Consider the following 112451-nt stretch of genomic DNA (forward strand, 5'->3'; position numbering starts at 1 on the left):
CCCAATTGACGGACGGTTGCGGTAAGGCGCTTGCCAAGCTCCAAGTAGAGCTTGACTGCTCGGATACGGTCTTCGTAGGAATACATGGACTAGCTCCCAAATAGTCCAAGAATTCCGCCGCACCCCCAAAGCGGACATTTCAATCTAGCCACTACAACCAAAATTATCGATAATTCACGTTATGTAAAATATAATAATTGCGAGCAGGATCTGCCGAACGAAGCATGAAGGCACGCTCGCATCACCGCAAGCAAGGTTTGGGTTTGATTTCAGGACGCCGATTTTTAGCTTTCGTTATACTTTCAGTCTGCCGTGCGATAGACCATACGCACGGGGAACTCGACACGTCCTAGAAATAATGAATATCCAAAAAATATCCGTTTACACAGCTACTTTGCTTGCCATCGCCGCCTTAAACGCGTGCGGAAAATCAGATTCCCCGCCTTTGCCGGCAGCGTCGCCTGCATCGTCATCAGATGTGCAGCCCGGCGCCGCATCGTCCAAGAAAGCTGCAGATTCAGGCTCCGAAGGGGTTGTCGAGCCTGTTGCGACGCTCGGCATCACTGTAGACGAATACGTGAAGAGTTTTGACGACCTCATGATGCGGACCGATAGTCCGTTCAGGGCGAACTTCAGAACAAAAACTAACGATGACAAGTCGGTTGGGTTAGCGGCTTCGCTGAACGATCATCTGACGATCATGGTAATGGTAGACAAGAAGTCTCAGAAAATTACGAATTTACTATTTCTTGGAACTGGCGACGGAACGTCCAAATCAGGTGCCGACGTCGCTGTTATCGGCATTGCGGCTCTGGCTTCAATATTTCCCGATGCAAAAACTGCACAAGTTGGCCCAATGGTTGTTCGTTTGATGCAGGAGTATCAGGACGGTGACAGCGAGCCAGCATCTCATATCGTCAATGGAATTCGGCTCTCCCATAGCCGGAGCGCCGAGACTGGCGCGTTGTTTGCGGCATCACCAATTTGACACGAAAAGTTAGACCTCCCCTCCCCGCTGCAGCGGGGATTTTTACGTATCGAATCGTGAATCGGCGTGGTAAGGTAACAACAGGGCCGATCAGTCAGCAGCTCATTACGTGCAATGTATCGTGTGATCTGGAGTTTATCTAAATCCAGGATCTAATTAATGATTCAACCATGTTTGCACTTTTTTCAGGAAGTGTGCATGCTTTGATGAGTTCATATTTATCATCGCTGGTTTCTATCCAGTGGTTTTCGATTTCGTCGTCAATGTGATCATGGATTATCTTTATTGATCTATTTTCCGTCTTGATTTTGGATGAAAATATTGGATTGGCATCCATGAATTTTTCGCCATTGAAAAATGTTGTATTGTAGGCACTAGAATCCAACAGCGCGTGTGTGCACCTTCCAATTACGCCAATATTTAATTTCAATAATGAAAGGTCGATCATCGCTCGTTCTTTTCCTCGGCGCATGGTTGCTGGGGGCCGGCGGGTGCGGTACGTCCCCGACACCGTCGGCTGCACGCGCGACGGTCGAGAGTGCGCGCGCCGCGTACGACAGCGGCGACTACGGGCGCACGATCGCGCTGCTGAGCCACGCGAAGGAGATCGACAGCGCCGACACCGACACGCAGGTGGCCGCGCACAAGCTCCTCGCGTTCAGCTATTGCGTGACGAACCGCATCACGCCGTGCCGCGCCGAGTTCTCGAAAATTCTCGACCTCAACCCGCGCTTCGACTTGTCCCCTGCCGAGAGGGGGCATCCGATCTGGGGGCCCGCGTTCGAATTCGCGCGCCGCAGGCATGCGTCGTCATCCTGATCGAACCGGTTTCCACGCGAGCGCTTCACCGAGCGACGTATGACATGCAACTGATCGTGATCGAACATGCCGGCGAGCCGGTCGAAAACGACTGCTACGACGCCGTCGTGTTTCATCCACCCGGCGGCACCATCGGCCGGGCCAGCGACAACCATCTCGTGTTGCGCGACGACACACGCCAGATATCGCGGCTGCAGGCGCTGCTGCAGGTCGGCGACGACGCGTGCCTGCTGAAAAACCTGAGCAGCGTATCGACGATCGAGGTGAACCGCGAGCCGGTCGGCTATGCGCAGGAGCGCCCGCTCAACACCGGCGACATCATCCGCATCGGGCCGTACGTGCTGCGTGCCGAACGTGACGATGGCGGCGATCGAGACGATGCACCGGTCATCGACATGGCGACCGATACCGGCATGCACGTCGATACGCAGGCGCCGGCACGCGCTTCAGCGGCCCCCATGCAAGCAACGTCTTCGCGGGTCGATACGAAAGGCGCCGGCAACCGGCTGTGGGGGCTTCTCCAGGATCGTCTCGCACCGCGCGGCAAGGCGGCGGACGCCGGCGCACGACCAGGCGGCCCCGCACGGGCGGACGCAGCCCAGCCGGCGAATCGCGCAGCGCAGACCGAACCGCCCACGCCATCGCAGCGCGACCTCAGCCAGTTGTCGATCGATCCGCTCGACCTGTTCGCGCAGTCATCGGGCGATATCGGCACAACGGGCGTCGCGCCGCAGGTCGATCGCGGCAATGCGGATCGCGAAGCACCGTCGACGACCCAGGCCGACCATGCGCCCGAGTGGACGCACCACGTGCGTGTGCAGCCAGCTGCCGCGCGCGCCGCCGATACGCGGCCGGTCGATGAACCGGCGCCGCATGTCGCGCGCGCGCCGACGCCCGATGAACTGCTGAGCGCGTTCTTCGAAGGCGCGGGGCTGGATACGGCCGCCGAGTCGCATCAGTGGTCGGCCGAACAACTGTTCATCGCGGGCCAGTTGCTGGCGCTGTTCGCGAACGGCACGGTCGAGCTGCTGTCGTCACGCAGCATCCTGAAGCGCGAGGTGAAGGCGCACATGACGATGCTGCTCGATCGCGAGAACAACCCGCTGAAGCTGCTGCCGGACGGCGGCGCAGTGCTGCGGCAGATGTTCGGGCTGCCGCTGCCGGGCTTCATGTCGCCGCAGAGCGCGGTCAGCGACGCGTTCCAGGATCTGCATGCGCACCAGATCGGCATGGTCGCCGGCATGCGCGCCGCGTTGATGGACCTGCTGACGCGCTTTTCGCCGCAACGCCTGCGCGAACGTGACGACGCGATGCGCTGGTACGAGAAGCGCGTGCCCGTGCTGTACAAGGCGAGGATGTGGGATCGCTACGCGGCGACCCATCGCGACACGGTGTTCGCGATCGAGGACGATTTCGCGTCGGTGTTCGGCAAGGCGTTTCTGGCGGCGTACGACGCGGAAGTGGAAAGCTATCGCGGCAGCGGCCGGCATTGAGCGTCGAACGGCACGCCCGCCATCGGCAATGGGCGATGCGTGCCGGCGGTGGTCTCAGGTGCCCGTCTCATGCGAGGCAACCTTGTTCCGCCCCGATTCCTTCGCGTGATACAACGCCTCGTCGGCCGCCTTGATCACCGACTCGACCTCCCCTTCCTGCTCGGGGGCCCAGCTTGCCACGCCGATACTCGCGGTGACGCGCCCGAATTCGCTTTCCGCATGTTCGATCGCAAGCCCGTCGATGGCCGCACGAATCCGCTCGGCGATCTCCGTTGCGCCCGTGGCCGGCGTATCGGGCAGGATCACGACGAATTCCTCGCCGCCATAGCGGGCCGCGGTGTCCGCGGGTCGCCGGATGTTGTCGCCGATGCACCGTGCCACCGCCGCCAGCGCGTCGTCGCCGGCCTGGTGGCCATACGTGTCGTTGTAGGCCTTGAAGCGGTCGACGTCGACGAACAGCAGCGAAAACACCGAGCGGGCACGGCGTGCGCGACGCCATTCGAGGTCCAGCACTTCCCCGAACGAGCGCCGATTGTTGAGCCCGGTGAGGCCGTCGGTGCGTGCGAGCATGACCAGCTCGGATTCGGCCCGCATCCTGCGCCGCAGCTGGACGCCCAGCATGCAGGACAGCACGATGAACGCCGCGCCGAAGGTCGCCACCAGCGCCCCGATCATGATCGCCCGGCGCCGCCATGCGGCGTAGATGTCCTGCTCCGCCTCGGCGACCATGATGATCAGCGGCAGATGCGGCAGCGTCTTGAAGTAGTAAAGGCGGCGCACGTTGTCGATCGTCGAGGTGTCGAGGAACGAGCCTTCCGGCGCGGTCAGGAAGTGGCGAAACGTCGCCGCCTTGCTGAGGTCGCGGCCGACGGTGTGCACGTCGTACGGCTGGCGCATGAACATGATGCCGTCCCTACCGATCAGCGAAATCGCGCCGTGCGAGCCGAGCGCGAGGCCGGCGAACAGCGTGTGGAAATACTCGAGATTGACTGCGATCATCACGATGCCGCCGAATGAGCCGTCCGGATTCGACACGCGGCGCGTCAGCGCCACGCTGAGCGAGCCGCCGCGCAGGCGGGACGCATAGGGATCGCTGATGTAAAGTCCGACGTCCGGATTGTCCCGGTGAACCGTAAAGTACTTGCGGTCGCCGAAATTGCCCTGTCGCGGTATGTCGTTCGCCGAATCCAGGACGATGTTGCCGGCCGCGTCCAGCACGAGCATCGAGCCGAGAAATTTCGCCGTCATCGCGTGATCGAACAGGACGCCGCGTCGCAATGCCGGCGAGGCCGCCATGACGTCCGGCTGCTGCAAGCCCTGAATCACCGCGTCCAGCGACAGGCCGTACAGCTCGATATTGCGTTCGATGTCGCGCTCGGCGACGAGCGCCAGGTTCCGCGACGTATCGCGTGCGCGCTCGAGCGCGTCGTGACGGCTTTGAAACAACTGCAACACGCAGAGGCCCATCAGCGCGCACGCTATCAAGGTCCCCGCCAGCACAACGTAGTACGGCGCTGCCGACCGCGGATGCATCCGTTTCCTCTCAGGTTGGGCCGACGCTGACGCACCGGTTGTCATGGTTTCTTCTGCATAACCTATACCAAAAAGCGTGGCACTCGGGTACGAGGTGCAGTCCGTACTTGCCAGGTGGCTGACGATTTGACCTGAGCGGTGTCGAGCGGATCGGGTTCCGATCGGGCAGGCACCGGGTGCCGATGCCATTCACCGAGGGGCGTGGTGTCGCGTATGTCGTGACTGGTGACTGAATCGAAACAATCGGCCCGCAGTGACGCGCGTATTGAAATACCGGGGTGGTCGCCGTTCGAATGCGGCTGGCAGGAGAACTGACGAAAGCCGGGCGTACCGCCCGACCTGCGCCGATCGCGTGCGCAACGCCGACAGCGCCGCGCACGCGATCGATTGACGACCGTCAGACGGCCATCACCGTCACCGATTTCGTGACGAGGTACGGCTCCAGTGCTTCCGGGCCGCCTTCCGACCCGTAGCCCGAGTCCTTCACGCCGCCGAACGGCATTTCCGGCCACGGCGTTGCCGGCTGGTTGATCCACAGCATCCCGACTTCGAGGCGCTGCGTGAGCAGGTGCACGTTCGCGAACGAACGCGTGAACGCGTAGCCGGCGAGACCGAACGGTAGGCGGTTCGCTTCCGCGATCGCGTCCTCGAGCTTGTCGAAACCGCGGATCGCCGCGACCGGGCCGAACGGCTCGTTGTTGAACACGTCCGCTTCGAGCGGCACGTTCGCGATCACGGTCGGCGCGAAGAAGTTGCCTTCCGAGCCGATCCGTTCACCGCCGGTTTCGATGCTCGCGCCGACCTTGCGCGCGTTGTCGACGACCGACGCCATCGCGGTGAGCCGCCGCGGGTTCGCGAGCGCGCCGAGCGTCGTGCCCTCCTCGAGGCCGTTGCCGACCTTCAGCCCTTCGGCATGCTTGACCAGCGCGCGTGTGAATTCGTCGCGAATGCTGTTGTGCACGAGAAAGCGCGTCGGCGAAATGCAGACCTGCCCCGCGTTGCGGAATTTCGCGCCGCCGGCGGCCTTCACCGCCAGCGCGACGTCGGCGTCCTCGGCGACGATCACCGGCGCGTGGCCGCCCAGCTCCATCGTCGCGCGCTTCATGTGCAGGCCTGCCATCGCGGCGAGTTGCTTGCCGACCGGCGTCGAACCCGTGAACGTCACCTTGCGGATCACCGGGTGCGGGATCAGGTACGACGAGATTTCAGCCGGATCGCCGTACACGAGGCCGATCACGCCGGCCGGCACGCCCGCGTCGACGAATGCGCGCAGCAGCGCGGCCGGCGAGGCGGGGGTTTCTTCCGGCGCTTTGACGAGGAACGAGCAGCCGGTTGCCAGCGCGGCGCTCAGCTTGCGTACGACCTGGTTGACCGGAAAATTCCACGGCGTGAAGGCGGCGACGGGGCCGACCGGCTCCCTCACGACGGTCTGCTGCGCGGCAAGGTTGCGCGGCGGCACGATCCGGCCGTATACGCGGCGGCCTTCGTCCGCGAACCATTCGATGATGTCCGCTGCCGACAGCACTTCGACGCGCGCTTCGGTGAGCGGCTTGCCCTGCTCCTGCGTCATCAACTGCGCGATCGCGTCGGCGCGTTCACGCACCAGCGCGGCCGCCTTGCGCATCGTCGCCGCGCGCTCGTGCGCGGGCACCTTGCGCCATGCCTCGAAGCCGCGTTGCGCGGCGGCGAGCGCACGGTCGAGATCGGCGATGCCCGCGTGAGCCACCTTGCCGATCGGCTTGCCGGTCGCCGGGTTCACGACGTCGATCGTCTTGCCGCTCGCGGCGTCGACCCACTCGCCGTCGATCAGCAGTTGCGTATCCGTATAAGTCACGTTAGCCATCCAGACACCCCTACATTGCGTCGATAAACGCGCGCTGCCGCGAACGGCCACGCGCCGGTTGACAGGAAAAGACAGAAAAAAGCCACGCCGCCGGGGCAGGCACGCACCCGGCGGCAGTGACGGCAGGCACACCGGCCCGCCATCGTTCCGCATGGGGCCGCGCTCAGCGCGTGGCCGCCGTCGCCTTACGAAGTTTCGCGACGTCCGCCGCCTGCACGGCCGGCGCGCCGTTGTTCCAGCCGGCGCGCATGAACGTCAGCACGTCGGCGATCTGCCGGTCGTTCAACTGGTTCGAGAACGCCGGCATCGGATACGCGGACGGCACACCATCGATCACGAGTGTGTCGCTGCCGTTCAGCGTCACGTTGATCAGCGACGCGGCATCGGCTTCGAGCACGTTCGGATTGCCGGCGAGCGGCGCGAGCAGCGGCGCGTAGCCGCGCCCGTCCGCGCCGTGGCAATGCAGGCAGTAAGCGTTATACACCTTCGCGCCCGGATCGGCTGCCGGCCGGCCCAGTGCTGCCTGCGTCGCTTTCGGATCGTAGTTGTACGGCGGCGCGCCCGTGCCGCCCGCCGCCGGCAGCGATTTCAGGTAACGCGAAATCGCCGCCAGATCGTCGTCGGAGAGCGCCTGCGTGCTGTGGTTGATCACGCTCACCATCGAGCCGAACGCCGTCGCGTGCCGATTCGCGCCGGTCTTCAGGAATTGCGCGACCTCGGCCTCGTTCCAGCGGCCCAGCCCCGTGTTCGGCTCGCCGGTCAGGTTCGACGCGAACCAGTTGTCGATCGGCGCGCCCGACAGGAACGCCGCGCCGCCTTCGTCGAGCGCCTTCTCCTGGAAGCCGACGCCGCGCGGCGTGTGGCACGACCCGCAGTGCCCGAGCCCCTGCACCAGATACGCGCCGCGGTTCCACATCGCGTCCTTGGCCGGCTTGTCGGCATAGGGCGTCGTGTCGAGGAACACCTTGTTCCACAACGCGAGCGGCCAGCGCATGTTGAGCGGCCACGGGATGTCCGACGGTCGGTTCGCCTGCTTCACCGGCTCGACGCCGTGCATGAAATACGCGTACAGCGCCTTCACGTCGTCATCCTTCAGCTTCGCGTACGACGGGTACGGCATCGCCGGATACAGGTGATGGCCGTCCTTCGCGACGCCCGCGCGGAGCGCACTCGCGAACTCGGCTTCCGTATAGCCGCCGATACCCGTTTCCGGATCGGGCGTGATGTTGGTCGTGTAGATCGCGCCCATCGGCGTGACCATCTTCAGGCCGCCGGCGAACGGCGTGCCGCGCGGCGCGGTGTGGCACGCGACGCAGTCGCCCGCTTTCGCGAGATACGCGCCGCGCGCGACGAGCGCGCTGTCGGCCGGTGCCGGCTGAGCGGCATGCGCGGCCGTGCCGACGAGCAGCGCCGATACGGCGAACAACGATGCGCCGAGCATCTTCAGGGTGAGGTTTCGCATGGTCGTCGCCTCCCCTTACGCCGTCTTCAATTGGTCGCCGACCGGCAGCTTGCGCAGCCGCTTGCCGGTCGCCGCGAAGATCGCGTTCGACAGCGCCGCGGCCGTCGCGGCCGTGCCCGGCTCGCCGATTCCGCCCGGCGCTTCACCGCTTTTCACCAGATGCACGTCGATCGGTGGCGTCTCGTTGATTCGCAGCATCCGGTAGTCGGTGAAGTTGCTCTGCATGACGCGGCCGTCCTCGATCGTGATCTCGCCGTACAGCGCGCCCGTGATCCCGAAGATGATGCCGCCCTGCACCTGCGCCTCGATCGTGTTCGGGTTGACGACCATGCCGCAATCGACCGCGCACACGACACGCTTGACCTGCACCTCGCCGTTATCCACCGCGACATCGACGACGATCGAGAAGAAGCTGCCGAACGCGTGCATCACCGAGACGCCACGCCCTTGCCCCGTCGGCAGCGCAGGGCCACCCCAGCCGGCCGCCTTCGTCGCGACGTCGAGCACGTTGAGCGCGCGCGGCGTCTTGCCGAGCAGCGCGCGGCGGTATTGCACCGGGTCGGTCTTGGTCTGCGCGGCCAGTTCGTCGATGAAGCTCTCGACCACGAACGTGCCGCGCGTCGGGCCGACGCCGCGCCAGAACGCGGTCGGCACGTGGCGCGGCTCCTGGCGCACGTAGTCGACCAGCTGGTTCGGCAGGTCGTACGGCAACTCGGCCGCGACCTCGACCGCATCGGGATCGATGCCGTCCTTGAACGCGGGCGGCGCGAAGCGCGCGATGATCGACGAGCCGACGATCCGGTGCTGCCACGCGACCGGCTTGCCGTTCGCGTCGAGGCCGGCCGAGATCCGGTCGTAGTAGTACGGCCGGTACATGTCGTGCTGGATGTCCTCCTCGCGCGTCCAGATCACCTTCACGGGCGCGTTGACTTGTTTGGCGATCTTCACCGCCTGACCGATCATGTCCGTTTCGAGCCGCCGGCCGAAACCGCCGCCGAGCAGGTGGTTGTGCACGACGATCTTCTCCGGCGGAAAGCTCGTGAGCCGCTGCACGGTGTCGACCGCGCGCGTCGGCACCTGCGTGCCGACCCAGATCTCGCAGCCGTCGCCGCGCACGTGCACCGTGCAGTTTACCGGTTCCATCGTCGCGTGCGCGAGGAACGGCTGTTCGTAGACGGCGTCTATGCGCGTCTTCGTGCCAGCGAACGCGCGGCCGACATCGCCCTCCTTGCGTGCGACCGCGCCCTTGCCGTTCGCCGCCGCCTGCGCGAGATCGGCGACGATGTCCTTCATCGACACCTTCGCGCTCGCGCCTTCGTTCCACTTCACGACGAGCGCCGATGCGCCGCGCTTCGCGGCCCATGTGTGATCGCCGACCACCGCCACCGCGTTGTCCGCGCGTACGACCTGGCGCACGCCGGGAATCTTCCTCGCGGCCGTATCGTCGACGCTCGCGACCGTGCCGCCGAACACCGGGCTGTTCACGATCACCGCGTACAGCATGCCGGGCAGGCGCACGTCGAGCCCGAACTGCGCGGTGCCGTCGACTTTCTCCGGCGAATCGAGCCGCTTCGCGGGCGTGCCGATCAGCTTGAAATCCTCCGGCTTCTTCAGCGCGACATCCTTCGGCACCGGCAGCTTCGCCGCGGCGTCAGCCAACTGGCCGTACGACGCGCGCCGGCCGCTCGGCGAATGCTGCACTTCGCCGTTCGCGGCGCGGCAGGATGCGGGATCGACATTCCATTGCTTCGCGGCGGCCGAAACCAGCAGCGTACGGGCGGTCGCGCCCGCACGGCGCAGCGGTTCCCACGCGTAGCGCACCGACGTCGAGCCGCCGGTGAGCTGGCCGCCGAGCAGCGGATCGAGGAACAGCTTCTCGTTCGGCGGCGCATGGTCGAGCGTCACGCTCGACAGCGGCACTTCGAGTTCCTCGGCGATCAGCATCGGCAGCGACGTGTAGACGCCCTGCCCCATCTCGACCTTCGGCATCACCAGCGTGACCTTGCCGGCGCGGTCGATCTGCACGAACGCGTTCGGGGCGAACACGCCGGCGCGCGCGGTTTCATCGCCGTCGCCGCCGATCACCGAACGACGTGCATCGTCGCCCGCGGCCGGCAGGCTGAAGCCGAGCAACAGGCCGCCACCGGCCGCCGCGCCCAGCGACATGCCGAGCTTGAGGAACGAACGGCGCGATACGCCCGTACCGGCCTGGCCGGCTTCGATCAGTCCTCGCGACATGTCAGGCCTCCTTCGCGGCTTGCTTCACGGCCGCGCGAATCCGGTTGTACGTGCCGCAGCGGCAGATATTGCCGGCCATCGCCGCGTCGATGTCGGCGTCGCTCGGGTTCGGGTTCGACGCGATCAGCGCGGTGGCGGCCATTACCTGCCCCGACTGGCAGTAACCGCACTGGACGACGTCGAGCTCGCGCCATGCCTGCTGGACCTTGTGGCCGGCCGGCGTTGCGCCGACGGCTTCGATCGTCGTGATCTTGCGGCCCGCGACGGCCGCAACCGGCAGCACGCACGAGCGCGCGGCGACGCCGTCGAGATGTACCGTGCACGCGCCGCATTGCGCGATCCCGCAGCCGAACTTCGTGCCGGTGAGGCCGACGACGTCGCGCAACACCCAGAGCAAGGGCATGTCGTCGGGGGCGTCGACCGAGCGGGTTTCGCCGTTGATGTTGAGGGTGATCATTCAGCCTCCGGGGCCGGTGTATTGGGGAAGCGGCGCGCATGGCGCGCCGCGCTGTGTCGTCGTTGTCATCGCCGTCGCGCGGCCCGGGTGGGACGAGCCGCGGCGGTGGTCCGACGTCGTTACTCGGCCACGTCGATGCCCGACAGCACCTTGATGACCGGCGGTGCCGCGAACCAGTCGGCCGACTTCGTGCGGAATTCAACGAAATACGGGCTCGTGAGGTGCGCGTCGAACGCAGCCTGGTCGTCGTAGATCTCGTACAGGTGCAGGTTCGGCGAGCCGTCCTGCTCGCGGAACAGGTCGTAGCGCCGGTTGCCCGGCTCGGTGCGCGTCTTCGCGACCATGCTGCGCAGTACCGCCTCGGCGGCCTCCGCGTGTTCGGGTTTCAGGAACAGCGAAGCAATCACGTGAAGCGCCATCTTGTCACTCCTATCGAAACGGAATCGAGCATGCCACAAGCCGGCGTAACGCGACGCCGGCGTGCAACTGTGGTGTGTCGCCGTGCCGCGGCATCAGGCCAGTTCGTCCGGGCCCACGCGCACGACGACCTTGCCGAAGTTCTTGCCGCCCAGCAGGCCGATCAGCGCTTCCGGTGCGTCGGCCAGGTCGGGGACGACGTCTTCCAGCGTCTTCACCTTGCCCTGCGCGACCCATTCGCTCATATCCTTCAGGAACGGCGCATAACCGGTCGCATAGTGATCGAGGATGATGAAACCCTGCACGCGGATGCGCTTGCGCAGGATCGCACCCATCAGCGCCGGCACGCGATCACGGCCGGTCGACACCGCGGTGTCGTCGTATGCCGCGTCGTTGTAATGCGCAATGATTCCGCACACCGGCACGCGCGCATGCTCGTTGAGCAGCGGCCACACCGCGTCGAACACGGCCCCGCCGACGTTCTCGAAATAGACGTCGATGCCGTTCGGGCACGCGTCCTTCAGCTTCGCGGCAAACGCCGGATCGCGATGGTCGACGCACGCGTCGAAACCGAGCGTATCGGTCACGTACGTGCACTTGTCGGCGCCGCCCGCGACGCCGACCACGCGGCAGCCCTTCAACCTGGCAATCTGGCCGACCACCGCGCCGACCGCACCGCTCGCCGCCGCGACCACCACGGTTTCGCCGGCCTTCGGCTCGCCGATCTTCAGCAACCCGGTGTAGGCGGTGAAGCCCGGCATGCCGAGCACGCCGAGCGCGTACGACGGATGCGCGAGGTCGCGGCCGAGCGGAATCAGGTCGCGGCCGTCGGACAACGCATAGTCCTGCCAGCCGGCGCCCGCTACCACGAGATCGCCTTCGCGGAACGCGGGCAGGTTCGACGAGACGACCTGGCTGACGGTGCCGCCGACCATCGGCTGGCCGAGTTCGGCCGGCGGCGCGTAGGACGGTGCGTCGCTCATCCGGCCGCGCATGTACGGGTCGAGCGACAACCAGACCGTGCGCAGCAGCACCTGGCCGGCGCCGGGCGTCGGCACGTCAGCGGATTCGATGCGGAAGTTGTCCGGCGTCGGTGCGCCGACCGGGCGCGAATTCAGGATGATCTGGCGGTTTGCGGTCTTGGTTTGCGGCATGTGAGTCTCCGTCAACAGGAATAAACGTGCTTCGTGGGCACGATCGGATCAGGGATGGGCCAGCAGAAGGCGCGCACGCGTGGCAGCGCCGACGGTCAGGCCGTCGCGGTCGCACGCGTGCGGTTGGAACAATCGGGACAGCGTAACGCGGAGCGATGCGTTCGTCATGCGAGCTTAAGTAGACCAGTCGTCTAGAATCAGGGCAAAAACAAGGCGCGCCAGTGCGCGCCCGGGTTACGACTGCGCTCCGTCTTGCGCGGCCGGCGGCAGGTTCAGCATGCGCCGCGTTTCGACCATCGCCCTTTCGAGCGGCTGGCGGTTGCGGTGGATCTTTTCCAGCAGCGTTGCGCCCAGCCACATCTCGTAGAGGATCGCGGCCGTGTACGACGGATCGGCGACCCCGCGCAGCGAACCGTCGGCGAGCCCGGCCTCGATGCCGCCCGCGAGCCGCTCGATGATCTGGCTCGTGCCGTGCCGCAGCACCGTGCGCATCGCTTCCGACAGGTCGGACACTTCCGCGCCGAGCTTCACCGCGAGGCACTTGCCTTCCGGATCGTCCGCGCATTGCGTGTGCAGCCAGTTGTTCCAGTACGTCATCAGGCGCTCGGCGCCCGTGCCGGGCTGATGCTTGAACAGGTTGTCGAGATGCGCGAGATAGCCGTCGAAATACGATTCGAGCAGCGCTTCGCCGAATGCCTCTTTCGAGCCGAAGTAATGGTAGAACGAGCCCTTCGGGATGCCCGCCGCAGCGAGAATCTCGTTCAGACCGACCGCCGAAAACCCCTTGTAGAGCATGATCGGCTTGGCGATATTCAGGATGTGCTGGCGGACTTCCGCGCCTGAAGATGCATTCATGATGGCGTATGTTAGCAACGATTAGACCGGTCGTCTAGCAACCTCGACCCGGCATGTTGAGCGGCACTTTACCCGATCCCCGCCGGGCGCCCAAATGTCGCTCCGGCATTCCTCGCCCCGGTTCCGCCCTGCCGCGTGCGCGGCGTCACATGCACGACTCGGTTTCGTCGCGGGCGTTTCATCGATCTCCCGCATAAATACGCGCGGCGCATGTGCAGGCGATCGAGTCATTTCGACCGGTATTGCACACGTGTGCAACGCGCCGGATCGCCGTTGTCGCCTCCCGAACCCGTGACCAGGAACGCCCATGACCGCTTCGAAACCCGAACGTCCGTCCGCGCCGAACCGCCGGCGCTTCATCCAGCGCGGCGCCGCGCTGACCCTGTCGCCGCTCGTCGGCACGCTGGCTGCCTGCGGCGGCGACGGCAACCCGACGTCCGCGTCGTCGTTCGCCGCCACCGGCGCCGCGGATGCGTCCACCCGCAACTACGGCATCGCCGACCGCTCGATCACGATCAACGTCGTCAATGCGATCCCGTCGACGACACTTGCGTACGGCAACGCGGCGAGCCAGAGCGGCTCGCTGCCGCAGGCGTCGCAAGCGCAGGTCGCAACCGGGCAATCGACTGCCGTGAGCGCGTCGAACAACTGGGGCGACTGCACGGGATCGTTCAGCCTGGCCGGCGGGGACGCATCGTTTGCGATCTCGTACACGCATCCGTTCGGGTCGCAACCGACCACCGTCAGCGTCACGCCGTCGGCCGGCTACGTGTCGGGCGCCGACGCCGCCACGTTTCCCGGTCACGACTCGGTCGCGAATCTCACGCTGTATCGCGGCGTCGCGACCGCGAACGGCGCGTGGGTCGTCCCGCTCGCGCAGCTCGCGACGCCGCCGGCCAACAACTGCCAGGATTTCGCGAACAGCATGTTCGGCAGCAACGTGCGCACGGCCGCGGCGATCCAGTCCGCGTACCAAAGTACCGGCCCGCTCGGCTACGTGCCGCCGGCCGACTTCACCGGCGGTCAGCTCGCGGGCTTCGTCGCGCAATGGGTGCAGCGCTGGCAGAACGACGCAGCTTATGGCGCACTGCCCGCCGCCGATGCGCAACTGATCGACGCGTTGAAGCAGTACGTATCCACCGCATCGAACGCCGGCCCACTGACGATGTGGGTGCCGCAGATCGCATGGCAAGCCGGCTCCGATCCGGCGGTGTTCGCGTTGACGGGCTATCGCGCGTTTCCATTCGTCGATGCGCAGGGCAACTGGATTGCGGGCACGCTGTCCGCGTTCCTGACGCAGCTGGCGGCCGGTTCGCACATCGTCGCGATCAGCGCGACGAGCGACCTGCCGGCGGGTGTCACGATGCAGGCGTTCGACAGCTTCATGGGCGCGAGCGGGCTGACGACGTCGACGGATATCGGCAACTCGCACTACGCATCGGTTTTGAACACGACGGGCCGCTATTACCTGAGCGTCGGCAGCGATTTCGCGCCGCCCGGCTGCGGGCTGATCCTGTCGTTCCTGTACGGGCGCACGGTGAACAACCTGCTCGCGGGCGCGGGCACGTACAACACGTTCATCCAGCTCGAAGGCTGGCAGGCTGGCGGTTCGCGGCACAACGCCGACTATGCGACGTATCAGCAGACGCTGTGGAACATCTCGACGTACGGTGCGTCCGCGTATAGCGAAAAGCGCGCGACGTCGATCTTCCTCGCGCCCGCCGGGTGGACGCCGCAGGTCTATCAGACGACGCGGATGATGCCGTACGTCGGCGCCTATGCGCAGTCGAACGGCTCGCCGCAGGGCTGGCTGAATACGTCGCTCGTCACGATTCCGGCGGACGCGCCGGCGCTGCCGTCGCGGTACGTGTCGAGTTGATCGGTATCGGTAGATGGGCGGGCGATCGGGGGTTTAGGGGGCTCGGTCGCTTGCGTGGCTGCTTCAGGCTTCAGGCTTCAGGCGTGCGCCGCCTTGGGCTGACGCACGCTTGCGGGCGCCTCTATCAGCGCGGCGGCGCTTCGGCTGCGCGCTTTCGCGTGCGAGCCCTCCGCTCGTCGCGTTGCGCGGCCGGTGCCGCCTTGGCGCCACGCAGCGCCGACCGGCGCGAGAGCGCTGTCATTTCGCGCCGCAGCGCGTCGAGTTCGTTGGCTCGCGCCGCATTGGTCGCCTGCGCGCCGTCGAGCTGCCCTTGAAGCACGCCGCATCGATGCAGCGCATCGCCGAGTTGCGCCTGCAGCGCGGCCACCTCCTTGCGCTGCTGCGTATCGCGCTGCTCCGAGCGCAATGCCACAGCATCGAGTTCCTTCTGCAGCCGCGCGGCGGCGAGCCGCTCGCGATCGATCTCCTGCAGCGCTCGCTTTTCCGACGCGCGCAAGCGTTCCTCTGCCCGGCCGGCGTCGTCGCGCAGCCGGTCGAGTTGGGTGGTGAAATCCGCGCGTGCCTGCGCAAGTGCGCGGTCGCCTTCCGCGTTGTCGGCCGTGAGGCGTTCGATATCCGCTTGCAGCGCTTGTCGCGATGCGTCGTCCGCCGCCCTCGCCTGCTCCAGTTCCTGAATGCGCACCTGCGCGGCCAGGAGTGCGGCCGTGCGTTGTTCCAACGCGGTTTCGGTGCGGGCCAGTTCGGCCTGCAGTGCCGCGACTTCCGCCTTCGCCGCCATCCGTTCGGCTTCGACTTCCGCGCGTAAGGCGTCGAGCGCGGCGGCCGCGTCGGCGCTCGACCGATTCCACAGCGTTGCAACCAGTTCGCCGGCGGCCGCCTGCAAATCGGCCGGCAGATCGGGATGCTCGATGCGGACGCGACTTTTTTCCCTCAGCTCCGCCCAGAACTCGCCGAGGACGGCTGTCGGCGTGCTCATGCTGCCCTTGCGGACGAGCTGGTACAGGCGGTTCGCGGTGGGCGTGATACCGAAGCGGAAGAACAGCAGCGCGCAGGCTTCGCGATACAACTCGCGGGTTTTCGGGAAGTCGGCCTTCAGGCGCTCGATTTCGGCGGTCAGGCGGGATTCGTCGGCGGCGAGATCGGACATGGCGGGATTGGGCGGATGGTTTTGTTAATAATATAACGTAAACCGTTAAATATCCAATTCTTCGATCGTTGTTATTTGACATTATTTCTATAATGTCGAGATTGCGGGGCTCGGTATCGCACCCATATCGAGTGCAAAATCGCTGAGCACAACACGTCGCCCGACTCCTCCCAACCCGCCTGCACGCCAGAGTGCCTCTTCAAGCAGCGCAAAAATCGTCAACATCGCGCGATTAAAAGCCGACCGCCCCGCTTCACGGCGCCGTCGGCATCCATCCGGTGCGTCAATGCAATGCACGAGAACAAGGAGCCCGCCATTCCGGATCGGCTTTCGAGGCTTGGTCGCCAAGCGCGTGCCGACGTTCATCGGACGGCGTTGACGGCGGGTCTGACGCAGGGGCTGCTCGGCAATCGTGGGGTTCGTGGCGATGGCGCCGCGATGCCGCTGTTCGAACCCGGCGCGATCTGGCCCGCGCGGTCGCGCCCGACGCTCGCGGATCGCTTCGCCGCGCTGCTGCCGTCGGCGGACGAGCAATGCTGACCGGACAGGCCGCGTCGGGCGCCTGTCATGGAACTGCCACCGTCGACCAGTAGCGTTCGGGTCTGACCCACGCTATCGACAGACGAATCCGCCATGCAGCGCACGTCGCGCGCCACGTCCCACGTTTATGCGGCCATCTCCCGCGCCCTCGCCGTCAGCCTCGCGCTCAACCTGCTGCTGCTCGCCGTCGAGACGGTCGCGGCGTGGTCCGCGCATTCGTCCGGGCTGCTCGCGGACGTCGCACACGCGGCGATCGATCTTGCCGCCGATGCGCTGATCCTCATTGCGTGCCGGCTCGACGCCCGCTTGCCGCCGGAGCGGCGCCCGACCTACGAACCGCTCGCGCTCGCGGGCCTCGGCGCGTTGCTCGTTGCGACCGGCGCGCAAATGATCTGGCATGCAACGAACCGGTTCGCGACGCCGCCCGTCGTGCAGCCGGGCGCGATGACGCTCTCGCTCGTCGCCGTCACGCTCGCCGGCAAGGCCGTCCTGTCGCACTGGATGTTGCGCAAGGCGGGCGAGACGGGCTCCGCGCTGCTCGAGGCGAGCGGCTGGCATGTACGGACCGATGCGCTGTCGTCGCTGCTGGCAGCGCTCGCGATGAGCGCGGCACTGGTCGGCTTCGGCCGTCTCGATGATCTGGCCGCCCTCGCGATCGGCGCGCTTGTGATCCGCACGGGTGCCGGTTTCATCCGGCGCGGCTGTGCGCAGTGGCCGGCGCTGTCGGCAGGGGCCGATCGGTCGACGCGTGGCTCGTGAACGCGGCGGGCATCGCCATGCATCGCGGGCGGCAGGGTAGCCGCTATCTGCGGTGCTGAATGAAGAAGAGGCTCGCACGGTGCGAGCCTCTTTCGCATGATGCCGCAGCCGTCGTGCGGCACGCGACGCGTTGACCCATGTCGATGGTTCGCCAGACGAATGCGGCCGGTTCCGATGGATCGATGTCGGCTGTCGCTTATCCGAGCGGCACGACACTCCCGAGCAGAATCCGCACGAGCGTCGCCTGGCGTGTGACACCCGTCTTCGAGAAGATTGCGCGCAGATGCGTGCGCGCCGTGTTCTTGCTGATCCCCGATTCCTCCGCGGCCTCCTCGAGCGTCAGCCCGTTCGTCAGCAGCAGCGCGAGCGACGTCTCGGCGGGCGTCAGGTCGAACAGTTTGCGGATGATTTCCTGCGCGCCCTGCGGCTTGCGGTCGGGATCGCGCAGGAACAGCGTGACGGCCGGCCGCCGCTTGTTGTCCTCCGACCAGTCGGACAGCAGCACCGTGCGCACCAGCAGCCCGAGGCGCGGCTTGTCGAAGCTGCGCGTGATCGGCATCGCCTCGACGGTCGCCGTGGCCGTGCCGTGGTGCCCCATCACCGCATGGCGGATCAACCGCTTCAGCGTCCGGTTCTCCTGCGCATCGGTCGCCTCGATCGTGCCGCGCGCAATCGTCAGGCCGTTGTTCTGCTTGAGGATCTCGTCGGCCACGCTGTTCAGGTCGATGATCGTGCCGTTCTCGTCGAGCGTGATCGTGCCGATCTGCATCCGGTTGATCGCGTTCGCATAGATCGAGCGTTCGACCTCGGCCGTGTCGAGCCGCGAATGCAATTCCACCGCGCGCTTCAGGTGTGGCAGCAGCAGTGCGCAGATTGCCTTGTCGCGCGCGGAGAACTGCTTCGACGCATGGTTGCGGCACACGCGGAAGCGGCACTCGACGCCCGACGGCGTGCGCAGGTCGGCGCCGAGGATATAGCGCACGTCCTGCGGCTTCAGGAACTGCTTGTACAGCTCGCTCGACAGCCAGCCGGTGTCGCCGAACACGTCGTCGACCGTCACCACGCGATCGGCCGGCAGACCGACGAACGGGTCGAGCGAATAGTAGTAGTTGTTGTACGACGCCTCGCCGTCGCCCGGCACCACCGGGCCGAATTCCGACGCGTGCACGGACAGCGGCGCGCGGCGGTCGCTCGCGGCCGCGCGCAGGATCAGCGTCACGTAGTTGGCCTGCAGCCAGCGACGAACCAGTTCGAGCGCACCGGCCCACGGCGGCGTCTCCAGCGGCCCCTGGTAGATGCGCGCCATCAGCTCGCTGAAATCCGCGACGCCGATGTCGGCCTCGTCGCTGATTGCCTGGCTCTCTTGCGGAGCCCATCTCGTCTCCATCAGCACGCTCCATCCTCCATACGACATGTTTCCGGCACGACCCAACCGCGCCGCCATGATTAAGACGCGTCTAAATTCCAGCGTCATCGGGAGATTCACTGAATGGGGAGAATTGGCCATCCGTGCGGACGCACCATCGTCCGATCGGATGATGTGGCGCGCTGCCCGCTGCGCTGGAATGCCCGTCAGGCCGTGCCGGCAAGCATCCGGCGCGGACTCGGGGAAAACCGCGACACGGGTTTACCTGATTCAAACCGCATCCGATTCAGACAGGAGTCCCCATGCCGCTCGACCCACAGGCGCAGGTGCTGCTCGCCGCATTCGCCCAGGCGCCCGCGATCGATTTCGCGCGGCTCACCGTTCCCGCGTATCGCGCGAGTCTTGCCGCCGGCGGCGCGTTCGCCCCGGGCGATGCCGTCGCCGCCGAAGAGGACTGGCAGATTCCCGCGTCGGGCCGTCAGTTGTGCGCACGGCTGTATCGGCCCGCCGCCGACGGGCCGTTGCCGCTGACCGTGTTCTTCCACGGCGGCGGCTTCGTGTCGTGCGGGATCGATTCGCATGCGAACCTGTGCCGCAGCCTCGCGGCCCGTGCGCGCACGCTGGTGCTCTCGGTCGACTACCGGCTTGCGCCCGAGGCGCGCTTCCCGGCCGCCGCGCACGACGCATGCGACGCCGTGCGCTGGGCCGCCGCCAGCGCGCGCGATCTCGGCGCACGCGCCGGCGCACTTGCCGTGGCCGGCGACAGCGCGGGCGGCAATCTGGCGGCGGTCGCCGCACTGCAGTTGCGTGGCTCGGGCATCGCGATCGCGCACCAGTTGCTGCTGTATCCGGTCGTCGATTGCGCGACCGAGCATCCGTCGTACGAAACGCTCGGCAACGGCTATTTCCTGACGGCGGACATGATGCGCTGGTTCAAGCACCACTATTTCGACGCCGGCGCCGATCGCGCGTCGCCGCTGGCAAGCCCGCTCGCTGCGCCGGACGTCGCGGGCGCGGCGCCGGCGACGATCGTCAGCGCCGAATTCGATCCGCTGCGCGACGAGGCCGAAGCGTATGCGCTGCGCCTCGCGCAGGCCGGCACGCCGGTGACGCTCGTGCGCTGGCCGGGCCAGCTTCACGGTTTCGCGAGCATGCTCGGCGCGCTCGACGCAGCCGACCGCGTGCTGACGCTCGGCGCCGACGCGCTGCGCCGCGCGTTCGACCCGACGGAGGCCCCATGACGCTCGCCGGCACGCGGGAGATCGTCGACGAGCTGCGGGCGGGCCGAATGGTCCTGCTCGTCGACGAAGAGGATCGCGAGAACGAAGGCGATCTCGTGATCGCGGCCGATCACGTGACGCCCGACGCGATCAATTTCATGGCGCGCTTCGGGCGCGGGCTGATCTGCCTGACGCTGACCGCCGAGCGCTGCGAGCAACTGAAGCTACCGCCGATGGCCGATCGCAACGGTACGCCGTTCGGCACCGCGTTCACCGTCAGCATCGAGGCGGCCGAAGGCGTGACGACCGGCATTTCGGCGGCCGATCGCGCGCATACGATCCGTGCGGCGGTGCGGGCCGGCGCCCGCCCGGACGATCTCGTGCAGCCCGGCCACGTGTTCCCGATCGCCGCTCGCCCGGGCGGCGTGCTCGTGCGCGCGGGGCACACCGAGGCCGGCTGCGATCTCGCGGCGCTCGCCGGGCTCACGCCCGCATCGGTGATCTGCGAGGTGATGAACGACGACGGCACGATGGCGCGGCTGCCCGAGCTGAAGGCGTTCGCCGCGCATCACGGGCTGAAGATCGGCACGATCGCCGACCTGATCCATTACCGGCGCGAACACGAATCGCTCGTCGAACGCGTCGGTGAACGGCCGCTGCATACGCCGTGGGGACGATTCCGCGCGATCGAGTATCGCGACACCGTGCACGGCGCGCCGCATCTCGCGCTCGTGCGCGGCGAGCCGGATCCGTCGACGCCCGTGCTGACGCGTGTGCACGAATGCCATTCGCTGCTCGACCTGCTCGATGCGGAACCGTCCGCACATTCGTGGCCGCTGCACGCCGCGCTGCAGCGGATCGACGCGGCCGGCTGCGGGGTGGCCGTGCTGCTCGACTGCGACATGCGCGGCGACGCGATGCGGGCGCCGGCCGGCCATGCGCGCCGCGACGGACGCGTGACGGGGATCGGCTCCCAGATCCTGCGCGAGCTTGGCGTACGGCGGCTGAACGTGCTGTCGAGCCCGTTCCGGCTGCCTGCGCTGTCGGGGCACGACCTCGAGATCATGGCGTTCATTCCGCTCGGCGACGACGATCCGGAAAGCGCACGAGGTGTGCACCCGCATCCGTTGCGAGCAGCGTAACGCGTTGACGCGGGATGACGGGGCGGCTCTTCGCTTGACAGGCTATCGGTTGTTTTTGTCGATACATACGGCCGGCCCCGGCGTCACGCGGCAATCCTGCACACCCGTCGGCAGCCCGCATCGAGCGGCTCGTCAAGGTGCCAAGCCCGCCCGGCGCTCACATGACGGCGAGATCCGGCCAGGCCATCGGATCGCGCAGGTTCGGCGCATCGGCCTGACCGAGAACAACGTGTGCGCCGCGATCGCAGCCGTCGTCCGCGCACGGAATCCGCGATTGTCGAAGCCGCCGCGCGGATCCTGGCGGAATTTCAGGCGAACGTGGCAGACGCGATCCTCGACGGCATGCGTCGGCAGCGCCACAAGCCGGACGCAGCCGGATAGCCTCGGCCGTCGCGCGCGGCGAGTCGCTACTCCCCTGCGGCGAAGCGCCGGCAATGTTCCAGATACCCCGCTTCGTGGTTGCTCACGAGCTGGACGATGCTGTTCCACAGCCACATCGGCGCATCGATCGTCTTCGCGCGGTTGCGGCCGAGCTCCGCGCGCCACGCCGCGCGCGTCGGCTTGTCCATCTGGCGCGCGTGGGCTGCGCCGACCACCGCGCCGAGATAGCGTGCGACTTCGCGCGCATCGTCCTCGGCAAGCAGATCGATGTCGAGCTTCAGGTCCTGCGGCAGCAGTTCGCGGATCACGACCGCGCGGTCGAGCAGGCGCGCCGCCCGCATCCGCTCGCCGAGGGCCGGTGACAGATGCCGCGCGCCTTCCACGACGCGCTCGGCGTTGTCGCGCGGCATCGCGGCGGTTTCGTCGCGCGGTGCGGCGGCCGTCACGCCCTCCTTGATGTCCATCAGGCACAGGTCGTCGCCGTCGCTGACGTCCCCGTCGATGTCGAGCAGCACCGCGTAGCGCAGCCGTCCGAGCGAACTGCAGCCCTTCACCCAGTACGCCGCGTCGAGCACGTCGACCTTGCCCGCGTCGTTGCGGCCCTTGAGGCTCGTGGCGAGCATCGCGATCGCTTCGTCGCGGAACAGCTCGCCGATCGCACGCGATTCCTTCGCGCTCAGCGGCCAGAAGCGACGGCCGAGCGGAATCGTCGGCGCGAGCCCTTCGATCCGTTCGACGGCAAGTTGCCGCCACGAGCGGCGCATGGCCTGCTTCATCACGAGGCGGACCGGTTCGGGGCGCTCGGGCAGCTTCGCGTTGCGGCTGCCGAACGCCGATGCATAACCGGCCGTCATCGCCTCCATCATGTGCACGATCGTCAGGCCCGCCAGCGCCGACCCGCGCGCGGCCGTCGCCAGCGAAAGCCCGAGGCGGATCAGGTCATGGACGGGATTGCCGATGACCGTCTGGTCGAGATCCCGGATCTGCACGTCGACCTTCCCTTCGCGGTTTGCAACCGGGCCGAGATTGCCGGTATGACAGTCGCCGCAGATCCAGATCGACGGGCCGTGCGGCAGCGCGCTGCCGTTGGTTTCGACGAGCCATTCGTAGAACCGGGCCGTATTGCCGCGCACATACGCATGAGGCGAACGCGCCATCTTCCGGCGACGTTGCTCGGTCAGGATCGCCTGGCGCCCTGCGGGTTTCGGCAGGCGCTTCTGCTTCTTCTGCGACTGGCTGCTCATGCGGTTCTCCTGATGTTGTTCGAGTCGTGCGCGGCATGCCGCGTCGTTACGTTGCCATCGAACGATGCCATCTTGCAAACCGGCGGCGTCCGTTCACGCGGGAACGTCGAGCGGGCGATGCGTGAAGGGTTCGACGCGGTGGCGCTCGCACGTGCACTCGTGTTCGAGCCGGATTTCGTCAACGAACTGCGCGACGGCCGGCTCACGCAGTCGGGCTGCACGTCGTGCAACCGCCGTGTCGTGTCGATGTACACGCCGAGCGACACCGCATGCGTGCTGCGCGAGCCGAACGACCCCGCTCCGAACCGCGTGCCGGCCGCCGGCGCGTGAGGCTCGACGTGCAGCGCGTGTCACCCGAGGCAGGCGCCGGTGCCACCTAGACGGCGTCGCGCGCGCGGGCGAGCGCCGACAGATTCCCTTCCCCGAACCCGTGGTGCCCCTTGCGCTGCACGACCTCGAAGAAGATCTCGCCGGGCCGGCGCTTGACGAAGGTCTGGAAGAACAGGCGCGGCACGCCGTCGCTGCCGATCTCGCCGTCGACCAGCACCGCGCGACGGCGCAGCGCGTCGAGATCGACACCATGCCCCGGCAGCCGCGCGTCGACCTCGTCGTAATAGCGGGCCGGCGGCTCGATGAATTCGACGCCGTTCGCACGCAGCGCATCGACGCAGGACAAGATGTCGTCGGTGGCCAGCGCGACGTGCTGCACGCCCTCGCCCGGATGGTCGGGCAGATACGCATGCATCAGCTCGGTGCGCCGCGTGCCTTCTTCATAGACCGGAATCCGCACCGCGCCGCACGGCGACACCATCACGCGCGATTCCTCCGACACATGCCAGTGCGCGTCGATTTCGTGGATCTCGCGAAAATGCAGCAGGTCGTGGTAGAAATCGAGCCACTCCTGCATGCGCCCCGCGCCGACCGTCTGCGTGAAATGATCGACCTGCCGCAGCCCGACGCCCGCGCAGTCGAGATCGGTATGCGCGGTCGCGATGTCGATCGGCCGGAAATCGATGTCGAAGATCGAGATATCGCCGACGCCGCCGCGCTGGCCGTCACGCCCGCGCCAGCGGTCGACGAAATAGAGGTGCGAATCGCCGATGCCCTGGATCGCCGGAATCTTCAACTCGCCGACCCCGACCTTCTCGCCCTCGAACGCCCACGCGCCGAGCTCGATCGCCCGCTCGAACGCGCGCCGGGCGCTGGCCACCCGCAGCCCGATCGCGCAGACGCCCATCCCGTATTCCTCCGCGTAGCGCGCGGCGAACGAATCGGGCTCGGCGTTGATCAGGAAATGCATCTGCCCTTGCCGGTACAGCGTGACGTTCTTGCTGACGTGCCGCGCGATCGCCTTGAACCCGAGCTGCTCGAAGCGCTGCGCGAGCGCTTCCGGCACGGGCGCCGCGAATTCGACGAATTCGAGGCCGGCCATCCCGAGCGGATTGGCAGCCGGATCGGTAACGGGCGGCGTATCGCTGGACAGGGGGTGGGAATTGCCGGGCATTCCAGTCTCCGGAGGCATGCGGTCGATGGGGATAGTGCCCGTCGCGTGCGGCATGCGCGGCCAGGGTGGCGACCGCGCATCCGCCCCGAACGGGCGAATTTTCAATGGTTCCAATTTTAACCAGATCGTTCACGGCGGCACACCCTGGCCAAACGGGATATCGTTACGCCGCTCAGTGCAAACCCGGAAAGCGTTCGATAATCGCACGGATTTGAACGATAATCGCGCACATTGTCCGATTGGCCAATTGCCGCCATGCGGCGCGCGCCCTATTCTCCGTTCACCCATCGACTTCAATGCAGCATCGGACGCGGCGCCGCCACGATTCCACGATGCGCCGTGCCAGGAGACATCGCCATGACCCCAACCTTCGACACCCTCGACGCCGCCGCCAGTGCCCGCATACGCAGCCAGGCCCGCAAGGCCGCGATCGGCAGCTTCGTCGGCGCCGTTGTCGACTGGTACGACTTCCTGCTGTACGGGATCGTCGCCGCGCTGGTATTCAATTCCGAATTCTTCCCGAAAGTCAGCCCGACGATGGGCACGCTCGCGGCTTTCGCGACGTTCGGCGTCGGCTTCCTGTTCCGGCCGCTCGGCGGCGTCGTGTTCGGCCACTACGGCGACCGGCTCGGCCGCAAGCGGATGCTGGTGCTGACCGTGATGCTGATGGGGCTGTCGACGGTCGCGATCGGCCTGCTGCCGACTTTCGCGTCGATCGGCTGGTGGGCGCCGGTGCTGCTGGTGCTGATGCGCGCGATCCAGGGTTTCGCGGTCGGCGGCGAATGGGGCGGCGCGGCACTGATGGCCGTCGAGAGCGCGCCGAAGCAGAAGAAGGCGTTCTACAGCAGCGGCGTGCAGGTCGGCTACGGCGTCGGCCTCGTGCTGGCCACGGGCATCGTGTCGATCCTGAGCCACACGCTGGGCGAGGCCGCGTTCAAGTCGTGGGGCTGGCGCCTGCCCTTCGTGTTCAGCATCGTGCTCGTGCTGATCGGGCTGTGGGTGCGCAAGAACATGGACGAATCGCAGGAATTCGTCGAGAAGGTCGAACACGGCAACCGCAAGCTGCGCCTGCCGGTGCTGGAAGCGCTGACGCGCCATCCGAAGGCATTCCTGCTGATCATCGCGCTGCGGCTCGCCGAACTGTTCACGATGTATATCGTCACCGCGTTCGCGCTCAGCTATTCGACGACGAACCTCGGCATGTCGCGCGACCTGTTCCTGAACATCGGCTTGCTGGTGGGCGCGGTGAGCTGCGTGACGATCCCGTGTTTCGCGTGGCTGGCCGACCGCTACGGCCTGCGCCGCATCTACCTGATCGGCGCGCTGATCGGCCTTGCGTCCGCGGTGCCGTTCTTCGTCGCGCTGGAGGCACGGTCGATCGCGTGGATCGTGATCTTCTCGATCCTGCTGGCGAACGCCGCGCACGACATGGTCGTGAGCGTCCAGCAGCCGCTGTTCACCGAGTTGTTCGGCGCCGAATACCGCTATAGCGGCGCGGGCGTCGGCTACCAGTTCGCGAGCGTGGTCGGCGGCGGGTTCACGCCGTTCATCGCGGTCGGCCTCGTCAGCGTGGGCGGTGGCTCGTGGCACCTCGTCGCCGGTTACCTAGCGGCGGGTTGCCTGATTTCGCTGGTGGTCGCCGCGCGGATGCGGGCGGCGCAGTAACAACCTGACCGAATGGCCGGCCCGCCCGTGGCCGGCCATCACGCACTGCTCGACGTCGACCGGCAACGGCACCGCTGCCTCGTGTTCGTGCGCGCGACGTCAAACACTGTCAGTTAGCCGCCCCGATTCCCCTTTTTCGCCGCCGAACATTCCACGCCGCCTGCCGACCAATGGCATCATATGGGCCTACGTCAGTCACCGATACGCCCCCATATCATGTCGAATCTCATCGTCCACGGCGGCACTCCGCTGCGCGGGGACATCAAGCCGTCCGCAAACAAGAACGCCGTCCTGCCGATTCTGTGCGCCACCCTGTTGACCGATCAGCCGCTGCGCCTCGTCGGCGTGCCGGATATCACCGACGTGCGCAAGATCCTCGAGATCTTCCGCACGCTCGGCAGCGACGTGTCGGTCGACTTCACGACGGGCCTGCTCGAACTCCACCATCGGAACACGACATTCGATCCGGCCGTCCATCGGCTGCCGGAAGCGATGCGCTCGTCGATCATGCTGATCCCGCCGCTGCTCGCGCGCTTCGGCGTCGCGCGCCTCGAGAACGACGTGAAGGGCTGCACGCTCGGCGTGCGCGAGATCGATCCGCACGTCGAGGTGTTCGAGCGCTTCGGCGCGCACATCGAGCGCACGCCCGATTCGCTGATCGTCCGCACGGAAGGCCCGCTGACGGCCAACGACCACTGGCTCGACTACGCGTCGGTAACGACCACCGAAAACTTCGCGCTATGCGCGACCGCCGCGAACGGCACGTCGACGCTGATGAACGCCGCGTCCGAGCCGCACGTGCAGGAGTTCTGCCAGTTCCTGGCGATGATCGGCGTCGCGATCGAGGGCATCGGCACGTCGCGGCTCTGCGTGACGGGCGGCCGCAAGCTCGGCGGCGGCGAATTCCGCTTCGCCGAGGATTTCCACGAGATCGCGACGTTCCTCGCGCTCGGCGCGATCACGGGCGGCGACATCACGGTGCGCAACTCGTCACCCGAGCATTTCCCGCTGATCGACCGCACGTTCGCGAAGTTCGGCGTCAACGTCACGCATCGCGACGGCTGGTCGCGCGCGGAACGCGACGGCCCGCTGCGCGTGCGCCGGCCGTTCACGCAGAACATCCTCACCAAGGTCGAAGCCGCGCCTTGGCCGTACCTGCCGGTCGACCTGCTGCCGATCTTCATCGCGCTCGGCGTGCGCGCGGAAGGCAGCGCAATGTTCTGGAACAAGGTGTACGACGGGGCGCTCGGCTGGTCCGGCGAACTGTCGAAGTTCGGCGCGCACGTGCTGCTGTCCGATCCGCATCGTCTGATCACGTTCGGCGGGCTGCAATTGACGCCGGCGCGTGTCGAGAGCCCGTACATCATCCGCGTCGCGATCGCGCTGCTGATGGTGGCCGCGAGCATCGAAGGCCGCTCGGAAATCATGAACGCGCTGCCGATCCGCCGCGCGCACCCGCATTTCGTCGAGAACCTGCGCTCGGTCGGCGCGAACGTCGAGTGGACGAGCAGCGAGTAAGACCCTGACGGTACGGCGCACGCCATCCGGGCGCCGTACCACCTCCGTACCCGGTCGGCGGCCGCGCCGGCCGCCTCCTCGCGCGTTACTCGCCGCCCCCGCAATCGGCATCGCCTGCGCCCATGTGGTCGAACCCGTAGAGCATCACGGCCGTCGTGCCGCGCGCGGGGTTGCTCGGGCGCTTCGCCAGGCTTTCGTCGAGCGGGGCAGACGGATACTGGACACTCGTGTCCATCAGGTTGCCCGGCGCCGACCGCAACTCCGCTTCGGTCAGCTTGCTCCCTTCCGCGCGGGGCAGCCCGAACGCCTTGCGCACATCCGCTTCGTTCCACGTCCCCTTCAACGTGACGGTGACCATCTGCAGGGCGCCGTGCTCCCAGTCCAGCTCGACCTTCGTCGCGAGCGGATGCACGCTGGCCGCGAGCCGGTCGGGGAACGCCGGGCCTTCGTAGTAGGCCTTCGTGTTCTTGCACGCGTCACCGGTGTTCCTGTACTGCTTCAACGCGCAATTGAAGCGCTTGTCACGATAGCCGAAGGCTGTTTCGACATAGCAGCCGAATTTCGGCGACGCCATGCGCGGCCACGCACGCACATCGACGGTCGGCTTCGGGAGGGGCGTGCCGGACGAAGGATTCGCCGCGGCAAGCAGCGGCACGGCCGCGACGAGCACGGCCAACACGGATTCGCGAATTTTCATTGTTCTGTTCCAGTCGAGGCGGCGATTCTAGCGCGGCTTCGCCCCCTGCAATGCCGCGCAACGGCGGCAGCGCTTTCCGCATGTCTTCCACCGAGGTCGTGCACGTCAGACCGATCCGGTAGTTCGGCGCGCCGCCGATTATCGTCGACGGTCATGTTCCGGGCTCGCGGCACGCATCCGGCGTCGAATCAGACCAGCCCCGGCGATGTATCCCGGCAGATCCGATTTGCGCGATAATCGCCCATTCACGCGCGATTATCGCGCACGCAGACGCCACCTTCCGACGATGAAAAAGCCCGAACTCGACCGACGCGACTGGATTGCCGGCCTCGAAAAAGGCCTGGCGATCCTCGAGGCGTTCGACAGCCAGCATGCGCGCATGACGCCCACCCAGGCCGCCGCGCGCACCGGTCTTACGCGCACGGCCGCGCGGCGCTACCTGCTGACGCTCGAATCGCTCGGCTACGTGTACACCGACGGCAAGCTGTACGGCCTCACGCCGCGCGTGCTGCGGGTCGGCTGGTCGTACTTCGATTCGGCGCGCCTGCCGCGCACGGTCCAGCCCTATCTGCAGCAATTGAGCGCGTCGTTGAACGAGTCGGCCTACGTGAGCGTGCTCGACGGCTGGGAACTCGTGTTCATCGCGCGCAACGGCGTGTCGCGCGTGATGACGACCGGCTTCGTACTCGGCGCGCGCGTGCCGGCGCCGCTCACGTCGCCGGGCGTCGTGCTGCTCGCCCACTATCCCGATCGCGAAGCCGTGCGCGCCTGGCTCGACGACACCGAACTGCCGCCGTTCACACCGCACACCATCACCAACAAGGCGCGCCTGCTCGAACAGGTCGACCGCGCACGCGACGCCGGTTTCGCGGCGATCGAGCAGCAACTGCAGGTCGGCGTGCGCGGGATCGCGGTGCCGCTGAAGAACCGTCATGGGGAAGTGGTTGCCGCGTTGAGCACGAACATGCCGATCGGCGCGGAGACGACCGACGCGGCCGTGCGGCGCGTGCTGCCGCATCTGCAGGAAGCCGCGCTCGCGATGCTGAACGTCCTCTAGCAGGCTGTTGAAAAGCGCCTCGCTTTGATGACCGGGGCGCTGTTTAAAAGGATTTCGTATGCGCTTGGCTGCCGAGTTGCCAACGAATCGCCGACGCTGGACCGTTCGCGAGCGGTCCAGCCGGCGCGTTGCCGTGCGACGGCCGCGCTTGGGCGGCTCATTGCACCGCTCCTTGCGGCACCACCGTCAGCATTCGCGCCATTCGAGTCAGATTGCTCGCCAGCATCGTCAGCTTGAAGTGCTGGTCGACCCGTTTGAGGCCGCGATACGCGGTCTGTCGTATCCTGCCGACGGTCTTGCCCCAGCCGAAGTGCTCTTCGATGCGTTTGCGAATCACTTGGCTAATGCCATAACCGGCGTGCCGCGAGGTACGGCCGTCGATCGCACTGCCGCCTTGATGCGTGTCGTTGCGCGCGACGTGTGGCGTCACTTTGCGCGCTCGGCAATCCCGCACAAAGTCGCGCATGTCGTAACCCTTGTCGGCGCCGAGCGTCTTGCATCAGCATACGCTCGCTGCGGACCGCAGTAGAACACTTGCAGCAACAACGCACGCAGCAATTTCTCCGGTGCAATCGAGGCGCGGCCACTGTCCGCGTAGATCGTGCCGAACAACCCGTTGAGCCGCTTCAGTGCCTGATTGACCAGCAGCCGCAGCGGCCGCAACGGGTGATCGGCCGGCACGAAGTCTTCCAGCTTCACCGTCGTGAACAGCGGTTCTTGCATCTCGTCCATTCCACGCATCGGCTCATCCGCTCAAGGTCATGAACACGATATCTCTAACGCACCGCTCGCAAAGCCCGTTTACACCGTTCCCAAATTCAACAGCCTGCTAGCAGCTTGATGCGCTGATCGATGCCATTCCACCTATCCGGGGCAAGCGGGGACATCCTCTGCACAAGCCGAAAATCGTACAAGGCGACCGGGGCTATAGCTCCGAGCCCCATCGACAGCGCTTGCGTGAGCGAGGCATCACACCGATGCTCGCCAAAATCGGAGCGCAGCACGGCAGTGGACTGGGCAAAACGCGTTGGCCAGTAGAGCGTTCGATTGCCTGGCTGCACTCGTTTCGACGACTCAAGATTCGTTACGAACGCTACGCTCATGTTCACGAGGCCTTCATGTCTTTGGCTTGTGCCTTGATTTGCTGGACTCGTCTCAAGCCTCCGTTTAACTAATTTCGCAACAGCTTCTTAGACACCGACCGCCTGCTTGGTGGGCGACGTCATGAAAACGAGTCAGAGTCTTTTTAATCCAGCACTGATGGCATATTAATGGCCCGCCACGTCCGCGCACCCGGCGCATAAAACTTGCCCCGGACATCGACGAAACATGTTTGTCCACGCAACGAAATCGATACTGATGATGTACGGTATGCCACTTGCGGTCGAGTAATACAAAACCCGCATCCGCAAGGTAAGCCCGAAGCATTTTGAAACGTTCGTCGCGGGTTGTCACTGAAACGGGGTCTCGCTACTAACTATAACTGGAAAAGAGGCGCATCCAGCATCTGTCCATTGCCGGATACCGAGAGCTAGATATCGTAGTTCAATATTCGGGTTAAAGCGCACAAGTCGCACGCATTGCCAACGCCGGTAGTACAACCTGACTCGCCATCCTTCGGAACAAGTCGTTCTCTGTCGCTCAGACCTCGATATACGATACCGACTGTGAAGCCACCAGCTTCGATGGCGCTGGACATTCGCTCTGACAGATGTCGTCACTTAACGTCGACTGTCGGCCATCGGGTCCGGGGCTCAAATGAAGTGGGCCGTCGCACACGATCACACCGATTGTCCTGCAGACCGGGCGCCACACTGGATCGGGCTCGCACGCCTGCTCGCGGTCCACAATCCGGCATGTAAATCCGAGCTAAGTCGATCACCGAGGTGACACTAGTCTCCAACCTGCGTAGCGGTGCTGCCAATCAACATGCAACCGCATTCGGTGTGGTGACCATGTAGCGCAACACGCTCGCCGCCAATTGTCAACGTTGGATGTGCTTCAATGATCTTGTTAACGCCGTGCAATTTGCCATCGGGATATTTCTCTGGGCAGTCAGCGAGATCATGCAGACGAGCAATCGCCTTACCTCCAATCGTATGGATATCCGAGCCGCTGATCACGCGCCCCCCATGCGATGTCATATCTCCGACCACGATGATAGCTAGTGCCATTTTGCACCTCGACAAAGTTGAGAACGAGTTTCTGCGTGTTGTCTGGACAGAGGTGCGCGTGCATCAATCACCTTCTTGATTGGATTCCTCTTCGGGATAAGACGGGTAGGTGCTTGCTATCCTACCTTTGATGTAGGCTATGCGGCCGTTATATGCTTTCATCAAGCAAGCGTTATCACTACAGGAATTCCGTACTGTCTTGATCCAGTTGATTTGATTCAGTCTCACTGGATCTTGGTATGAAATTTCTTTCGAATTGGTCAGCATCATCGCAACGTAGCCACGATTGACGGTTGCATCGAGTTTAATCAGATCTGGATTCTTGCATATAAGGTGTTCGACATTCGTTGCGGCTTTACTGCAGTCGAAACTTTGCTCCGCATTTGCTGGCGCATGGGTTTGACGCGCGAAGGCGTACGCCCAAGAACCGTCGAGCAACACCATCTCGTCCTGCGATCGATAGATCATCGCAGATCGGAGGCCCGAGCAGAGCGGTGCGTCGACATCACCCAGAATATAGGTATCAGTCAGCGCCGCGCCTTTCGCATGGAACTTCGCGGTCAGAAAAGCATTGAATTTGTCTCTGGAACCGAACGAGTGAGAGATGACCGGGTCGACATAGAAGTTCATTTTCTTGTCGATCTTTACGTTGCAACTGTGCCCGGTGTAATGAAGTGCAAACGCACTGTCATCGAAAGTGAGAAAAGCCGCGGTCTGGGGATTGACCGGAAAGGGCAACTGGTGTGTGTCATGTCCCGGTTCGAACTGCGCTGCACCTATCATTCGATATATTTCCTCGGCCGAAGCATGCGCCGGCCCAAAGGCTACCGACATCAGGAGGAGTAAGCTCAGTGTGAGTTTCTTCATGAAAAAAGATATCGTTCGTTTAATGGTTGGAATTGTAAGTGCCTAGACAAAACATGTCGTGCTCTCGTTCGCGGCGCGTCTTGTTGTCGGCGATTCGTTGGCAACTCGGCAGCCAAGCGCATACGAAATCCTTTTAAACAGCGCCCCGGTCATCAAAGCGAAGCGCTTTTCAACAGCCTGCTAGGAAAGTCCGCCGATTGCCCCGCCTCCCGTCTGCTCGTTTCGGCAAATCGCCGACGATCTCGATACCGTCATCGATCGGATAAGAAAACCACGCCGCTCGCGACGCGCCATGGCAAGCGCATCAAAACGCCGTCGCCGCTTCACCGCATTGCATCGTGCGAGCGCTTCGACCTTTTAAATCCTCGAGGCGGCTCGGGCGGAAACGCCCGTGATCGATCATGCGGAAGGTGCGCGGCAACGGCCACCGGCAGGTTCGCTTACACGACGGTCAGGCGGCCCTTGCCTTACCCGATCCGCCACCACCGCGGCAGCAGGTCGCGCACTTCACGCCGCCGGTAACGATCGTCGATCAGATGCACGACGCCCTCGTCGCGCTCGGTGCGGATCACGCGCCCGGCCGCCTGCACGACCTTCTGCAAGCCCGGGTACAGGTACATGTAGTCGTAGCCGTTACCGAAGCGCGCGTCCATCGCCTGCCGCATCTGTTCGTTGACGTCGTTGACCTGCGGGAGCCCGAGCGTCGCGATGAACGCGCCGATCAGCCGCTCGCCGACCAGGTCCACGCCTTCCGAGAACGCGCCGCCCAGCACCGCGAAGCCGACGCCGCGCCCACCCGCGTCGAAGCGCGCAAGAAACGCGTCGCGCTCGCTTTCGGCCATGCCCGGCGCCTGTGCCCAGACCGGCACGTCCGGATGCCGTGTCTGCATCAGCGCGACCACGCGCCCCAGGTAGTCGAAGCTGCTCAGGAAACCGAGGTAGTTGCCGGGCCGCGTCGCGTATTGCTCGGCGATCAGGTCGACGATCGGCTCGAGCGAACGGTCGCGGTCGCGCCAGCGCGTCGACACGTGGCTCGCGACGCGCACCGTCAGTTGCTCGGCGCGGAACGGCCCGTCGACGTCGAGCCAGCCCGTGTCGCCGGGCAACCCGAGTGTGTCGCGGTAGAAGTGAAACGGGCTCAGCGTGCCCGAGAACAGCACGGTCGCGCATGCGGCTTCGTAGCGCGGCGCGAGAAAGCCGGCCGGGATCACGTTGCGCACGCACAGCGTCGACTGGACGCGGCGCCGGCGGCTCGCCGACGCAACACCGTCGAGCGCCGGCTGGCGCGGCATCGGTTCGCCGTGCAGCGTCGCGTCGAAGATCGACGCACTGTCGAACGCTTCGGCAAGCACGCTGAACTGGATCGCCTCGAAATGAAACCGCAGCAGTGCGTCGCCGTTCGCGCGCGGCGCATCGGCCAGGTGTTCGCCGAGCGCCGCGACCAGATTCTGCACGGCCGACACGATCGGGCCCGGTATTTCCGGGTACGCGGCATAGCGCCCGGCCTGTGCGCGACTGAGCGTGCCCCAGGCGCGGGCGAGCCGGTCGAACGCCTTGCGCAGCGCCGCGGGCGCAGCCTCGCGGGCCGCCGCGAATGCGAACGGATCGAGCGATGCGCTGTACATCTTGCGCGCGCGATCGAGCAGGTTGTGCGCTTCGTCGACGAGCACGCCGACACGCCACTGGTTCTGCTGCGCGAGCGTGTACAGCATCGCGCTGCCGTCGTAGTAGTAGTTGTAGTCGCCGATCACCATGTCGGACCAGCGCGCGAGTTCCTGCGAGAGGTAGTACGGACAGACGTCGTGCGCGAGCGCGGCCGCGCGCACCGTGTCGCGGTCGAGCAGCCCGGCCTCGATTGCCGCATCGCGCGCGGCCGGCAGCCGGTCGTAGAAGCCTTTCGCGAGCGGACACGATTCGCCGTGGCATGCGCTGTCCGGATGCTCGCATGCCTTGTCGCGCGCGACGAGTTCAAGCACGCGCAGCGGCAGCGCCGGCGAGCCGGCGCCGAGCGTCGTCGCGGCCTCGAGCGCGAGCGCGCGGCCGGGCGTTTTAGCGGTCAGGAAGTACACATGGTCGAGCTCGCCCTCGCCGCAGGCCTTCAGCAGCGGAAACACGGTGCCCAGCGTCTTGCCGATGCCGGTCGGCGCCTGCGCCATCAGGCAACGCTCGTCGCGTGCCGCACGATAGACGGCCACCGCCAGCTCGCGCTGGCCGCTACGGAACTGCCCGTGCGGAAACGCAAGCGCACGCAGCGCCGCGTCACGCGCCGCGCGGTGTGCCGTCTCGCGTTCGGCCCAGCCGACGAAGCACGCGCACTGCTCGGCGAAGAACGTCGCGAGCTCGGCCGCCCCCAGCGTTTGCGTCAGCACCGTCTCGCGCTCGGACACGATGTCGAAATAGACGAGCGCGACGTCGATTTCCTGGAGGCCGCGCGCGTCGCACATCAGGTGCGCGTAGACCTTCGCCTGCGCCCAGTGCAGCACGCGGTGGTTGGCCGGCATCGCATCGAGGCTGCCGCGATAGGTCTTGATCTCCTCGAGACGGTTTGCCACCGGGTCGTAGCCGTCCGCGCGACCGCGCACGGTGAGCGTGCCCCACGTGCCCGCCAGCGCGATCTCGGTTTCGTAGCGGGCGCCGCGCTTTGACGTGACCGCACCATGGCCGGCAATGCCTTCCAGCGCGGTCGGCGCGGGCGTGAAGCGCAGGTCGAGATCGCCGCGTCGCGCGGTGAACTCGCACATCGCCCGCACCGCGACGACGTAGCTCATGCCGACAGGGCCGCCGCTTCGGCGTGCGCGACGTCTTCACCCGCCCACTCGACGTCGATCACGCGCACCGGGATGCCGTGCGCGACGCAGTACGCGAGCCAGCGCGTCTGGTTATCCTGAAGGCGGTCGCCGGGGCCTTTCACCTCGATCAGTTCGTAGCGGCGCTCGCCGGGCCAGAAGCGGACGAGATCGGGCAGCCCCGACCGGTTGCTGCGGATATCCGCGAGCAGGCGCGTGAACCACAGCCGCAAGTGCTCGGGCGGCAGGCACGCGAGCGCCGCGTCGAGCAATTCGTCGCTCAGCACGCCCCAGAACACGAACGGCGATTGCAGCCCCGCCTTCAGCGTGAAATGCCGGCGGATCGTGTCGCGATAGGCGCCCGAATCGAGCTGCGCGAAGCACGCGGCAAACGCGTCCGCGCGGCGCGCGACGAAATCGGGCGCGTGCAGGTCGGCCGGGCCGCGCTGGAACGGGTGAAAGAACGCACCGGGCACCGCGGCGAACACGGGCTCCCAGCACAGCAGCCCGAACAGCGAATTGATCAGCGTGTTTTCGACGTAATGGACGGGCGAAGCGGGTTGCGCGAGATGATCGCGCACCGCAAATTCGACGCTGACGAACGCATCGGGGCGCGCAAGCACGAGCGTTTCGCGCGGCACGTCCGCTGCCGCGGCCGCCCGCTCGACGCGCTGCCCGAGCCGGCGCTGCAGACGCGGCAGCATGCGCTCGACCCGCTGGCGCTCCTCGTCGCTCTCGAAGCCGCCGCGCGCATCGAGCGCCAGCGCGAGCGCATCGTCGTCACGCCCGCAGCGTTCGAGCACGCGGATGCGCCGATGGCGGCTGCCGGGCCATGCGCTGCGTGCATACGCGTCGAGCGCGGCGGCCCAGTCGGCCCGGCGTTCGCAGGCCTGCCCGAGCGCGAACAGCAGCTTCGCGCGACGCGTCGCGAGCCACGGCTGCCCGCAATCGACCGCGTCGATCGCGCGTATCAGGTCGTCGAACGGCAGATCGCCGGGCCATGCGTCGAGCGCATCGCGGCACACCTGCAGCGCGAGATACGCATCGACGTCGCCGCGCTGCTGGAACGCACGCGACGACGGCGCGATCGGCACGCTTTCGTACTGGAACACGCCGAGATCGGCGAGCACGAACTCGCTCCAGTCCTGATGGAGATTGCCGAAGAACATCAGGCGCAGCCGGTCGCACAGCGCGCCGACCGTCACGCGCAGCACACGATCGCCGTCGTGTGCGCCCCATGCGTCGAGCGGTTGCGCGACGTCGTGCGCGGGACGCAGCCGTTCGAGCCATTCGGGCTTGCGTTCGCCCGCATGCGCGGCGAGGGCCGGGAAGATGCGCAGCAGATCGGCCTTGGTCGACAGCGCGAACAGTTCGTCGAGCGTCAGCGCGGGCGCCGGGTCGACCCAGCCGAGTTCGACGAGCGGCGCGGCCGCGGCGAGTGCGCAGCCGATTTCGTCGTACACGAGCTTGCTTGCCCGGAAGTCGCACCCGTTGCGCATCAGCATCCGCACGAGCAGCGCGCGCGACGCCTGCGGCAGCGTCGCGAACCGGCGGACGAACGCGTGCTCGTGCGCGTCGAACAGGTCGTCGTAACGCTCGCCGAGCCAGGCCAGCGCGCGTTCGAAATTGGTCAGGTAGTAAAACGCCGGGGGCGTCGGCGATGCAGGCGTCACGGGATTGATCACTGTACATTCGTACAGGTCGGAATCATATCAAATGTGACGGCAGATGCCGCACGCCCCATCGGCCCGCTGCTGCCCGGCCCCGCTCAGAACTGGTAATTCACCGACATGTCGAATACGCCGTTGGTCGACTGCTGCGTGATCGGGCTGCGCGCGGCGCGGCCGACGAGTTGCTCGATCGCGCCGTCGATCGTGACGAACCAGTGCTTGTTCACGAACCAGGCCATCGTCACGCCCGCGCCGTACGACTTGAGCCCGGCCCCCGACGAATAGGCCGGCAACCCGGAACGCGCGGCGGCGCCCGGGTTCACGCCGAACCAGCTGTTCATGTAGCGCGAATCCGCGAACGACACGGTCGGCCCCGCGAACCAGAAGAAATGCTCGTTGCTGCCCGGCAGCGGCATGTACGCGGAGAAATCGCCGACCCAGCCATTCGAGCCACCGATGCTGCGCCGGATATCCGCGCGCAGCACGAGCGGAAATTCCTTCGAGATCACGTAATCGGCCGCCAGTTTCATCACCGGGGCCGCGTTGATGTTGTCGAGGCCGTTCAGGTGCTGGATATCGTCGGCCGAGCGGCGCCCGAGGTCGTAACCGACGGACAGGCTCACGCGCCAGTTCGGCCCGCGCAGCACGTTCGCGCCGAGCCCCTCGCCCGTCGACAGGAAGAACAGGTCGCGATAGCGGATGTCGACATTCGGGCCGCCCATCACGCGATAGCGGTCGGAGCCCGCATAGCGCGGCTGCAGCGTCATCGCGGCGCCCACGCTGATATTCCAGGTGGAGATGTTCGGGTCGTAGAGTTTTTCGAGCGGCACACCCGCCGAGTATTGCCACTCGCCGAGCGGCGAAGGCGTCTGGGCCGACGCATCGCGGGCGCCGGCCGCGGCGAGCGCCGCGCAGGCCGACACACCGGAAACGAACCGGCGTGCGCCGGGTGACAGCAAAGGGCGAGCAACAGTCATCACGGCGGTCCCTGGCAGTTGCGCGAAACGAACCTGAAGGAAAGCGCATTGCGCCTCTTCGGCTGCAGCGGCTGGCGGCCTGCGGCGCGAACGTAGCGTGCGCTGAATTAACGGACATCCTACGCGACGCGTGCGCGGACGCAAAGCGCCCGCTGCGGGCGGGCACTTTGCCAGCCGCAGGAATCGTCCGGTGAAGCGTGGTGGAATCAGAATCGCTCGACGTGATAGTCGCCGGCCAGCGCGGCCGGGCTGCGCGTCGACATCATCCGCGAGAAGCCGTCGGCGAGCCGTCCGAGCGCGAGCTGCTTCTGGCTCGCGTCCCAATGCGTATAGGCGTCGTACGCGGCATCGTCGAACGAAACAGTGACGGCAACCGGGCGGCCGCTGGCGCGAAAGCCGATCTGCAGCACGCCGCCCGGCAGTTCCTCGATGTGATAGCGCAACGAGCGCGATTCGAAATAGCGGCCCAGCACCTGAGCGATCGCGCGCTTGTCTGGCGATTGCACGTGAATGTCCATGAGGGTCCTCCCTTTTTCAGTGTTCGCGCGGACGCGTGTGATGCACCGCTTCCTCCCGGCATCCGCATCGGTGACGGGTGCGACGGCGGGTCACCCTGCGGCAGCCCGTCGGGCACGGGCGGATCGACGGGATCGTCGTGCCCGGGCGTCGGGTTCGGGTCGACGTCGGGCGTCGTCGGTTCGGGGCGGTGCAGCGTGTATGGCGTATTCATGTCTCTCCTGCGCGACGGCGCGCGTCTCGATGGCGCCGCAACCCTGCGCAAGCGGTGTGCCCATTGCCGCGGCATGTGCCCCGGTTGGCCGCCCCGGTCGGACGCTGTCGCGTGCTCAGAGTCCTCATGGGCCGTCATCACGAGCCACAACGTGCGCCCGTCGGCGGTCGGCCGTACCGCGAGCGCGAATCGGTCGGACGGCGCGCATGCCGCGACGAGCGCCTGCTGCGCGTGCTCGGGGCCGTCGTCGTCGGTGTCGTTCGGATCGCGTACCTCGTCCTTGCCGTCGAACGTGCGCCGCTCGGGCCTCGGGCCGATAGACCGGCGACTCGCGCTGCCACGTGTCGAAACGCTCGTGCACGTGGCAGAAATCGCGGCCGCAACCGTTCGCGTCGTAACGTATCCTTTCAGTGGATGCCTTCATCACGATGTCCTCTCGTCCACGCCGACGGCGTGCGTGGCTGCGCCGCGCCCCCGTGCGGTTTCGCCGACGCGCAAGCGTCGTGCCGTCGGTCCCGCGCAGGCATCGCGCTTGCGCCCCCATCCATGACCCAGGAGGTACGACCATGACCGCTCACGCCCCCGGCCGCCACGACGCCGTGTCACCGGCTGCCGGACTGCTCCGGCTCGCCACGTCGCGCCCGCCGTCCAAAGACAAGACGGAGGAACGCATCGACGAGGGCCTCGAGGAAACGTTTCCGGCCAGCGATCCGCCCGCCGTTGGCGGCGCGACCCGTATCGATCCTGCCAAGCCGTCCGGCGAGCGCGAACGCCGCGCGCCGCACGTTCCTTCCCCGCCCCCCGATCACGGCTGACGGCGGCAACCGGCTCGCACTGCGCAGCGGCGCGCCGGAGCAATCCGGAGTCGATCCGATGAAAGGCCTTGAACGCAGATGGCATGAAATCAGCGGCGCCGCCGGCGTCGCAGCGCTGGCGGCGATCGAAAGCGCGGTAGTACTCGCGATCGTCACGATGACGGGCATCGGGCACTGACGTCCTGCCCCACCCGTTCGCGGCTGCCGCCGTGGAAGATGTACAAGCGGGCTGGCAAATTTCTCCGTCGCCTGGCCGTCGAGGCCCGGCGTGTGCGGCCCGCGCGCGGCACGCCAGCTGCTCCTGGATTGTCTTGTTCACGAAGGAGGCATTCATGTTTCGCGTCACCGAGATCATGTCGCGCGACGTGGTGTGCGTCGCGCCGACCGACACGATTCGCCACGCGGCCGAACTGATGCGGCGCTTCGATATCGGCGTGCTGCCCGTTTGCGACGGCCCCGAACTCGTCGCGATCGTGACTGACCGCGACCTCGCGGTGCGCGGACTGTCGCACGGCCATTCGTCCGATACGCCCGTGCAGGCGGTCGCATCCAGGCCCGTGCAATGGTGCGTCGAGGACGACGGTGTCGGCGACGTCCAGCAGCGGATGGCCGACGTGCAGTTGCATCGGTTGCCGGTGCTCGACCGCAACCGGCGGCTGGTCGGCATCGTGTCGCTCGGCGACATCGCGACCCGCGCGGGCGGCCCCGAGCGGGACGAGCTGGCCAATACGCTCGAGGACGTGTCGCTGCCGCGCCGGCGTTGACCGGCGCCCATTCATGCCGCGTGGCCCGCCCGGGTGCCGCTTCGACCAGGAGGTGTTCGATGACAACGGACAGACCGTCGCGCGACGACACGCGCATCGTCGGCGGCAAGCGCCGCACGGCCGGCGGCGGGCCGGGGCCCGACGTGATGGCCGCCCGCACGCTCGAAGGCGATCGCGTCCTGACGATGGACGGCGACGACGTCGGCCAGGTCGCCGACATCATGCTCGACGTGCGCTCCGGCCGGATCGCGTATGCGGTCGTGGCGTCGGGCGGCCTGCCCGGGATCGGCGACAAGCTACTCGCGGTGCCGTGGAACGTCCTCGTGCTCGACGTCGAGCGCCAATGCTTCGTGCTGCCGGTCGCCACCGAACGCGTGCGCGAAGCCCCCGGCTTCGACAGGAACCGCTGGCCCGCAATGGCCGACCCGGAGTGGGCCGAGGCGCTGCATGCGTACTACGGCAGTTCGCCGTACTGGCTGATCGAGGAAGGCGAAACGGCGCTCGACTCGCCGCCGTACGAGGCGTCGCCGGGTGGCCCCGACGCCCCTGAAAGCCCCGAAGGCGACGAGCGGTAGCGCGATCGCCGCTCAGTGCGCGGCCGCTACCGCCTGCGCGAGTTGCCGGGCGGCGGCCAGGTGCGCGTTCAGCATCGGCAACGCGTTGGCCGCGAACGCGCGAAGCTGCGGATCGCGGCCGTTCCGCGCCTCGGCCTCGTAGAGCCGGATCGCCGCTTCCTGCGCGCGCGGGCCCGCCAGCGCGACATAGGCCGTGTCGAACGCGTGGCCCGCTTGGGTTCGCATCGCGGTCACGGCCGGGTCAACGAGCATCCGCGACTGGACCGGCAGGCCCTTGGCCGCGCCAAGCTGCCGCAACTCGCCGGCGATCCGCCCGTGATCGTTCACCATCCTGCGCGCGAACGCCTTCACGTCCGGATTCGACGAGCGGTCGAGCGCGAGCTGGCTGGCCTGCCGCTCTACCTTGCCGATCATGCCTGCCTTGTCGACGAATTCAGCATCGATACCGGTCGGCCGCTGCGTCATGCCGGCCTCGTCGGCCGTCGTGCCGGGGCGGATGACGCCCGGCGCGACTTGCGCCGGCGAAGCGGGCGACGCCGGCCCCTGCGCGAACGCGACGTTCAATGCGCCGACGGTCGCGGCCAGCACGATCGCCGTCGGCCGGCCGGTTCGATTCGTTTTCATCCGGACCTCCGTATGTCGCGACGGAGCGCGCCGGCCGCGCGGGTTGCCGTTGCATCCATCGCGCCGCCTTTCCTCGTCGATGACCCGGCGAGCGGCCCCCGGCGTCTACCGGCCGCGCCCCTTTCGATCGTGCGCGGCGGCCGGCGCGACATCGGCGATCACGCTCGCGAGCGTCGGCATGTCCACCGGCTTGCGCAGATACGCGTCGAAACCGGCCGCCATCACGCGGTGCCGGTCGGCGTTGCCGGCGTGCGCCGTGATCGCGACGACGGGCACGCGCCCGCTGCCGCCCGGCAAATGTCGGATACGGTCGAGCAGCCAGAAGCCGTCACCGTCCGGCATCGCGAGATCCGACAGCACGACGTTCGGCGCCTGCCGTTCCACCACGTCGAGCGCGTCATGCCCCGATTGCGCGGTCGACACTTGCGCGCCCATCGTTTCGAGTGCCGCGGCGAGGCTCGCGCGCGATGTCGCATCATCGTCGACGACGAGCACACGCTGGCCGTCGAGCGTCGTCGTATCCGGCGTGCCCGCCGTGTGCGGCAGATTCTCGGCGGGTTCGTCGACGTCCCAGCCGGCCGGCAGCGTGACCGTGACGGTCGTCCCGCGTCCGGTGCCGGCGCTCGTCGCGACGACTTCGCCGCCAAGCAGTTGCGTGAGGTTGCGCACGATCGACAGGCCGAGCCCGAGGCCGCGCTTCGGCGACGCAAAGGCGCGTTCGGGCCGGCTGAACGTCTCGAACAGATGCGGCAGGTATTCCGGCGCAATACCCTGCCCGGTATCGGCGACCGACAGCCGCACACGCTCGCCCGCCCGGGCCAGCGACACGACGATGCGGCCGCCCGGCGGCGTGAACTTGATCGCATTCGACAACAGGTTCGACAGGACCTGGCGCACGCGCTCGCGGTCCGCCGGAATCACGCAGGTGGGCATCTCGTAACGGGTCGACAGCTCGAGCCCGCTCGCCTGTGCGGTTGCATCGAGTTCACGCGTGGCATCGCGCACGACCCGCACGAGATCGACCGGCACCCGCTCGAGGCGCAACCGGCCCGTCGCGAGCGACGACGCGTCGAGCAGGTCGGCAACCATATGCGACAGCGACCGTGCGCTGCGATCGATCGCGTCGACCGCCTGTTGCGCGAGCCCTTGCCCGTCGATGTTGCGCAGCACCTCGACCCAGCCGTAGATCACGTTCAGCGGCGTGCGCAGTTCGTGCGACACCGTGGCCAGCAGTTCGTCCTTCAGCCGGTTCGACGTGTCCGCCTGCAAGCGTGCGTCGCGCGCGCCGCGCAGCGAGCGCATGTGGCGCCGCTCGTCGCGGCGTCGTGCGTGCGCGTCGCGCAGCGTCATCGACAGACCCGTGCAGTTGCCCTGCGCGTCGACGATCGGCGACGCGGCGACGGTCGCGCGAAAACGGCCGCCGTCGCGTCGCACGCACAGCACGTCGAAGGGACCGACCGGCGCAGGCAGATTCGCGAACGACGCAGGCAACGGATGGCGTCGCAGCCAGCGCGGCGCGATCATCGCGGTGATGTCGCGGCCGGCGGCCTGCGTTGCGTCGAGGCCGAAGATCCTTCGCGCCGCCGGATTCCAGCTCGTGATCCGGCGTGCGGCATCGACGCCGACGATCGCGTCAGGCGACGCATCGACCACGCGGCGCAGCAGGCCGTCGTCCGGTACGGGCATGCGCGGGCCGGGCGTCGGCTCGCGACGCGGCTCGTGCGCATCGGCGTCGCCGTCGTTATCGGGTTCGCGCAGACGATCGTTCGCGAGCAGCGGCTTCATCGCCCTCACGAGCACGCACTCGACGAAGCTGATCGCGGCGAATGCGCCGACCTGCGCGAGCGGCGTGGCCATCGATGCGTCACGCCACCCGAGCGCAGCGATCACGGCGACGCTGAACGCGGCGGCAACCAGGCCGCCGCCGAACGACGTCAGCCACGCGGCAGCCGCAACGCCTGCGTAAAAAGGCAGCGGCGCAAATGGCGCGTGCTCGCCGCCGACGCGAACCGCCCACGCCTGCAGCGCGGACGCCAGCCCGACGGCCAGCACGATCCATGCACCCTGCCGTAACAGCTCACGGGTCAGGGTTCTCATTGCATCCTTGCCTCGCGCCGGCTCCGGTCGCACGGCGTCACGCCGCGGGTCGACCATCCGGCCTGCCGTGCGGCGTGCCGGGCGAGCGTGATGGGGTCAGCAAGTGGCATACCCGGTTCGGGCTGCGGATGGCCGGATGGTGTGCCACGCCGGGTGGCCTGGCTGCGTGGCAACCCTGCGGGCCGGGCTGCAGCGGCCGGTGTCGCGGGCCGCGTCAGTGCACCCTGGACGCGACCGGTTTTTTCAGCGGAATGATGTAAAAAAGCACCGACCCGATACCGCGATTCGTGTCAGGAACCGCGATGGCCTGATTCTTCCGTCCCCGCCGCGCACATTGGAAATTTCTATTTTGCGGCACCTTCACAGCCGTTTCGCTGTCGATGAAAATATTGCAATCAACGGAACGCGTGATGCCGATTTTCAAAACGGCCCGCGAAACGCAGATGGGAGATATCGCAAACCGTATGAAGCAGCGGGTCGACGGGCGCCGGTTGTCCGGCCGGTCCTCTGCGATGCGCACGCTGCTCGATCGCATCGAGAAAATTGCACCGACCCGCGCCAGCGTGATGATTGCCGGCGAAAGCGGGGTCGGGAAGGATATCGTCGCGCGCCGGCTGCACGATCTCAGCGCCCGGCGGGACGGCCCGTTCGTCCCCGTGAACTGCGGCGCGATTCCGCCGGATATCGCGGAATCGCAATTGTTCGGGCACGAGAAAGGCAGCTTCACCGGCGCGATCGCGCAACGGGAAGGCTTCTTCGAAGCCGCGCGCGGCGGCACGCTGCTGCTCGACGAGATCGCGGAAATGCCCGCGCCGCTGCAGGTGAAGCTGCTGCGGGCGATCGAATCGAATGTGATCGTGCGGGTGGGCGGCACCGAGCCGATTCCGCTCGACGTGCGGATCGTGTCGGCCACGCGCCACAACCCGGCCGAAGCCGTGCGCGACGGCCGGCTGCGCGAGGACCTGTTCTACCGCCTCGCCGCGTTTGCGCTGTACGTCCCGCCGCTGCGCCAGCGCGACAGCGACATCGAGACGATCGCACTGGAGTTCGTCGAAGCCCTCAACGCACGCCATCATGCGCACAAGCGGCTGACCGGGGCGGCGATCGCGGCGCTGCGCGCGTATTCGTGGCCCGGCAACGTCCGCGAGCTGCACAACACGATCGAGCGCGCGTACATCCTGGCGGACGAAGGCATCGACGTCATGCTGCCGAAGCCGGTGATGCCGCCCGAACGGCTGTCGGAGAACACGATGGCGCTGCCGCTCGGCGCGACGTTGCACCATGCGCAGCAGCGCTTCATCGCGGCGACGCTGCACCACTTCGACGGCAACAAGCCGCGCGCCGCGAAAGCGCTCGGGATCAGCCTGAAAACGCTCTACAACCGGCTCGCGCTGATGCCCGACAACGGCCGCTCCTGAGCGGCGCGGCCGTCTGTTCCACAAGCCGCGTCAGGCGACCTTGAACCGCCCGACCGTGGTCGCCAGCGCGTTCGCCTGCGATTGCAGCGCGGTCGCGGCGGCGGTCGACTGTTCGACGAGCGCCGCGTTCTGCTGCACCATTTCGTCGAGCTGCGTGACCGCGCGATTCACTTCCTGGATGCCGCGCGTCTGCTCGTTCGCCGCGTGCGTGATCTCGGAGATGATCGTCGTCACGTTCGACACGTTGGACACGATCTCGCGCATCGTGTCGCCGGCCTGACGCACCTGCCCGGACCCGGCCGACACGCTCGCGACCGTCGATTCGACCAGCACCTTCACTTCGCGCGCGGCCTGCGCGCTGCGTTGCGCGAGGCTGCGCACTTCCTGCGCGACGACCGCGAAGCCGCGGCCCTGCTCGCCCGCACGCGCCGCTTCGACGGCCGCGTTCAGCGCAAGGATGTTGGTCTGGAACGCGATCCCGTCGATCACGCCGATGATGTCGCCGATCCGGCCCGATGCTTCCTCGATCTTCTCCATCGTCGCGACGACGTCCGACACGACCACGCCGCCGTGCGACGCGATCCGCGACGCGGCCGCCGCGCGTTCGTCGGCCTGGCCGGCGGCCGCCGCCGACTGGCCGACGGTCGCGGTGATCTCTTCCATCGATGCGGCCGTTTCCTCGAGGCTTGCCGCCGCCGATTCGGTGCGCGACGACAGGTCCTGGTTGCCCGCCGCGATCTCGTTCGCGGCCGTGCGCACCGATTCGCTCGCATCGCGGATCTCGCGCATCACGTCGTTCAGCTTGTCGACGAAGCTGTTGAACGAGCGGGCGATGTCGGCCACTTCGTCACGGCCCTCGGCCGGCAGGCGCTGCGTCAGGTCGCCAGCACCCGAGCCGATCGCGGCCATCGCCTGGCGCACTTGCGACAGGCGGCGGAACGCGGTCGCGGTGATCGCGCCGATGATCAGCGAAGCCACACCGACGATCACGAGCAGCGTGATCAGCGAAGCGGTCAGCAGCGAGCGCATCCCGGCCGTCGCTTCGTTCTTGTCGAGCAGCACCAGCGCGTACCAGTCGGTGCCCGGCACCGGGCGCGCGCGCACAAGCTTCGCGTCGCCGCCGACCGTCACCTCGACGGGCGCGGTCGCGGCCGCGATCGTCGCGCCGTTCATCGCGCCGAGCTCGGGCGACACGTCGGCGACCGGCTTCAGCGTGAGCTTCGCGTCAGGGTGTGCAACCACGTGGCCGTTGCTGTCGATCAACATCCCGAAGCTCGCGGGCGTCGGGTGGATCGTCTTCACGTTCGCGATCACGGTGTCCATCGAGACGTCCGCTGCGACGACGCCCTTGAGCGCGCCGTCGCGCAGGATCGGCACCGCGAACGTGACGACGAGGTTGCCCGTACCGGCGTCGACGTACGGCGGCGTGACGACCGGCTTGCCGGCCTGCGCGGCCTGCTTGTACCACGGGCGGCCGGTCGGATCGTAGTCGGGCGGAATGCCGGTCGGGTCGGAGAAGTGGAACACCTTGTCGGCATAGCCCGCGTAGACGTTCGTGAAACCGCCGGCCGCGGCCATCTGCTTGAACACCGGCAGCGGATCGGGCGTCAGCGCGGCATCCTGCAGCGACGCGATCATCCGGCTCCGGGTAGCAACCCAGTCGGCGATCCCGACCACGTGGCCGCTGGCGACGGAGGTCAGGTTGCGGTCGATCGCGTCGTCGTTGTACGAACGCGCGATGAAGTAGTTGATGAGCGTGGTGGCGACGAGCGCGAACACGACGATGGCGACGCACGCGGCGAGGATGCGGGCGCGGATGGAGGAGAACATGGCAACGACTCGGTAAGGGAGCGCGAACGCCCGGTGGACGAATTCACCGGGTAAACGGCAATCGCGCGGCTTACTTGAGGCCGCCGTGACAATTCAGTGAAACATATGACAAAAGACCGTGCCGCCTGTCAGGAAATTGTCGGGAGATTGTCGGGATGACTGCGCTAGCCGGCGCATCGGCCGCACCGTCACCGGACGCGACGACAGCGCAACGACGGTACCAACGATCCTGGGAGCGGCGATCGAAGCGAGGTTTGAACAGGCCGGTTTGCTGTCGACGGATGCACGAATGTCGACCAGGATCCGGCCCTGGCCTTGCGACGGATCGTGTCGCGTCCGCGGCGTCAGCCGCGGCGCTCGACCGTCACAGGCGATGGCTCGGACGCGGAACGGCGTCCGCGGGCGGCGCATCGGCCCGCGTGTCGTTATCGAGATCGTCCTGCTGGCGCATCCGGTCGCGGAGGTGCCGGATCGCGAACACGTGAATGTAGTCGTGCACCCGCGCGCCGGACGACAGTACGCGCACTTCGTCGTCGAGCATCGCTCGTAACTGATCCGAACCGATCGCGCGCTGTTTGGCGGCTTCCTTGAGTGAATCGAGCAAATTGTCCTTGGACATCGACGGACTCCTGACGGTCGAGGAACGAAAAGAAGAAGGTACCGGAAGCTTAAAGACTGAATGGCAGCCCGGCGTGCGATGCGCCGGCGCGTGTTTGCGCGCGATCAACGACACGTTGCGTGCGGTCGTGCCGGTCCGTCCCCGAACCGGCCGCGCCATATCCGCGGCGCAAACTGCCCGCGAACGAGACTGGAATCCCTGCCACGCCACCCCGGGGCGCGGCACCGGTCGACTGGCAAACGATGGAACGCCGCTCGACGTCGATGCACTGGCGAACTTAGACCGGCCGAAATCATGCGTCAAGCGACGTCTGCCGCGCGCGGTCCATTCGTCGGAATGAACGCGACGGATCGCCGCCGGGACGGCCGATCGGCCGCCCTGCGTGTCAGCGGATTCCGATAGGCGCCGCGCATTACCTGACAGCGACTTCAGCGCGCGCTGCTTGGCAGCGCACGGGCGCCACACGATACTGGTGACATGGACGAAACGTTCATACGGGTCATCGCTCAGCCGGCCGTCGAGCCGGCACGCGGGGCCTGGCGCAGGAGACCAACCATGGGACATCGCAACTTACCGGGCCGGGACGGCCAGCGGCGCGCGTCGGGCAACGCGCGCGCCCTGCCCGCCAAGGCCGTGCCGGCCGGCAATCGTCCGTCCGACAATATCGACACCTTGCTTGCGCTCGCCCGCGAAGCCGGGTTGCTCGTCACGCTCGACGCGCAGATCGGCCGCGAAAAGTACCAGAGCGTCGCGGGCTCGGTTCTCGCGTTGCAACGGTTCGCCGCGGCACTCTGTGCGCGGGCCGCACCCGACGCGCCGACCATTGAGGAGCCACGCCGCAAGGCGCGCCCCGGCTGGCCGCACGCGAACCGCCTGCGCAACCGCACGTGCAGCGCGTGCGCGCCGCTGCATGTCGCGCACCAGCGCTCGCGGGTGCGCCGCGGCGCAGGCCGACGGCACGACCTGCGCTGGATGCTTCGCGCGACCTGAGCGTTCAGGCAGCCGTTGCATGGCACGGGGTCGTGCGACGGCAAGTGCACCACGTACGCCGGCAGCGGCGCGCATGCCGTAACGCCACCGCGCGCCCTCACGCAACATGACGCGCCGTTCCACACGGCCGCAACGACAACGATTCCTGCGAGGCAAGCAAACCAGACGGGGCCAACTACAACACGAACGAGGAAAGCGGGCGGGGTGGCTTGCACCCCGCCCGTCCCCCAAGGCAACCATCGGCTGCCTACCCTCGTGCCAGAGAGTTCTTGATCAGATGACGCGCCGTGCATCGCACGTTGCGGCTCTGGAAATGGATGTCACGGCTGTGAATGCACCGTCGATCGCAGCCTTTGATGCACGCGTTGCGACGTGGCAGCGCAATGCACGACAGACCGCCCGCGTTGCCGGATGTTCCGTCAGTCAATGTCTCACGCGATATGCGCTCCGTTTCTGATGCAGGTCAACCCAACCCTGCTTCGCTCTCGACATCGCACGATTTATTCGGCACCGCGCACGAGCAGCACGGGCACCTGTGCGAGATGCGCAACGCGGCGTGCGACGCTGCCGATCAGCCAGGCGGCGATACCGCGCCGGCCGTGCGTGCCGACCACCAGCAATTCCGCACGCCAGTGCACGGCGTCGCGCATCAGCGCATGGGCCACGTCGTCGCTGGTCGGACGGGTCTCGACGACACCGCGCTTGGTCGGGTTCCCGGTCGCATGGAACAGCGGGCCGACCTTCGCGAGCGCGTCCTCGCCCTCCGCGCGATAGGCATCCTCCAGCGCGCGCACCGGCACGATATCCGTCAGACGAACCGCACGATCGATCACATAGGCCGCGTACAGCAACGTCGTCGGCGTCGCGAAGCCGAGCCCGACGCGCACCGCGTGCAGCGACGGCTCGCTGCCGTCGACCGCGAACATCAGCCGCTGCAGGCTGCCGTCCGACGGCCGCGCATACGCGGCCGGCACGATCAGCAACGCGCAGCGCGCGCGCGACGTCAGCGTGTCCGACATCGCGCCTTCGACGAGCCGCAGCAGCCCGTGATGCGGATTCGCGCCGACCACCAGCACGTCCGCGCCCCATGCCGACGTGTCGCTCACCAGTGCATCGGCCACCGAGCCGCCCGTCACCGACGTATCGACGATGGCCTGCTCGACCTCGATGCCGCTATCGGCGAACAACGCCGCGATCCGTTCGTTGATGGCTTGCGCCTCGCGCATCAGGTCCTCGCGCGCGGATGTCAGCAGTGCGTCGATGCGCGGGATGTCGGGCAATACGAGGCGCGGGTTGTCGATCGCGCAGACGATGCGCAATCGCATGCCGGGACGCAGCAGCGTGCGCGCATAGCGCGCGGCGGACAGCGATTCGGGCGTCGGATCGACGGCCAGCGCGATTCGCGCAAGCGTCGGGATGGGCTGGGCAGGCTGCATGGCGAAGGCCTCCGTGCGTGCGCGTCGTCGCGGAACGACGACGGGAGCTTCGCGCTGAAGTGGCGCACGGCGGCCGGACGGCCACCGTGATCGCGACGGTTACTGGGATCGGCGGGTTGCCACGCGAAGCGCGGACAATCGATTCGTTCAGCATAGGTCGTCCGGCCCGCACGTGCATGATCGCGATCAAGGGGCGCTCGGCCCCCTGCCCGTGCTGCTTACGACTTCGTCGGCACAGATACCGCCGGACGGTTCGCGTAGAACAGCGCATACGCGATGCCGAGCAGCACGATCCATACCGGCCCGATCACGAGCGCGACGCGCGTGTCGGGCGTGAACGCCATCAGCACGACGACCAGCACGAGAAAGCCGAGCGCGACGAACGAACCGAGCGGATAGAACGGCACGCGGATCGGCAGGCGCGCGATCTTGTCAGCCGACAGCGTGCGGCGAAAGCGCATCTGCGCGATCAGGATCACGCACCACGTCCAGATCGCACCGAACGTCGACACCGACGTGAGCCACGTGAACACGTGCTGCGGCGCGAGATAGTTGAGCAGCACGCCGATCAGCAGCAGCGCGACCGACACGATCACGCCGTACACCGGCACGCCGTTGCGATTGACCTTGCCGAGCGTGCTCGGCGCCTGGCCCTGCTGCGCGAGGTTGTAGAGCATCCGCGCGGTGCTGAACAGACCGCTGTTGCACGACGACAGCGCCGCGGTCAGCACGACGAAGTTGATGATGCCGGCAGCGGCCGGGATGCCGAGCCGCGAGAACGTCATCACGAACGGGCTGCCCTGCGTGCCGATCTGGTCCCACGGATACAGCGACATGATCACGAACAATGCGCCGATGTAGAAGATCAGCACGCGCCAGAACACCGAGTTCACGGCCTTCGTCAGCGACTTCTCCGGGTTTCGCGCCTCGCCGGCGGTGAGGCCGAGCATCTCGACGCCGAGATACGCGAACATCACGATCGGCAACGCGGCGATCACGCCGTTGAGGCCGTTCGGCATGAAACCCCCGTGCGCCCACAGGTTCGACAGGCCGATCGCGACACCGCCGTTGCCGATGCCGAACGCGATCATCAACCCGCCGCCGATGATCATCAGCACGATCGTGACGATCTTGATCAGCGCGAACCAGAATTCGAATTCACCGTACAGCTTGACCGCGATGAAGTTCACCGAGCCCATCGCCATGAGCGCCGCGAGCGCCCAGATCCAGTTCGGCACGCCGGGGACCCACATGTGCATGTAGACGCCGACCGCCGTGATTTCCGCCATGCAGGTGACGATCCACACGAACCAGTAGGTCCAGCCGGTCAGGTAGCCGGCCAGCGGCCCGAGGTAGTCGCGCGCGTAGCGGCTGAACGCGCCGGCGACAGGATTGGCGATCGCCATCTCGCCGAGTGCGCGCATGATCAGGAAAATCGCGATGCCGCCCAGCAGGTAGGTCAGCAGGATGGCCGGGCCGGCGACGCGGATCGCGGTGGCCGAGCCGAGGAACAGGCCGACGCCGATCGTCGCGCCGAGCGCCATCAGGTTGATGTGCCGCTCTTCCAGCCCGCGGTGCAACTGGTCTTCTGGTTGTTTCAAGTCCGTCTCCTGGCAGCCGCGAACGGGCCGCCGTCATTGTCGATATCAATGCGCGGCCGTTCATGCCGAAAACGAAATAATCTCCGCCGTCGCTTCCTGAATAAGAAACGACACGGATGCTGCGTCAATCCGATTGGAATCGCCGCGGATTATCGATATTTTCCGGAACAATCCGGAAAACGGATCGGGACTTTCACGGAATACGCCCGCGCGGCCCGTGTGACGCGGCTGAGCGCGTGACGGGCGGCAACGGGATCAGTCGCTTTCAGCGCGAACGAACGCGCGTCGAGTGTGCGCGATCAGGCGCACGCAATAGGCAGGCGGGATTATAAGAATGATCAGACGTTTCACGCCAGCCGATTTTCGTAAAAATCGGAGTGCGTGAAATCAGAGGTGGGATTCGGATGCGCGCGACATCGCGCGCGCATTTACTTGGACAACGTCGCCCTTACCGTATATTCGCCTTCGAGCGCGCCGTGGTCGGGACGCACGAAATAACGCGACGCATCGAGATCGGCCGGCAGCGGCTCGACCGGATAGCCGTGCTTTTCCCACGCGTCGAGCCCGCCCTTCAGCGCGCGGATGTTGTGGATCATCTTCTTGCGCTGCATCTTCGCGATCAGGCGCTTCGCAGTGGCCTCATTCGGACACACGCAATAGACGACGATCGGCCGTTTCAGCAGTTCGGGGTCCAGCAAGTCCGGTGAATCGAGATCGACCGGCACCGCGCCGGCGATCCGGTACGGTTCGCGCTCGCGGATCGCTTTCGGCCGCGCGTCGAAGATCAGCGGCGGCTCGTCCGACGTCATCATCTCGACGAGCTGCGGCGGCGAGATGCGCACCTGCGCGAGATAGCGGCGGAACTGCACGCGACGCACCCAGCGGTACAGCAGGAACGTGACGAAGATCGCGAGGAACGCATCGAGGATCGTGCCGCCGCTCGCACGCACCCACAGCACGAACTGGACGATCTGATCGTGAACGGCCGCGCCGCCGACCAGCCAGAACGCGGCCCACAGCGACGCGCCGGCCAGGTCCCAGAACAGGAACACGCCGACGCCGATGGCGGTCGTGCCGAGCAGCGGCGCCGATACGAGGCCGAGGCCCGGCAGGAATTTGGACAGCACGAGCAGCGGCGCGCCGTATCTTTCGAATACGTTACGTGCGAAACGCAGCGTCGTGTCGAGCGACAGCGAGAAGCGCACGAGGCCGTTCAGCAGGCGACGGCCGCGCGTGCGGCCCATGAAGAACCACAGCGAATCGGCCAGCATCGTCGCGCCGATCGCCGCCGCGAACATGCTGACCCAGGACGCCTGCCCCATTGCCGCCATCGTACCGCCGAGAATCAGCATCGGGACGGCCGGCACCGGCACGCCGAGCTGCGTGATCAACACGCTCGCGAATACGGCCCACGGGCCGAGCGACGACGGAATAGCGATGGGAAAGTGCCACACGGCGGCGCTCCTGGAAGGCATGCAGCCGCGCGACGGTGGCCGCCGGACGGCTGCGCAACGGGCGCCGCGGCACGTCCGCAGCCGACCTGATGCATCACGGCATTCTAAACGGGTTTGGCCGCGATCGCGCGGAACACGCCCCATCGGCACCGGCTTCGCGCCACGGGTTGCACCGCCGTGACAGTCACCTATCCGTGCGCTGACGCTGAGCAAGCTGCACGACGTGTTCCGCATAGTCGGGAAACGCGGCGGCCAGCGCGGCTGCGTCGGCCAGTTCGAATTCCGCGAACTCGAAGCCCGGCGCCACCGTGCAACCGACGAGCGCGACGTGCTCCGGCGCCGCGCAGCGGGCGCCGAACCAGCTCCCGGCCGGCACGACCGCCTGAAACACGGTGCCCGGATGCGTGAGCGGGTTGCCGAGCCGATGGATCGTCAGCCCGTCTCGCTCGTCGAGCACCCACACTTCGATCGGGTCGCCCACGTAGAAATGCCAGACTTCGTCGGAACGGATCCGGTGCCACGACGAATACGCGCCGTCGCACAACAGGTAGTAGATCGCGGTCGACGCGGCACGTGACGCGCCGTCGGCCGGACGCACGACCGAATCGGTCGCACGGTAGGTTTCGCGGAAATAGCCGCCTTCGGGATGCGGCTGCAGGTCGAACTGGCGAATCAGGTCGGTGGCGGAAATCGGCATGGCGGATGACGTCGGTAAGGTAAGGAGCCGGGCACCCGGCGCACGGCCACGCTTCGCTCATCGCGAACGTGCGCCGCATGCCGCCGGATGCTGCTGCGTCGATCGCCGCGGCCATGCGCGCGGCGAACAAGCGGACACCGGTCGATGCTGCCAGAACTGCGTGTCGGGACGCAACCGCGGGCACGCGAAACGCGCCCGTCGGGTGCGTCGGGCGTACCGCCCTCGCCCGGCCGATGTGACAGACGCGACAGCCGTGCTCACGCGCCGCGCGTCGTGGGTTTCCGTTTCGTCAGGACGTCATCCGGCGAATGGGCGGGACAGTCGCCGCCCGCGACCGCCCATGCGCCAGCGTCAGCGCCTTGCCGCGCGCGTCACGCAGCCGCCGGTGCGCCGGGCTCGCTGTGCCGCACCAGCAGCACGGGCCGGTCGGCCGCGCGCAGCAGCGATTCAGCGACACTGCCGAGCAGCAGCCGGCGCAGGCCATGCCGCCCGCTCGTGCCCATCACGATCAGGTCGGCGCCGGCTTCGGCCGCCGTGCGCATCAGCACCGTGGCGACATCCTCGCCGTAGGCGTCGAGCGCGCGCACGGTGCCTGACACACGCTCCTGGGCGAGCGCCGCTTTCGCATCGTCGAGCACCGGTGTCGCGGCATCGGCCGCAGCCGCATCGCCATCGCGCTCGGCCGCGAAGCCCGCATCGACGTCGACGAGCTGCGGCCGGTGCTCGACTACGTACGCGCAAGTCACTTCGCCGCCGGACGCCGCCGCGATCCGGATCGCCTCGTTCAGCGCGAGACGCGCACTCGGGCTGCCGTCAAGCCCGACGAAAATCCGCTTGTACATGGTCCGTCCCTCCGACCGGGCACGCATCGCGCGTTGCGCGACGGCGGCCCGTAATCGCCACCCGGCCCGGTGCCCGGTGGCCTGCCGAACAGTCTGCCCCACGTGCCGACGCGCCCGTTGATGCGCGTCAAGCGCGCCGGGCGCGCCCACTGCTTCACGCCGGTTGCCTCAATTTCCAGTGCCCCATTACAAAAAACATGTAAATCGCGCACAATTTCATCTTGAAAATAGACGTTCCGTGCGGCCGGTGCGAGTTTTGCCCGGTTTTGCTGCGCTGCCCTCGTGCCACGGGGCGGCCCCCGACAACAGAATGGCCATCGAATGACCGCAAGTGGAACCCCGACGCGTGACGCCCGAGGGCCCACGCGCCTCCAGATCATGTTACGCCAGCCGCTCGCGGCCGGCGTCGTTGCACTGTGCGCCGGCGCCGCGCTGTCGCTCGGCGTCGCGCTACTCGTGCGCGAGCAGTGGCAAGGCGCCGTCCATACGCGTTTCGAACGCCGCACGACGCACGTGACGGCGATGCTTCGCCACGAGCTGCAATCCGGCGCGGCCGTGCTCGAAGGCGCGCGCGGTGCGTTCAGCCTCGTCCCGGGCATGACGCCCGAGCAATGGCGCCGGTATGCGGACACGCTCGACCTCGACAGCGGCCGCTCGCCGGTTCGCCAGATCGGCTATGCGCCGCTGCCGCCCGCGACGCGCATCGCCCTCGCCGGCGCGAAGCCGATGCCGATGCCGATGCCGATGCCGGCCGGCACGCTCGCGACCGCCGCGCTCAGCGCACCGGCGTCGAATTCGCCCGTCGTGCGCTTCGGCGCGTCCGACGCCGCACCGCTTGCGCACGCGCTGCAGACCGGCGACGTCGCGCTCGGCGTCCACCCTGCCGACGACGACGCGTCCCGCGACGCCCGCACCTTCACGCTGTTCCTGCCGGTTGCCGCGTCGCCGCATGCGGCCGCCACGCCGCCCGGCCTGCGCGAAACCGGCGCCGACGGCGTGCTGTTCGCGGCGTTGAGCCCGCAGCGCCTGGTCGAGCGCGCGCTCGACGCGGAACGCGGGATCGACGTGCGGATCACCGCCGGCGGCGATCGGCGCGTGATCGTCAGCGTCGAAACGACGACTGACGAGGCCTCGGCATCGCCCGACCTGATGCGGCGCACCGACGAGCTGAATTTCGGCGGCACCGCGCTGACGCTCGCGTATTCCGCGGACGGCCGCCCGAGCGCGACCGGCGCGCAGCGCGCGGCCGGCACCGTGCTCGCTGCTGGGCTGATCGCGTCGATCGCGTTCGCGGTGCTCGTCCATGCGCTGCTGCGCGGCCGCTCCGGCGCCGCCGATCCCGGCCGCGGCATCCTCAACGAGGCGCGGATGATGGGCATCATCCGTTCGTCGATGGAAGCGATCATCACGATCGACGAAAAGCAGACGGTCGTGATCTTCAATCCGATGGCCGAGCAAGTGTTCGGCGTGTCCGCGATGGAGGCGATCGGTGCGCCGCTGTCGCGCTTCATCCCCGAGCGGTTCCGCGCCGCGCACGCGAAGCACGTCGACCAGTTCGGCGTGACGGGCGTGTCCGAGCGGCAGATGGGCCGCCAGCGGGTGCTGTTCGGGCTGCGCGCCAACGGCGAGGAGTTTCCGATCGAGGCCTCGATCTCGCAGATCCGCGACGCGTCCGGCAAGCTTTATACGGTGATGCTGCGCGACATCACCGAGCGGCAGCGCGCCGACACGGCGCTGAAGCAGTCGCGCGAGGAATTGCGCGAACTGTCGGCGAACCTGCAGAACGTGCGCGAAGAGGAAAAGACCCGCATTGCGCGCGAGCTGCACGACGACCTCGGCCAGCAGCTCACCGCGCTGAAGATGGATCTGTCGGTGGTCGAACAGCAACTGCGCGTGCCCGGTCGCACGCAACCCGACGAAGTCATGCAGTCGCACCTGCAGGGCATGCGGCGGCTGATCGACGCGACGGTCGCGTCGGTGCGACGCATCGCGGCCGACCTGCGGCCCGTGATGCTCGACGATCTCGGCCTCGTGCCCGCGATCGAATGGCTCGCGAGCGATTTCACGAACCGCTACGGGATCGATGTCGAACGGCACATCGAAACCGGCGGCCTCACGTTCACCAGCGCGGGCGCGACCACGTTGTTCCGGATCGTCCAGGAAGCGCTGACGAACGTCGCGCGCCATGCGGATGCGACGCGCGTCGCGCTGCGGCTCGACGTCGAGGACGGCTTCTGCGTATTGCGCGTCGCGGACAACGGCCGCGGCTCGGCGCCCGGCGGCCCGACCCACGAAGACAAATCGTTCGGCCTGATCGGCATTCGCGAACGCGCCCACATGCTGGGCGGCACCGTGACGATCGACACCGCGCTCGCGCGCGGCTTCTCGATCACTGTCGCCTTCCCGCTCAGTACCGTACAACAGGAAACGCTCATCACATGATCAAGGTGCTCATCGCCGACGACCATACGCTCGTACGCGACGGTCTGCGGCACATTCTCCAGAACGCCACCGGATTCGAGGTGGCCGGCGAAGCCTGCGACGGCCCGTCGACGATCGCGCTCGTGCGCGCCACGCCCGCGCAGGTGCTCGTGCTCGACCTGTCGATGCCGGGCCGCAACGGCGTCGAGCTGATCAAGCAGATCAAGGACGAGAAGCCCGCGTTGCGCGTCCTCGTGCTGACCATGCACGCGGAGCAGCAATACGCGGTGCGCGCGTTCCGCGCCGGCGCGTCGGGGTATCTGACGAAGGAAAGCGCGAGCGCCGAGCTGGTCGGCGCGGTCACGAAGGTGGCGTCGGGCGGCGTCTACGTGAGCCTCGCGATGGCCGAGCAGTTCGCGCAGAGCCTGAACGAGCCGGCCGAGACGCTGCCGCACCAGCGGCTGTCCGACCGCGAATTCGACGTGTTCCGGCGGATCGCCGCCGGCCAGACGCTGACCGAGATCGCGAACGCGCTGTGCGTGAGCGCGAAGACGGTCAGCACGTACAAGACGCGGATTCTGGAAAAGATGCAGATGCCGCACGAAGCGGCGCTGGTGCGTTACGCGATGCGGCACAAGCTGCTCGACGAAACGGACGACGTGTAACGGGCGACGTCCGGCAGCGGATGGCGTGTGTCGCCCGGCCGCGCGGCACGCGTTGGACCGGGCGGCGCACGACGCTTACTTGGCCGGCACCGGGCACGCGAGATCGCCTTCCTCGCACGACAGATAACCCTTCAGCGTTTCGGTGCGCGCTTTCGTCAGATCGTCCAGGCAGGTCGACACGACCATCGGGTACGCACTGCCGCCCTCGGCGTTCGCGCTGGAGAAGTTGCATTCGGCATCGCGGTACGCGATCCAGGCACGCTGCGCATTCACGAGTTTGTCGGCAAGCGGCCGCGCATCGCGCAGGCGCGCGGTGACGGCCTGGTAGGTCCGGTTCAGTTCCCCGTCGGATTTCTTGTACGCGCGATCGGCGCATGCCGTCATCGCCGCCTGATCCGTCGCGTCGGCACAATTCGCCTGCGCATGGGCGAGGTTCGCCGCCAGCGCCAGCGAGCACAGCAGACCGGTCAAGACACGCATGGATGCTCCTTGTTGTTCGTTGAAGTCGTGGAACCCGGTGCCGCGCCTGCCGCGCTGTCGCGCATCGGCGGCCGTCTCGCGGCGACACCGATCGCGATGCTAGCGCACGCGCGCCGGCTTGTCAGCCGGCGTCGCAGCATGCGACGGCTTGCATATCGGCCCTCCGCACCTACACTTAAAAATCGATACGCCGCTTCAGGCCCGCGCTATCGCATCCATCCCGTCTCCGCTTCCGCGCATTCCTCAGCGCAATTCGCGTTCGCATCGCCGAGCGGGGTGACGATTCGTCGGTCAGCTTCCTCCCCCAGCCCAACGTGCCATCGCCGTCGCTCCCTGGAGGGAATCATGAGCTATCACCTTGAAGGCCGTCTGCTCGAGGTCTGCAACTGTCGCGTACTCTGCCCGTGCTGGATCGGCGAGGATCCGGATTTCGGGGTCTGCGACACGATCGTCGCCTGGCATGTCGACAAGGGCACCGTCGACGGCCTCGATGTGGGCGGCAACACGATCGCCGCAGTGTGCCGCGTGCCGGGCAACATCCTGCAAGGCAACTGGACCGCTGCGATCTACCTCAGCGACACGGCGTCCGACGCGCAGGAGCAGGCGCTGCTCAAGGTCTACACGGGCCAGGCCGGCGGCCCGATCGCCGAGCTCGCGAAACTGATCGGCACGGTCGTGTCGATCGAACGCGCCCCCATCACGTTCAACGTCGAAGGGGCGCGCGGCACGCTGTCGATCGGCACCGACTACCACGCGGAACTCGAGCCGTACCTCGGCCCGAGCGGCGCGCAGACGACGCTGACCGACACCGTGTTCTCGACGGTGCCCGGCGCGCCGGTGTTCGTCGGCAAGGCGCCCGTCTATCGGTCGAGGAATGCGGCGATCGGGATCGACGTCGATCTGAAGAATCACAACGCGCTGCAGAGCACGTTCCTGTTCGACGCGTGAAGCGCGATCGCGCGCCAACGGTCATGGCTGCGTCGCTGCATCGGCGCCTGTTCCCGCTCGTGCTCGCGAGTCTCGTCGCGTTCGCTTGGCTCACCCTGTGGGCGTGGACGCGTAGCCCTTACGGGCGCTACCTCGACCACGGCGGCAGCGCGTCGGCCGAACCGTTCAGCGCGCTGTGCCGCGCGCTGCCCGGCGGCACGCTGTGGCTGCCGGCCGCGTTCGCCGCGGCCGGCTGGACGCTGATGATCCTCGCCATGATGCTGCCGACGACGCTGTCGCTGTTCGATGCGTTCGCCCGCGTCGTCGCAAGCCGCCCCGATCAGACGCGCCTGCTGGCGCTGGTCGGCGTCGGCTACGTCGCCACGTGGAGCGGCTTTGGGCTCGTCGCGCATGCCCTGCACGGGCTGCTGCTGACCGGTGTCGCGCGGGTGCCGGCGCTCGCGTGGCGTGGCTGGCTGATCGGCGCGGCCGTCTTCGCGCTCGCCGGCGCGTTCCAGTTCAGCGGACTGAAGACGCACTGCCTCGACCGGTGCCGCACGCCCTACAGTTTCGTGATCAGCCGCTGGCGCGGCCGCGCGCCGATGCGTCACGCGTTTGCGCTCGGCGTCAGCCACGGGCTCTTCTGCGTCGGCTGCTGCTGGGCGCTGATGTTGCTGATGTTCGTCGTCGGCGCCGGCAGTCTCGGCTGGATGCTGGCGCTCGCCGCGTTGATGGCCCTCGAGAAGAATGCGTCGTGGGGGCAGGCGCTCACCGCGCCGCTCGGCGCCGCGTTGTTCGGCGCGGCCGTGCTGATCGTCGCCAGCCACGCATGAGGCCCGCGATGCGACCGCCCGCCTCCGCCTTCGAGCGGCATGTCCGGCCGGGCGTGCGCGTCGCCGCGCTGACGTCGATCGCGATGCTCGCCTTCGCGTCGAATTCGCTGCTGTGCCGACTCGCGCTGCAGGCCGGACGGATCGACGCGGCCAGCTTCGGCAGCCTGCGCCTCGTATCCGGCGCGCTGCTGCTCGCGATCGTCGCGCGTGCGGGGGCACGACAGCCCGCCCCGCGAGCCGACTGGCCCGCCGCGGCGATGCTGTTCATCTACGTCACGTGCTTCTCGTTTGCGTACCTGACCGTCAGCGCGGCCACCGGCGCGCTGATCCTGTTCGGCGCGGTGCAATTGACGATGTTCGCGGCAGGATGGCACGCCGGCGAACGGTTTGCCGCGACCGGATGGGCCGGGTTCGGCGCGGCGCTCGGCGGACTGGTGTATCTCGTGTCACCCGGGCTCGCCGCACCGACGCCGCGCGGCGCCGCGCTGATGACGGCCGCCGGCATTGCATGGGGCATCTATTCGATACGTGGCCGTCGGCCCGTCGATCCGGTCGCGGCAACCGCCGGCAACTTCCTGCGTGCCGCGCCGCTGGCACTCGCGCTGAGCGTCGCACTCGCCGCCCGCTTTCACGTCACGCCGGCCGGCATCGCGCTCGCCGCAATTTCCGGCGCGCTGACGTCGGGCCTCGGCTACGTGGTCTGGTATGCCGCGCTGCGGCACCTCACCGCGATGCGCGCCGCGGCGGTTCAGCTCTCCGTTCCGCCCGTCGCCGCGTGCGGCGCCGTGCTGTTCCTGTCGGAACAGCCGACATGGCGGCTCGCGCTCGCATCGGCCGCGATCCTCGGCGGCGTCGCGGCCGTGCTCGCGACGCGGGCACGGCAGGCGGGCAGCATGCGGTGATGCGCATCAAGTTGCAGTGCGCGCGCGGCCCCACCCGTGCAGGCGGCAAAAATGCAAAACCCGTACACGGATACCGTGCACGGGTTTCAGATGAAACGGCAAACCGTGCGCCCTCGCGGACGCTGCCTGGTTTAGTGGCCGAAGAACACCGACGAACGATCGGTTGCGGCCGGCACGACCACGCGCTGACCCGATTGCGACGTCGCGGCGGCGTTCGCACCGTAGCCCGTTGCATCAGCTTGCGCGCCCGTGTTTTGCGCAGCGGCGATCTTTGCCTGTGCCGCCTGGATGTTTTCCGGGTAGTTCATCCAGTCGTTCGGGTTGTAGCCGGCCTTTTCGAGCTGGACCAGCTCGGCGCGCACTTGCGCGCGCGTCAGCGGTTGCTGGCTCTGTGCAAACGAGACAACCGGTGCGGCCACCAGGGCGGCCAGTGCAACTGCCTTGATCAGCGATTTCATGATGCGTTACCTCCAGGATTGTTTTGTCAGGCGCTTCGGACTCGGGGTCGTTGCGCATGAGGTGAAGTCTAGGAGGCCACGCTATCAGGGTAAATACTTAAATCGCGAATTCACTGTTGACGGAAAACATACAATCGCCGCGGAATCCCTCAAGTCGTCAGACGATTGCCGTCATTCACGCACTGAATACTCTGACGCCGCACCCGGTGCGCCTGGCCGCGCATCAGCGCCGCCGATCGGTATCCGACGACGCCATCAGCCGGTCGAACAGCAGCGCCTTGAGGCGGATCAGGTCGTCGGCGCCGGTCTCGCCGAACGCCGCGTGATGCAGCGTCAGCGCGGGCGTCGCCGGATCGGCATGGACGGCCCGCACCGTGCTGTCGAGCGCCAGCAGTTCGACCCGGTCGCCGGCCGCATACGGAAGCTGCACGCGCAAGGTTTCGCCGATCGCGGCGATCGGCCGGTCGACGGCAATCGACAGCCCGCTGACACTGATGTCGTGCACCATCCCGATGCCTTCCGCGCCCTCCGGCCCGCCCGCACAGCAGGCCGCGATCCGCACCGCCACGCGCGGCTCCGCGCGCGTACGCAGCCGGTCGACGAAGCCGGGCGGCGACAGCATCAGGAACCGCGCGGCACCCGCCGCGTGCACCGACTCGACCGTCGCGCCGAAACGCGACACCGCGGCACGGCCGATCGCCACGGCCTCGATATCGTCGCCGGGCGTGAAGTCGATCGCGGTCGCCGGTTGCGGCTCGACGAACAGCGTGCCCGATGCGGCAATGCCGATCAGACGATAGCGTTGCAGCCCGCGTGTCGTGCCGACCCGGCGGCGGATGCCGATCGACGCACCCGCCGACAACCCCATCCGCGGCGCGTGAGGCACCGCGTCAGGCACGCGCGGCTCGGCTACGGCTTCGGCGTCGTCGCGCCGCCGCACCGGCCGGAAATGGTCGAACAGGAATGCATGCTGCGCGGCATCGCGCAGCGTCGTACCGGCCGGCAGCAGCGCGGCGCCGTCGGCATCGTAGAGATCGAAGCCGAGCGGGACGCCGGCGGCAAGATCGTCGCGCGTGAGCGCGACGTAGTCGGTAGATAGCCTCATCGGGGCAGCGCGGAGCGACCGCGCGAGCTGACATGACAACAGGATTACGGCAGCTTCGCGCGAAATCTGAACGGCTCCGTTACTGCGACGCGCCGGTCGCGTCGGGTGCGGCCGGTACGGGCGCCTGGGACGGTGCGGCCGAAGGGGCGGCAACCGGTGCGGCGCCGAGGCCCGCGCTGCCTCCGCCCGCCGCGCTCGCCCCCGCTGGCGGCTGCGGCTGCGGCTGCGACGCGCCCGCCGACAGCGCGGCGGCCGACGCGGCCACTTCGGACGCCGGCACCCATTCCTCGACGATGCCGCCCGATGCCGCTTCGGGCGCCGATGCGGCCGAAGCGGCCGAGGCCGCGCCGGTATCAGCCTCGGGCGCACGCTCCACCCGCTGCGTCCTGACCGGCGCAGGCGCTTTCTTCGCCTCGGGCGGGAACCACGTGTCGAACAGGTCCGTCACGCGCTCGCGCAGCGACGCGAACCAGCCGGGCGACGGCTCGGTATCGAATTTCGCCTTCGTGTCGACGATCCGGGCGCGCTGCGCACGCTGGAAGAAATCGCCGACGATCGGCAGCGCACTGTGCGCGCCCTGCCCCCAGTAGTCGCTGCGCAGCGTCACGCGCCCGTCGTCGAAACCGACCCACGCACCGGCGACGAGGCCGGGCTGCATCAGGATGAACCAGCCGTCCGCGTTGTCCTGCGTCGTGCCCGTCTTGCCGGCCACGTCGCCGCGGATCCCGAAGCGCGTGCGGATGCTGGCGCCCGTGCCCCGCGTCACGACATCACGCATCACGCTGAGCAACGTCTTGTCGGTTTCGGCGTCGAGCGCGCGCTCGGGCGGCGCCGGCGCGTATTCGGCGAGCACGTCGCCCTGGCGGTTCTCGATGCGCGTCACCATCTGCGGCTCGACATACAGCCCGCCGTTCGCGATCGTCGCGTACGACGCGACCATCTCCTTCAGCGTGACCGGGCTCGTGCCGAGCGCGAGCGAAGGCACGCGTTCGAGCGGGCTTTCGCGCACGCCCATGTCGCGTGCGAGCCTTGCCACGGCAGCCGGCCCGACCTTCTCCATCACCTGCGCGGTGATCCGGTTGCGCGACAGCGCGACCGCGTCGCGCAGCGTCATCGGTTTACCGGTCGGCGGCACGTCGTCGTTCGGCCGCCAGATTTCGCCGCCTTTCAGCGGGATCTCGACCGGCTGGTCGATGAAGGTGTCGTCCGGCTTCATTCCGCTCGCGAACGCGACGCCATACACGAACGGCTTGAACGTCGAGCCCGGCTGGCGCCGCGCCTGTGCGACGTGGTCGAACGGCTCGCTGGTGAAGTCGCGGCTGCCGACCCACGCGCGGATCTGCCCGTTGCGCGGATCGATCGCGAGGAAGCCGGCCTGCACGTCGGTCTTCGTCTTGCACAGCGCGCGCATGAAGCCGCGGTCGGCCGCGAGCAGCTTCATCGCGGCCGCGTCGTCCTTGCCGGCGTCCTGCGCGGCCTTGTACTCGGGCGACTCGCGCATGAAGGTGCGGAACACCTCGTTGTCGGTGCCGCAGCCGTCGCGGCCGCTCCATGCGTTGTTCGCGATGCCCTGCAACTGGTTGCCCTGCAGCATGAGCGCCTGGGTCGCCATCTGCTGCAGCCGCGAGTCGATCGTCGTGCGCACGATCAGCCCGTCCGAGTAGATGTTGTAGTCGTTGCGGTCGGCCCACGCGATCAGCCATTTGCGCAACTGCTGCGCGAAATGCGGCGCCGGCCCCGGCGGCTCCTTCTGGCGCTCGAAGTCGACGCGCAGCGGCCGGCGCTGCAACTGCGCGAACTGCGCCGGCGACAGCTTGCCGTACTTCACCATCTGGCCGAGCACCGTATTGCGCCGCTGCAGCGCCCGCTCGGGATTCAGCACCGGGTTGTAGTAGCTGTTGCCCTTCAGCATCCCGACGAGCGTCGCGCTGTCGAGCACGTCGAGCTCGTCGGCCGACTTGTCGAAATAGGTACGCGCGGCCATCTCGACGCCGTACGCGTTGTACAGGAACGGCACCGTGTTCAGGTAGGTCTCGAGGATCTGGTCCTTGCTGTAGACCGCCTCGATCTTCAGCGCGGTGATCGCCTCCTTCACCTTGCGCGTGAGCGTCGGCGCACGGCCGATCTCGTCCGGATACAGGTTGCGCGCGAGCTGCTGCGTGATCGTCGAGCCGCCCTGGCGGCTGCCCGAGAACGTATGGAGCGCGGCCGACGCCGTGCGCTTCCAGTCGAGGCCGTGGTGTTCGTAGAAGCGGTGATCCTCGGTCGCGATCAGCGCGTCGACCATGTGCGGCGAGATCTGCTTGAGCGGCACCCATTCGCGGTTCGACGGCTTGAATTCGGCGAGCAGCTTGCCGTCGGCGGACAGCACCCGCGCGGGCTGGTCGACGCGCGCCTTGCGGATGTCGCCGATGCCCGGCGTGAACGGGATCAGCACGACCACGTACACCACGAACAGCGCCGGCACGGCGGCGCCGGCGAGCAGCACGCCGCGGCGCGTCGGGTGACGGACATGGTGCCACGCGGTGGCGGCGAGAGGCTTGACCCGCGCGACGGCGGCAGCCGCGACGGGTTGGGCGCGCGCGACCCATCTGGCACAGAAGTCACGCACTGACGGCACGTTTCGGCGATTCACGCGGGTGGAGCTCGGCTGAAAAGGGTGCATCGTACCAAACTCGCGCGGCCCGCCGGACGGCAATGGCGCGGCGGCGGCACACGCGGGGCGGCTGCGCGGCGGTTCACGCGCAAAAAAGGCGCGCGCCCCGCAACGGGAACGACGCGCCAAGCCTGGTACGACAAACGGGCGGCCGCGCCAGGCGCGGCGAATCGGCGCGGCACCTCAGCGCACGAGAAAACCGTAGGTCAGCGGGTCGCGTTCGTCGACGATCCAGTTCGCGAACCCGCAGATATGCGCGCTGCCCTCCACTTCCGGAATCACGGCCGGGATGGCGCCGACCGTCGTCTCGCGCAGCACGCGCCCCTTGAAGACCGTGCCGACGATCGATTCGTTGACGAGCGTGTCGCCGGCCGCGAGCAGGCCGCGCTGGTAGAGCTGCGCGACCCGGCCGCCGGTGCCGGAGCCGGTCGGCGAGCGGTCGACCTCGCGATCCGCGAACACGCAGCAGTTCGCCTGCGTCGAGCCCGGGTGGCGCGGCGCGTTCGCGATGATCGTGCCGTAGATGTGGTTGATTTCCGGAATCTCCGGATGCACGACCGGGTACTTCGCGTTCGCGGCGGCCTTCACTTCCGCGCCGAAGCGGATCAGCCTTTCCACCGCCGCCTCGCGCACCGGCAGGTCGAACGGCGTGCCATCGACGTAGAAATAGAACGCGCCGCCGTATGCGATGTCGCCCGTCACCGTGCCGAACGACGGCGTCTCGACCGACACGTCGCGTTGCCAGATGAACGACGGCACGTTGACGAAGCGCACCGGCCCCGCGTGCTCGCCGTCCCACTTGACGAACGCCTCGATGAAGCCGCACGGCGCGTCGATGCCGACCCGCGTTTCCGGCACCGTGCGCTGCACCCAGCCGAGCTCGACGGCCGCGGTCGACAGCGCGATCACCCCGTGCCCGCAATGGTCGCTGTAGCCTTCGTTGTGCACGAAGATCACGCCGAAATCGGCGTTCGGCGACACGGGCTCGGTCAGGTAGCCGCCGTACATGTCGGCGTGGCCGCGCGGTTCGAACATCAGCGCGCGGCGGATCTCGTCGGCGTTCTCCTTGAGCCATGCGCGACGCTGGACGATCGTGTCGCCCGGCAGGCGCGGCAGCCCGCTCGTGACGATACGGAACGCTTCGCCGCCGGTATGGACTTCGACGGTGGAAAGGGATCGGGAAATTTTCATGGTCGATCGAATGCGTTGAAACGAAAGACGGCGGCCGCGCCGCCGTCCGATGGCAGGCTGGCCGGTTACTTCGCGTACGGTTCGGGCAAGCCGTTGCGGATCACGTAGACGGTGGTCGGCGCGCCCTTCAGGTCGCCGTTCGCGTCGAACGAATAGGTGCCCGCGACGCCCGCATAGTTCGACTTCGCGAGTTGCGCGATCAGCTTCGCCTTGTCGGTGGTCGTGCCGGCCTTGACCATCGCGTCGGCGAGCAGCTTCATCCCGTCGTAGTAGTTCACGCCGTAGACCTGCGTATCGGTGTGATACGTGTCGTGGTACTTCTTCAGGAATTCGCGGCCGGCCGCCGTTTTCTCGAGCGCGACACCGCCCTGCGCGCAGTAGACGATCGACGCCGCGTCGCCCGCGACCTTGCCCATGTCCGCCGAGCAGATGCCATCGCCGCCGAGCAGTTTCGCGCGCAGGCCGCGCTGCTTCATCTGCTTGGCCATCGGCGCGCCCTGCGCGGCATAGCCGCCGAAGAAGATCACGTCGGGGTTGCTGGCCTTGATCTTGGTGAGAATGCCAAGGAAATCGGTGGCCGACGAATTCGTGAATTCCTGGTCGACGATCTTGATCCCGTTCGCCTTCGCGACGTTCATGAACTGCTCGGCAACGCCCTGCCCGTACGCGGTGCGATCGTCGATCACGGCTGCGGTCTTCGCGTTCAGCGTCTTCGCGGCGAAGGTGGCCATCGTGCCACCGAGCTGTTCGTCGCTCGCGCCGATCCGGAAGATGTTCTTGAAGCCCTGCCTGGTCAGCGCCGGGTTCGACGCCACCGGCAGCATCGGCACGCCGGCAGTCGAGTACACGCGCGATGCGGGAATCGCGACGCCCGAGTTGTATGGCCCGAGCACCGCGACGACGCCCTTGTCGACGAGATTCTGTGCAACCTGCACGCCGGCTTTCGGATCGGCCTGGTCGTCGTCGGAAACCAGTTTGAAGGTGACGGTCTTGCCGGCGACCTTGATGCCGGCCTTGTTGAGTTCGTCGACGGCCAGGCGCGCGCCGTTTTCATTGTCCTTGCCGTTCGCGGCCTGCGGGCCGGTCAGCGGCGCCGAATGGCCGATCATCACGACTTCCTGCGCATGCGCGGAAGTCAGCGCGCCGGCGGCGATGGCCACCGAGAGCGCGGTAACGAGGTGTCGCATGATGTCTCCTGATTGGTTTTGTGTGAAACCAATGTAGGACACGCGTGGTTACCATGCAAGCAATTCAAAAATAAAAACTTCGATTCTGGTCATTTTTCAGACCAGAACGGGCCGGCGCGGTCACTTCGGCGCGATGTCGCGCCGCACGCGCAGGATGTGCTGCTCGACATAGAACGCCGCCGCATCGGCGTCGCCGGACACGATCGCCTCGTAGATCAGCCGGTGTTCGGACACGTACAGCCGGATCCGGCCCGCATCGTAGATGCCGTCGTCCTTCAGCCGTTTCCACAGCGGCTGGTCCATCGTCTTCGCGACTTCGTCCGCGATCTTCACGATCAGCGCGTCGCCGGTCATCAACGCGAGTTGCCGGTGGAACAGCCGGTCGCTCTCGTTCCACAGCGCGCGCTGATGCGGATCGTCGACGTCGGTAATGGTCTCCATCTGGGCCAGATAGCGCTCCGCGCCGGGGTCGGCGCGGCCGTGCGCGGCCGCGAGGCGTGCGATCGCGGGCTCCAGGATCAGCCGCACGTCGAGCGTCGACGTCGGGCTGAAATCGGCTTCGGACGCCCGGTGCATGTCGCCGCGCTGCGCGAGCACGTCGAGCGGCGACGCCACGACGTAGGTGCCCGAATTGCGCTTCGTGAACACGAGCCCTTCGTTCTGCAGCGCGCCGAGCGCCTCGCGCACGGCCGGCCGGCCGACCTGGAACAGCCCCGCGAGCTCGCGCTCGGACGGCAGCCGCGACTCGGCGGCATAGCGTCCCGCGCGGATCTCGTCGCGGATTTTCTCGGCCACCTGCTCGTAGATTTGCAGCGGCCTGAAACCGCCTTCGAGTGTGTCGGGACGCGCGGACATCATCGTGTAGCTCCTGCCCGGTCGCGGGCGTGAATCTGGAATGGGTTCGCACTATACCGGAGCGCGCCGGCAGCGAGGCCATGGCGGCCTTTCTGGATAGATATTAGAACCAAAACAGGCGAGCCGCTTTATTTTCTGGGTTGCGGATGGGCCAGCAAGTGGTATAGATTCGATCCACACTGCCCTGTGTCTCGGTATCCGGCAGCCCCGTGGCGGGCGCGGCATGCGCCCGTCGTCCACGCTCACCGACGCATACGACGTACACGATGACCGCTCTCTCCCCGATTCCCGTTCTCGATGCAGCCGACACGGCCGCGCTGCTCGACTACCCGGCGCTGCTCGCCACGCTCAGGCAGGCCGTCGCCGACTATGCGGCGGGCGAGATCGTCAGCCCCGAACGCCTGGTCGTGCCGCTGCAGGCCGGCGGCGTGATGCTGTCGATGCCGTCGAGCGCGCGCGACCTCGCGACCCACAAGCTCGTGAACGTGTGCCCGGGCAACGGCGCGCGCGGGCTGCCGACGATCCACGGGCAGGTCACGGCATACGACGCGACCACCGGCGAAATGCGCTTCGCGCTCGACGGCCCGACGGTCACCGGACGCCGCACGGCGGCCATCACCGCACTCGGCATCCAGGCGCTGCATGGCGCCGCGCCGCGCGACATCCTGCTGATCGGCACCGGGAAACAGGCGGCCAATCACGCGGAAGCGCTCGCCGCGATCTTTCCCGAAGCGCGCCTCCACGTGCGCGGCACGAGCGCCGACAGCGCGGCTGCATTCTGTGCCGCGCACCGCGCGCACGCACCGCGTCTCGCGCCGCTCGACGGCGACGCGATTCCCGATGCGATCGACGTCGTCGTCACGCTGACGACGAGCCGCACCCCCGTCTATCGCGAAGCCGCGCGCGAAGGCCGGCTCGTGGTCGGCGTCGGCGCATTCACCGCGGACGCGGCCGAGATCGACGCGAACACGGTGCGCGCCAGCCGGCTGGTCGTCGACGACCCGGCCGGCGCGCGCCACGAAGCCGGCGACCTGATCGTCGCGCAGGTCGACTGGCAGCACGTCGCGTCGCTCGCCGACGTGCTGGGCGGCACCTTCGACCGCACGGGGCCGCTGCTGTTCAAGAGCGTCGGCTGTGCCGCGTGGGATCTCGCAGCGTGCCGCACGGCGCGCGATGCGCTGGCGGCGCGCCAGGCCGGCTGAGTCGGCCCGCCGGGGCCGCACACGAGGCACGTCACGAAGCGGCCGTTCCGGCGGTTTCCGGTACGCGTTGTAGGAATTGCCCTACAACGCGTCGCCGCGGCCTACAGCAACTTCCAATTCGGCCGATTTCATTTTCGGCGGCGCAACACGATACTGCCGGCATGAATGCCAGCCAGTTCCCCCCCGCGCTCCGGGTGTTTCTCGTCGATCACGCCGTCGCCGTCCGGCAGCGGATCGCGCTGCTCGTCGGCGCGATCCGCGGTGTCGCCGTCGTCGGCGAGGCGGAAGACAGCCAGGACGCGTGGACGCATATCCGCAGCAGCCAGGCGGATGTGGTGATCGTCGACCTGCGGCTGGCGGACGGCAGCGGTCTCGACCTGATCGGGACGCTGTCGAAGGCCACGCCGCGCATCGTCACCATCGTGCTGACGAATCACTCGGCGCCGGCATTCAGAGAGGCATGCGCATTGGCCGGAGCCGACTACTTTTTCGACAAGACCGTCGAATTCGACGCCGCATGCCGTGCTATCGAATCCCTGGTGCACGCTCGCGCGCACCGCCCCTGACGAGCCGGAGTGACTCATGTCCACAGCCACCCCCTGTGCCGCCGACGTATCCATCGTGCCTCGGCCGGCGATTCCGCTTCGCGCGGTCACGCGCGCCGACGCCGCCAAACATCCCGCCGCGCGCTGCTCGGTATGCGCGATGCGTTCGATGTGCCTGCCGCCACACCTGACCGCGGCCGAATACGGCCGCCTCGACGCGATCATCTGCACGACCCGGCAGGTTCGCCAGGGCGACGCGCTGTTCCGCACCGACGATCCGTTCCAGAGCATCTATGCGGTGCGCGCGGGTTCGTTCAAGACGGTGATGATGCACCGCGACGGCCGCGAACACGTGACGGGCTTCCAGATTGCCGGTGAAACGCTCGGGATGGACGGCATCGGCAGCGGCCAGCACTGCTGCGACGCGATCGCGCTCGAGGACAGTGTCGTGTGCATCATCCCGTTCGGCGCGCTCGAAGCGGCGTGCCGCGAGATCAAGCCGATGCAGCACTTCCTCTACCAGATGCTGAGCAGCGAGATCGTCCGCGAATCGAGCCAGATGCTGCTGCTCGGCACGATGTCGGCCGAGCAGCGCGTCGCGCATTTCCTGCTGAACCTGTCGTCGCGCTTCGAGGCGCGCGGCTATTCGGCGACGGAATTCAACCTGCGGATGACGCGCGAGGAAATCGGCTGCTATCTCGGGATGAAGCTCGAAACCGTGAGCCGGATGTTCTCGCGGTTCCATCGCGAAGCGCTGGTCGAAACGCGCGGCAAGCGCGTGCGCATCATCGACTCGCAAGCGCTCGCACGGGTCTGATGGAACAAGGCCTGAACGACGCCCGGCCGCCGGCGCGGTTTCGCGCGCGATGCATCATTGCACCGCGCCGCCGCCCGCCGCGTTGCGCAGCTCCGCCCTTGCATCGCCCGCCTGGCACGCGATCAGCGCCTGCTCGGCCTGCATGAACGCGCGGCGCAGCACGTCGTCCAGATCGTCGCCGACGCACGGCGGTAGCGGCCAGAGCGCCGTGTCACGCATCACGAGGTCGAGCCGCACGTCGTACCGGCGTGCGCCATCGGCGGAGGCACGCAATTCGATGGCGAGATGGCAACCGCCGATCAGCGCGCGGAACCGTTCGAGCCGCACCAGCTGCGCGCCGGCTTCGGCCTCGACCGCGGCGGAACCCGCGAATCCGTGGCAGGCGATCTGCATGCCCACGCCCATGTCGTGTCTCCTGACGGGGCCGCCCGCTCGTCGACCGCCTTGCAAGTGCCGCCCGCACCAAAAAGCGGCGGCACGTGTTACCCGTGGCACGGCGCGATTTCTTCGATCGCTGCCCGGCCGATAGCCTGCCCGCGCCTTCGCCGGCGCGGGACCGTTCATACGTTGAAGGTCTGCGACGTCTTCATCTCGATCCACGTCATGCCGGCCCGCAGCCCTTCGATCATCGCCTCGCGTTCGGTCGGATACGCATGGCTGTGCTCGAACGTGTGATGAAAACGCGCGGCGCCGGTGCCATGCTCGACCGTCACGCGGCATCGGAATTCGCCCGATTCGCACGGTCGCGTCTCGACCTCGACAGACCAGTCGCGTTCGTGAATGTTGCCCTGCAATGTCATGCGCCCTCCTGCGGTATCAGTCTTCGAGCCGGAAGTGGCCGCTGTGCAGCAGCACCGGCCGGCCGCCGATTTCCTCGAGCATGCGTCGCGCCATCGCTTCGATCGCCGACCGGTGCGCGTCGAATGCGGTCAGCAGGTCGCGTTCGAGCAGCGACGGCGCCCCGAAATGATCTTCCAGCGCCTCGGCCGTGACCGCGCACTGTACGCAACGCCCGTCGACCAGCGCCGAAAACGCCACGACCAGGTCGCGTGCGCAATATTCGGGTGGTTCCGGCGGGAAGGCAATCTGCATCTGTCCGCCTGTCATCGTCGTGATGGCTCCATGACAAGAGCATAGTGGCGCGCGCGCCCGCACGCTTGACCCACGTCAACGGGTTCGCTGCGCCGCACGATAACGGCGCGGCGGCTTACCCGGCGCGGCTGCGCGATGCCGCTCGAAGCCCGGCTTGAGCCCGTTTCAGTCCGCTTTCAGCCCGCGTCCGGCTCGATCGCCGCACCGCGTTCCGCGAGCAATTCGCGCAGCACGCTGCGGTGGCAATGGCGTTCGTCGTCGCAGTAGCAGTCGACCGAGAACGCGGTGGTCGCCGACAGCGCCGCCAGCAGGTCCAGCACCTTCGCCGCATCGCCCTGCGCCATTTCCGCGCGGAAGCGGCGCCGGAACGCGTTCCATTCGGCATCGGTTTCGGCGGCCTGCGCCTGCGCGACGAGTTCCGGGCTCGGCGACAGCGTCGGCAGCCATACATCATAGTAGTTGCGCGACGCGAATTCCGCCTTCGGCACGCCGCGCGGCGGCCGCCGCACCGTTCCGATCCGCAGGCCCTCGCCGGCCGCGCGCGGCGTGCCGAGCTGGATGATCCGGATGCCCATGTCGCTCCTTCCGAGTTGCGTTCGATTCCGTGATCGTAACGCCGCGCCTGCACCCGAGTCAGCCCGGTGGCGCACATTGCGGCCGCACAACAAAAAACCGGCTGCCCCCCCTTGCGGGAGACAGCCGGTTCGGCCAGCCGCGTGGCGCGCCGGAGCGCGCCGCGCTCAGACGCCGCTCTTCAGCACCTTGCCGATGGCGTCGGCGACGATGGCGACGTTCGAGTCGTTCAGGCCCGCCACGCACATCCGGCCCGAACGCAGGATGTACACGCCGTGCACTTCGCGCAGCGCGTCGACCTGCGATTCGGTCAGGCCCGTGTACGTGAACATCCCGCGCTGCTTCACATAGCGCGTGAGTGCCTCGCCGCTCACGTGGTCGCGCAGGCCGTCATGGATCGACTGGCGCATCCGCGCGATGCGGCGGCACATCGCCGCCAGTTCCTCTTCCCACTGCTTGCGCAGCGCAGGCGTGCCGAGCACGGCCGCCACGACCTTCGCGCCGAAGGTTTGCGGGTTGCTGTAGTTCGAGCGCACGGCGCCGGCCAGCTGGCCGAGCACACGGTCGGCCGCGGCGGCATCCTCGCAGACGACGCTCAGGCCGCCCACGCGCTCGCCGTACAGCGAGAAGTTCTTCGAGAACGAGTTCGCAACCAGCGTCGGCACGCCGCGGCGGGCGAGTTCGCGCACCGCGAAGGCGTCCGCGTCGAGGCCCGCGCCGAAGCCCTGGTACGCCATGTCGACGAACGGCAGCAGCCCGCGCGCCTCGATCACGTCGATCAGCTTCTCCCACTGGCCGTCGTCGAGGTCGACACCGGTCGGGTTATGGCAGCACGCGTGCAGCAGCACGATGCTGCGCGCCGGTAGCGCGTCGATCGCCGCGAGCATCGCGTCGAACTTCAGGCCGCCCGTCGCTTCGTCGTAGTACGGATACGTGTTCACCGTGAAACCGGCGCGCTCGAAGATGAAGCGGTGGTTTTCCCAGCTCGGATCGCTGAGCCACACCTGCGCATCCGGGAAGTAGCGCTTCAGGAAATCGGCGCCCACCTTCAGTGCGCCCGAGCCGCCGAGCGTCTGCAGGGTCGCGATGCGGCCGGCCGCGCGGGCCGGGTGATCGGCGCCGAACACGAGCGCCTGCACGGCGTCGCGATACGCAGGCAGGCCGACCATCGGCAGGTACGGCTTCGGGCCGCTCTCGCGCTGCAGCGCGGCTTCGGCTTCGCGCACGGCGCCCATCACCGGAATCCGGCCTTCGGCATCGAAGTAGATGCCGATGCTCAGGTTGACCTTCTGGTCGCGCGGATCCTTCTGGAAGTTCTCGTTGAGCGTCAGGATCGGGTCGCCCGGGTACGCGTCGATGTGTTCGAACATGGCTTGAATCGGTCTCGTTTGGAAGAATGATCGGTCGTGGCCTGCGTCAGCGCGCGGATGCGCCGTCGTGCACCGCATAGCCTGCATTCTTCTGACGGAAGCGATACCCGACCGCGAGCACCGCGAGCCATACCGGGATCAGGTACACCGACAGGCGGAGATCCGGCGTCAGGTACATCACGACGAGAATGCCGGCCATGAATGCCAGGCACAGGTAATTCGTGAAAGGATAGCCCAGACTGCGGAAGGAAGTCTCCTCCCCGGCCGCGCGCTTCGCCTGGCGGAACTTCAGGTGGATCAGCGTGATCATCGCCCAGTTGATGATCAGCGCCGACACGACGAGGCCCATCAGCACCTCGAACGCCTTGCCCGGCATGAAGTAGTTGACCAGCACGCACACGCCGGTCGCGAGCGCCGACGCGCCGAGCGCGGCGAGCGGAATGCCGCGCTTGTTCACCGAGCACAGCACCTTCGGCGCGTTGCCCTGTTTCGCGAGGCCGAACAGCATCCGGCTGTTGCTGTACACGCCGCTGTTGTAGACCGACAGCGCGGCCGTCAGCACGACCACGTTCAGCACGTTGGCCACCACGTTGCTGCTCAGCGCATGGAAGATCAGCACGAACGGGCTGCCGCCGGTGACGACCTTTTCCCACGGATACAGCGACAGCAGCACGGCGAGCGCGCCGATGTAGAAAATCAGGATGCGGTAGATCACCTGGTTGGTCGCACGCGGAATGCTGCGCTTCGGATCGTCGGCCTCGGCCGCGGTGATGCCGATCAGCTCCAGCCCGCCGAACGAGAACATGATCGCGGCCATCGACATTACGAGCCCCGACACGCCGTTCGGGAAGAAGCCGCCGTGCTGCCACAGGTTCCGGACACTCGCCTCCGGCCCCGCATGGCCGCTCGCGAGCAGCCAGCCGCCGAAGCCGATCATCCCGACGATCGCGGCGACCTTGATGATCGAGAACCAGAATTCCGTCTCGCCATACGACTTCACGCTTGCCAGGTTGAGCAGGTTGATCGCGACGAAAAACACCAGCGCCGACACCCAGGTCGGCACGCCGGGCCACCAGTACTGCACGTAGATCCCGACGGCGGACAGCTCGGCCATGCTGACGAGGATGTACAGCACCCAGTAGTTCCAGCCCGACAGGAAGCCGGTGAAGTGGCCGACGTACTTGTTGGCGAAGTAGCTGAACGAGCCGGCGACGGGCTCGTCGACGACCATCTCGCCGAGCTGGCGCATGATGAAGAACGCGACGACGCCCGCCACCGCGTAACCGAGCAACACGGACGGGCCTGCCATCTTGATCGTCTGCGCGATGCCGAGGAACAGCCCCGTGCCGAGCGCGCCGCCGAGCGCAATCAGCTGGATGTGCCGGTTCTTCAGCCCGCGCTTCAGGCCGTCGCTCTCGTTTCCAGAAACCATGTCTTCTCCACTCTGTCCGCCTCCGCCTGAAGCGGTGCGGCGCGCCTCGGTGTGCCGGGCGCTGTTTTTGCTGTGCCGGGGCCGTTCGTGGAGCCGCCGGGTTGGGGACTGCAATCTTCGCGTGGCGGCGCCCGATTCGCGTCGGCGTGCCCGCCAGACCGGCCGCCGACTGTCGCCGCGCCCGCATGGCTGCGTTCGCACACGAAAATCCGGCGTCAGTTTAGCGTCGCGACGGCGAAATCGGGTTTCGTAACCCGTTCATGCAAACCCTACATTATGAGATAAGATTGCATCCAGGAGACGAATGAGGAAACAAAAATGCATGAACCGGTTCTGGATCGCCTCGATCGGCACTTGCTCGCGATCCTGCAGGAGAACGGCCGCGCGTCGAACCTCGATCTGGCGAAGGCTGTCGGCCTGTCGCCCGCGCAGACGCTGCGCCGCCACCGGCGGCTGGAAGAAATCGGTGCGATCCGCCGCTATGAAACCCGGCTGTGCCCCGACACGCTCGGTTTCGGCGTGACCGCTTTCGTGCACGTGACGATGGAGCGCGGGCATATCCGCGACCTGTCGAAGTTCCAGAAACTGGTGTCCGATCTCGCGCAGATCCAGGAGTGTTTCTCGGTGACGGGCGACATCGACTATGTGTTGAAGGTCGTCGCACACGATCTGAAAGGCTTGTCGCGGTTCCTGCTCGAGACGCTGATGCGAATCCCCGGCGTGAGCGGCGTGCATTCGAGCGTGTGCCTCGACGAGATCAAGTGCACGAGTGCGATGCCGGTGGAAGGCTGAAGCTGCGGGTCGCGCGCTCAGCCGGCCCGGTCACCTCACCGCTTCAAACGCACTGATCAGCAACGCCCCCGCCGCGATCACCACGCAACCGGCCGCCCGGCGCGGCGTCAGCCGCTCGCCGAGGTACACCCGCGCGATCAGCGCCGCGAACACCACGCTCGTTTCCCGCAGCGCCGACACCGGCCCCATCGGCGCGCGATCCATCGCCCAGATCACGATGCCGTACGCGAGCGCCGCGAACACGCCGCCGCAGGCGGCCTTCGCCGTTTCGCCGACATCCTGCGTCAGCCGCAGCGGCCCCGCCCGCAGGCGGTAGTACGCGGCCATCATCGCCCCCGTCAGCACGAACATCCACGCGGTATAGCCGACCGTGTTGCCGCTTTCCCGCACGCCGATCCCGTCGACCACGCTATAGGCCGCGATCGACACGCCGGTCGCGAACGCGGTCGGCAGCACCTGCATCATCCGGTGCTTCGCACCGCGCCCGCGCTCCAGGCCGATCGCCAGGATGCCCGCGCAGATCAGCACGAGCCCGCATTGCGCGCCGACATTCAGGTGCTCGCCCGCGAACGCCGCCGCGCCGAGCGTGACGAGCAGCGGCGCGGTGCCGCGCGCGACCGGATACGCGACGGTCAGGTCGCCGTGCTCGTACGCGCGCACCAACAGCAGCGTATAGACGACATGCAGCACGGCCGACGCGACGACACAGAACCAGCTCGCCGGCGCGATCGGCGCCGCGCCCGGCAGGAACAGCAGCGCGAACAGTCCGATCGCGATCTGCAGCACGGTGGCCGACCGCAGCCGGTCGCCGCTGCTGCGCACGAGCGCGTTCCATGACGCATGCAGGAACGCCGCACACAGAACGGCAAACAGAACGGGGATCGGCACGCTGAATACTCGCAGACGGTCGGCCACGCGAAATCGTCGCCGCAGGGCGTTCATCGTATGAATACGTCATCCGATTGTCAAAATACCTGCGCCGCGTGCCCCCTCCGCAAACCGGGCAGCAACCTCCTCTCGCCCGCCCCGCGCGGCATCCGCGGCAGTGCCTCCCGGCGCCGCGGAATGTGACGCAAAGGTGGCACGTGGTTCATTCCTTTCCGCTTTCTTTCGCATTGCGTCGCGCCGTAATGAAATCGATACCGCAGCGCAACCGTCGCGAAATCACTCCGTCCCCATATCTTCATACGGGACTGTTTCAATGCGCGTGCTCTCTCGCGAGCTCCGCGTCGAACCCACACGGCGACGGGGCCGCTCTCCACCATCGAAGACCTTACCTGGAGTTTCCCGATGTTCCGTCAAGCCTTGCTTGTCACCGCCTGCGCTGCCGCGGCGCTTGCGCTGTTCGCCTGTGGCGGCAGCGATCCGACGTCGACGCCGCCGGCACCCGTCGTGTCGTCGCAGGACGCGCTGCAGACCGCCACGCCGATCAAGCACGTCGTCGTGATCTACGGTGAAAACATTTCGTTCGACCACTACTTCGGCACCTACCCGAACGCGACGAACCCGTCGGGCGAACCGGCGTTCACCGCCAAGTCCGGCACGCCGACGCCGAACGGCCTGACGGGCACGCTGCTCACCGCGAACCCGAACTTCACGAACACGGCCAACGGCACCGACGCGGCGAACCCGTTCCGCCTCGACCGCACGCAGGCCGCGACCGCCGACCAGAACCACGCGTACACGGCCGAGCAGCAAGCGGAAGATCTCGGCGCGGCCGACCTGTTCCCGAAATACACCGGCAGGGGCTCGTCCGGCGGCGCCGGCGCGTTCGGCACGAAGGGCCAGGTGATGGGCTACTTCGACGGCAACACCGTGACCGCGCTGTGGAACTACGCGCAGCGCTTCGCGATGAGCGACAACACGTACACGACGACGTACGGCCCGTCGACGCCGGGCGCGCTGAACGTCGTGTCGGGCCAGACCAACGGGATGCAGATCGTCAAGACGTCGGCGCAACCGTCGACGCTCGCGAAGAGCTCGTACTACATCAACGACGGCCAGACCGGCTACACGATGATCAACGACGTCGACCCGGGCTATGACGTGTGCTCGAGCACGACCGACCAGGCGATGATGACGGGCAAGAACATCGGCGACCTGCTGAACAGCGCGAAGATCACGTGGGGCGGCTTCATGGGCGGCTTCAACCTGTCGACGAAGAACGGCAACGGCACCACGGGCTGCGCCCGCAGCACGGTCGCCACCGCCGTGAACGCCGCGACGTCCGACTACATCCCGCACCACAACTGGTTCCAGTACTACGCGTCGACCGCGAACCCGCAGCACACGCGCCCGAGCTCGGTCGCGGCGATCGGTTCGAGCTTCCAGACCGACGGCAAGACCGCCGAACCGGCGAACCACCAATACGACACGGACGACTTCTTCGCCGCCGTGAAGGCCGGCAACTTCCCGTCGGTCAGCTACCTGAAGGCCCCGGCCGCACAGGATGCGCACGCGGGCTATTCGGATCCGCTCGACGAGCAGGCGTTCGTGACGAAGGTCGTCAACTTCCTGCAGCAGCAGCCGGACTGGCAGAACACGGCCGTGATCGTCACCTATGACGACTCGGACGGCTGGTACGACCACGTGTACACGCCGCCGACGCGCGGTTCGTCGGACCCGGTCGACCAGGTGAGCGGCAACGGCAAGTGCGGCTCGGGCGGCACGACCGGCGTGAACGGCGGCACCGTGAACGGCCGCTGCGGCCCGGGCGTGCGCATTCCGCTGATCGTGATCTCGCCGTACGCGAAGCAGAACTACGTCGATCACACGATGCTCGACCAGTCGTCCGTCGTGCGCTTCATCGAGGACAACTGGCTCGGCGGCCAGCGCATCGGCGGCGGCTCGTTCGACGCGACGGCGGGCGACCTGCGCAACCTGTTCGACTTCACGTCGAAGCCGAACACGACGCCGCTGTATCTCGACCCGACGCTCGGCACCGCATTGAGCTCGGCACCGGCGATCTGACCGGCACTGCCTGACCGCATGGCCGGCGCATGGTGCGCCGGCCGTTTCCGTTTAACGCGCCGCTTCGTGCGGCGCCCGATTTCCGACCGACAGCATGACAGCTCGCCCTGCGTTCCCGTCTCCCGACACCACCGGCACCCGCGCACCGCGCACGCCGTCCCGCCTCCTGCGCCGCGCGGCATGCGTGATCGGCGCCGCCGCGCTCGGCTACGGCGCGTTCGCGATCGCATTTCCGTCGCAGGTGCCCGCGGCGATCGGCACCGTCGTCGCCGACTGGACGGGTGCGAACCCGCATCCGGTCGTGCTGCAGCGGCCCGCCGCGCAGCCGCTGTCGGCGGTCGCGCAACTCGGCCGCGCGCTGTTCGCCGATCCGTCGCTGTCCGCGTCGGGCAAGCAGTCGTGCGCGTCGTGCCACAGCCCCGATCATGCGTACGGCCCGGCGAACGCGCTCGACGTGCAGCCGGGCGGCCTCGCAATGACGCAGCACGGCTATCGCCCGCCGCCGTCGCTGATGTACCTGTATCGCCAGCCGAACTTCAGCATCGGCCCCGATGCCGGTGAAAACGACGCCGCGCCGACCGTCGCGCAGCAGGCCGCGTCGGCGGCCGGCGTCGTCAAGGCACAGAAGGTGGCCGGCACGTCGGCCGCGCCGCAACTGGTGCCGCAGGGCGGGATGTTCTGGGATGGCCGCGCCGATACGCTGCAGCAGCAGGCGTTCGGCCCGCTGCTGAATCCGGTCGAGATGGCGAACGCGAGCATCGACGACGTCGCGCGCAAGCTCGCGCAGTCGTCGCACCGCGCGCAACTCGAGCAATTGTTCGGCGCACGCGTGTTCGACAGCCCGCAGCTCGTGGTGTCGGAGGCAATGTTCGCGATCGCGCGCTACCAGGTGGAGGATCCGTCGTTCCACCCCTACAGCAGCAAGTACGACCGCTGGCTCGAAGGCCGTGCACGGCTCACGCAGGCCGAACTGCGCGGGCTGCGCCTGTTCAACGATCCGGACAAGGCGAATTGCGCGGGCTGCCACCTGTCGAAGCCCGGCAAGGACGGGCTGCCGCCGATGTTTACCGACTACCAGTACGAGGCGCTCGGCGCGCCGCGCAACAAGGAGCTGGCGCAGAACCGCAACCCGGCGTTCTACGATCTCGGCGTGTGCGGGCCGTTCCGCGAAGACCTGAAGGACCAGACGCAGTATTGCGGAATGTTCCTGACGCCGACGCTGCGCAACTCGGCGACGCGCCGCGTGTTCTTCCACAACGGCGTGTTCCACACGCTCGACCAGGTGATGGCGTTCTACAACGAGCGCAGCATCTCGCCGCAGAAGTTCTATTCGCGCGGCGCGGACGGCAAGGTCGACGAGTACGACGACATCCCGCCGAAATATCGCGCGAACGTCGACGTGACCGATGCGCCGTTCGATCGCAAGCCGGGCGACAAGCCCGCGATGACGGCGCAGGACATCAAGGATATCGAAGCGTTCCTGGGCACGCTGAACGACGAGCCGGCGCAGCACTGAGTCAGGACGACCGCCGCGCCGCGGCGTGTCAGCAGCGCGCGCGGATGCAAAGGAAGGCCGGGGCCAGCGACAGCTCCGCATGGAGCCGCTCCGACGCGGCCCTCATCTCGGGCAGCGGCTTCGGCTCGACGAACCGGTCGAGCCGCCAGCCGCCGTCGGCCACTGCGTTCAGGATGTCGGCGAGCGGCCGCCGCCACGCTTCGACGTAGGGTTTCGGTTCGCCGAAACCCGACCAGTGAAAGCCGAAGCGGGACGTATCGAAATAGGTGCCCTCGCCGCGCGTGCGTTCGTCCATCCAGTCCCGCATCGGATGCGCCATCGAAAACACGAGCGTGGCGCCCGGCCGCGCGACGCGCCGGAATTCGCGCAGCGTCGGCGCAAGATCGCGCACGTAGTCGAACGCGAGCGAACAGACGATCTTGTCGAACGCATCGTCGGGCAACCAGGCGAGCGGCCCCTCCAGATCGCCCTCCACGATGTCGACCGGGAGGCCCGCGCAACGCGCTCTCGCCAGCGCGACCATCTCCGGCGTGACGTCGAACGCATGCACCGTCGCGCCGTGGCGTGCCAGGTGCGCGCTGCAGATACCGGGCCCGCAGGCGGCGTCGAGCACCGTCAGGCCGTCGACGTCGCCCAGCAGCGCCATCGTTGCCGGACGTTCGTACAGCGCGTTGTGCGCCTTCGTCGGCGCGATGTCGGCATAACGTTGCGCGAAGCTCGCGTACGCCCGGCGGCCGGGCGGTTCGTTCGGATCGGTCATGCAGCCTCCCTCGGCGGAAACGGGGTGGGCCGATTATCCACCGGCGGATGGCGATCTGCGCCCGGGCCGCCGATATCAGGCCGTGCCGCCCGCCTCGCGCCCAGTCGCGTCGGAACAGATACATCCCCGCGAACGAACACGACGCACGGGAACAGCAGCGTCGTCATGCACTATCCCATGATGTCGCGCACGCCGGGCCCGGCAATCGCGATCGTGGAAACGGGGAGGAAAACGGCCACTGGCGGTGCGATCGGCGCCGCCGGTGAAAAGGTCGGATGCGGGTGCGTTATCGGCCGGCGGTCGCAGGTGCGCTCACGGTTGCAACCGGATTCAACCGCTGCTCGGCCAGCCGCTGCGCGAACCGATACGCGACCAGCGAGCCGGCCACGGCAAGCAGCATCGGCACGAGGCTGTCGTGATCCGCGCGCGTGAACTCGAGCAGCAGCACGACCGCCGTGATCGGCATCTGCATCGACGCGGCGAGAAACGCGGTCGCGCCGATGAGCGCACACCCGCCGATCGACGCGCCCGGCCACACGAGGCTCCACAGCCCGCCGAGCACGACACCGAGCAGCGCGCCGTTCGCGAGGCCCGGTGTCAGCAGGCCGCCTTCCGCGCCGACGCGCAGGCTGCCGGCCTCGATCAGCACCTTCAGCACGAGCAGCGTTGCGGCGAGGCCGATCGTCAGCGTGCCGTCGAAACCCAGCGACGCCGGGCCCTTGCCGTTGCCGAGCAGTTGCGGGAACCGCATCGCGAGTACGCCGATCACCGCGAAGTTGAGCAACGCGAGCACGGGCAACCGCCCATCTTTGGGCGCGTCTGCCCGCGCACGCGTCGTGAGCCGCACGAAGCCGTACGCGGCAAAGCCGAACAGCGGCCCGCAGACGATCGACCACACCACCAGCGGCGTGCTCAGCACGAACGGCGGCACCGTGTACTGGTGTTCGTTGCCGAGGCCGATCCACGCAACGGCCGCGGCGATCGCCGATGTCGCGACCGCCACGACCAGCGCCCGCAGCGCGAACGTGCCGAGCAGCACTTCGAGCACGAAGATCGCCCCGCCGAGCGGCACGTTATAGACGGCCGCCAGGCCCGCGCCCGCGCCGCACGCGACCATCAGCCGGCAATCGTCGGGCGTGAGCCCCGCCGCATGCGCAAGCCGCCCGGCAAGCAGCGAGCCGATCTCGCGCGGGGCGACTTCGCGACCGAGCGGCGAGCCGAGCGCGACGGTGACGATCTGCAGCAGCGCGTGAACGGTCGTGCTGACGACCGGCATCCGCGGATCGGCCGCACGCACCGCGCGGCGGATGCTGACGAGCGGCCGGCCATACCGGTACAGCGCCCACCAGCCGCCGCCGGCGACGATCCCGCAGACGATCAGCACCGCGAGCCGGCGCAGCGGATCGGCGCCGGTCACGCCGGTGAGGAAGCTCTCGGTGCCGATCACGTGCGCGATGCCGTAGCCGTACGCGACGTGCTGGATCGCATGCAGCAGCAGCGCGAGCAGCATGCCGCCGAGGCCCGCGCCGACGCCGGTCAGGATCGTGACGACCGCCACGCGCGCGAACGGGCTGGCGGCCGGCGAGGAGGATGCGGGAGCGGACGGGAGATCGAGGCGCATGGGGTCGGCGAATGGGATCGAAAAGACGGCGTGCAACCCGCACGCCGTTGTCAGGACCGCATCGTAGGCCCGCGCCAATCATGAGACAAACGTATTTTTCGAATTGACTCATGCATTTGATGAATACATGAAGCCTGGCGGGCCTTGACCGCCCGCCGTGCACGTCAATCCGGATACGTGACGCGCTCCGGTTCGCGCCGCATGATGATCTTCCCGTGGCGGATCGACAGCGTGGCCTTGGCCTGCCGGCGCACGGCTTCGTAATCGCTGTCCGCGTCGAGCACGACGAGATTCGCCGGACGCCCGACCGCGATGCCGTAGCGGTCGCCGAGATGCATCGTCGTCGCGCTGTGGTCGGTCACGAAGTCGAGGCAGCGCTGCAAGTCCTGGTAGCCCATCATGTGGCAGATGTGGAGGCCCGCATCGAGCACGCGCAGGATGTTGCCGTTGCCGAGCGGGTACCACGGGTCCTTGATCGAATCCTGACCGAAGCACACGTTGATGCCCGCGCGATCGAGTTCCGCGACACGCGTGACGCCGCGCCGCTTCGGAAACGTGTCGAAACGCCCTTGCAGGTGGATGCTCTCGGTCGGGCACGAGATGAAGTTCAGGCCCGCGCGCTTCAGCAAGCGGAACAGCTTCGAGCAGTACGCGTTGTCGTACGAGCCCATCGCGGTCGTGTGGCTCGCCGTCACGCGCGCCCCCATCCCGCGCACGCGCGCTTCTTCCGCGAGCACTTCGAGAAAACGCGAATGCGGATCGTCGGTCTCGTCGCAATGCACGTCGACGAGGCAGCCGGTGCGCTCCGCGAGATCCATCAGGAAGCGGATCGAGCTGACGCCCTGCTCGCGCGTGTTCTCGAAATGCGGAATCCCGCCGACGACGTCCGCGCCGAGTTCGATCGCCTGCTCCATCAGTGCGCGGCCGCCGTCGAACGACTCGATGCCTTCCTGCGGAAACGCGACGATCTGCAGGTCGATCAGCCCGCGTGCTTCGTCCTTCACTTCCAGCATCGCCTTCAGCGCGGCAAGCGTCGGATCGGTGACGTCGACGTGCGTGCGCACGTGCTGAATCCCGTGATCGCGCAGCATGCCGATCGCCGCATGCGCGCGCGTCTTCGTGTCCTCGTGCGTGATCGTCGCCTTGCGTTCGGCCCAGCGCTCGATGCCCTCGAACAGCGTGCCGCTCATGTTCCACGCGGGCTCGCCGGCCGTCAGCACCGCGTCGAGGTGAATATGCGGCTCGACGAGCGGCGGAATCGCAAGGCGGCCGCCCGCGTCGACATCCGCTGCGCCCGTGGGTGCGACCGGCGCCGACTGTGCGTCGACCCGCGCGATCCTGCCGCCGTCGATGCCGATCGTGAACAGGCCGTCGCGGCCCCGCAGGCGTACGTTGAACAGATTCATGTGAAGTCTCCCCGTGGCATCCATGAAAACGGCCGCGCGTGGCGCGGGCGGCCGTGCGATCCAGTTGACGCGTATCGATGAAACGTACCGATGCGCGCGCGTCTTCGCACGCGTGTAACGCCCGGCGTCGGCGCGAACGCCCCATTCTCCGCGCACCGGTCACGACGATCAACCGCCGTGCCGCGCGCCGCGCATGTTGCAACGATGCGACAGCCGGCCACCGAGGCGCGGATGCCACGCGCACGCGATCGCGCAAAAGCCGCCCGCGTCAGGCGCACGCGGCACGTCATGTCGGTTTTGTGAAGGACTCTTGCCGGATCCGGAAAGGTGCGCTCGCGGCCCCCGGCGGCCTTGCACGTGGGATGCGTTCCTATACTTGCGCCGAACTTTCGTTGCCAGTCCCACACGCAGGAGCCTTGATATGAAAAAAACCCTCGTCGCCGGCGCATGCACCGCCGCGCTGTTCGCCCCGCTCGCTCACGCACAGAGCTCGGTCACGCTGTATGGCCTGATCGACGCCGGCATCGTCTACACCAACAACGCCAACGGTGCGTCGCTGTGGCGCCTGAACAGCGGCACCGTCAACGGCAGCCGCGTCGGGTTTCGCGGCACCGAGGATCTCGGCGGCGGCCTGAAGGCGCTGTTCGTGCTCGAGAACGGCTTCAACGTGAACAACGGCGGGCTCGGGCAGGACGGCAAGCTGTTCGGCCGCCATGCGTACGCCGGCCTGAGCCAGAACGGCTATGGCACGCTGACGCTCGGCCGCCAATACGACACGATGGTCGACTTCGTCGCGCCGCTGTCGGCCACCGCCGGCGACTTCGGTGACACGAGCTTCGCGCATCCGTTCGACAACGACAACCTGAACCACTCGCTGCGCATCAACAACGCGGTCAAGTACACGAGCGAGACCCATGCGGGCTTCAAGGTCGGCGCGATGTATGCGTTCTCGAACGCGACCAGCTTCGGCGCGAACCGCGCGTACAGCGTCGCGGCAAGCTACACGAACGGCCCGCTGAAGCTGGCCGGCGCGTACCTGCAGATGAACGGCACGAAGGGCTCGACGAGCGCGAGCCCGGGCGCGACCGATGCGGCCGAAGCGAAGAGCCTGAACCAGGGCGGCTGGTCGATCGGCTCGGACCGCATGCGTTCTTACGGCGGCGGCATCAGCTACGGATTCGGCCCGGCCACCGTCGGCTTCGTCTATACGCGCTCGCAGTACGACAACACGGGCTCGTTCGGCTCGACCGGCCAGGTCGCGTTCAACAACTACGACGTGAACGTGCACTATGCGGTGACGCCGGCCGTCAGCCTCGGCGCGGCCTACGTGTATACGGACGCCAGCGTGTCGAACCCCGACAGCAGGCACGGCACCGATCCGAAGTGGCATCAGGTCGACCTGCAGGCCGTCTACAAGCTGTCGCGCCGCACGGACGTCTATGCGGAAGCGATGTATCAGCACGCAGCGGGCCGCGGCTACCAGGCGTTCATCGACGGCTCGGGCGGCGCATCGAGCACGGCGAACCAGATCGTCGGCACGATCGGCATGCGCACGCGCTTCTGACCGGCGCGATGCATCGCCGCCCGACGGCCGCGAACCTGCGTTCGCACACGGGTTCGCGGCCCGCGGGCGGCTTGCGCCAATGTTGTTCCATCTGGAAGGCAGCCTGCCTGGAATCAGGGTTTTTACGCGCGAGGGTGCTGCGTAGACTGCCAGCAAAGGTCAGGGTCACGCATCGCGTCGATCCGGCCGCCCACCCCGTACCCAGGAGAACCTCGTGAAATCGCTCGTCGCTGCCGCCGCCGCTACCGTCCTGCTTGCTGCACCGGCCCTGTCTTTCGCCCAGTCGGCCCCATCGCCCGTCACGCGCGCGCAAGTGCTGCAGGAGCTGGTCGATCTCGAGTCGGTCGGCTACAACCCGGCGCGCGGCGAAGTCAACAACTATCCGGACGACATCATGGCGGCGCAGGAACGACTCCACGAAAAGCGTCTCGCGGAACAGAAGGCGGCACACGCCTCATACGGCCCGGCCGGCGAACCGGCAACGGAATCGGGTGCGGCCGCCAGGCCCGCGCGGTAACGGCACGACGAAGCGCCCCGCCCGCGTGAACCACGTACCGCGGGCATGGCGCGATTCGCGTTCGCCTGGTTGGCTTGACGAGAAAACGCCGGCCGTGCGGGCAATGCGCCGACGCGCGTGCGCCGCTCAGGCGGCCTGCGGTTCGCGATCGATCGCGCTCAGCATCTCGACGTCGCGCGCGATCATTCCCGGCACCTGGGCACGCAGCATCTCGACCCAGGTCCGCACCTTCGCATCGATGAAGCGGCGCGACGGATATAGCGCGTAGACGTTCATCTTCTGCAGGATATGCGCGGGCAGCACGCGGACGAGCGTGCCGTCGCGCAGTGCGTCGATCGCCGAGTACAACGGCAGCATGCCGATCCCGATGCCGTCGCGGATCGCGAGGGCGAGCGATTCGGCCGTATTGGTCTGCACCGGCCCGGTGACGTGGATCTGTTCGACGCCTTCGGGCCCTTCGAGCACCCATTCGTGTGTCGGGAACGCCGGCGTGCACAGCGTCAGGCACGCGTGCGCAGAGAGATCCTGCGGGCGCGCCGGCGCGCCGTGCCGTTTCACATAGTCGGGCGACGCGCACAGGATGCTGAAGGTCGAGCCGAGCAGGTGCGACACGAGTTCCGAATCGGGCAGCGACGACGCGGTCACGACGGCCATGTCGCTCGTGCCGTCGAACAGGTCGGGCATGCGCTGCGACAGCGACAGCTCGATCGATACGTCGGGGAACTGCGCGTGATAGCGCGTCAGCGCGGGCAATACATAGTGATGACCGACGCTCGCGAAGCTGTGCATGCGCAGCACGCCGGCCGGCCGTTCGTGCGCGCAGCTCGCCTCTTCTTCCGCGCGGTCGACGTCGGCGAGGATCTGGCGGCAACGCCGCAGATAGTTTTCGCCGGCCGACGTGAGCGCGAGACGGCGCGTCGAACGATTCATCAGACGGGTGCGCAGGCGCGCCTCGAGCTCCGACACCGCGCGCGACATCGCGCCCGTCGTCGAATTCAGCGATTGCGCGGCGGCGGTGAAACTGCCCGTCTCGACGACGCGCGAAAACACCCGCATGTTTTGTAGGGTATCCATTCCTGTGAGCAACCTGTAGCGGAGCCGCCATTTTCCTCCACGCGATGCGACAGATTGTTACTCCGGCTGCAACTATCGTTTCCCCGCAACTGCGTTAATGCGCGGGCGCCGCACTCCTACAATCGGCGCCTCAACAGTCGAACGGACCCGTTCGGACGCGCCGCGCATCTCGCCCGGCCCCGTGCCGGCCCCCTCTTTTCATGAAGCCACAACCTGCGATCGAGCGACCTTCCATCGAACCGGCACGATGGAGCACATGGCTCGATCCACTCGGCGACGCGGCACGCGACTGGGCCGCGAGCGACGGGCTGATCTGGCTGCACCTCGCGAAAACGGTGTTCGCGGCGCTCCTTGCGATGGGCATCGCGATGCGCCTGGAGATGTCGCAGCCGCGCACGGCGATGACGACCGTGTTCGTGCTGATGCAGCCGCTGTCGGGGATGGTATTCGCGAAGAGCTTCTACCGCGTGCTCGGCACGGCGGCCGGCCTCGTCGCCGCACTCGCGCTCGGCGGGCTGTTCGCGCAGCAGCCCGAGCTGTACATGGCCGGCATCACGCTGTGGATCGGCACCTGCATCGCGCTCGCGGTGCGCAACCGCCACTTCCGCTGGTACGGCTTCGTGCTCGCCGGCTACACGGCCGCGCTGATCGGCCTGCCGGCCGTGACGACCCCGCAGACACTGTTCCAGTCCGCACTCACGCGCGCCGCGGAAGTCGCGCTCGGCATCGCGTGCTCCGGTGCGGTCAGCGCGCTGATCCTGCCGCTCAGCTCCGCGAAGGCGCTGATGCGCTCGCTGGGCACGCGCCATGCGACGTTCGCGGCGTTCACGGCCGGCGCGCTCGCGGGCGACGTCGCGCGCGGCGATTTCGAGCGGCGCTTCGCCGATTTCGTCGACGACATCGTCGGCTTCGAGGCCAATCGCGCCTTCGCGTCGTTCGAGGATCCGCACATTCGCGCGCGCAGCCGCCGCCTCGCGCGGCTGAACAGCGAATTCATGAACGCGTGCACGCGACTGCATGCGCTGCACCAGCTCGTCAAGCGGCTGCGCGCGAATGGCGCGGACGCGGTGCTCGACGCGCTGGCGCCGCACGTCGACGCGCTCGCGCAGCGCTTCGCCGCGCTGCGCGACGAGCGGCCGCGCGGCGTCTCGCCCGCCACCGGCGCGCTGCTCGAACTGCGCCGCTTCCACAGCGCGCTGCCGAAAGCCGCGCGCGCGTCGCGGCGAAACATCGAGGATCATGCGGCCGGCGGCCTGCTCGACTTCGATACCGCGATCGAGCTGCTGTACCGCTTCATCGGCGAATATCTCGGCTACGCCGACACCTATGCGTCGCTCGACCAGGACGATCACGCATTCGAGCGCTCGGTCACGCATTACGCGGTGAAGACCAACGCGTTCTTCGTCGGGTTCGCGTTCCTGCGCACGATCGTCGCCGTCGGTGCAATGAGTGCATTCTGGCTTGCCTCCGAATGGCCGAGCGGCCCGCTCGCCGTGATCGCCACCGCGATCGCGTGCGCGCTCAGCTCGACGTCGCCGCGCGCGCCGAAGTTCGTTGCGCAGATGAGCGTCGGCGCGGCGTTCGCGACCGTCGTCGGCTACCTGTTCCTGTGCTACGTGTATCCGAACATCGACGGCTTCCCGCTGCTGTGCGCCGCGCTCGCGCCGGTGCTCGGCCTCGGCGCGTTTCTCGCGATGCGGCCGGGATTGTCCGGCTACGGGATCGGCTTCGCGGTATTTTTCTGCCTGCTCGCGGGGCCCGACAACGCGATCGCGTATACCCCCGAGGTGCTGATCAACAACGGCCTGGCGATCGTCGTCGCGATGCTCGCGTGCGCGCTCGTGTTCGCCGTCGTGTTCCCGACTCACATGCCGTGGCTCACGGGCCGCATCGCGCACGACCTGCGCCGCCAGGTCACGCTGGCGTGCGAAGGCGCGCCGGATGGCCTCGCCCAGCGCTTCCAGTCGAGTACGCACGACCTGATGGCGCAGCTGCGCACGCTGCTCGTGCGGCGCACGCGGCAGCATCGCGACGCGCTGCGCTGGATGCTGTCGACGCTCGAGGTCGGTCACGCGGTGATCGACCTGCGCGACGAGTTGAACACGTTCCGCGCATCGAAGCCGCCGCAAATGCTGCGCTGGACCGGTTCGATCGACGCGGTGCTGCGCGAGCTGCCGCGCTTCTTCGACGACCCAACACCCGGCCATCACGCGCGCACGCTGAAATCGGTGAATCTCGCGATCCGCGCGGCGCAGCACACGCTGCAGGCGTGGTACGCCGTGCCCGACGAGCGGCACCGCATGCAGCGGATCGTCGGCTGCCTGCACTTCATGCGCAGCGCGCTGCTGGACAAGGACGCGCCGTTCAACCGGCTCCGCCATTGAGGATCGGTGCGCGCGCAACCGGATCCTTGTTCCGGATGGAAATAAGCTCTACAGCCGCGGTGATTAATCTTTAAGCAGTGCGAGCCTATAGTTTCCTCACTGCCAGCGAGACTGGCACTCATCCAGGAGAAACCAACATGAAGCCGCTGCACCTCGCCCTCGTTGCCCTGTCGCTCACCGCTGCCGTTGCTCACGCACAGCCGGCTCCGGCAGACGTCGCACAGCAGCAGGCGAACCGCGCCGAAGCCGTCGCAACCGCAGGCCGCGTCGATCGTTCGCAATCGAAGCAGGAAGACCCGAACGCCTGTGTCGGCCCCGTCAGCTTCTGCAACATCTACTTCGGCAGCTGAGCATGACGCCGCGTCGTCACGGCCACGCCCGTCCCGCCCGCCTTGCATGCGCGGGCGAGCGGCGGCCCGGCCGCTCGCCGCATCACCGCTCTCCCCCGCGCCGCGTCGATTGAAGCGGCGCATGTCGTTTCAGGCGCCGCGCCCAGGCCGCCAGCCCACCTCGCGCAACGCATCCAGCAAGCGCGCCTGCCCCAGCCCTTCGACCCGCGCACCGCGCGACTCGACGTCGCCGCCCGCGACGAGCGCGTTCACGATCGCTTCCTCCACCGCTTCCGCCGCGGCGACGAACAGCGCGGAAATATGGTCGTTGTTGACCATCTGCACGCCGGTGGTCGGCGCGCCCTTGCTGCCGTAGTTCGCCGCCGGCAGGCCGTCGTTGCCCGTTGCGAACGCAAGGAAGATGTCGCCGCTCGAATCCTCGGTGCCGCCGCCGACGCGCGCCAGCCCGACGCTCGCACGCTGCGCGAGGCGCGTGCATTGATGCGGCAGCAACGGCGCGTCGGTCGCGATCGTCACGACGATCGATCCCATCCCGGCCTCGCCTTGCGCGTCCGGCGCGCGGAACGGCGAAGGCACGTGCCGCAGCACTTCGCCGACCGGGTAGCCGGCCACGCGCAGCATCTCGCGCACGCCGTAGTTCGCCTGCACGAGCGCGCCGACGGTCCAGCCGCCCGCATCGGCCGCGACCACGCGCGACGCGGTGCCGATGCCGCCCTTGAACTCGTGGCAGATCATCCCCGTGCCGCCGCCCACGCCGCCTTCGGCAACCGGCCCCGGCTGCGCGGCGGCCAGCGCGCGCTGCACATGCGCGGCGCTCACGTGCTGCCCCCAGATGTCGTTCAGCAAGCCATCGTAGGTTTCCATCACGACCGGCATGCACCAGTACACGCGGCCGGCCGCCGCTTCGCGCTCGTTCGCGACGAGTGCATCGCGCACCGCGCCGACGCTGTGCGTGTTCGTATAGGCGATCGGCGTGGTCAGCAGGCCGGCCTCGCGAATCCATTCGAGCCCCGTCGCGTCGCCGTTGCCGTTCAGCACGTGCACGCCCGCGAAACACGGCGAATCGTGCGCGGCGCCCGCGCGCGGCTCGATGACGGTGACGCCGGTGCGGATCGATGCGTCGCCGTTCTCGACGTTCAGCGTGCAATGCCCGACCCGCACACCGGGTACGTCCGTGATCGCGTTGAAGCGGCCCGGTGTGCCGAGTCCGATGCGGATGCCGAGATCCCTCGTGCGCATGATGCAGTTCCTCCAGTCTCTCAATGGTTCGGTGTTTCAGTGCTTCGACAAGGCTAGCGCTCAGAGCGAGCGGAAGGCCTCGCTGTGGCGCGCCCAGACCGCATACATCACGAGCGCGGCGATCAGCAGCCCCGCGATGATGATCAGGTCGGTCGGTTTCGTGGCCGTCGCGAGCGTCGTGTAGAGCGTATAGGCCGCGCCGGCTACCGCGACGAGCGGCGTCACGGGCCACAATGGCATCCGGTAATGATGTTCGACGTCACGGCGCACGAAGCGGCTCGCGAGTGCGGCCAGCCCGACGACCAGATAGATCAGCAACAACAGGTCGACCGTGAACGCGGTCAGTTCGTCGAGGCTCGACACGAACACGAGCCCGGCCGACGGCACCGCAAGCGCCAGGGTGGCGAGCCACGGCGATTCGAGGCGCGGATGGATCGTCGAGAACGCACGGTTGCAGGTACGCGACCAGAGCGCGTGCCGGCCGCTGCTGTACAGCAGCCGGCCCATCGTGATCACGATCGCGATGATCGCGTTGAACACCGACAGGAAGATCCCGCCGCTGACCACGCGCGACACGGCCGGGTTGCTCAGCGAACGCACGACGTAGCCGATCGGGTCGGCGCTCTTCGTCAGCTCGGTCAGCGACGGTGCGCCGAGCACGATCGCGGTGAGCGGAATCAGTTCGACGACGAGGATCACGAGCAGCGAGTAGATCACCGCCTTCGCGACATTGCGGTTGCCGCCGCGCAGGTCTTCCGCGAGATAGGCGGCCGAGCCGAAGCCGTTGTAGCAGAAGATCGCCGTGCCGATCGCCGGGACGATCGCGGCCAGTGTCGCCGGCACGAGCGCGTTGCCGCTCGCGACGACCGGCGCGATCAGCGCGTCGGCGCCGCGATGAGGCGAACCGAAGCCGAGGCCCGCGATCAGCATCAGCACGCCGATCTCGACGACCAGGAACGCGCCCGTGATCCACGCGTTCGTCTTGATGTTCAGCATGCCGAGCAGGTAGCTGAGCAGCACGATCGTCAGCGCGACCGACTGGTTGCCGAAATGCGTGCCGAGCGCGTTGTTCAGGTAGGGCGCGGCGCCGCTCGCGAGCACGGCCGGGATGAACACGCTAACGGACAGCACCGTGATGAAGGTCAGGTAGCCGGGCAGCGTGCCGAACACGCGCTTGGCCATGACGTATTCGCCGCCCGCACTGCGGTGCGCGGCGCTGAGCTCCGCGTAACAGAGCGCGAACGCCAGCGCGAGCACACCGCCGAGCAGGAACGACAGCACCGCGCCGCTGCCGGCCTGCTGGATCGCGAACGGCGCGATCACGAAGATCGAGCTCGCGGGCGTCACGCCGGATACGGTGATCATCACCGCATCGCGCACGCTGAGCGTCTGCGACAGCGCGCGCGGCGCGTCTTCCGTTGCAGGCGCCGCTTGCAGCGTGCCCGTCGATTCCGACATCATCGCCATTTCGTTCTCCTGTCCTGCTTTGCCAACGTTTTTTGAACGCCCATACTCGGGCCCGACTGATTGCGTGGCAGTCTAGGAAGCCAATTTCAGGACCGCTATTCCCCCTTCGTGTTACGCCCTTCCGGTGGTGGTATGGATCGTCTCTTTTCCGAAATCGCGATGCACCAGGCGCTCGGCCGCGCAATCGATCATCTCGGCCAGCCGCGCTTCTGGCGGTTTCTGGTGCTGTTGCTCAATGAAATGGCGCCGTTCGACAACGCGCTCGCGACCGCGATCGGCCGCGACGGCGTGCCGCTCGTGCTCGACGAATACGACACGGGCGGCACCGATGCCGCGTCGCCGGTGCCGCTTTACCTGAATGGGTTATATCTGCTCGATCCGTTCCTGCAGGCCGCTCACGACGGGCTCGCCGACGGCTGCTACCGGCTCGAGGAAGTCGCGCCCGACCTGTTCCGGCAGAGTGAATATTTTCTGAGCTACTTCCGCGATGCGGTTGGCGACGACGAGATCCAGATCCTCGTGCGGCCGAACGCCGACCTGCTGCTGTCGCTGTCGCTCGGTGCGGGTAAGCGATTCGACGTCGAGCCGCTCGGCAAGCTGACCGCCGCGATGCCATGGGTGCTCGCGGCGATCCGGCAGCACTGGCGGCTGGTGGGTGACGCGGCACGCGCCACGCCCGATGCCGATCTCGGTGCGCGGGTCGAGCAGGCGCTTGCGCGCTTCGGCGCGGGCGTGCTGACCGATCGCGAGATGTCGATCGCGCGAATGGTGCTGCGCGGCAATTCGTCGAAGGCGATCGCCGAGCGGCTGGCGATATCACCCGAAACGGTGAAGGTGCACCGGCGGCATCTTTACGCGAAGCTTGGCATCTCGTCTCAGCCCGAGCTGTTTTCGCGCTTCATCCAGGCGTTGGGGGAAGATGCGGCGGGATGAACACGCCGACACATCGACCAAGGCGGATGGCAGCGGGCGCGGAATCGTGCAATATCCGTGAATCGCCGCCTTCCCTGGTTGTCCGTTGAAACACATACGGACGATCCGTCGACAACGAGACTGCCCCGAAACAGGAATCCCGATTCATGTCGCTCATTCCGCTCGTCGGACTTGGCTGGTTGCTTCTGTGTGCCATCAGCGCCGCGTCGATCGTGCTCGCGCCACCGCTGCTGCTGGTCGCTTACCTGATGGGGAAGGATGTCTGGTCGATTCTCACGCGTGGCCGGCTGCAGTTCGCGTTCCTGGCCTACCTGGGTTCCGCGCCGGTGCCGGCGGTCTTCACGTTCCTGCTGGAAGCCGGCGCCGCGGCCGGGAGTGCCGGCGGCTCCGCTTCCGACGCGTTGAAAGCGTGGAACGAAAGAGCGTTCTTCGTTTTCGTCGGCGCGGCCGCGCTGTGCGGGCTGCTGCTGTTGCTGCGGCCCAGGAGCAGGCCCCCCGTGAACGTCGAGCCGTCCCGGCCGGCGCAATAGTCGAGGGGCAAGCGCGCCGGCCACCCCGCTCAGTTCGCGTTCAGGTGCGCGCTGACGAATTCGACCACCCGTTGCTGCGCATCCGCCCGCGCCACCGGCTCCGTCCCTTCGATCGGCACCACGCCGGCCTTCGTCGTAAAGGCGGGCATCGCATGCACGGGCATGTCCGGCCAGTCGAAGTCGTGGTACGCGCCCGGATACGCATGAAACGTTGCTTCCGTACCGGGTGCAACCGAGTCGAATAGCGTTTTGCACGGGGCGTACGGCGTCCAGACATCGTCTTCGCCGATCAGCACCAGCAACGGCACGGCGCTTTGCCACACGGCACCCTGTGCCTTCACGTTGCAGCTTGCCGGATAAAACGCCACCGCCGCGCGGAAATCGCCATCCGGCAGCGAGGCAGGCCGCGCCGGGCTCGACGCACGGATCGCGTTCAACACCGTCCCGCCGCCCAGCGACCACCCGACGACGCCGATGCGATCAGGCCGCACGGTATCGAGCGACTGCAGATACTTCAGCGCGCCATACGCGTCGAACGGCCGCGCGCGATAAATCTCACCGACGAAATGCGCAGGCGCGCACATCTCGCCGTGATGGCGCGGATTGAAGCTGTCGACTTCGAGCACCGTGATGCCGGCCGCGTTGAAGCGGGACGCCCAGTCGCGCTCGCGCGAATAGATCTTGCCGGATTTCGCGAACATGCCCGAACAGCCGTGCAGGAACACAAGTGCGGGATGACGGCCGGCGCCGGGCGCGGGGAACAGGTAGCCGTCGAGCATCGTCGATGGCGGGCCGTCCGTCGACGGAAAGTGAACCACCGTCTGCGCACTCGCGATCGCGCACGCACAACCCAGCACCACGGACAACAGCAGCTTGCGCATCGGACGCTCCCGATTGGTCGGATGGCACGACAACGCAATCGGGGAGGTGCCGGTTGACATGCTCGGCCGGGCGACGCTCCGCGCGCTGCCGGCGACAGTCAAACGTCAGCTTCACGGGGCGCGGCGCCCCGTTTGCCGCCGCTGCGCGCGACGCGTTCGCGCGATGCCGCTGCCGCCGCTTCCCGTCAGCCCCGTCGGTGCGATCGCCAGGTGCAACGCCCGCTCCGGCCGCCGCGTTACGTTCAGACCCTCGCGCAGCGTCCTGCTACTTCCACTTCGCGCCGATCTGCGCGAGCCCGGCATTCCGGAGATCGTCCGGCAACATCACCACGCGGAACTCGCAGTCCGCATTCAACATCAGGAACCACGGCTCCGCGAGCGCCGGGATCCGCGACGGGTCATCCAGATCGACGATCACGACCGCCCCGCGCCCGCCGTTCTGCTCCGTGAAATACACGGCTTCCGGCTTGACCGCTTCGAGTATTCGCGAGATCACGTCGCCGACGCTGCCGTCGCGCACCAGCGTATTGAACGGCTCGTGAGGGATTCGTATGTTGAGAAGCATGCGCATGACCGTCTCCTTGGGCTCCGCCCGGCGTGGGCCCTTCAAGCATAGGTGCTGCGCGACGCCTTGCCAGCGGCGCCAAAAGGCGCGGCCGGCATGCATTCACATTCCGACGATTCGATGACGCCGCATTGCGCGAACGGCAATCGTTCACGACACGCGAGCCCGGCGAGCATGTCGTCGCGTTCGACGCCCCCGTCGCATCGGCGCCCGGCTCCCCCGGGCGCGCCGCTCGCATCACTCGGGACCGCCGGCCGCGGCGGGCGCGATCGCGAGATGCAGCGGCCGCTCCGGCCGCAGCGTCACGTTCAGCACCGGCCGCGGCGGCTTCATGCCGGGCGGCGCCGACAATTCGTAGCGCTGCAGGATCATCGCGGCGACAACCGTCATTTCCGTCATCGCCAGATGCTGCCCGAGACACACGCGCGGGCCCGTGCCGAACGGCATGTAGCTTCCGCGCGGCGCGGCCGGCGCGTCGTCCGCAAAACGCTCGGGACGAAACGCGTCGGGCTCCGCAAACCATCGCGCATCGCGTTGCATGAGCTGCAGCGGCAGCATGAACAGCGTCCGCGCGGGAAACTGCCACGGCCCCAGCACGATCGGCCGGGCCGCCCGGCGGCTGATCAGGATCGGCGCGGAAGGATACAGGCGCAGCGTTTCCTCGAGCGTGTGCGTCAGGTAGCGCAGCGACGATCGCGTCTCGGCGGACGGCGCGCGACCGCCCAGCACGCGCGCCACTTCGTCGCGTGCGGCGGCCTGCGCCTCCGGATGCGCCGCCATGCACCACGCCCACCAGGTCAGCGCCCCGGCCGTCGTCTCGTGGCCCGCGAGAAACGCCGTCATGCATTCGTCGCGCACGGCCCGCGCCGGCCATCGCCGCGCGTCGTCCCGATGCAGCCGCAACAGGCGCGACAGCAGATCGTCGGGCCACGCGTGCATCGGCAGGTCGAGACGCACCTGCAGATGCCGGTCGATCAGCCCGTTCAGCACGGCTATCGCCCGCGCCTTGCCACGCTTCCACGGCATCCAGTCCGGCGTGCTTGCCGGCCAGTAGAAATCGGCGTTGGCCGCCGCGCTCACCACGCGCACGGCTTCCTCGGCCGCACGCGCATCGTCGCCGATCGCATCGGAGAACATCGTGCGCATGATCACGTCCATCGCGAGCGACGTCAGCGCGCTTTCGATCGGCCAGTCCGGATCGCGCGCTGGCCACTGCGCAAGCGCGTGCCCGGCCGTCGCCGCGATCGACGGGACGAACGCCTGAACCGGCTTCGGCATGAAATTCGGCTGCAACGCGTGCCGCTTGTCGCGCCATGCGTCGCCTTCGGCGATCAGCACGCTATGGCCGTGAACCTCCTCAAACACCCGGACGGCGCGCTCCCAGCGCCCGAGCGCATCGTGATGCGTGACCAGAAGTTCGCGCACGAGCGCGGGATCGGTCACGACCACCGCATGCTCGGGCCACATTCGCAAGTGCACGACATCGCCGTATGCGCGCTGCCAGCCGGCCAGCGTGCCGAGCAGGTCGCGCGACATCGTGCGCAGCAGCCCCCAACCCGTCAGGCCGGCACGCGGCCCCGGCGGCCACACGCCGGGCGGGTGAAGCACGGGCGCCGAAGCCGGGGCGCCCGCATGGAATGGACATTGGGAAGTGGATCGCGTATTCATGGGCCGGATTGTCCGCATCGGCGTGCCGGCGGTCTTGAACGCAAACGACATCGACACGTGTCTGGCCTGTCCCTATACTCCGGCGTCATGTTCTCCGATCCGTTATCGATCTCGCCGTCATGCCCCGATCCGCTGGCACGCGCCCCCCGCGTGCTGAGTGACGGGCGGTCGCCGCACGGGCGGCTGTACCCCGCGCCGGCGGCCCTGCAGGGCGCGGTGGTCGCGATCGTGTTGCACGACACGCGCGGGTTCGCGTTGAGCGACGCGCAGCGGCTCTCGCATTTTCCGGCCACGCCGCTGGTATGCGTGTCGTGGTATCGGGATCTCGATGTCGGCTTCGTCGAACCCGCGGCCGACGGGCCCCGGTGGCGCCCGTTCGGCGCGGCGGCGACGCTGTCGGGCAGCCATTCCGCCCCTACCGTGGCCTGGGCGCCGACGGGTGGAAGGATCGGCCTGATCTGCTTCGCCGCCGATGCGGCGCGGGCGCTGTTCGGCATCGCGCTGCCGGACATCCACGACCGCGTGCTCGACGCGCACGCGTGTCTCGGCCACGACTGGCACCCGCTGCTCGACGGCCTGCTCGGCGCGGAGCGCGATGCCGATGTGCTGGCGGCCATCGACCGTCATCTCGCGCCGCGCTGGCAGGCGCTGCGGCCCGCGACACCGCTGTCGTCGCTCCGCCACGCGGGGCGCAGCTGGGTCGAACGCCTCGCGCTGCAGGCACGCGAATGGCGCGGCACGCACAGCCCGCGCCAGGTCGAACGGCGCATCAAGACCTACAGCGGCCGATCGCTGCGCGAATGGCAGGCGCTCGTCAGGACGGAAAGCACGTTCTTCGCGGCGCGCGACCGGTACGAAGCCGGCACCGCTTTCAACTGGGCCACGCTGGCGCTCGACGAAGGGTTCGCCGACCAGGCGCACCTGAGCCGCGAGGTCAAGCGCATCACCGGTTTCTCGCCGAGCGAATTCAAGCAACGCTTCATCGAGGACGAATCGTTCTGGATGTATCGGCTGTGGGTGTGACACGGCGGCGGCCGGGTTCCGAAACATCGTCCTGAGCTTCATCGATAGTCGAAGCGAACGCGGATCGGCACAGCGCCTGCCGTCTCGCGGAGCATTCCCCGCCGTGACGTGTACTCGCCCGATTGCCCGTTCCGACCCGCACGGGCATGATGAGCGCGGGCCATCCGCATGCCTGCCGTCCGCGGTCGATCCCTCCTCTCTCCGCATCTCACCCATGTCATTACGCGCATTCAGAACGCTGGTCGCGATCGCCCGATACCGGACGTTCGCGCGCGCCGGCGAAGCCATCGGCCTCACGCAATCGGCGGTGAGCCTGCAGATCAAGACGCTGGAAAGCGAATACAACGTGCAGTTGTTCGATCGCTCGCGCCGGCAGCCGGTGCTCACCGAAGCCGGCAACATCCTGCTGGCGCAGGCCGAGCAGGTGCTCGCGATGGTCGACCGGATTCCCGATGCGCTCAGCGACGAGAAGAAGCTGGTCGGCCGCCTGCGGATCGGCGCGATCCAGACTGCGCTGTCCGGCCCGCTGCCGGACGCGCTGCTCGCGCTGCGCGCGGCGCACCCGGGGCTGCGCGTGCACGTGTCGGCCGGGATGTCGGCCGAACTGGCGAACCGCGTCGCGGCCGGCGAACTCGATGCGGCGATCACGACGCGCCCCGTGCGCCCGCATCCGGCGGAACTGACGTGGACCACGCTGTACGAGGATCGCTTCTGGCTGCTCGCGCCGCCCGACCATGCGGAACGCGACGCGGTCACGCTGCTCGACGCGCTGCCGTTCATCCGCTTCGATGCGCAGGCCTGGGCCGGCCGCATGATCGCCGCCGAGCTGCGCCGCATCGGCGTGCGCGTGCGCGAGGAGATGGTGCTGGACAGCGCGGAAACGATCGCGTGCATGGTCGCGAGAGGGCTCGGCGCGGCGATCGTCGCGCTCCCCGATGCGACGCTCGCGCGCCTGCCGCCCGTCACGCGCTTGCCGTTCGGCCAGCCGCAGATGGGGCGCGCGGTCGTCCTGCTCGAACACCAGTCGCGTCCGGCCGAACGTTTCGCGCGTGCGCTGGCCGCCGAAGTCACCGCCTCGTCAATGAGAATTTCTCATTGAACGCCCGATAATTAACCATTATTCCTGTTGATTGCGCGTGTTAACTTGGCGGCATCGTCATTCTCTCGATTGCGTGTCGCCATGTTGCCCGCCGATTGGATTCCCGCCTCGTTCCGCCGCTTTGCGTGCCAGCCGCTCGCGGCGGCCCGCACCGCCGTCACGGCTCGCGTGAGGGCGCGCCGATGATCGGCCCGATCCTGCTCGCGCTGGCGCCTGTTGCGCTGCTGGTCGCGTTCGGCCACGGCCTGCGGCGCACGGGCTTCATCGCCGACACGTTCTGGCCGCAGGCCGAGCGACTGTGCTACTACGCGCTGCTGCCCGCGCTGTTCGCGGACGGCCTCGCGAACGCGCGGCTGCAGGCGCTGCCCGTTTTACCGCTTGCGGCGGTGCTGGTCGGTTCGACCGCGCTCGCCGCGACGCTTCTCCTGCTGGTCCGCCCGTTCGTGCGGGTCGACGGCGCCGGCTTCACGTCGGTGTTCCAGGGGGCCGTGCGCTTCAACAACTATGTCGGCACCGCACTCGCTGCCGGCCTGTTCGGCGCAACAGGCATCGCGCTCGCGGCCGTGTGCGTCGCGGCGATCGTCCCGACCGTCAACCTGATGTGCGTGCTCGTGTTCGCGCGCTACGGCGGCACGCGGCTCGGCGCGGCGGCGCTCGCGCGCCAGATCGTGTCGAATCCGCTCGTCGTCGCGTGCGCGCTCGGGATCGCGATGCAGGCCGGTGGCCTCACGTTCCCGGCGGCCGTCGAGCCGGCCATGCGCGCGCTCGGCGTCGCGTCGATGCCGCTCGGCCTCCTGTGCGTGGGCGCGGCGCTGAAATTCGATGCGGCGCGTGCGTGGCTGCAGCCGGTCTGTGTCGCATCGGCATTCAAGTTCATGGCGATGCCGCTCATCACGCTCGCCGCCGGCCGCCTGTGCGGGCTCGGCGACGTGGCGCTGACGGTCGCGCTGCTGTTCCAGGCGCTGCCGACGTCGTCGGCGTCCTACATCATGGCGCGCCAGCTCGGTGGCGACGCGCCGCTGATGGCCGGCATCACCGCGTTCCAGACGATCGCCGCGGCGCTCGCGATGCCCGTCGTGCTGACCGCGCTCGCGTCGGCGCCGGTGTTTCGCTGACGACGCAGCGCCCCCCATCCCCCTGAATCCAGCCTGCCCGCCGGCCATTGCGCGATGCGGCGTCGTCCGCCGCGCGCGGCCGCTCATGCGCTGCCGCAGGTGCTCACCGAGAAACCCCGTCACATGAACGCTCCCGCCCCGTCCGCCGCCCGCGTTGCCGCCCGGCCGCACGCCGCCATCTACGTGAAGCTCACGCTCGTCGCGCTGTTCTGGGGCGGGACGTTCATCGCGGGCCGGATCCTGGCCGCGTCGATGTCCGCGACCGCCGCGGCCACCGGCCGCTTCGCGATCGCCGCGCTGCTGCTGGTCGTGCTGACCTGGAAGATCGAAGGCGGGCTGCCGAAGCTGAGCCGCCGCCAGATCGTGACGACCTTCGGGCTCGGCGCGACCGGCATCTTCCTGTACAACGTGTGCTTTTTCGCGGCGCTCGCGCGGATGCCGGCGGGGCGCACCGCGCTGTTCGTCGCGCTGAATCCGGTGGCCACCGCCGTGCTGCTCTCGATCGTCGTGCGCGGGGAACGCCTGTCGCTGTCGCGCTGGGCCGGCATCGCCGTCGCGCTGTCCGGCGCGCTGGTCGTGATCAGCCGCGGCGAATTGCTGCGGGTGCTGACCGATCTCGGCAACACGTTCGGCGCCGGCGAACGCGCGATGCTGTGCGCGGTGCTGAGCTGGGCCGCCTATACCGTGATCGGCCGGCGCGCGCTCGACGGGCTGTCGCCGCTGGCGGCCACGACGTATGCGGCGCTGTGGGGCCTCGCACTGCTGATCGTCGCGCACCTGTTCGGCTCGCCCGCCAGCAGCGGCGCGCCACTGACGTGGCAGGCCGTCGCGTCGATGCTCTACCTCGGTGCAATCGGCACGGTGGTCGCGTTCGTCTGGTATTCGCAGGGGATCCGCGCACTCGGGCCGGCCCGCGCGGCCGTGTTTACCAACCTGGTGCCCGTATTCGGCGTGCTGCTGTCGGTCGCGCTGCTCGGCGAGCCGTTGTCGCCGTCGATGCTGGCCGGCGGTGCGCTCGTGATCGCGGGTGTCGCGCAAACCAATCGCGCGAGACGCTGACGCACGGGCAGGCGCAGCGCGCACTCGGGGACGGATGTCAAATACCGGCGCCGGCGCATGGCAACGATCGCGATGCCGTCGAGTAACGCCGACGCGCGGCCGATACGCCCCCAATGTTCTCGCAGCCGCGCCAAAAACCGCCTATCGTGAATGGAGCGCCCCGTTTGCCGCCATTCGACCCTGCGTCGCTCGCACCGGCGGCAACGGCACCGCGTTCCGGCACCCTTCATCGCGATCCCGGCGCACGCTCGCCCGTGCACGATCGCGGCCGCCCACCGGATTACAGGAGGCCCTCATGAAAGCCGCGCTGCTCGTCAGCTCCGCCCTGCTCGCCATTGCATCCGCTTCGGCGTCGGCTCAAGGCTCGATCACCAAGGTCGAAAACGGTTCGCTCGTCGCAGCGAACGGAATGACCGTCTATACGTTCGACAAGGACAAGGCCAACGCCGGCACCAGCGCGTGCACGGGCCAGTGCGAATCCTTCTGGCCGCCGTACAAGGCCAGCGCGACCGACGTTCCGGTCGGGCCCTACACGATCGTCAAGCGCGACGACGGCAGCCCGCAATGGGCATACAAGGGCAAGCCGCTGTACTTCTTCTCGAAGGACATGAAACAGGGCGACCGCAACGGCGACAACTTCAAGGACATGTGGCACGTGGTTGCGCCGTAAGCGCTCGTCCGCCGTCTTCCGCGCACGCTGCGCCTGCGCAAGAAAGCCCGCGCGGATCGTCGATCCGGGCGGGCCTTCTCGCGATCGCGCCGGCCGCGCTGCGTCGTCCGCCGTCATGCGGGCGGGCGACGCATGCGGCCGGGTGGCGCGTCAGCGGTTCGACGGGAAGCTGAACACCGTCCCTTCGCGCACGCCGGCCGACGGCCAACGCTGCGTGATCGTCTTGCGCTTCGTATAGAAGCGCACGGCGTCCGGGCCGTACGCGTGCAGGTCGCCGAACAGCGAACGCTTCCAGCCGCCGAACGAGTGGTACGCGACCGGCACCGGCAGCGGCACGTTGATGCCGACCATGCCGATCTGGATGTTGTCGCTGAAGTAGCGCGCGGCCTCGCCGTCGCGCGTGAACAGACACGTGCCGTTGCCGTACTCGTGCGCGTCGATCAGCGCCATCGCCTCGTCGAGCGACTTCAGCCGGATCACGCCGAGCACGGGCCCGAAGATCTCGTGCTGGTAGATCGGCATGCCGGGCTTCACGTTGTCGAACAGGCACGGGCCGAGGTAATAGCCGCCGTCGTGGCCGTCGACCTTCACGCCGCGGCCGTCGACGACGAGCGTCGCGCCCGCTGCCACACCGGCTTCGACGAAACCCGTCACCTTGTCGAAATGCTGCTGCGTGACGAGCGGGCCCATATCGACACCCGCGCCGTTGCCCGGGCCGACCTTCATCTTTTCGATCTCGGCCTTCAGGCCCGCGACGACCTGGTCGCCCGTCTCGTCGCCGATCGCGACGACCAGCGGAATCGCCATGCAGCGTTCGCCGCACGAGCCGTACGCGGCGCCCATCAGCGCGTTCACCGCGTTGCCGATGTCGGCGTCCGGCATCACGACCGCGAAGTTCTTCGCGCCGCCGAGCGCCTGCACGCGCTTGCCGTGCGCGCAGCCGGTCGAGTAGATGTATTCGGCGATCGGCGTCGAGCCGACGAAGCTCACGGCCTTCACGCGCGAGTCGGTCAGCAGCGTGTCGACCGCTTCCTTGTCGCCGTTCACGACGTTCAGCACGCCCGGCGGCAGGCCGGCTTCGAGCGCGAGCTCAGCCATCCGCAGCGTAGACGACGGCGTGCGCTCCGACGGCTTCAGCACGAACGTGTTGCCGCACGCGACGGCCATCGGCCACATCCAAAGCGGCACCATCACCGGGAAGTTGAACGGCGTGATGCCGGCGGCGACGCCGAGCGCCTGGAACTCGCTCCACGAATCGATCGCGGGGCCGACGCTCTTGCTGTGCTCGCCCTTCAGCAACTCCGGCACGTAGGTTGCGTATTCGACGTTCTCGATCCCGCGCTGCAATTCGCCCATCGCATCGGCGAGCACCTTGCCGTGCTCGGCCGTGATCAGCGCGCACAGCTCGTCGGCATGCTCCTCGAGCAGCGTCTTGAAGCGGCTCATCACACGGGCGCGCTTCAGCGGCGGCGTGTTGCGCCAGGCCGGAAACGCGGCCTGCGCGGACGCGATCGCCGCTTCGACGGTCAGCTTGTCGGCGAGCGCGACGCTCTTTTTCGATTCGCCGGTGGCCGGGTCGAACACCGGCTGGACGCGGCTGCCGCCGTCGACGCGCTTGCCGTCGATCAGGTGGCCGACGGTGGAGGTCACATTGCTGTCGTGTTTCATCGTTCAGGCTCGTTCGTGAATTCGGTTGTCGCTTGAGGGCAAGCCGCGGCTCAGTCCACTTCGTTCAATGCGTCGGACAGCGCGTTGACCAGGTTGTCGATCTCGCGCTTCTCCGAGATGAACGGGGGCGCCAGCTGGATCGTGTCGCCGCCGTAGCGCACGTAGAAGCCCTTCGCCCAGCAGCGCATCGCGATCTCGTAAGGGCGCCGTGCCGGCTCACCCGGCAGCGCCGCGATCGTCAGGCCCGCCGCGAGCCCGTAGTTGCGGATGTCCGCGATGTGGCGCTGGCCCTTCAACCCGTGCACCGCAGCCTCGAAATGCGGCGCGAGATCGCGCACGCGGGCCACCGCGTCTTCCTTCACCAGCAGGTCGAGCGCCGCGATGCCGGCCGCGCACGCGACCGGGTGCGCCGAATACGTGTAGCCGTGCGGGAACTCGAGCATGTACTCGGGGCCGCCCGCGGCCATGAACGTGTCGTAGATTTCCTTCGTCGCGATCACGCCGCCGAGCGGCTGCGCGCCGTTCGTCACCTGCTTCGCGAAGTTCAGGATGTCCGGCACCACGCCGAACGCGTCGGCGCCCGTCATCGCGCCGGCACGGCCGAAACCCGTGATGACCTCGTCGAAAATCAGCAGGATGTCGTGCGCGGTACAGATGTCGCGCAGCCGCTTCAGATAGCCCTTCGGCGGCACGACCACGCCCGCCGAACCGGAAAACGGCTCGACGATCACGGCGGCGATGTTCGATGCGTCGTGCAGCGCGATCAGCTCGAGCAGGCGGTCGGCCAGTTCGGCGCCGTGCTCGGGCATCCCGCGCGAAAACTTGTTCTCGGCGAGTTGCGTATGCGGCAGGAAATCGGCGTCGAGGCCCTGGCCGAACAGCTTGCGGTTCGGCCCGATCCCGCCGACCGAGATACCGCCGAAGTTCACGCCGTGGTAGCCCTTCTCGCGGCCGATCAGGCGCGTCTTCGTGCCCTTGCCCTTCGCGCGCCAGTAGGCGCGGGCCAGCTTCAGCGAGGTATCGGCCGCCTCCGAGCCCGAACCCGTGAAGAACACGTAGTCGAGACCGGCCGGCGTCAGGTCCTTGATCTTGTTCGCGAGCTCGAACGATTTCGGATGACCGAACTGGAACGCCGGCGCGTAGTCGAGCTGCGCGACCTGGCGGCTCACGGCTTCGACGATTTCCGTGCGACCGTGACCGAGGCCCGTGCACCAGAGACCCGACAGGCCGTCGAAGATCTTGCGGCCTTCGGCGTCCGTGTAATACGCGCCCTGGCCCGACACGATCATGCGCGGATCGGCCTTGAACTGGCGGTTGGCGGTGAACGGCATCCAGTGCGCGTCGAGCCAGGCGGCGTCGGTACGGATGGTCGTGTCGTCCTGCTGCGCGGCGGTGGTGATGTCGGTCATGTCGGTCGGCGCGGCGCGCCCCTCCTTCTTGTGATGATGTTGCGCATTGTCGGGAGGCCAATTAGTCTCTTCAATATCGCAATATCAATGTTCACTTGCGCAACTATGCAAGCAAAGAAACCGAAGAGCCGCGCGCTGCTCGGGCAGCTCAGCGACATGGATCTCCGCCTGCTGCGGGTCTTCAAGGGCGTCGTGCAGTGCGGCGGGATGGCGGCGGCCGAACTGGAACTGAATATCGGCATCTCGACGATCAGCCGGCACGTGAAGGATCTGGAAACGCGCGTCGGCCTCGTACTGTGCCGGCGCGGCCGTGCGGGCTTCACGCTGACGCCCGAAGGCCAGACGGTGTACGAGGAGACGCTGCGGCTGCTCGCGTCGATGGAGGCCTTTCGCAGCAGGATAGACGGTATTCACGAGCGGATGGGCGGAGAACTGCACGTCGCGGTGTTCGACAAGACGGCCACCAACGCGAACGCGCGGCTCGGCGACGCGATCCGCCAGTTCACGGACGAGGCCCCCGACGTCGCGCTGAACCTGCATGTCGCGTCGATCAACGAGGTCGAGCGCGGGATCATCGACGGCAGCTATCAGGTCGGGATCATTCCCGCGCACCGCAATTCGGGCAGCCTCGTGTATTCGGAGCTGTTCGACGAACGGATGCTGCTCTACTGCGGCCGCCAGCATCCGCTTTACGATGCGCCGCACGGCAAGCTCACGTGGACGACGATCCGTAACCACGCGTTCGCGGGGCTCGGCTTCCATTCGCCGAACATGGAACTGAGCCATCGCGCGAAGCTCACGCGCAGCGCGACCGCGTCGGACCAGGAGTCGATCGCGACGCTGATCCTGTCCGGCCGCTATCTCGGCTTCCTGCCCGACCATTACGCGGAAAGCTTCGAAACCAAGGGGCTGATGCAGCCGATCGCGCCGCACCGGTTCAACTACCGGTGCCGGTTCGTGAGCCTGCTGCGCCGCTCGCCGCGGCCGTCGCGGGCCGCGCTGCTGTTTCAGTCGTGTCTCGAAGCCGCGCATGCGGCAGATCGGCCGGGGGCGTGATCATTGGCGTGGCTAGGCGGCTGAGCGCTAAACGGCTGAGTACCGAAGGACTGAACGCTGAACGGCTGCGTGTCGAACGGCTGAGTACTGAACGACTGAGCGCTGTCCGGCCGAACAACTGAACAACCTACGCCCCTTTCACAGTCGATCAAACACCATCGCCCGCACCGTCCTGCGCACGCATGCGCTTCAGAAAATGCGTCGCGACGAGCGCCGCGGCAAAACCCGACATCGCGCCGACCCCGAGCGCCCAGCGAGGACCGAGGTGGTTCGCGACCCAGCCCGCCACCGGCGCGCCGATCGGCGTGCCGCCGAGCGCCACCGCGAGACGCAGCGCCATCACGCGGCCGCGCATCGCCGGCTCGGTCGACAACTGCATCAGGCTGTTGGTCGAGTTCATGAAGGTGATCGCGGCGACCCCGGTCAGCACGAGCGCGGCGCCGAACAGCCAGTAGCCCGGCGCCAGCGCGGCCAGCGTGCAGCCGAGCCCGAACAGCGCCGCGCCGATCCACAGATGCCGGAAGCGCGGCCGGTCCCGGCGCGCCGCGAGCAGCGCACCGGTAATCGTGCCGACGGCCATCATCGACGACAGCACGCCGAAGCCGCGTGCGTCGACGTGAAACACGCTGGCCGCCATCGTCGAGATGAACAGCTGGAAATTGAGCCCGAACGTGCCGATCAGGAACAGCATCGCGAGGATCGCCTTCAGGTCCGGGCGCTGCCACACGTAACGGAACCCGTCGAGCAGGCTCCCGCGCGTGCGGCCGGCCCGCGCGTGCGCGCGCAGCTCGTCGGCACGCAGCATCGACAGCGACGCCAGCACCGCGACGAAGCTGAGCCCGTTGAGCAGGAACGCCCAGCCGGTGCCGATCGACGCGATGATGAAGCCGGCCGCCGCCGGCCCGATCATCCGCGCCGCGTTGAACGACGTCGAGTTGAGCGCGACGGCGTTCGCCAGCTCCCGGTCGGCGACCAGTTCCGCGACGAAGGTCTGCCGCACCGGCGCATCGAACGCCGACGCGCAGCCGAACAGGAACGCGAACAGATACACGTGCCACAGCTGCGCGACGCCGGTCACCGTCAGCAGCCCCAGCAAGAGCGCGAGCCCGCCCATCAGCGCCTGCGTCGCCATCAGCAGCTTGCGCTGGTCGAAACGGTCGGCCGCGTACCCCGTCCACGGCAGCAGCAGAAGCTGCGGGCCGAACTGCAGCGACATCACGATGCCGACGGCCGACGCGTCGTGATGCGTGAGCTGCGTGAGGACGAGCCAGTCCTGCGCGGTGCGCTGGATCCACGTGCCGATGTTCGACACCAGCGCGCCGATCGCCCACACGCGATAGTTGAAGCCGCGAAGCGAGCGGAACACGCCCGCCGCCGGCACGCTCATGGCCGCTCCCTGTCGGGCTCGTTGCCGCCGTGCAGCTCGCCGAAGCGCCGCGCGAGGAACAGGCCGAGCAGGAGGATGCCGAGGCCGAACGCCACCGCGTCGGCCGTGACCCGGAGGTCGAAATCGCCGACCCGGCACACCAGCCCATACGCCATCACGAGGTTCGCGACGGCCCACACGACATTCACGGTGGACGACGACAAACCGCGCCCGGGCGGATTCGCGAACGGGGTCTGGAATGGCTCGCCGCGCAACCCGCTGACGAGGTGCGGCACCCCATTCGCGAGAAACGCGCCGCCGAAGCAATACGACACGAGATGCGGGAAATTCATGTTCGGGTTGTCCTTTCGGCGAGCGGGGCGAGGCGGTTTACGAACGCGGCGGTTCCTGGAATTCGGCGAGCCGCTGCAGCAGCTTCACCGCCGATGCAAGCTCGGCCTGCTCTACCTCCGACAGTTGCGCGTGCAGCGCGCGGAACAGCCAGTCGTCCTTGGCCGCGCGGTTGGCTTGCAGCACCTTGCGGAAACCGGGCGTGAGCGCGATCAGCGTCTGCCGGCCGTCGGAAGGATCGGGCTCGCCGCTGACGGCGCCCAGCGTCTCGAGCGTCGCGACCGTCACCCGCATCGACTGCGGCCGCACGCTCTCGGCGCGCGCGAGCGCCGACACGGTCGCGGGGCCGTCGCGGTCGAGCCGCAACAGCACCGACTTCTGCGATGACGTGAGATCGTTCGGGTGGATCTGCTCCCGCATCCGCCGCATCAGCTTGCCGACCGAGATGCGGAGTTCGCCGGCAAGGCCGGCCAGCGGGAGCGCTTCGGAGGGAGGCAATGGCGTGTTCATGCATTCAGGATAGCCGATATACAGAAAAACTGTACAGTTTAGCTGTGTATTTCAGGCTGTAAGGATCGCCTCGTCGCATGCGCTCAAGCCGATGCGAAGCGTCCCGTTCGGCCGCACGAGCCGGCTCTGCGATAATGCGGGCTCCCCATTTCCGCTCCGCCTCCCGCCATGACGCAGCCGTCCGCCCCGCTCTCCACCGACCTGCCGCCGATCTCGTGCCTGCCCGGCGACGCGCTGCCGTGGCTGCCGATGAGCGCCGACCTGCCGGGGCTGGCGATCAAGTACCTGCACATCAATGCGGCCGAGGACACACTGACCGCGCTGCTGAAGATGCCGGCCGGCGGCACGCTGCCGCGCCACCGTCACGACGGCGAGGTGTTCGTGCATACGCTGCAGGGTGCATGGCGCTACCGCGAATACGACTGGGTGGCGCACGCCGGCTCGACGGTGCTCGAACCGGCCGGCTCGGTGCACACGCCGGAAACGCTCGGCGCGCCGGGTGAGGACGTGATCACGCTCAACGTGATGCGCGGCGATCTCGTGCTGCTCGACGATGACGGCCGCGAGACCGCGCGCGAGAACTGCCGCGTCGCGCTGCTGCGCCAGCGCAAGCATGCGCGCACGGCGCCGGACGCCGCCGCGCCGTTCGTCACGCGTTGAGTGCCGGGCGGCCGCGGCGATCGAACGCGCCGCTCGCCGCCGTGATCGTCGCCAGGACAGGCAGAACCGGCGGATGCCGATGACGGTTCAGGCCGTTTCCCGCTCGTCCGCCCGCGCCTCGCGCCGTATTGCCTGCGGCGGTACGCCGAACCCGCGCACGAACGCCTCGCGCATGTGCCGGCGGTCGCGAAAGCCGTTTTCCTTCGCAATCACGTCGAGCGAGTGGCGGCTCTGCTCGATCATCAGCCGCGCATTCTCCAGCCGCAGCCGCTCGATCGCCTTCGCGGGCGACTGCCCCGTTTCGAGCGTGAACACGCGGCTGAACTGGCGCGGGCTCAGGTGCACGGCTTCGGCGAGATCCTCGACGGTCAGCGCGCGGCCGAGATGCTGCCGCGCGTAGTTCAGCGCGTTCTGGATCCGGTCGGATTTCGGCGCGAGCTTCAGCATTTCCGAATGCTGCGACTGGCCGCCGGCCCGCCGCTGGTGCATCACGAGCTTGTGCGCGACCGATCGCGCGGCATCGGCGCCGAGATCCTTTTCCACCATTGCAAGCGCGAGGTCGAGGCCGGCCGTCATCCCGGCCGACGTCCAGATCGGGCCGTCGACGATGTAGATCCGGTCGTCCTCGACGCGTATCTCCGGATAGCTCCGCTGCATGTCGCGGCCGAACGCCCAGTGCGTCGTCGCGCGGCGCTGCGCAAGCAGCCCGGCCTCGGCCAGCACGAACGCGCCCGTGCAGATGCCGGCGATTCGCTGCGCGCGTGCGTTGGCGCGGCGCAGGAACGCGACGACACCGGCCGGCGCCGGCGAAGCGATCGGATCGTTGACGCCCGCGACGATCCACGTATCGACGGCGATCCGCCCGCGCAGCGCGCGCGTGGCGACCGACAGCCCGAGCGACGAGCGCACGTCGCCGCCGTCGACCGAATAGTTGTCCATCACGTAGAACGGCTCGCTCATGCCCATGTTCGCGTACTCGAACACCGATTGCGCGGCGAGCGCCATGATCTGGAAACCGTCGCTGATCAAAAAGCCGATGCGGTGCATGTGCGCTCTCCCGTCCCGGGCGAGTGGGTCGGCCCGATGTCCTGAATCATACCCATCTACGTCATTTGTGTCGCAGCGATTCGCGGCCAGAATGGCTTCACGCCATCCGGCCATTCCCATCGAAACGGAGCACATCATGACGCAAGCACATCGCGGTACCGCCCTCATTACCGGCGCCTCGTCGGGCATCGGCGCCGTCTACGCGGACCGCCTCGCGCGCCGCGGCTACGACCTGATCCTGGTCGCGCGCAGCCGTGAGCGGCTGGCCGCCCTCGCCGAGCGCATCACGAACGACACGCAGCGCAGCGTCGAGATCATCGACGCCGACCTCAACGACCGCGCCGCACTCGCCGCCGTCGAGGCGAAGCTGAAGCAGGATGCGAGCATCACGCTGCTCGTGAACAACGCGGGCGTCGGCACGCACGCGCCGCTGCTCGACAGCGACGTCGACGCGATGACGCGGATGATCGACCTCAACGTGACCGCGCTCACGCGCCTCACCTATGCGGCGGTGCCCGGCTTCGTCGCCCGCGGCCACGGCGCGGTGATCAACATTTCGTCGATCGTCGCGATCTCGCCGGAAACGCTGAACGGCGTATACGGCGGCAGCAAGGCGTTCGTGCTCGCGTTCAGCCAGTCGCTGCATCACGAGCTCGCCGACAAGGGCGTGCAGGTGCAGGCCGTGCTGCCCGGCGCGACCGCCACCGATTTCTGGCAGACGGGCGGCCTGCCGCTCGAACATCTGCCGAAGGAAATCGTGATGCCGGCGCCGGACATGGTCGATGCGGCGCTGGTCGGTTTCGATCGCGGCGAACTCGTGACGATCCCGTCGCTGCACGCGGGCGACGAATGGGCCGCTTACGAGGCCGCGCGCCGCACGATGGCGCCGCACCTGTCGGCCGACACGCCCGCGCCGCGCTACGCGACGGCAAGCTGAGCACGCGGCATCCCGCAGGTCGAAAGCGACGAGCACGTCGAACCCCGGGATGGGCTGCGGAACACGGTGATGCGTGGCGAATCGTCCGTCACCGTCCGAGGTTCCGTGGCCCGTTTCCGGGCATGTGCCGACCGGGGGATTCGTCTGCGGAAACACGCATCGGATTCTTTCCTGGCCTGCACAAATGTCGCGAAAAGACAGACGATTCCGGTTCGCTTGCCACGTATTCCGCGCAACAGTAAGCTCTGCGACTGCAGTCCCCAAGCGACCTCGTTCGACCGGTATTCGTCCGATCACGAGGGCCATCGTCCGTTGCGGAATTCGACCATGCGGGTCCGTATGTTCATCACCGAGACGGGTGACGCGCCGGCCTCCGCACGCGGTTCGGCCAACCGTCAGCCCACGCTCCCACCCCTGCCGGAACTCGGCACCGTCTGCCGTGTCGCGCGTGCGCATTTCAGCGCCGCCGGCGCGTTCATTACGCGCGCCGACGCCGGTGCGCAGCGCGTGCTGGCCGTCGACGGCGAACTGCCCGACGGGCTTCCCGATTCACTTCCCGCCGACGGCTTGCCGCCCCAAGCCGGGCCGCCCCCCGCTGCCGAGGCCCGGTTCGCCCTGCACGGCGCGAACGCCACCGGGCAACGCAACGAAGGCTCTCCTCTTGCGCTGCGGATCGTCGCGGCCTGCAAGCTGGCCGCGCCCGATGGCGCGACCCTGGGCACGCTGTGCGTCGTTGACGACAGACGCCCGGCGCTCGACGCCACGCAATACGCGCTGCTGTGCGATCTCGCCACGCTCGCCGCCGGCACGCTTGCCCGCGCGACCGAAGCAACCGCGTTGCGCGAACGGCTCGGCGTCGTCGAGGAACACAGCACGCTGACCACGCTCGCGCTGACCGAAAGCGGCACCGGCGTGTGGGATCGCAACGTGGAAACCGGCGAGATCCATTACTCGCCGGCCTGGAAGGCCATGCTCGGCTACGCGCCGCACGAGCTCAGCACCCGGATCGAGGACGCGTACGAACGGCTGCATCCGGACGACACCGCCGACGTGAAGGCCGCGATGCTCGCGCACTTCGAGCAGCGCACCGACTACTACGCGGTCGAGCACCGCATCCGCTGCAAGGACGGCTCGTACAAATGGATCTGCAGCCGCGGCAAGGTGATTGCCCGCGACGGCAACGGCCGCG

General features: G+C 67.6%; 100 protein-coding genes and 5 pseudogenes (1 of these 105 running past the window's edge). 45 read left to right on the forward strand and 60 right to left on the reverse strand.

What is annotated here, in order from left to right; genetic code table 11:
• The first annotated feature begins 358 nt into the window (after positions 1 to 358).
• Positions 359 to 988 (forward strand): hypothetical protein, encoded by a 630-nt coding sequence (locus tag LGN17_RS00005; RefSeq protein ID WP_226194625.1) that lies wholly within the window; start codon positions 359 to 361, stop codon positions 986 to 988.
• Positions 989 to 1127: 139 nt separating this feature from the next.
• Here LGN17_RS00005 and LGN17_RS00010 read toward each other — a convergent pair whose 3' ends face one another.
• Positions 1128 to 1436, reverse strand: a complete 309-nt coding sequence (locus LGN17_RS00010) for a hypothetical protein (protein ID WP_226194626.1) — start codon at positions 1434 to 1436, stop codon at positions 1128 to 1130.
• Between LGN17_RS00010 and LGN17_RS00015 the strand changes: the two genes are divergently transcribed.
• Entirely contained in the window at positions 1421 to 1807 is a 387-nt protein-coding gene (locus LGN17_RS00015) for a TssQ family T6SS-associated lipoprotein (RefSeq protein ID WP_226194627.1), read from the forward strand. The two genes, LGN17_RS00010 and LGN17_RS00015, sit on opposite strands and share 16 nt — an antisense overlap.
• A 44-nt stretch (positions 1808 to 1851) precedes the next feature.
• Positions 1852 to 3300, forward strand: coding sequence for a type VI secretion system-associated FHA domain protein TagH (gene tagH / locus LGN17_RS00020; protein ID WP_226194628.1), 1449 nt, complete (start codon positions 1852 to 1854; stop codon positions 3298 to 3300).
• 54 nt (positions 3301 to 3354) lie between these two features.
• Here tagH and LGN17_RS00025 read toward each other — a convergent pair whose 3' ends face one another.
• From LGN17_RS00025 to LGN17_RS00060, 8 genes are all read right to left on the reverse strand, one after another.
• A complete protein-coding gene (locus LGN17_RS00025; RefSeq protein ID WP_226194629.1) occupies positions 3355 to 4833 on the reverse strand; it encodes a diguanylate cyclase in 1479 nt (492 codons plus the stop codon).
• Between the two features lie 397 nt (positions 4834 to 5230).
• Positions 5231 to 6676 (reverse strand): NAD-dependent succinate-semialdehyde dehydrogenase, encoded by a 1446-nt coding sequence (locus LGN17_RS00030; RefSeq protein ID WP_226194630.1) that lies wholly within the window; start codon positions 6674 to 6676, stop codon positions 5231 to 5233.
• Positions 6677 to 6839: 163 nt separating this feature from the next.
• Positions 6840 to 8138 carry a c-type cytochrome gene (locus LGN17_RS00035; RefSeq protein ID WP_226194631.1) on the reverse strand — a complete coding sequence of 433 codons (1299 nt, stop codon included), beginning with the start codon at positions 8136 to 8138 and terminating at the stop codon, positions 6840 to 6842.
• A 15-nt stretch (positions 8139 to 8153) separates the two neighbouring features.
• On the reverse strand, positions 8154 to 10376 hold the full coding sequence (locus LGN17_RS00040) for a xanthine dehydrogenase family protein molybdopterin-binding subunit (protein ID WP_226194632.1): 2223 nt from the start codon (positions 10374 to 10376) through the stop codon (positions 8154 to 8156).
• 1 nt (position 10377) lies between these two features.
• Positions 10378 to 10833, reverse strand: coding sequence for a (2Fe-2S)-binding protein (locus LGN17_RS00045; protein WP_043183740.1), 456 nt, complete (start codon positions 10831 to 10833; stop codon positions 10378 to 10380).
• A 119-nt stretch (positions 10834 to 10952) separates the two neighbouring features.
• Positions 10953 to 11252 carry a putative quinol monooxygenase gene (locus tag LGN17_RS00050; RefSeq protein WP_226194633.1) on the reverse strand — a complete coding sequence of 100 codons (300 nt, stop codon included), beginning with the start codon at positions 11250 to 11252 and terminating at the stop codon, positions 10953 to 10955.
• Between the two features lie 93 nt (positions 11253 to 11345).
• Entirely contained in the window at positions 11346 to 12404 is a 1059-nt protein-coding gene (locus tag LGN17_RS00055) for an NADP-dependent oxidoreductase (protein WP_226194634.1), read from the reverse strand.
• Between the two features lie 234 nt (positions 12405 to 12638).
• Positions 12639 to 13259, reverse strand: a complete 621-nt coding sequence (locus LGN17_RS00060; RefSeq protein ID WP_226194635.1) for a TetR/AcrR family transcriptional regulator — start codon at positions 13257 to 13259, stop codon at positions 12639 to 12641.
• A gap of 307 nt (positions 13260 to 13566) precedes the next feature.
• Here LGN17_RS00060 and LGN17_RS00065 point away from each other — a divergent pair, with 307 nt between their 5' ends.
• On the forward strand, positions 13567 to 15138 hold the full coding sequence (locus tag LGN17_RS00065) for a hypothetical protein (RefSeq protein ID WP_226194636.1): 1572 nt from the start codon (positions 13567 to 13569) through the stop codon (positions 15136 to 15138).
• Positions 15139 to 15262: 124 nt separating this feature from the next.
• Here LGN17_RS00065 and LGN17_RS00070 read toward each other — a convergent pair whose 3' ends face one another.
• Complete coding sequence (locus LGN17_RS00070; protein ID WP_226194637.1) at positions 15263 to 16285, reverse strand: DNA-binding protein; 1023 nt, start codon at positions 16283 to 16285, stop codon at positions 15263 to 15265.
• 426 nt (positions 16286 to 16711) lie between these two features.
• Here LGN17_RS00070 and LGN17_RS00075 point away from each other — a divergent pair.
• Positions 16712 to 16825 (forward strand): annotated as a pseudogene (locus tag LGN17_RS00075) (LysR family transcriptional regulator); the annotation flags it as partial.
• Between the two features lie 93 nt (positions 16826 to 16918).
• Positions 16919 to 17584 carry a cation diffusion facilitator family transporter gene (locus tag LGN17_RS00080; protein ID WP_226194638.1) on the forward strand — a complete coding sequence of 222 codons (666 nt, stop codon included), beginning with the start codon at positions 16919 to 16921 and terminating at the stop codon, positions 17582 to 17584.
• Between the two features lie 196 nt (positions 17585 to 17780).
• On the opposite strand, the gene LGN17_RS00085 is transcribed toward LGN17_RS00080, so the two are convergent.
• On the reverse strand, positions 17781 to 18971 hold the full coding sequence (locus LGN17_RS00085) for a helix-turn-helix transcriptional regulator (RefSeq protein ID WP_226194639.1): 1191 nt from the start codon (positions 18969 to 18971) through the stop codon (positions 17781 to 17783).
• Between the two features lie 281 nt (positions 18972 to 19252).
• Between LGN17_RS00085 and LGN17_RS00090 the strand changes: the two genes are divergently transcribed.
• Both LGN17_RS00090 and ribBA read left to right on the forward strand, forming a co-directional pair.
• Positions 19253 to 20191 (forward strand): alpha/beta hydrolase, encoded by a 939-nt coding sequence (locus LGN17_RS00090; RefSeq protein ID WP_226194640.1) that lies wholly within the window; start codon positions 19253 to 19255, stop codon positions 20189 to 20191.
• Complete coding sequence (ribBA, locus tag LGN17_RS00095; protein ID WP_226194641.1) at positions 20188 to 21312, forward strand: bifunctional 3,4-dihydroxy-2-butanone-4-phosphate synthase/GTP cyclohydrolase II; 1125 nt, start codon at positions 20188 to 20190, stop codon at positions 21310 to 21312. Before LGN17_RS00090 ends, ribBA begins: the two co-directional genes overlap by 4 nt.
• 407 nt (positions 21313 to 21719) lie before the next feature.
• Here the strand turns inward: ribBA and LGN17_RS00105 are convergent, their stop codons facing one another.
• Positions 21720 to 22937 (reverse strand): DUF2252 family protein, encoded by a 1218-nt coding sequence (locus tag LGN17_RS00105; protein ID WP_226194642.1) that lies wholly within the window; start codon positions 22935 to 22937, stop codon positions 21720 to 21722.
• Positions 22938 to 23054: 117 nt separating this feature from the next.
• On the opposite strand from LGN17_RS00105, the gene LGN17_RS00110 reads away from it, so the two are divergent.
• On the forward strand, positions 23055 to 23267 hold the full coding sequence (locus LGN17_RS00110) for a hypothetical protein (protein WP_226194643.1): 213 nt from the start codon (positions 23055 to 23057) through the stop codon (positions 23265 to 23267).
• A gap of 46 nt (positions 23268 to 23313) precedes the next feature.
• Here LGN17_RS00110 and LGN17_RS00115 read toward each other — a convergent pair whose 3' ends face one another.
• Positions 23314 to 24441 carry a 4-hydroxyphenylpyruvate dioxygenase family protein gene (locus LGN17_RS00115; RefSeq protein ID WP_226194644.1) on the reverse strand — a complete coding sequence of 376 codons (1128 nt, stop codon included), beginning with the start codon at positions 24439 to 24441 and terminating at the stop codon, positions 23314 to 23316.
• A gap of 357 nt (positions 24442 to 24798) precedes the next feature.
• Between LGN17_RS00115 and shiA the strand changes: the two genes are divergently transcribed.
• A complete protein-coding gene (gene shiA / locus LGN17_RS00120) occupies positions 24799 to 26106 on the forward strand; it encodes a shikimate transporter (RefSeq protein ID WP_175950271.1) in 1308 nt (435 codons plus the stop codon).
• Between the two features lie 216 nt (positions 26107 to 26322).
• On the forward strand, positions 26323 to 27624 hold the full coding sequence (locus LGN17_RS00125) for a UDP-N-acetylglucosamine 1-carboxyvinyltransferase (RefSeq protein ID WP_226194645.1): 1302 nt from the start codon (positions 26323 to 26325) through the stop codon (positions 27622 to 27624).
• 85 nt (positions 27625 to 27709) lie between these two features.
• On the opposite strand, the gene LGN17_RS00130 is transcribed toward LGN17_RS00125, so the two are convergent.
• On the reverse strand, positions 27710 to 28321 hold the full coding sequence (locus tag LGN17_RS00130; RefSeq protein ID WP_226194646.1) for a hypothetical protein: 612 nt from the start codon (positions 28319 to 28321) through the stop codon (positions 27710 to 27712).
• A 286-nt stretch (positions 28322 to 28607) separates the two neighbouring features.
• Here LGN17_RS00130 and LGN17_RS00135 point away from each other — a divergent pair, with 286 nt between their 5' ends.
• A complete protein-coding gene (locus LGN17_RS00135; RefSeq protein WP_226194647.1) occupies positions 28608 to 29378 on the forward strand; it encodes an IclR family transcriptional regulator C-terminal domain-containing protein in 771 nt (256 codons plus the stop codon).
• Positions 29379 to 29535: 157 nt separating this feature from the next.
• Here the strand turns inward: LGN17_RS00135 and LGN17_RS00140 are convergent.
• Positions 29536 to 30110 (reverse strand): annotated as a pseudogene (locus tag LGN17_RS00140) (transposase).
• 101 nt (positions 30111 to 30211) lie between these two features.
• Between LGN17_RS00140 and LGN17_RS00145 the strand changes: the two are divergent.
• Positions 30212 to 30553: pseudogene (locus LGN17_RS00145) on the forward strand (transposase); the annotation flags it as partial.
• 717 nt (positions 30554 to 31270) lie between these two features.
• On the opposite strand, the gene LGN17_RS00150 reads toward LGN17_RS00145, so the two are convergent.
• The 7 genes and pseudogenes from LGN17_RS00150 to LGN17_RS00180 form a co-directional block, all read right to left on the reverse strand.
• On the reverse strand, positions 31271 to 31552 hold the full coding sequence (locus LGN17_RS00150) for a PAAR domain-containing protein (RefSeq protein WP_226194648.1): 282 nt from the start codon (positions 31550 to 31552) through the stop codon (positions 31271 to 31273).
• Between the two features lie 63 nt (positions 31553 to 31615).
• Complete coding sequence (locus tag LGN17_RS00155; RefSeq protein ID WP_226194649.1) at positions 31616 to 32419, reverse strand: lysozyme inhibitor LprI family protein; 804 nt, start codon at positions 32417 to 32419, stop codon at positions 31616 to 31618.
• 467 nt (positions 32420 to 32886) lie between these two features.
• On the reverse strand, positions 32887 to 35187 hold the full coding sequence (locus tag LGN17_RS00160) for an ATP-dependent DNA helicase (RefSeq protein WP_226194650.1): 2301 nt from the start codon (positions 35185 to 35187) through the stop codon (positions 32887 to 32889).
• On the reverse strand, positions 35184 to 36878 hold the full coding sequence (locus LGN17_RS00165; protein WP_226195257.1) for a VRR-NUC domain-containing protein: 1695 nt from the start codon (positions 36876 to 36878) through the stop codon (positions 35184 to 35186). Before LGN17_RS00165 ends, LGN17_RS00160 begins: the two co-directional genes overlap by 4 nt.
• Positions 36879 to 36973: 95 nt before the next feature.
• Positions 36974 to 37852: a MipA/OmpV family protein gene (locus LGN17_RS00170; protein ID WP_226194651.1), complete on the reverse strand. Its 879-nt coding sequence runs from the start codon at positions 37850 to 37852 to the stop codon at positions 36974 to 36976.
• 206 nt (positions 37853 to 38058) lie between these two features.
• Positions 38059 to 38370: a hypothetical protein gene (locus tag LGN17_RS00175; protein ID WP_226194652.1), complete on the reverse strand. Its 312-nt coding sequence runs from the start codon at positions 38368 to 38370 to the stop codon at positions 38059 to 38061.
• A gap of 332 nt (positions 38371 to 38702) precedes the next feature.
• Positions 38703 to 39006 (reverse strand): annotated as a pseudogene (locus LGN17_RS00180) (hypothetical protein); the annotation flags it as partial.
• A 142-nt stretch (positions 39007 to 39148) separates the two neighbouring features.
• On the opposite strand from LGN17_RS00180, the gene LGN17_RS00185 reads away from it, so the two are divergent.
• From LGN17_RS00185 to LGN17_RS00195, 3 genes are all read left to right on the forward strand, one after another.
• Complete coding sequence (locus LGN17_RS00185; RefSeq protein WP_226194653.1) at positions 39149 to 39397, forward strand: hypothetical protein; 249 nt, start codon at positions 39149 to 39151, stop codon at positions 39395 to 39397.
• 332 nt (positions 39398 to 39729) lie between these two features.
• A complete protein-coding gene (locus tag LGN17_RS00190; protein ID WP_226194654.1) occupies positions 39730 to 40161 on the forward strand; it encodes a CBS domain-containing protein in 432 nt (143 codons plus the stop codon).
• A gap of 59 nt (positions 40162 to 40220) precedes the next feature.
• Complete coding sequence (locus LGN17_RS00195; RefSeq protein WP_226194655.1) at positions 40221 to 40736, forward strand: PRC-barrel domain-containing protein; 516 nt, start codon at positions 40221 to 40223, stop codon at positions 40734 to 40736.
• Positions 40737 to 40748: 12 nt separating this feature from the next.
• Here the strand turns inward: LGN17_RS00195 and LGN17_RS00200 are convergent, their stop codons facing one another.
• Together LGN17_RS00200 and LGN17_RS00205 are read right to left on the reverse strand one after the other, a co-directional pair.
• Positions 40749 to 41360 carry a DUF4142 domain-containing protein gene (locus LGN17_RS00200; protein WP_226194656.1) on the reverse strand — a complete coding sequence of 204 codons (612 nt, stop codon included), beginning with the start codon at positions 41358 to 41360 and terminating at the stop codon, positions 40749 to 40751.
• Between the two features lie 105 nt (positions 41361 to 41465).
• Positions 41466 to 43457, reverse strand: coding sequence for an ATP-binding protein (locus tag LGN17_RS00205; RefSeq protein ID WP_226194657.1), 1992 nt, complete (start codon positions 43455 to 43457; stop codon positions 41466 to 41468).
• 380 nt (positions 43458 to 43837) lie between these two features.
• Here LGN17_RS00205 and LGN17_RS00210 point away from each other — a divergent pair.
• A pseudogene (locus LGN17_RS00210) lies at positions 43838 to 44875 on the forward strand (sigma-54 interaction domain-containing protein).
• A 30-nt stretch (positions 44876 to 44905) separates the two neighbouring features.
• Here the strand turns inward: LGN17_RS00210 and LGN17_RS00215 are convergent.
• A complete protein-coding gene (locus tag LGN17_RS00215) occupies positions 44906 to 46705 on the reverse strand; it encodes a methyl-accepting chemotaxis protein (protein WP_226194659.1) in 1800 nt (599 codons plus the stop codon).
• A gap of 364 nt (positions 46706 to 47069) precedes the next feature.
• Positions 47070 to 47324: a DUF3562 domain-containing protein gene (locus LGN17_RS00220; protein WP_226194660.1), complete on the reverse strand. Its 255-nt coding sequence runs from the start codon at positions 47322 to 47324 to the stop codon at positions 47070 to 47072.
• On the opposite strand from LGN17_RS00220, the gene LGN17_RS00225 reads away from it, so the two are divergent.
• Both LGN17_RS00225 and LGN17_RS00230 read left to right on the forward strand, forming a co-directional pair.
• Complete coding sequence (locus LGN17_RS00225; RefSeq protein ID WP_226194661.1) at positions 47317 to 47664, forward strand: hypothetical protein; 348 nt, start codon at positions 47317 to 47319, stop codon at positions 47662 to 47664. The genes LGN17_RS00220 and LGN17_RS00225 overlap by 8 nt on opposite strands.
• 215 nt (positions 47665 to 47879) lie before the next feature.
• Positions 47880 to 48314 (forward strand): hypothetical protein, encoded by a 435-nt coding sequence (locus tag LGN17_RS00230; protein WP_226195258.1) that lies wholly within the window; start codon positions 47880 to 47882, stop codon positions 48312 to 48314.
• Between the two features lie 500 nt (positions 48315 to 48814).
• Here the strand turns inward: LGN17_RS00230 and LGN17_RS00235 are convergent, their stop codons facing one another.
• The 5 genes from LGN17_RS00235 to LGN17_RS00255 all read right to left on the reverse strand — a co-directional run bounded on the left by LGN17_RS00235 (position 48815) and on the right by LGN17_RS00255 (position 54344).
• The gene (locus LGN17_RS00235; protein ID WP_226194662.1) at positions 48815 to 49750 is read right to left on the reverse strand and encodes a universal stress protein; all 936 of its coding nucleotides are present in this window, start codon (positions 49748 to 49750) and stop codon (positions 48815 to 48817) included.
• 218 nt (positions 49751 to 49968) lie between these two features.
• The gene (locus LGN17_RS00240) at positions 49969 to 51351 is read right to left on the reverse strand and encodes an amino acid permease (protein WP_226194663.1); all 1383 of its coding nucleotides are present in this window, start codon (positions 51349 to 51351) and stop codon (positions 49969 to 49971) included.
• 428 nt (positions 51352 to 51779) lie between these two features.
• A complete protein-coding gene (locus LGN17_RS00245) occupies positions 51780 to 52805 on the reverse strand; it encodes a DedA family protein/thiosulfate sulfurtransferase GlpE (protein WP_226194664.1) in 1026 nt (341 codons plus the stop codon).
• Positions 52806 to 52989: 184 nt separating this feature from the next.
• Complete coding sequence (locus LGN17_RS00250) at positions 52990 to 53502, reverse strand: cupin domain-containing protein (protein ID WP_175968469.1); 513 nt, start codon at positions 53500 to 53502, stop codon at positions 52990 to 52992.
• Between the two features lie 371 nt (positions 53503 to 53873).
• Positions 53874 to 54344, reverse strand: a complete 471-nt coding sequence (locus LGN17_RS00255) for a universal stress protein (RefSeq protein ID WP_226194665.1) — start codon at positions 54342 to 54344, stop codon at positions 53874 to 53876.
• A 321-nt stretch (positions 54345 to 54665) separates the two neighbouring features.
• Between LGN17_RS00255 and LGN17_RS00260 the strand changes: the two genes are divergently transcribed.
• Together LGN17_RS00260 and LGN17_RS00265 are read left to right on the forward strand one after the other, a co-directional pair.
• Positions 54666 to 56786, forward strand: a complete 2121-nt coding sequence (locus tag LGN17_RS00260) for a PAS domain-containing sensor histidine kinase (protein ID WP_226194666.1) — start codon at positions 54666 to 54668, stop codon at positions 56784 to 56786.
• Complete coding sequence (locus LGN17_RS00265) at positions 56783 to 57430, forward strand: response regulator transcription factor (protein WP_006483707.1); 648 nt, start codon at positions 56783 to 56785, stop codon at positions 57428 to 57430. Before LGN17_RS00260 ends, LGN17_RS00265 begins: the two co-directional genes overlap by 4 nt.
• A gap of 75 nt (positions 57431 to 57505) precedes the next feature.
• On the opposite strand, the gene LGN17_RS00270 is transcribed toward LGN17_RS00265, so the two are convergent.
• Entirely contained in the window at positions 57506 to 57910 is a 405-nt protein-coding gene (locus LGN17_RS00270) for a lysozyme inhibitor LprI family protein (RefSeq protein WP_175968466.1), read from the reverse strand.
• A 345-nt stretch (positions 57911 to 58255) separates the two neighbouring features.
• On the opposite strand from LGN17_RS00270, the gene LGN17_RS00275 reads away from it, so the two are divergent.
• Genes LGN17_RS00275 through LGN17_RS00285 form a run of 3 tightly spaced genes read left to right on the forward strand, consistent with a single transcriptional unit; the run spans position 58256 to position 60572 of the window.
• Positions 58256 to 58858 carry a DUF1326 domain-containing protein gene (locus LGN17_RS00275; protein WP_226194667.1) on the forward strand — a complete coding sequence of 201 codons (603 nt, stop codon included), beginning with the start codon at positions 58256 to 58258 and terminating at the stop codon, positions 58856 to 58858.
• Between the two features lie 23 nt (positions 58859 to 58881).
• Complete coding sequence (locus tag LGN17_RS00280; protein WP_226194668.1) at positions 58882 to 59670, forward strand: DUF2182 domain-containing protein; 789 nt, start codon at positions 58882 to 58884, stop codon at positions 59668 to 59670.
• 8 nt (positions 59671 to 59678) lie between these two features.
• A complete protein-coding gene (locus LGN17_RS00285) occupies positions 59679 to 60572 on the forward strand; it encodes a DMT family transporter (RefSeq protein ID WP_226194669.1) in 894 nt (297 codons plus the stop codon).
• A gap of 131 nt (positions 60573 to 60703) precedes the next feature.
• Here the strand turns inward: LGN17_RS00285 and LGN17_RS00290 are convergent, their stop codons facing one another.
• The 6 genes from LGN17_RS00290 to LGN17_RS00315 form a co-directional block, all read right to left on the reverse strand.
• Entirely contained in the window at positions 60704 to 61030 is a 327-nt protein-coding gene (locus tag LGN17_RS00290) for a DUF4148 domain-containing protein (RefSeq protein WP_175950296.1), read from the reverse strand.
• A 223-nt stretch (positions 61031 to 61253) separates the two neighbouring features.
• Positions 61254 to 62135, reverse strand: a complete 882-nt coding sequence (locus LGN17_RS00295; protein WP_226194670.1) for a PilZ domain-containing protein — start codon at positions 62133 to 62135, stop codon at positions 61254 to 61256.
• Between the two features lie 79 nt (positions 62136 to 62214).
• Positions 62215 to 64800 carry a penicillin-binding protein 1A gene (locus LGN17_RS00300; protein ID WP_226194671.1) on the reverse strand — a complete coding sequence of 862 codons (2586 nt, stop codon included), beginning with the start codon at positions 64798 to 64800 and terminating at the stop codon, positions 62215 to 62217.
• Positions 64801 to 64974: 174 nt separating this feature from the next.
• Positions 64975 to 65982: a trans-3-hydroxy-L-proline dehydratase gene (gene lhpH / locus LGN17_RS00305; RefSeq protein WP_226194672.1), complete on the reverse strand. Its 1008-nt coding sequence runs from the start codon at positions 65980 to 65982 to the stop codon at positions 64975 to 64977.
• A gap of 65 nt (positions 65983 to 66047) precedes the next feature.
• On the reverse strand, positions 66048 to 67169 hold the full coding sequence (locus LGN17_RS00310) for a branched-chain amino acid ABC transporter substrate-binding protein (protein ID WP_175950300.1): 1122 nt from the start codon (positions 67167 to 67169) through the stop codon (positions 66048 to 66050).
• A 120-nt stretch (positions 67170 to 67289) separates the two neighbouring features.
• Positions 67290 to 68027: a FadR/GntR family transcriptional regulator gene (locus tag LGN17_RS00315; protein WP_226194673.1), complete on the reverse strand. Its 738-nt coding sequence runs from the start codon at positions 68025 to 68027 to the stop codon at positions 67290 to 67292.
• 263 nt (positions 68028 to 68290) lie between these two features.
• Between LGN17_RS00315 and lhpI the strand changes: the two genes are divergently transcribed.
• The 3 genes from lhpI to LGN17_RS00330 all read left to right on the forward strand — a co-directional run bounded on the left by lhpI (position 68291) and on the right by LGN17_RS00330 (position 70588).
• Positions 68291 to 69226, forward strand: coding sequence for a bifunctional Delta(1)-pyrroline-2-carboxylate/Delta(1)-piperideine-2-carboxylate reductase (lhpI, locus tag LGN17_RS00320; RefSeq protein WP_226194674.1), 936 nt, complete (start codon positions 68291 to 68293; stop codon positions 69224 to 69226).
• Between the two features lie 161 nt (positions 69227 to 69387).
• Positions 69388 to 69792 (forward strand): response regulator transcription factor, encoded by a 405-nt coding sequence (locus tag LGN17_RS00325; RefSeq protein ID WP_226194675.1) that lies wholly within the window; start codon positions 69388 to 69390, stop codon positions 69790 to 69792.
• Positions 69793 to 69808: 16 nt separating this feature from the next.
• Positions 69809 to 70588, forward strand: coding sequence for a helix-turn-helix domain-containing protein (locus tag LGN17_RS00330; protein ID WP_226194676.1), 780 nt, complete (start codon positions 69809 to 69811; stop codon positions 70586 to 70588).
• Between the two features lie 54 nt (positions 70589 to 70642).
• Here LGN17_RS00330 and LGN17_RS00335 read toward each other — a convergent pair whose 3' ends face one another.
• The 6 genes from LGN17_RS00335 to LGN17_RS00360 all read right to left on the reverse strand — a co-directional run bounded on the left by LGN17_RS00335 (position 70643) and on the right by LGN17_RS00360 (position 75055).
• A complete protein-coding gene (locus tag LGN17_RS00335; protein WP_226194677.1) occupies positions 70643 to 70993 on the reverse strand; it encodes a metal ABC transporter ATPase in 351 nt (116 codons plus the stop codon).
• Between the two features lie 155 nt (positions 70994 to 71148).
• Positions 71149 to 71388: a UDP-glucose 4-epimerase gene (locus tag LGN17_RS00340; RefSeq protein ID WP_175950306.1), complete on the reverse strand. Its 240-nt coding sequence runs from the start codon at positions 71386 to 71388 to the stop codon at positions 71149 to 71151.
• Between the two features lie 16 nt (positions 71389 to 71404).
• Entirely contained in the window at positions 71405 to 71695 is a 291-nt protein-coding gene (locus tag LGN17_RS00345; RefSeq protein ID WP_226194678.1) for a DUF1488 domain-containing protein, read from the reverse strand.
• Between the two features lie 161 nt (positions 71696 to 71856).
• Positions 71857 to 72255: a DUF488 domain-containing protein gene (locus LGN17_RS00350; protein ID WP_226194679.1), complete on the reverse strand. Its 399-nt coding sequence runs from the start codon at positions 72253 to 72255 to the stop codon at positions 71857 to 71859.
• A 165-nt stretch (positions 72256 to 72420) separates the two neighbouring features.
• Positions 72421 to 73623 carry an amino acid aminotransferase gene (locus LGN17_RS00355; protein WP_226194680.1) on the reverse strand — a complete coding sequence of 401 codons (1203 nt, stop codon included), beginning with the start codon at positions 73621 to 73623 and terminating at the stop codon, positions 72421 to 72423.
• Between the two features lie 46 nt (positions 73624 to 73669).
• Positions 73670 to 75055 (reverse strand): amino acid permease, encoded by a 1386-nt coding sequence (locus tag LGN17_RS00360; protein ID WP_226194681.1) that lies wholly within the window; start codon positions 75053 to 75055, stop codon positions 73670 to 73672.
• Positions 75056 to 75373: 318 nt separating this feature from the next.
• On the opposite strand from LGN17_RS00360, the gene LGN17_RS00365 reads away from it, so the two are divergent.
• Entirely contained in the window at positions 75374 to 75847 is a 474-nt protein-coding gene (locus LGN17_RS00365; protein ID WP_174974390.1) for an Lrp/AsnC family transcriptional regulator, read from the forward strand.
• A 30-nt stretch (positions 75848 to 75877) separates the two neighbouring features.
• On the opposite strand, the gene LGN17_RS00370 is transcribed toward LGN17_RS00365, so the two are convergent.
• Positions 75878 to 76789 (reverse strand): EamA family transporter, encoded by a 912-nt coding sequence (locus LGN17_RS00370; RefSeq protein WP_226194682.1) that lies wholly within the window; start codon positions 76787 to 76789, stop codon positions 75878 to 75880.
• Positions 76790 to 77137: 348 nt separating this feature from the next.
• Here LGN17_RS00370 and LGN17_RS00375 point away from each other — a divergent pair, with 348 nt between their 5' ends.
• Together LGN17_RS00375 and LGN17_RS00380 are read left to right on the forward strand one after the other, a co-directional pair.
• Positions 77138 to 78817 carry a phospholipase C gene (locus LGN17_RS00375; RefSeq protein WP_226194683.1) on the forward strand — a complete coding sequence of 560 codons (1680 nt, stop codon included), beginning with the start codon at positions 77138 to 77140 and terminating at the stop codon, positions 78815 to 78817.
• A gap of 94 nt (positions 78818 to 78911) precedes the next feature.
• Complete coding sequence (locus tag LGN17_RS00380; protein WP_226194684.1) at positions 78912 to 80333, forward strand: cytochrome-c peroxidase; 1422 nt, start codon at positions 78912 to 78914, stop codon at positions 80331 to 80333.
• Between the two features lie 28 nt (positions 80334 to 80361).
• Here LGN17_RS00380 and LGN17_RS00385 read toward each other — a convergent pair whose 3' ends face one another.
• The 3 genes from LGN17_RS00385 to codA all read right to left on the reverse strand — a co-directional run bounded on the left by LGN17_RS00385 (position 80362) and on the right by codA (position 84120).
• Complete coding sequence (locus LGN17_RS00385; protein ID WP_226194685.1) at positions 80362 to 81093, reverse strand: class I SAM-dependent methyltransferase; 732 nt, start codon at positions 81091 to 81093, stop codon at positions 80362 to 80364.
• Between the two features lie 286 nt (positions 81094 to 81379).
• Positions 81380 to 82714 carry a chloride channel protein gene (locus LGN17_RS00390; RefSeq protein WP_226194686.1) on the reverse strand — a complete coding sequence of 445 codons (1335 nt, stop codon included), beginning with the start codon at positions 82712 to 82714 and terminating at the stop codon, positions 81380 to 81382.
• Positions 82715 to 82878: 164 nt separating this feature from the next.
• Positions 82879 to 84120, reverse strand: coding sequence for a cytosine deaminase (gene codA / locus LGN17_RS00395; RefSeq protein ID WP_226194687.1), 1242 nt, complete (start codon positions 84118 to 84120; stop codon positions 82879 to 82881).
• Between the two features lie 421 nt (positions 84121 to 84541).
• On the opposite strand from codA, the gene LGN17_RS00400 reads away from it, so the two are divergent.
• Positions 84542 to 85684, forward strand: a complete 1143-nt coding sequence (locus LGN17_RS00400) for a porin (protein WP_226194688.1) — start codon at positions 84542 to 84544, stop codon at positions 85682 to 85684.
• A gap of 214 nt (positions 85685 to 85898) precedes the next feature.
• Positions 85899 to 86201, forward strand: coding sequence for a DUF4148 domain-containing protein (locus LGN17_RS00405; protein ID WP_226194689.1), 303 nt, complete (start codon positions 85899 to 85901; stop codon positions 86199 to 86201).
• Between the two features lie 126 nt (positions 86202 to 86327).
• Here LGN17_RS00405 and LGN17_RS00410 read toward each other — a convergent pair whose 3' ends face one another.
• A complete protein-coding gene (locus LGN17_RS00410) occupies positions 86328 to 87275 on the reverse strand; it encodes a LysR family transcriptional regulator (protein ID WP_175950322.1) in 948 nt (315 codons plus the stop codon).
• A gap of 200 nt (positions 87276 to 87475) precedes the next feature.
• Between LGN17_RS00410 and LGN17_RS00415 the strand changes: the two genes are divergently transcribed.
• Both LGN17_RS00415 and LGN17_RS00420 read left to right on the forward strand, forming a co-directional pair.
• Positions 87476 to 89659 carry an FUSC family protein gene (locus tag LGN17_RS00415; RefSeq protein WP_226194690.1) on the forward strand — a complete coding sequence of 728 codons (2184 nt, stop codon included), beginning with the start codon at positions 87476 to 87478 and terminating at the stop codon, positions 89657 to 89659.
• 137 nt (positions 89660 to 89796) lie between these two features.
• Entirely contained in the window at positions 89797 to 90009 is a 213-nt protein-coding gene (locus tag LGN17_RS00420; RefSeq protein WP_041493313.1) for a hypothetical protein, read from the forward strand.
• Positions 90010 to 90138: 129 nt separating this feature from the next.
• On the opposite strand, the gene LGN17_RS00425 is transcribed toward LGN17_RS00420, so the two are convergent.
• Positions 90139 to 91248, reverse strand: coding sequence for a P1 family peptidase (locus LGN17_RS00425; RefSeq protein ID WP_226194691.1), 1110 nt, complete (start codon positions 91246 to 91248; stop codon positions 90139 to 90141).
• Positions 91249 to 91308: 60 nt separating this feature from the next.
• Positions 91309 to 92715: an APC family permease gene (locus tag LGN17_RS00430; protein WP_226194692.1), complete on the reverse strand. Its 1407-nt coding sequence runs from the start codon at positions 92713 to 92715 to the stop codon at positions 91309 to 91311.
• A gap of 132 nt (positions 92716 to 92847) precedes the next feature.
• On the opposite strand from LGN17_RS00430, the gene LGN17_RS00435 reads away from it, so the two are divergent.
• Both LGN17_RS00435 and LGN17_RS00440 read left to right on the forward strand, forming a co-directional pair.
• On the forward strand, positions 92848 to 93648 hold the full coding sequence (locus LGN17_RS00435) for a helix-turn-helix transcriptional regulator (RefSeq protein WP_226194693.1): 801 nt from the start codon (positions 92848 to 92850) through the stop codon (positions 93646 to 93648).
• A 146-nt stretch (positions 93649 to 93794) separates the two neighbouring features.
• Positions 93795 to 94178 carry a hypothetical protein gene (locus LGN17_RS00440; RefSeq protein ID WP_226194694.1) on the forward strand — a complete coding sequence of 128 codons (384 nt, stop codon included), beginning with the start codon at positions 93795 to 93797 and terminating at the stop codon, positions 94176 to 94178.
• Positions 94179 to 94207: 29 nt separating this feature from the next.
• On the opposite strand, the gene LGN17_RS00445 is transcribed toward LGN17_RS00440, so the two are convergent.
• The 3 genes from LGN17_RS00445 to LGN17_RS00455 form a co-directional block, all read right to left on the reverse strand.
• Positions 94208 to 95059, reverse strand: a complete 852-nt coding sequence (locus LGN17_RS00445; RefSeq protein WP_226194695.1) for a dienelactone hydrolase family protein — start codon at positions 95057 to 95059, stop codon at positions 94208 to 94210.
• Positions 95060 to 95324: 265 nt separating this feature from the next.
• Positions 95325 to 95630 (reverse strand): panthothenate synthetase, encoded by a 306-nt coding sequence (locus tag LGN17_RS00450; protein WP_226194696.1) that lies wholly within the window; start codon positions 95628 to 95630, stop codon positions 95325 to 95327.
• Positions 95631 to 95861: 231 nt separating this feature from the next.
• Positions 95862 to 97292 (reverse strand): cytochrome P450, encoded by a 1431-nt coding sequence (locus LGN17_RS00455; protein WP_226194697.1) that lies wholly within the window; start codon positions 97290 to 97292, stop codon positions 95862 to 95864.
• 87 nt (positions 97293 to 97379) lie between these two features.
• Here LGN17_RS00455 and LGN17_RS00460 point away from each other — a divergent pair, with 87 nt between their 5' ends.
• The 5 genes from LGN17_RS00460 (at position 97380) to LGN17_RS00480 (ending at position 102258) form a co-directional block, all read left to right on the forward strand.
• Positions 97380 to 98315: an AraC family transcriptional regulator gene (locus LGN17_RS00460; protein WP_226195259.1), complete on the forward strand. Its 936-nt coding sequence runs from the start codon at positions 97380 to 97382 to the stop codon at positions 98313 to 98315.
• A gap of 214 nt (positions 98316 to 98529) precedes the next feature.
• The gene (locus LGN17_RS00465; protein WP_226194698.1) at positions 98530 to 99414 is read left to right on the forward strand and encodes a LysR family transcriptional regulator; all 885 of its coding nucleotides are present in this window, start codon (positions 98530 to 98532) and stop codon (positions 99412 to 99414) included.
• A 182-nt stretch (positions 99415 to 99596) separates the two neighbouring features.
• Positions 99597 to 100529, forward strand: coding sequence for an AEC family transporter (locus LGN17_RS00470; RefSeq protein WP_226194699.1), 933 nt, complete (start codon positions 99597 to 99599; stop codon positions 100527 to 100529).
• Between the two features lie 123 nt (positions 100530 to 100652).
• Positions 100653 to 101588, forward strand: a complete 936-nt coding sequence (locus tag LGN17_RS00475; protein ID WP_226194700.1) for a DMT family transporter — start codon at positions 100653 to 100655, stop codon at positions 101586 to 101588.
• A gap of 295 nt (positions 101589 to 101883) precedes the next feature.
• Positions 101884 to 102258, forward strand: coding sequence for a hypothetical protein (locus tag LGN17_RS00480; RefSeq protein ID WP_021159211.1), 375 nt, complete (start codon positions 101884 to 101886; stop codon positions 102256 to 102258).
• A gap of 150 nt (positions 102259 to 102408) precedes the next feature.
• Here LGN17_RS00480 and LGN17_RS00485 read toward each other — a convergent pair whose 3' ends face one another.
• Together LGN17_RS00485 and LGN17_RS00490 are read right to left on the reverse strand one after the other, a co-directional pair.
• Entirely contained in the window at positions 102409 to 103926 is a 1518-nt protein-coding gene (locus LGN17_RS00485) for a CoA-acylating methylmalonate-semialdehyde dehydrogenase (RefSeq protein WP_226194701.1), read from the reverse strand.
• A 50-nt stretch (positions 103927 to 103976) separates the two neighbouring features.
• A complete protein-coding gene (locus LGN17_RS00490) occupies positions 103977 to 105335 on the reverse strand; it encodes an aspartate aminotransferase family protein (protein WP_226194702.1) in 1359 nt (452 codons plus the stop codon).
• Between the two features lie 105 nt (positions 105336 to 105440).
• Here LGN17_RS00490 and LGN17_RS00495 point away from each other — a divergent pair, with 105 nt between their 5' ends.
• Positions 105441 to 106391 (forward strand): LysR family transcriptional regulator, encoded by a 951-nt coding sequence (locus LGN17_RS00495; protein ID WP_175950336.1) that lies wholly within the window; start codon positions 105441 to 105443, stop codon positions 106389 to 106391.
• Positions 106392 to 106539: 148 nt separating this feature from the next.
• On the opposite strand, the gene LGN17_RS00500 is transcribed toward LGN17_RS00495, so the two are convergent.
• From LGN17_RS00500 to LGN17_RS00510, 3 genes are read right to left on the reverse strand one after another with little or no spacing between them, the layout of a single operon-like run.
• Positions 106540 to 107778, reverse strand: coding sequence for an MFS transporter (locus LGN17_RS00500; RefSeq protein WP_226194703.1), 1239 nt, complete (start codon positions 107776 to 107778; stop codon positions 106540 to 106542).
• Entirely contained in the window at positions 107775 to 108110 is a 336-nt protein-coding gene (locus tag LGN17_RS00505; protein ID WP_226194704.1) for a hypothetical protein, read from the reverse strand. The genes LGN17_RS00500 and LGN17_RS00505 overlap by 4 nt, the downstream gene beginning before the upstream one ends.
• Before the next feature lie 37 nt (positions 108111 to 108147).
• A complete protein-coding gene (locus LGN17_RS00510) occupies positions 108148 to 108618 on the reverse strand; it encodes a MarR family winged helix-turn-helix transcriptional regulator (RefSeq protein ID WP_226194705.1) in 471 nt (156 codons plus the stop codon).
• Positions 108619 to 108786: 168 nt separating this feature from the next.
• On the opposite strand from LGN17_RS00510, the gene LGN17_RS00515 reads away from it, so the two are divergent.
• Positions 108787 to 109278, forward strand: a complete 492-nt coding sequence (locus LGN17_RS00515; protein ID WP_124447769.1) for a 2,4'-dihydroxyacetophenone dioxygenase family protein — start codon at positions 108787 to 108789, stop codon at positions 109276 to 109278.
• 87 nt (positions 109279 to 109365) lie between these two features.
• On the opposite strand, the gene LGN17_RS00520 is transcribed toward LGN17_RS00515, so the two are convergent.
• Positions 109366 to 110325: a GlxA family transcriptional regulator gene (locus LGN17_RS00520; protein WP_226194706.1), complete on the reverse strand. Its 960-nt coding sequence runs from the start codon at positions 110323 to 110325 to the stop codon at positions 109366 to 109368.
• Positions 110326 to 110461: 136 nt separating this feature from the next.
• Between LGN17_RS00520 and LGN17_RS00525 the strand changes: the two genes are divergently transcribed.
• Both LGN17_RS00525 and LGN17_RS00530 read left to right on the forward strand, forming a co-directional pair.
• Positions 110462 to 111262 (forward strand): SDR family NAD(P)-dependent oxidoreductase, encoded by an 801-nt coding sequence (locus LGN17_RS00525; protein WP_226194707.1) that lies wholly within the window; start codon positions 110462 to 110464, stop codon positions 111260 to 111262.
• A gap of 327 nt (positions 111263 to 111589) precedes the next feature.
• Positions 111590 to 112451 carry the 5' portion of a sensor domain-containing diguanylate cyclase gene (locus LGN17_RS00530; protein WP_226194708.1) on the forward strand. Its footprint extends 959 nt past the window's final position, so 862 of the gene's 1821 nt are visible here — the first part of the coding sequence; it begins with the start codon at positions 111590 to 111592; its stop codon lies beyond the right edge, outside the window.

The organism is Burkholderia sp. AU30280, assembly GCF_020420125.1.
In the GTDB taxonomy this organism is placed as follows: domain Bacteria; phylum Pseudomonadota; class Gammaproteobacteria; order Burkholderiales; family Burkholderiaceae; genus Burkholderia.

Excerpts from the sequence above, each read along its gene's own strand:
- LGN17_RS00340 (WP_175950306.1), bottom strand. The coding sequence starts at position 71,388 with ATGACATTGCAGGGCAACATTCACGAACGCGACTGGTCTGTCGAGGTC.
- LGN17_RS00325 (WP_226194675.1), top strand. The coding sequence starts at position 69,388 with ATGAATGCCAGCCAGTTCCCCCCCGCGCTCCGGGTGTTTCTCGTCGAT.
- LGN17_RS00115 (WP_226194644.1), bottom strand. The coding sequence starts at position 24,441 with ATGCCCGGCAATTCCCACCCCCTGTCCAGCGATACGCCGCCCGTTACC.
- LGN17_RS00410 (WP_175950322.1), bottom strand. The coding sequence starts at position 87,275 with ATGGATACCCTACAAAACATGCGGGTGTTTTCGCGCGTCGTCGAGACG.
- LGN17_RS00400 (WP_226194688.1), top strand. The coding sequence starts at position 84,542 with ATGAAAAAAACCCTCGTCGCCGGCGCATGCACCGCCGCGCTGTTCGCC.
- LGN17_RS00510 (WP_226194705.1), bottom strand. The coding sequence starts at position 108,618 with ATGAACACGCCATTGCCTCCCTCCGAAGCGCTCCCGCTGGCCGGCCTT.
- LGN17_RS00215 (WP_226194659.1), bottom strand. The coding sequence starts at position 46,705 with ATGTTCTCCTCCATCCGCGCCCGCATCCTCGCCGCGTGCGTCGCCATC.
- LGN17_RS00365 (WP_174974390.1), top strand. The coding sequence starts at position 75,374 with ATGCATGAACCGGTTCTGGATCGCCTCGATCGGCACTTGCTCGCGATC.
- LGN17_RS00085 (WP_226194639.1), bottom strand. The coding sequence starts at position 18,971 with ATGGAGACGAGATGGGCTCCGCAAGAGAGCCAGGCAATCAGCGACGAG.
- LGN17_RS00440 (WP_226194694.1), top strand. The coding sequence starts at position 93,795 with ATGTCGCTCATTCCGCTCGTCGGACTTGGCTGGTTGCTTCTGTGTGCC.
- LGN17_RS00135 (WP_226194647.1), top strand. The coding sequence starts at position 28,608 with ATGAAAAAGCCCGAACTCGACCGACGCGACTGGATTGCCGGCCTCGAA.
- LGN17_RS00390 (WP_226194686.1), bottom strand. The coding sequence starts at position 82,714 with ATGCGCCTCGATCTCCCGTCCGCTCCCGCATCCTCCTCGCCGGCCGCC.
- LGN17_RS00260 (WP_226194666.1), top strand. The coding sequence starts at position 54,666 with ATGACCGCAAGTGGAACCCCGACGCGTGACGCCCGAGGGCCCACGCGC.
- LGN17_RS00280 (WP_226194668.1), top strand. The coding sequence starts at position 58,882 with ATGGCTGCGTCGCTGCATCGGCGCCTGTTCCCGCTCGTGCTCGCGAGT.
- LGN17_RS00360 (WP_226194681.1), bottom strand. The coding sequence starts at position 75,055 with ATGGTTTCTGGAAACGAGAGCGACGGCCTGAAGCGCGGGCTGAAGAAC.
- LGN17_RS00500 (WP_226194703.1), bottom strand. The coding sequence starts at position 107,778 with ATGAGCGTGCCGGCGGCGGGCGTGTTCCGCTCGCTTCGCGGCTTCAAC.
- LGN17_RS00185 (WP_226194653.1), top strand. The coding sequence starts at position 39,149 with ATGACCGCTCACGCCCCCGGCCGCCACGACGCCGTGTCACCGGCTGCC.
- LGN17_RS00265 (WP_006483707.1), top strand. The coding sequence starts at position 56,783 with ATGATCAAGGTGCTCATCGCCGACGACCATACGCTCGTACGCGACGGT.
- LGN17_RS00525 (WP_226194707.1), top strand. The coding sequence starts at position 110,462 with ATGACGCAAGCACATCGCGGTACCGCCCTCATTACCGGCGCCTCGTCG.
- LGN17_RS00155 (WP_226194649.1), bottom strand. The coding sequence starts at position 32,419 with ATGAAGAAACTCACACTGAGCTTACTCCTCCTGATGTCGGTAGCCTTT.
- ribBA (WP_226194641.1), top strand. The coding sequence starts at position 20,188 with ATGACGCTCGCCGGCACGCGGGAGATCGTCGACGAGCTGCGGGCGGGC.
- LGN17_RS00460 (WP_226195259.1), top strand. The coding sequence starts at position 97,380 with ATGTTCTCCGATCCGTTATCGATCTCGCCGTCATGCCCCGATCCGCTG.
- LGN17_RS00160 (WP_226194650.1), bottom strand. The coding sequence starts at position 35,187 with ATGAGCTACGTCGTCGCGGTGCGGGCGATGTGCGAGTTCACCGCGCGA.
- LGN17_RS00030 (WP_226194630.1), bottom strand. The coding sequence starts at position 6,676 with ATGGCTAACGTGACTTATACGGATACGCAACTGCTGATCGACGGCGAG.
- LGN17_RS00375 (WP_226194683.1), top strand. The coding sequence starts at position 77,138 with ATGTTCCGTCAAGCCTTGCTTGTCACCGCCTGCGCTGCCGCGGCGCTT.
- LGN17_RS00520 (WP_226194706.1), bottom strand. The coding sequence starts at position 110,325 with ATGCACCGCATCGGCTTTTTGATCAGCGACGGTTTCCAGATCATGGCG.
- LGN17_RS00105 (WP_226194642.1), bottom strand. The coding sequence starts at position 22,937 with ATGAGCAGCCAGTCGCAGAAGAAGCAGAAGCGCCTGCCGAAACCCGCA.
- LGN17_RS00420 (WP_041493313.1), top strand. The coding sequence starts at position 89,797 with ATGAAGCCGCTGCACCTCGCCCTCGTTGCCCTGTCGCTCACCGCTGCC.
- LGN17_RS00090 (WP_226194640.1), top strand. The coding sequence starts at position 19,253 with ATGCCGCTCGACCCACAGGCGCAGGTGCTGCTCGCCGCATTCGCCCAG.
- LGN17_RS00355 (WP_226194680.1), bottom strand. The coding sequence starts at position 73,623 with ATGTTCGAACACATCGACGCGTACCCGGGCGACCCGATCCTGACGCTC.
- LGN17_RS00350 (WP_226194679.1), bottom strand. The coding sequence starts at position 72,255 with ATGGGCATCCGGATCATCCAGCTCGGCACGCCGCGCGCGGCCGGCGAG.
- LGN17_RS00275 (WP_226194667.1), top strand. The coding sequence starts at position 58,256 with ATGAGCTATCACCTTGAAGGCCGTCTGCTCGAGGTCTGCAACTGTCGC.
- LGN17_RS00330 (WP_226194676.1), top strand. The coding sequence starts at position 69,809 with ATGTCCACAGCCACCCCCTGTGCCGCCGACGTATCCATCGTGCCTCGG.
- LGN17_RS00235 (WP_226194662.1), bottom strand. The coding sequence starts at position 49,750 with ATGCAGCCTGCCCAGCCCATCCCGACGCTTGCGCGAATCGCGCTGGCC.
- LGN17_RS00435 (WP_226194693.1), top strand. The coding sequence starts at position 92,848 with ATGGATCGTCTCTTTTCCGAAATCGCGATGCACCAGGCGCTCGGCCGC.
- LGN17_RS00190 (WP_226194654.1), top strand. The coding sequence starts at position 39,730 with ATGTTTCGCGTCACCGAGATCATGTCGCGCGACGTGGTGTGCGTCGCG.
- LGN17_RS00005 (WP_226194625.1), top strand. The coding sequence starts at position 359 with ATGAATATCCAAAAAATATCCGTTTACACAGCTACTTTGCTTGCCATC.
- lhpH (WP_226194672.1), bottom strand. The coding sequence starts at position 65,982 with ATGAAAATTTCCCGATCCCTTTCCACCGTCGAAGTCCATACCGGCGGC.
- LGN17_RS00045 (WP_043183740.1), bottom strand. The coding sequence starts at position 10,833 with ATGATCACCCTCAACATCAACGGCGAAACCCGCTCGGTCGACGCCCCC.
- LGN17_RS00380 (WP_226194684.1), top strand. The coding sequence starts at position 78,912 with ATGACAGCTCGCCCTGCGTTCCCGTCTCCCGACACCACCGGCACCCGC.
- LGN17_RS00300 (WP_226194671.1), bottom strand. The coding sequence starts at position 64,800 with ATGCACCCTTTTCAGCCGAGCTCCACCCGCGTGAATCGCCGAAACGTG.
- LGN17_RS00315 (WP_226194673.1), bottom strand. The coding sequence starts at position 68,027 with ATGATGTCCGCGCGTCCCGACACACTCGAAGGCGGTTTCAGGCCGCTG.
- LGN17_RS00080 (WP_226194638.1), top strand. The coding sequence starts at position 16,919 with ATGCAGCGCACGTCGCGCGCCACGTCCCACGTTTATGCGGCCATCTCC.
- LGN17_RS00255 (WP_226194665.1), bottom strand. The coding sequence starts at position 54,344 with ATGTACAAGCGGATTTTCGTCGGGCTTGACGGCAGCCCGAGTGCGCGT.
- LGN17_RS00250 (WP_175968469.1), bottom strand. The coding sequence starts at position 53,502 with ATGCCGATTTCCGCCACCGACCTGATTCGCCAGTTCGACCTGCAGCCG.
- LGN17_RS00385 (WP_226194685.1), bottom strand. The coding sequence starts at position 81,093 with ATGACCGATCCGAACGAACCGCCCGGCCGCCGGGCGTACGCGAGCTTC.
- LGN17_RS00070 (WP_226194637.1), bottom strand. The coding sequence starts at position 16,285 with ATGTCCGATCTCGCCGCCGACGAATCCCGCCTGACCGCCGAAATCGAG.
- LGN17_RS00485 (WP_226194701.1), bottom strand. The coding sequence starts at position 103,926 with ATGAAACACGACAGCAATGTGACCTCCACCGTCGGCCACCTGATCGAC.
- LGN17_RS00035 (WP_226194631.1), bottom strand. The coding sequence starts at position 8,138 with ATGCGAAACCTCACCCTGAAGATGCTCGGCGCATCGTTGTTCGCCGTA.
- lhpI (WP_226194674.1), top strand. The coding sequence starts at position 68,291 with ATGACCGCTCTCTCCCCGATTCCCGTTCTCGATGCAGCCGACACGGCC.
- LGN17_RS00150 (WP_226194648.1), bottom strand. The coding sequence starts at position 31,552 with ATGGCACTAGCTATCATCGTGGTCGGAGATATGACATCGCATGGGGGG.
- codA (WP_226194687.1), bottom strand. The coding sequence starts at position 84,120 with ATGAATCTGTTCAACGTACGCCTGCGGGGCCGCGACGGCCTGTTCACG.
- LGN17_RS00015 (WP_226194627.1), top strand. The coding sequence starts at position 1,421 with ATGAAAGGTCGATCATCGCTCGTTCTTTTCCTCGGCGCATGGTTGCTG.
- LGN17_RS00370 (WP_226194682.1), bottom strand. The coding sequence starts at position 76,789 with ATGAACGCCCTGCGGCGACGATTTCGCGTGGCCGACCGTCTGCGAGTA.
- LGN17_RS00470 (WP_226194699.1), top strand. The coding sequence starts at position 99,597 with ATGATCGGCCCGATCCTGCTCGCGCTGGCGCCTGTTGCGCTGCTGGTC.
- LGN17_RS00285 (WP_226194669.1), top strand. The coding sequence starts at position 59,679 with ATGCGACCGCCCGCCTCCGCCTTCGAGCGGCATGTCCGGCCGGGCGTG.
- LGN17_RS00050 (WP_226194633.1), bottom strand. The coding sequence starts at position 11,252 with ATGGCGCTTCACGTGATTGCTTCGCTGTTCCTGAAACCCGAACACGCG.
- LGN17_RS00290 (WP_175950296.1), bottom strand. The coding sequence starts at position 61,030 with ATGAAATCGCTGATCAAGGCAGTTGCACTGGCCGCCCTGGTGGCCGCA.
- LGN17_RS00055 (WP_226194634.1), bottom strand. The coding sequence starts at position 12,404 with ATGCCGCAAACCAAGACCGCAAACCGCCAGATCATCCTGAATTCGCGC.
- LGN17_RS00455 (WP_226194697.1), bottom strand. The coding sequence starts at position 97,292 with ATGAATACGCGATCCACTTCCCAATGTCCATTCCATGCGGGCGCCCCG.
- LGN17_RS00480 (WP_021159211.1), top strand. The coding sequence starts at position 101,884 with ATGAAAGCCGCGCTGCTCGTCAGCTCCGCCCTGCTCGCCATTGCATCC.
- LGN17_RS00475 (WP_226194700.1), top strand. The coding sequence starts at position 100,653 with ATGAACGCTCCCGCCCCGTCCGCCGCCCGCGTTGCCGCCCGGCCGCAC.
- LGN17_RS00515 (WP_124447769.1), top strand. The coding sequence starts at position 108,787 with ATGACGCAGCCGTCCGCCCCGCTCTCCACCGACCTGCCGCCGATCTCG.
- LGN17_RS00295 (WP_226194670.1), bottom strand. The coding sequence starts at position 62,135 with ATGAGGCTATCTACCGACTACGTCGCGCTCACGCGCGACGATCTTGCC.
- LGN17_RS00230 (WP_226195258.1), top strand. The coding sequence starts at position 47,880 with ATGGGACATCGCAACTTACCGGGCCGGGACGGCCAGCGGCGCGCGTCG.
- LGN17_RS00335 (WP_226194677.1), bottom strand. The coding sequence starts at position 70,993 with ATGGGCGTGGGCATGCAGATCGCCTGCCACGGATTCGCGGGTTCCGCC.
- LGN17_RS00465 (WP_226194698.1), top strand. The coding sequence starts at position 98,530 with ATGTCATTACGCGCATTCAGAACGCTGGTCGCGATCGCCCGATACCGG.
- LGN17_RS00445 (WP_226194695.1), bottom strand. The coding sequence starts at position 95,059 with ATGCGCAAGCTGCTGTTGTCCGTGGTGCTGGGTTGTGCGTGCGCGATC.
- LGN17_RS00430 (WP_226194692.1), bottom strand. The coding sequence starts at position 92,715 with ATGGCGATGATGTCGGAATCGACGGGCACGCTGCAAGCGGCGCCTGCA.
- LGN17_RS00490 (WP_226194702.1), bottom strand. The coding sequence starts at position 105,335 with ATGACCGACATCACCACCGCCGCGCAGCAGGACGACACGACCATCCGT.
- shiA (WP_175950271.1), top strand. The coding sequence starts at position 24,799 with ATGACCCCAACCTTCGACACCCTCGACGCCGCCGCCAGTGCCCGCATA.
- LGN17_RS00200 (WP_226194656.1), bottom strand. The coding sequence starts at position 41,360 with ATGAAAACGAATCGAACCGGCCGGCCGACGGCGATCGTGCTGGCCGCG.
- LGN17_RS00345 (WP_226194678.1), bottom strand. The coding sequence starts at position 71,695 with ATGACAGGCGGACAGATGCAGATTGCCTTCCCGCCGGAACCACCCGAA.
- LGN17_RS00025 (WP_226194629.1), bottom strand. The coding sequence starts at position 4,833 with ATGCATCCGCGGTCGGCAGCGCCGTACTACGTTGTGCTGGCGGGGACC.
- LGN17_RS00175 (WP_226194652.1), bottom strand. The coding sequence starts at position 38,370 with ATGGACATTCACGTGCAATCGCCAGACAAGCGCGCGATCGCTCAGGTG.
- LGN17_RS00205 (WP_226194657.1), bottom strand. The coding sequence starts at position 43,457 with ATGAGAACCCTGACCCGTGAGCTGTTACGGCAGGGTGCATGGATCGTG.
- LGN17_RS00220 (WP_226194660.1), bottom strand. The coding sequence starts at position 47,324 with ATGTCCAAGGACAATTTGCTCGATTCACTCAAGGAAGCCGCCAAACAG.
- tagH (WP_226194628.1), top strand. The coding sequence starts at position 1,852 with ATGCAACTGATCGTGATCGAACATGCCGGCGAGCCGGTCGAAAACGAC.
- LGN17_RS00125 (WP_226194645.1), top strand. The coding sequence starts at position 26,323 with ATGTCGAATCTCATCGTCCACGGCGGCACTCCGCTGCGCGGGGACATC.
- LGN17_RS00495 (WP_175950336.1), top strand. The coding sequence starts at position 105,441 with ATGCAAGCAAAGAAACCGAAGAGCCGCGCGCTGCTCGGGCAGCTCAGC.
- LGN17_RS00505 (WP_226194704.1), bottom strand. The coding sequence starts at position 108,110 with ATGAATTTCCCGCATCTCGTGTCGTATTGCTTCGGCGGCGCGTTTCTC.
- LGN17_RS00040 (WP_226194632.1), bottom strand. The coding sequence starts at position 10,376 with ATGTCGCGAGGACTGATCGAAGCCGGCCAGGCCGGTACGGGCGTATCG.
- LGN17_RS00060 (WP_226194635.1), bottom strand. The coding sequence starts at position 13,259 with ATGAATGCATCTTCAGGCGCGGAAGTCCGCCAGCACATCCTGAATATC.
- LGN17_RS00450 (WP_226194696.1), bottom strand. The coding sequence starts at position 95,630 with ATGCGCATGCTTCTCAACATACGAATCCCTCACGAGCCGTTCAATACG.
- LGN17_RS00415 (WP_226194690.1), top strand. The coding sequence starts at position 87,476 with ATGAAGCCACAACCTGCGATCGAGCGACCTTCCATCGAACCGGCACGA.
- LGN17_RS00270 (WP_175968466.1), bottom strand. The coding sequence starts at position 57,910 with ATGCGTGTCTTGACCGGTCTGCTGTGCTCGCTGGCGCTGGCGGCGAAC.
- LGN17_RS00310 (WP_175950300.1), bottom strand. The coding sequence starts at position 67,169 with ATGCGACACCTCGTTACCGCGCTCTCGGTGGCCATCGCCGCCGGCGCG.
- LGN17_RS00010 (WP_226194626.1), bottom strand. The coding sequence starts at position 1,436 with ATGATCGACCTTTCATTATTGAAATTAAATATTGGCGTAATTGGAAGG.
- LGN17_RS00130 (WP_226194646.1), bottom strand. The coding sequence starts at position 28,321 with ATGAAAATTCGCGAATCCGTGTTGGCCGTGCTCGTCGCGGCCGTGCCG.
- LGN17_RS00170 (WP_226194651.1), bottom strand. The coding sequence starts at position 37,852 with ATGACTGTTGCTCGCCCTTTGCTGTCACCCGGCGCACGCCGGTTCGTT.
- LGN17_RS00065 (WP_226194636.1), top strand. The coding sequence starts at position 13,567 with ATGACCGCTTCGAAACCCGAACGTCCGTCCGCGCCGAACCGCCGGCGC.
- LGN17_RS00110 (WP_226194643.1), top strand. The coding sequence starts at position 23,055 with ATGCGTGAAGGGTTCGACGCGGTGGCGCTCGCACGTGCACTCGTGTTC.
- LGN17_RS00425 (WP_226194691.1), bottom strand. The coding sequence starts at position 91,248 with ATGCGCACGAGGGATCTCGGCATCCGCATCGGACTCGGCACACCGGGC.
- LGN17_RS00195 (WP_226194655.1), top strand. The coding sequence starts at position 40,221 with ATGACAACGGACAGACCGTCGCGCGACGACACGCGCATCGTCGGCGGC.